This is a genomic window from Flavobacterium sp. JLP (genome assembly GCF_015350755.1).
In the GTDB taxonomy this organism is placed as follows: Bacteria; Bacteroidota; Bacteroidia; order Flavobacteriales; family Flavobacteriaceae; genus Flavobacterium.
On the sequence record NZ_JADKPS010000001.1, the window covers coordinates 634,384 to 749,726 of the forward strand.

The following is a 115,343-nucleotide window of genomic DNA, read 5'->3' on the forward strand; positions in this document are numbered from 1 at the left end:
CAATTTCATTATTTAAATAATTTTCTCCAAACAAAACTTTCGCATCTAATTCGTTTACAATTTCCTGCATTGTTGGGTTATTTAAACTCGAAATCAGCGGAATTGTATTTATCAATACATTAGATGGCAAACTTTTTTGAAGACTTTTAGTAACTAATTCTAAATTTTCTGGCTGTACCTTATTAGCAAAAACAGATAAAACTTCGACATCTTTTACTTTAAATGAATCATAAACCAAATAAAGACTGTCTACTAATTCTTCTAAGGTTTTTCCAATTCCTGAACCAATAATTATCGTGGGAATTCCGAGGTTTTTTGCGATTAAAACATTCAAATCTAGTTCTATTGAAGTTCCTTCTCCAGTAAAACTCGTTCCTTCAACTAGAACAAAATCAAAACGCTCTTCCAGTTTTTTATATTTTTCAATAATAAGGTCTAAAACCTCTCCTATTTTTCCTTTATTTTTCTTTTTGATTAATTTGCTTTTCGTAATTGCATAGGCATCTTCAAACTTAATATCAAGGTTGAAATAGGACAAAACTGTTTCAATATGATTGTCTTGTTCTCCATCTATAAAATCCTCAATTATAGGCCTAAAATACCCCACTTTAGCAGTTTTACCAATCAAAATACTCATCAAACCGAGTGTAATAATTGATTTTCCGCTGTTCTGATCGCTTGTGGCTATATATATTGCTTTACTCATATTTATTTATATTGATTCTAAAACAAAGGTAATCTAAATGATTTTTTTAATTGAAACAAACGTTAAAACCAACGTCTTTTTTTAAAATAAATAATAAGGGCTATAACCAATAAAAACATGGCTCCCATAACAATAAAATAGCCGTTTTTCGCACGAAGTTCTGGCATATAATCGAAATTCATTCCGTAGACTCCAACAATAAAAGTAAGCGGAATAAAGATGGCCGAAATAATGGTCAGCGTTTTCATAATTTCATTCATTTTTCGGCTTTGTTCCGAGAAATAAAAATTAGAAGCACTTTCTAATGAACTCATGTCTGACTCAATCTGCTCTAAAAGTTCTAAGCTTTTTTGATGGAGTCTAATAAAAAAACTAAAAGTCTCTTTTTCAATTCCATTATAAGTATCATCGTCTTTAATCGTTTTTAGATAATATAGTGAGTCTCGAAGCGGAATAATAGATCGCTTTAAAAAATTAAAGTTATCACGATGATTTTCAATCTTTTCTAAGATAATCGGATCAGCTCCTTTTTTAGTTAAATTGATTAATTCTTCAATTTTATCTTCCTCATCTTCAATCGTAATATAGAAGTTTTCCATTACAGCGTCCAAAAGCAGATAAAGAAGGTAATCTACTTTTTTAGTTCTCACAATTCCGGCATGCGTGCGAAGGCGTTCTCTAATATGAGTAAAGAAATCACTTCGCTTTTCTTGAAAAGAAATTAGAATTCCATCTTTTAAAATAAAACTAAGCTGTTCGACACTAATATTATCTGAATATTCAGAAGGCAAAAGCGATTTTATATTGAAGAATAAAATATTTTGCTGTTCTTCTAATTTGGTTCTTTTGGATGTATTTAAAATATCTGCCAATAAAAAATCATCCAGTTTAAAATGAGTACCAATTGTTTTTATTAAGCCAATATCATTTAATCCATGAATATTGAGCCAATTATTTTTAGTATAATCAATACAGCTATTTAAAGATTCAACTGTAAATTTCTCATATTCAACAACATCATTATCATCATAAACAAAAAGCTGCATTTCTGTTTTATGCTCTTTTTGTGTTCCGGTATACTCTAAAGTTATATGCTGAAGCTTGCGCCCTTTCTTGTATTTTATCTTTCTCATTCAAAAATGATTTATATAGTAATATTACAAAAAAGAATTCGAACGTGAAATGAGAATCGTTATTTTGTAAAAATGTTAACTAATATTAAATGTAATCTTTTTATTACTTTTAATATGTGGTTATAATCCATAAAAAAAACCGAGTCATTTCTGACTCGGTTTTCTATTTTAATACTTTGTACTAATTAATTAGTACTAAAGAATTATTTTACTTCTTCGAATTCAACGTCTTCAACATTGTCACCTTGCGATTGCTCTTGTTGTGGAGCTGCTTGTTGACCTTGTTCGCCTTGAGCGTACATAGCTTCTGTAGCTGTTTTCCAAGCTGCATTGATGTTGTCAAGAGCCGTTTGAATAGCTGGAATGTCTTGAGATTGGTGAGCCATTCTCAATTCAGTTAAAGCGTACTCTACAGCAACTTTGTGATCGTCAGCTAATTTGCTTCCTAACTCTTTCAATTGACTTTCTGTTTGGAAAATCATGCTGTCAGCTTCGTTTAATTTCTCAGCTCTTTCTTTAGCTATTTTATCAGCGTCAGCGTTAGCTTCAGCATCTTTTTTCATTTTTTCGATTTCTTCAGCTGTTAATCCAGAAGAAGCTTCGATACGGATATCGTGAGATTTTCCAGTTCCTTTGTCAGTTGCAGAAACTTTGATGATACCATTAGCATCGATATCAAAAGTTACCTCGATTTGAGGAACTCCTCTTGGTGCTGGTGGAATACCATCTAAGTGGAAACGACCGATAGTTTTGTTATCAGCAGCCATTGCTCTTTCTCCTTGTAATACGTGGATTTCAACAGATGGTTGAGAATCAGCAGCAGTAGAGAATACTTGAGATTTTTTAGTTGGGATAGTTGTGTTAGACTCAATTAATTTAGTCAATACACCACCCATAGTTTCGATACCTAAAGAAAGAGGCGTTACGTCAAGTAACAATACATCTTTTACATCTCCAGATAAAACTCCACCTTGAATAGCAGCTCCAATAGCAACAACTTCATCAGGGTTAACTCCTTTAGATGCTTTTTTACCGAAGAATTTTTCAACTTCGTCAGCGATTCTTGGCATACGAGTAGAACCTCCTACAAGGATTACTTCGTCGATATCAGATGTAGATAAACCTGCATCTTTTAATGCTTTAGCAACTGGCTCCATAGAACGTTTTACTAAAGTATCAGATAATTGCTCAAATTTAGCTCTAGATAATTTTTTTACTAAGTGTTTTGGTCCTGAAGCAGTAGCAGTTACGTAAGGTAAGTTGATTTCAGTTTCAGCAGAAGATGATAATTCAATCTTAGCTTTTTCTGCAGCTTCTTTCAAACGTTGCAATGACATTGGATCTAAACGTAAATCAATACCTTCTTCAGATTTGAATTCGTCAGCTAACCAGTCAATAATAACTTGGTCAAAATCATCTCCACCTAAGTGAGTATCACCGTTTGTAGACAATACTTCAAATACACCGTCTCCTAATTCAAGAACAGAGATATCAAAAGTACCTCCACCTAAATCGTAAACAGCAATTTTTTGATCAGTTCCTTTTTTATCTAATCCGTAAGCAAGTGCAGCAGCAGTTGGCTCGTTGATGATACGCATAACTTTAAGACCAGCGATTTCTCCAGCTTCTTTAGTAGCTTGACGTTGTGCATCGTTAAAGTAAGCAGGAACAGTAATAACTGCTTCAGTTACAGTTTGACCTAAATAGTCTTCAGCAGTTTTTTTCATTTTTTGAAGTGTCATTGCTGACAATTCTTGAGCAGTGTATAAACGACCGTCAATATCCACACGTGGCGTATTGTTGTCACCTTTTACAACACTGTAAGGAACTCTTTTTGCCTCTTCTTGAGTTTCAGCAAAAGTGTGTCCCATAAAACGTTTAATAGAAGCAATCGTTTTTGTAGGATTCGTTACCGCTTGTCTTTTTGCAGGATCACCTACTTTAATTTCTCCACCTTCAACAAAAGCGATGATAGATGGCGTTGTTCTTTTTCCTTCTGCGTTAGGAATAACAACTGCTTCGTTACCTTCCATTACAGAAACACAAGAGTTCGTCGTACCTAAGTCAATTCCGATTATTTTACCCATTTTTTATATATTTAATTTTGATATACTAATTTATAACTCAGGTGGCATAAGTCAATCTTTGTGCCAATATAAAAAACCAAAGTAAATTGTCAGTTTTAATATTGGCACACTAATAAACATCTGACAACATGACATTTTTAAAACCTGACAATCATGGCATATCAGGACTTTACGTGTCATTAATGCTTCTAAACTTTCAATTATATATTGAAATACTTACATTAGCATCATCCTAAAAATTCAATATTCGCCAAAATGGAAAATTACAGCATCATTATTTTTATTCTTGCCATTATTATAGGACTTTCTGCCTTTGCCGATACCATCAAACTGCCCCAGCCTATTCTTCTGGTTATTGTAGGCATTGCAATTGGTTTTATTCCGACAATGAACGAAATTGAAATTAATCCAGAAATTATATTTTTATTGTTTCTTCCTCCTTTATTATATGATGCTTCTTTTAATATTTCACCTAAAGATTTTAAAACTAATATCAATACAATAAGTACGCTGGCCATAACTTTAGTTTTTCTGACTACATTTTGGATTGCAGTAGTTGCCCATTATATGATTCCGAATATTACATGGCCTCTAGCATTTTTACTGGGAGCAATTCTTTCTGCAACAGATGCAGTAGCTGCTATAAGCATTACGAAAGGACTCGGAATTTCTCATAAAACCATAACTATTCTTGAAGGTGAAAGTTTAATTAATGATGCTTCTGCTTTAGTTGCATATCGTTTTGCTGTTGCTGCAGTAATGGGATCTGCTTTTATAATTTGGAAAGCAACACTTCAATTCGTTGTATTATTGGGAGGCGGTTTTTTAGTAGGTTTTATAATGGCAAAAATTTTGGCATTTATATTAAGCAGAGTGCATAAAAATGTAAATGTCACAGTAAGTTTCATGCTCTTAATGCCATTTGTAACGTATTTGATTGCTGAAAACCTGCATGTTTCTGGAGTAATTGCTGTAGTTATTTTAGGTCTTTCAATTGCGCGTTTCAGTAAAAAAATATTTCCAGAAAGCTTAAAAAACAGTTCTAGAAGCCTTTGGGACATTATTATATTTTTACTAAACGGATTAATCTTTATTTTAATCGGACTTAATTTTCGTTACATTTTAAAAGGTATTGACAATGATATGATTCTACCTTATATTGGATATGCTTTTATCATTACAATCGTGGCACTTTTGATTAGAATGGTCAGAATATTTCTTCAGAAAATAAACCTGCAAAAAACTTTTCAAAATAAAAAAAGCAAGCGAAAAATTAGTGAAGATGCGCTTTTAGATTTTAACAATAGCATTATTTTGGGCTGGTCAGGAATGCGCGGTATTGTGTCGCTAGCGATTGCTATAGGTCTCCCAAAAAACCTTCCGGACGGAACTCCATTTCCAGAACGAACTGTGATTATTTTTATTTCTGTTGCTGTCGTATTATTAACTTTGATTGGGCAGGGTCTTACACTTCCGTGGATAGTAAAGAAGCTTAATTCTAAAAAAGAATCTTAAAATTTAAAAATGCTAATTCAAAGTATAAAATTAAACGTATGAAAAAAATAATCTGTTTTGCATTTATCCTGATCGTTCAATCTTTTTACGCACAAGACAAAGTTGTAAAAAAACCTGAATATATAATTATAATCGATAATGAAATTTCTTCGATGGAAAAAGTTGAAAAATATGGCAATGAAGGCTATGTTAAATCGATGAATAAAGGTGTTTCTGAAGAAAAAAGAAATGAACTGGCGAAAAAATTCGGAGATAAAATTGGTGATAGAGAATTCATAGTTATAATTGAGCTTTATTCTGAAAAAGAAAAAAGTGAAAATGACAAAAAAAGAAATAATGGTGTAGCAGAAAAAGAAATGCTAAAAGAACCTCAGGAATATATTTTAAATATAAATGATAAAGCAATAGATTTTACTTTAAAGCTAATTGATGGCAAAGAAATAAAGCTTTCTGATCTAAAAGGCAAAGTCGTTCTTGTTAATTTTTGGGCAACTTGGTGCGCTCCTTGCTTAATGGAATTTTATGATATTCCAACAAAAATCCTCGGACCATTCAAAGATGATAATTTTGTATTTTTAGCAATTTCGAAAGGAGAAGCTGAAAATTTGGTTTCAAAAAAAGTAATGAAATTAAAAAAAGACGGACTTAATTTTAATTATGGAATTGATCCTGAGCAGAAAATATGGAACCAATATGGAATGAATTCAATTCCGAAAAACTTTCTAATCGATCAAAACGGAGTTATAAAATTTGTATCTACAGGAAATGCAAAAGGAAATTTAGAAAATATTGCAGTCGAAATTCGAAAATTGCTGTCAAATAAATAACATTCAGATTGGAAGTAATCTGAAATCAATTAAATTAATAATGTCAAAATCAACTGTATTTTTATCACTTCTTATTTTTTCAACCTCACTTTCTGCTCAAAAAAGCAATTTCAATAAAGAAATCACAAAAGTAAAAGGTGATCTAAACAAAGATGGCTTAATCGACTACGTTCAGGTTTTACAGGATACTGTAAGCGATACTTCGCCTTATAAACTTGATATTTATTTCGCTGAACAAAACGGATCTTTTAAACATATCCTTTCTACCACAAAAGCAATTGAACCTGCTTTTCCAAATGGCAAAAATGGTTTTCAAACTGGAAATGGTTTTGATGAAATTACAATTATAAAAGGAATTTTAAGTATTAATAACGAACTTTTGCGCGGTCATTTTGAGCATAAATTCCGATATCAAAATGGAAATTTCGAACTAATTGGTTTTTCTGAAGTATACTCAAACGGACTCGGCACAATGGGAAGGATTGACTTTAATTTATCCACAGGAATTCAGATTATTGAAACAGAACCATACGGCGAAGATGATTTTCCAAAAACACACACCAAAAAGAAAATCCTGATCAGGCCACTTCCTAAACTTCAGGATTTTGTTCCTTTTGAAAAAGAATACTATTAATAATTCTATCAATACTTCATTTTACAATAAACGATTTGGGTTTTTATTTGTAATTTCGATTTCTTATAAAAGGATGTTTTTCTGAGAAAATTATTTCGAAAAGCATTCTAATTACAATTAAAATACAATAAAAAATGGCTTCATTTATTAAAGAAATTTCTTTTCGCTGGTCAGATCTTGACCCAAATTTTCACGTTCGTCATAGTGCTTATTATGATTTTGGTGCACAGCATCGTATCGAAATCCTAGAAGAATTGGGCTTAACATTAAAAGTAATGCAAACGCAAGGCTTTGGACCCGTTTTGTTTAGAGAAGAATGTGTTTTTAGAAAAGAATTAAAACTTTCTGATAAAATCTTTATTCATACCAAAACATCAAAAATGAAAGCTGATGCTTCTCGCTGGTCTATCATTCACGAATTTAAAAGAGAAGATGATACACTTTGTGCTACCATTACTGTTGACGGTGCCTGGATGGACACAAAACTTAGAAAATTAGCTTCTCCAACTCCGGAAATTGCTATCGAAGCTTTGAATATTTTCCCTAAAAGCGAAGATTTTGTTGGATTATAAAAAATCTAATATGTTATAAATTATAAAATCCAAAAGACACATTTTACAGTTGTTTTTTGGATTTTTTTAAACTCTAAATTTATGATTGATTACTTCAAAGACTTTAGAATTGGTATTTTTATTGCAATCATAGCAATTACAACAATTATTTTAGGGGCCATTACTGATAAAGTACTGCGCTATTTTTTGTATCGAAAGCAAACCAATAAAGAGTATGATGCAACCGGTTTTAAGTTTTTGAAACATTTAATTATAACAGTAATTTACATTCTAGGTTTTGCTTTTGCTCTAATACAAATTCCAGAATTTAAAATTATCGGACATTCATTCTTAGCTGGTGCTGGAGTTATTTCGTTAGTGGCGGGTTTGGCTTCTCAACAGGCTTTAAGCAATATTGTAAGCGGGATTTTTCTAGTTATTTTTAAGCCTTTTCGAATCAATGACAAAATTACAATCAACAATTTTGTTGGTACTGTCGAAGACATTAATTTAAGACAAGTTGTTTTGAAAGATGCTGAAAACAACCGAATTATTATTCCAAATTCAGTTATCAGCAACCAGATTATTGTAAACACCAATATGCATGATACCAAATCTTGCAAAATAATCGAAATCGGAATTGGTTATGAATCTGATATCGAGAAAGCTCTAGAAATCATGAAAGAAGAAGTGGCTAAACATCCCTTTTTTATTGACACGCGAACAGCCGAAAGCAAGAAAGAAAAAACACCTCTTGTTATCGCACGCGTTGTTGCTTTAGCAGATTCGAGCGTTACGTTAAAAGCTTGGGCCTGGGCAAAAAATTCTACAGAAGGTTTTGTAATGTATTGCGATTTACTGCAAAGTATTAAAAAACGTTTTGATGAAGCGAATATTGATATTCCGTATCCGCAAAGCGTTGTAACATTGAAAAACACCGAAAAAGAGCAGTTATAGTTAAGTTAAGCTTATGAAATCTTCAATTATACCAATAGAAACTTTACATCTCTTCTCTATTTTAGATGAGTTGTTAATCGAGCTTTTAAAATCATTGAACGAAGAAGAATGGAATGCAAAAACAGTCTGTAAAAAATGGACAGTAAAAGATATTGCATCTCATTTATTAGACGGAAATTTAAGAGGCTTATCTATTTCTAGAGATTCTTTTTTTGGCGAAAAACCAGAAAACATTAATTCATATAACGATTTGATCGATTTTCTCAATCAATTAAATATGAGTTGGACGAGCGCCACAAAACGTCTTAGTCCGAAAGTCATAACTGAATTATTAGAAACTACCGGAAAACAATATACTGCGCATCTACAAACTTTAAATCCTTTTGAAAATGCGATATTTTCTATTGCATGGGCTGGCGAAGAAACTTCTCTAAACTGGTTTCATATTGCTAGAGAATACACTGAAAAATTCTTGCATCAACAGCAAATTAGAAATGCGGTTAACAAACCCGCTCTTTTAACCAAAAATTTATTTTATCCTTTTATACAGACTTTTATACAGGCTTTGCCTCATGTCTACAAAAATGTAAAAGCAGAGAATGGCACAATTATAACTTTGATTGTAACAACCGAGATTGGCGGTGAATGGAGTATTATTAAAAAAGAAAATAACTGGTCATTTATAGAATTGTTTGATGCTGAACCAACTTCAATTGTAAAAATAAGTCCAGATGATGCCTGGCTTTTATTCTCTAAAGGAATGACTCCTGATGATGCTAAAGAAAAAGTTGAAATTATTGGCAAAAAAAATCTTGGTGAAATGGCGCTAAACACTGTTGCTGTTATGGCGTAAAGAAAATACAAATTTTCTGATAATTTTAAGACTTTAATTTTTGGTTTTAAAATGGTTAAGTTTAATTTTATAGAAGTTGCAAAACTTAATCCTTAAAAAATGAAAAATATAAAACTTATAATGCTGTTACTTCCTCTTTTTTGTTTTTCGCAAGAAGAAAAAATAAAAGCTTTAGATATAAATTTAAGCAATTACGAATATCCTTTTCCTGTAAAGTTTTTAGAATTAAACAACCAGCGTCAGTCTCTAAAAATGGCTTATATGGATATAACTCCTGAAAACTATAACAACAAAAATATTGTTTTGCTTCACGGAAAAAATTTCAACGGAGCGTATTGGGAAACTACTATAAAGGCACTTACAAAAGAAGGTTTCCGCGTCATTGTTCCGGATCAGATTGGGTTTGGAAAATCATCCAAACCAGATAATTTTCAGTACACTTTTCAGCAATTGGCAGAAAATACCAAGAAGCTTTTAGATCAATTGGGCATTCAAAAAACAACTATTTTAGGACATTCAATGGGCGGAATGTTAGCCACAAGATTTGCTTTGATGTATCCTGAAACTACTGAAAAATTAGTTCTTGAAAACCCAATTGGCTTAGAAGATTGGAAACTTGTAGTTCCTTACAAACCTGTTGAATGGTGGTACGAATCAGAATTAAAACAAAATTACCAAGCGATCAAAAAATATCAAATGGAAAATTATTATGATGGAAAATGGAATGCAACTTTTCAAAAATGGGCAGAACTCGGCGCTGGCTGGACTTCAGCTCCTGATTACAATAAAGTAGCTTGGAATTCTGCTCTGCTGTACGACATGATTTTTACCCAGCCTGTTTTATACGAATTCAAAAACATCAAAAGTCAAACGCTTTTAATCATCGGAACAAGAGATAAAACAGCTTTAGGAAAACAGTTGGCGCCTGAAGAAGTCAGAAAAACAATGGGAAATTATGCTGAACTGGGCAAAAAAACTCAAAAAGCGATTCTAAACTCAAAATTAGTTGAAGTACCAAATACAGGGCATTTGCCTCATATAGAATCTTTCGATCAATTTATAAAACCATTAATTGTATTTTTGAAACAATAAAAAAAACACTAATCTAAAACTAAAAATATATGTTTACAATCGAACAAATTAAAGAAGCACATTCTAAAGTAAAGACCGGAGCAGATTTTCCAAACTACATACAAGATTTAATTATTTTAGGTGTTAAAGGTTACGACACTTTCGTGAATGACGGCCATGTCGAATATTATGGCGTAAACAATTACACGGTAACATCTGATGAAAAATACAATCCGATAAAAATTGCTCCAACTGCAAACAAAGAGCTTTTTATAGAATTTTTAGTAAAACATCAAAGTGGAGAAACAGATTATCTTACCTTCTGTAATCATTCAGGACAATGCGGAATTGCAAAATGGAGAGTTGATATTATCGAAATGACCTGCACTTATTATGATCTCGCGAATAACGAAATATTGATCGAAAAAATTCCTGATTAATTCATCTAAACAAAACGTCATGCTGTTTTTTATTTCTAAAAAAGGTTTTTTAATTGCACTTATATGCAGTTGCTTTTTTGGATTTTCTCAAACGAAAAAAGAAGATGCAAAATTTAAAGTAATTGCTTTTTATACCGCAAAAAACGATCAGGCGCATATTAGCTTTGTTCATGAAGCCAATAAATGGTTTCCGAAAATGGCTGAAGTAAACCATTTTGAATATGATTCAACCAGTAATTGGGACAATATGAATGCGGAATTCTTAGCCAATTATCAAGTTGTTTTGTTTTTAGACACAAGGCCAGAAACACAAAGTCAGCGAGAGGCTTTTCAAAAGTTTATGGAAAATGGCGGTGGGTGGATTGGTTTTCACTTTTCGGCTTTTGCCTTAAATGATTCGGATTATCCTCAAAATTGGGACTGGTATCACAATACTTTTTTAGGTTCTGGTGAATATGGAAGCAATACTTGGAGACCTACTTCGGCAGTTTTGAGAGTTGAAAATAAACATCAAATAACTAGAAATATCCCCAAAGTTTTCACATCTGCGCCAAACGAATGGTATCGATGGAGCAATGATTTAAGAAAAAATCCGGACATTCAAATTATTTTAGCTATAGACGAAAGCAGTTTTCCGCTAGGAACAGGACCAAAACAAAACGAAATTTGGCATAATGGTTATTATCCTGTCGTGTGGACCAACAAAAACTATAAAATGCTGTATGTAAACATGGGGCACAATGATATTGATTATGAAAATGGCACCAATAAAACCCTTTCATATACTTTTGAAAATAAAGCTCAAAGCCAATTAATTCTAAATTCTTTACTTTGGGTGGGAAAGTCAAAAAATAAAACAAATAAAGATGTCCAATAAAATTTCTCCAATTATAAATCCTGACGAATTACTTCAATTAAAAAATTTATCTGAAATTATAATAATTGATGCTAGAGCTGGAATAAATGCCGAAGAAAATTACAACAAAGAGCATTTAAAAGGTGCTCGGTATATCGATTTGAATCGGGATTTGGCAACCGTTGAAAATAATCCTGCAAAGGGCGGTAGACATCCTTTGCCGTCTTTCGAAAAGTTTTCTGAAGTACTTTCCAGAGTCGGAATTTCTCCTGAAAATCATGTTATTATTTATGATGATAAAAACGGATCAAATGCTGCGGCGCGATTTTGGTGGATGCTAAGAGCTATCGGGCATGAAAAAGTTCAGGTTTTAAATGGAGGTTTGCAGCAAGCTATAAAAGCTGGCTTTGCAACAAGTGATGCAGTTGAAACTTTTGCAAAAGCAGAAAAATACCCAATTTCAGAATGGAAATTCGCCTTAGCCGATATTAATGAAGTTGAAAAAGCACGAAAAAACGATAAAAATATTGTACTTGATGTAAGAGATAAAAATCGTTTTGATGGACTGACAGAACCTTTAGATTTAATTGCCGGTCATATTCCAGGAGCAATAAATGTGCCGTTTAGCGAAAATTTAAATGAAGAAGGATTTTATAAATCTGCAACAGCATTAGCTTCTAAATATTCAGAAATTTTAGGAAAAGTAAACCCTGAAAATGTAATCGTACATTGCGGATCAGGAGTTACTGCCTGCCACACTTTATTAGCAATGGATTATGCCGGAATTGCAATTCCAAAACTATACGTAGGATCTTGGAGCGAATGGTCGCGCAACGATCGCCCCATGGCAACAAAAGAAACAAAATAATAATTAAGATTAAGAAATGCAGCACTGGGATATACTTTTATCAAATCAGGTTAACAAAAAAGCTTTTATAGATACATTACTTTCTGGCGAAGCAAAAGAAGAATTAGCAGTTTTTAACAATCAAAAAGGAATTTTGTTTTCAGATATTGCTATTGAAAAATTTATCGAAAAAGAATACCAATATGACACTGTTGAAGCATCTCCAGAATCGAACAGACAATTGAGAACTTTTTCTTCTGGCGAACGTAAAAAAGAATTTTTAAAATACTGCATCAATCAAAATCCTGATTTTATCATTTTTGATAATCCTTTTGACCATTTAGATCAGGCATCGAGAGTTCTTTTAGCACAATCTTTAGAAAAATTAACGGATACTATTGCAATTATTCAACTGGTAAATCGCGTTGCTGATGTGCTTGATTTTGTCCCGAATAAAGCTCAGATTAAAGACAATTCATTTGAATTGCATCCGATTTCAAAAACCGAAAATCATTTTAAAACCTTTAATACTTCAGCTATTCCAAAAGCTATAGAAGCGCATAATTTCCACGAAAGTGTATTAATTAAAATGGAGAATGTTTCGGTTAGTTATGATGATAGAAAAATCGTAGACAACATTTCATGGACAATAAAACAAGGTGAATTCTGGCAGTTAATTGGTCCAAACGGCGCCGGAAAAAGCACTATTTTATCTTTGATTACGGGTGACAATCCAAAAGGATTTGGTCAGAATTTATTTTTATTTGGAAGAAAAAAAGGAAGCGGTGAAAGTGTTTGGGACATTAAAAAACAAATCGGAATCTTTACTACTTCTATGACTGACCTTTTTCAAAAAAACCACAGTTTAGAACAAATGATTCTGTCCGGTTTTTTTGATTCCATCGGACTATATAACCAGCCTTCAGCTCTGCAGACTAAAATAGTGGATCAATGGCTCGAAGTAATTGAGATGAATCATTTAAAAAAGAAGCGTTTCACAGAACTCTCCGTTGGTCAGCAAAGAGTGGTACTTATTGTGCGTGCGGTTTTAAAACACCCGCCTTTACTAATTCTAGATGAACCAGTTGAAGGCCTGGATGACGAAAATGTAGATCTGGTAATCCAGCTTATTAATACAATCAAACAAGAAACAAATGTGAGTATTTTATATGTCTCACATCGCATAGAATCTGGCCTCGCTCCTACTTCTGTTTTTGAACTATTGCCAAAATCAACTGGATCAATTGGCAAAATAAAATATCATTCAGAATTAAATTAAACACAAATTCCACTAATTTACAGGAAATTAATCTGTGTAAATTAGTGGAATTCTATTTAAATTATCTAATTGATAAATTATCTAATTAATTCTCTTCCTCGTCAGTATTGTGCGATTTTACATAATTGCGCCATTTCTCAATACAATCCTGAAAATCTTGTGGCAGTTCTGTATCAAAACGCATCATTTCTCCAGTTGTCGGATGCACAAAACCAAGTGTTTTAGCATGCAGTGCCTGACGTGGCAATGCCTTAAAACAATTCTCGATAAACTGTTTGTATTTTGTAAACGTAGTTCCTTTCAAAATCAAATGTCCGCCATAACGCTCATCATTAAACAACGGATGCCCGATGTGTTTCATATGTGCACGAATCTGGTGTGTCCTTCCGGTTTCTAATTTGCAAGAAATCAAAGTGACATAACCAAAACGTTCTAAAACTTTATAATGGGTAATTGCAGGTTTCCCTATTTCTGGATCAGCAAAAACAGCCATTTGCATACGGTCTTTTAAGTGTCTGGCAAGATTTCCTTCAATTGTACCTTCTTCTTGAGCTACATTTCCCCAAACAAGGGCAATATACTCACGTTCAGATGTTTTTGCTTCAAACTGCTTTGCCAAATGCGTCATTGCAGCTTCTGTTTTAGCCACGACCAAAAGTCCAGAAGTATCTTTATCAATTCTATGAACTAAACCGGGACGTTCACTGCTGTTCATTGGCAAATTATCAAAATGATGTGCCAAAGCATTTACTAAAGTTCCGGTATAATTTCCGTGACCTGGGTGCACAACCATTCCAGGCTCTTTATTAATCAATAAAAGAGCATCATCTTCATAAACGATGTTTAGCGGAATATCTTCTGGAAGAATATGATTTTCAAACGGCGGATGCGATAACATAACAGTCACAACATCAAACGGTTTTACTTTATAATTTGATTTTACCGGAATATCATTTACAAAAATGTTTCCTTCTGTTGCTGCGTTCTGAATTTTATTTCGAGTCGCATTCTGAATCAAATTCATTAGATATTTGTCAATACGCAAAAACGCTTGACCTTTAGGGACTTCAAATCTAAAATGTTCGAATAATTCGTCTTCTAGATCTAAATTTTCAATATTATTGTTCATCTTTTGGGGTTTCTTCAGCTGGCGCAGCTAAACTATCATTCGCCTGACTTTCATCTACATAACTCGCTTTTCCATCACCTAAAACTAAATCAATTTTAGACGCTTTCAGTACGCGGTCTCCTACTTTCAAGTTTCTTCCTTTATAACGCATCTCTAAAACCATATCTTTTCCAAGATTCGGAATATACGTAATTGTTCCTGCTTCAAGCCCTAAAGCTTTCAATGTAGGAACTGCTTCACGATATGTTTTTTCTATTAAATCAGGAATTCTGACAGATGAAAATCCTGATGCATTAATTTTAATATATATTTTTCTTCCCACTTTTACTTTAGTTCCTGGCAACGGATCCTGCTCCACAACACTATATTTTGGGAACTCACTTCGGTAATCAACACTATCCAAAAGCACATAATCTAAGTCTAGCTCGTCTAGCTTTTCTTCTACTTGCTCTTCAGTCAATTTAGATAAATTCGGAACGGCAATTTCATGTCCGTGATCAGTTGTAAAAGTTAACCAATGCATAAACAAATAACCTAAAACAGCAATAATAGCTGCCGCAATTAATACTTGCACGAAAAAAACTCGGCTTGTTAAATACTGACGTAAACTCATAAATTTATTTTTATTAGAGGCAAAGATAAAGCTATTTCGTTTCAAAAAAAATGATAATTTTGTTTTAAGCAAGAAAGCTTTTAATACACCTTATAAAGGCGAAAAAAAAAGCACACTTATTCAACATATTTAAACAGATAACCGCAGATTTATACAATTTTTGAATTCGCTCAAAATTTGTGGATTCGTGGCAAAACTTGAAACTTGAAACAAAATAAAACTTTAAACAAAAATATATAATGAAAAACATAGCCATTATCATGGGCGGATATTCAAGTGAATATAAAATTTCTCTCATCTCAGGAAACGTAGTGCATCAATATCTTGACAAAACAAAATATAACGGATTCCGTATTCATATTTTTAAAGAAAAATGGGTTTATGTAGACGAAAACAATGCTGAATATTCGATTGATAAAAATGATTTTTCAGTAACGGTAAACGATCAAAAAATTACTTTCGACTGTGTTTTCAACGCCATTCACGGAACTCCCGGTGAAGACGGATTAATGCAGGCTTATTTCGAATTATTAGGAATTCCGCAATCGTCTTGCGATTACTACCAATCAGCACTTACATTTAATAAACGTGATTTACTATCGGTTTTAAAGCCATACGGAATCAAAACGGCGATTTCTTATTATTTAAATAAGGGAGATGTTATCAATACTGCAGAAATCGTTAAAAAAGTAGGTTTGCCTTGTTTTGTAAAACCAAATAAGGCCGGTTCAAGTTTCGGAATTTCAAAAGTAAAATCTGAGACTGAACTGCCAATTGCAATTGAAGTTGCCTATAAAGAAGATAATGAAATTATTATAGAAAGTTTTCTTGACGGAACAGAAGTTTCTGTTGGAGTAATTAATTATAAAGGAGAAATAAAAGTATTGCCAATTACTGAAATTGTTTCTGACAATGATTTTTTTGATTACGAAGCTAAATACGAAGGTAAATCTCAAGAAATTACACCGGCAAGAATCTCTGACGAATTAACTCAAAAAGTAGGAGAAACTGCAAAACGTGCTTACGAAGTTTTAAAAATGAAAGGTTTCTCTAGAAGTGAATTCATTATCGTAGACAACGAACCTTATATGTTGGAAATGAATACGATTCCAGGTTTAACAACCGAAAGTCTGATTCCGCAACAGGCAAAAGCAGCGGGAATATCTCTTGAAGATTTATTTACAAACGCGATTGAGCTAGCACTTTTGTAAGTTACTAAGATACTAAGGTTCTGAGACTCTAAGATTTCAGAACCTTACTTTTTTATATTTTAAAATATCCTTGACAAAAACTAAAAAACGTAGAACCTTACTACCTCATAACCTTAGTAACTAAAAAAAATGAAACAAATATTTGAATGGAATAGAGTATTTTATAATGATTTGCCGGAAAACTTTGCTCTAGAAGTTGTATTTCGTTCCACAGTTATGTTCATCATTCTATTGCTAACCTTGAAATTAGCAGGAAAACGAGGTGTAAAACAATTATCTATTTTTGAAACTGTAATAATTATTGCATTAGGCTCTGCTGCCGGAGATCCTATGTTTTATGAAGACGTTGGAATTGTACCTGCAGCAATAGTATTTACAGTTATTATTATTTTATATCGCTCCGTGACCTGGCTTACTGGAAAAAGCAAAAAATTTGAAGAATTTATAGAAGGCAAAACAGAATGTTTGATCAACGACGGCAAATTTTCTATATCGACTTTCAAAAAAGAAAGCTTGGCGCAGGATGAATTTTTCTCTGAGCTTCGCATCAAATCTATTGAACATTTAGGTCAGATAAAACATGCTTTTATAGAAACAAGTGGCGAAGTAAGTGTTTTCTTTTATAAAGATGAAGAAGTAAAATACGGATTGCCTATTTTGCCGGCGGCTTTCAATAAAAAAAGCAAGAATATTTCCATCGATGGTATTCATGCATGCACTTTTTGCGGTCATACCGAAGAACAAAAGATAGGTACAGCCAAATGTAAAGTTTGCCAAAAAGAGGAATGGGTTGAGGCAATTAATACAAAAAGAATTACTTAAAAAATTAATTTAATTTCAAAATAAAGCCTTTGTGCCTTTGTGCCTTTGCAGCTTTGAACCTTAAAAGAAAAAAAATGCGAAAAGCCATATTTCCAGGATCATTCGACCCCATTACACTTGGTCACGAAGATATTATCAAAAGAGGAATTTCTCTATTTGATGAGATCGTAATTGCAATTGGAGTCAATGCCGAAAAAAAATACATGTTTTCATTAGAAGAAAGAAAGCGTTTTATTGAAGAAACCTTCAAAGATGAACCTAAAATCAGTGTAATAACATATGAGGGTTTGACAATTGATTTAGCAAAAAATCTAAAAGCCCATTTCATTTTGAGAGGCCTAAGAAATCCAGCCGATTTTGAATTCGAAAAAGCAATTGCACATACTAATAGACGTCTTTCTAAAATTGAAACCGTATTTTTATTAACCGCTGCAAAAACCTCATATATAAGTTCAAGTATTGTTCGTGATGTATTACGAAATGGCGGTGAATATGAAATGTTGGTTCCGGATGCTGTTAGGGTTAAGAAATAAAAGCAACATCCGTTTCAACACGCAAAATCAGTAAGAAACACCCAAAACATAAACTTGCAGGCGAAGCAAATTATAAGTAATTTCGCATTTTAAATAAAACAAAATAATGAGCATCGAAAGAGAATTAAACAAACGAAGCGGATCTAAATGCGAACTTTGTGGCGCCGAAGAAAACCTAAAAGTATATCAAGTATTGCCAACAAAAAAAGGCGGTATTGAAGAAGCTATTTTAGCGTGTAATACCTGTATAGACCAAATTGAAAACCCTGATAATGTCGATTTAAATCACTGGAGATGTCTTAATGACAGTATGTGGAATGAAAATACAGCCGTACAAGTGGTAGCTTGGAGAATGCTGAGCCGTTTGCGCGCTGCAGGCTGGCCACAAGAATTGCTTGATATGATGTATTTAGACGAAGATACATTGGCTTGGGCACAAGCAACTGGCGAAGGCGAAGACGACGAAAACAAACTGGTTCACCGTGACAGCAATGGTGTAATTTTAGAACATGGAGATTCTGTAGTTTTAATCAAAGATCTAAAAGTAAAAGGATCAAGCATGGTTGCTAAACAAGGAACTGCCGTTCGAAACATCCGTCTAGATCACGAAAACGCTGAATATATTGAAGGAAAGGTAGATGGCCAGCAGATTGTGATTATTACACAATATGTGAAGAAAATTTAAATTTCTCGTCTCAGTTTTCAGACTGTTCAATGATAGAAAATACTGCAAATAAAAAGGCTATTCAAAATTTGAATAGCCTTTTTATTGTATTTAAATTTCATTAGGGTTTTTACTTAAAACAATAAAAACCTGAAACTGAAAATTATTTTTGAAATAATTTATTGATCTGATCTTTTACAAATGGCTCAGAAATACTGCTTGTTGCTGCAGAAGCTTCTTTACTTGAAACCATAAACTGAACTGTAGCTTTTTCTGGAATAACACTTCCTGTGTAGTGCAGCCAAATGAAATTATTAGGCAATTCTAATTTAATATCATACAAAGGATTTGCGCCAAAACCATTCATGATAATACTGTAAAGACTTGCATAATCATTATTAACATTTTTAAAAGTAAACTTTCTTAAAGTTGACCCTTCATCATCGTTTTGAATACTTGTGTAATATACAGTATATTCATCTCCAATTTTTTGAATGTAGTTGTTATTTACTTTTCCTAATTTTTCAACCGGTACAGTTTCGATAACTTTAATTTGTGCGAAAGACACAACACTAACCAACAAAATGGCAATCGTAATAATTCTTTTCATAATTAATTTGGGGTTTATTATTTACTAGCACAATAAACGCAGAAATTATGATAAATTAAAGTCCTATTCGTTAATTTATTAACAAAAAATTAAGATTGGTGTTTACAATTGCTTTAAAGCCAAGAAGATCAACAGCTAAAACATTGAATTACAATAAATTAAATAATTTTTTATTTAATAATTCAAGTTATAAATCGACCAAAATTAAGGAATCTTAACCGATCAAAATGGGCTAATATTGTAAATATTTAATTACAAAATGGCTTTTTTGAGCTTAAAAAAGTAATGAATTTTACTCGTGATTTAGGCTAAAAAAACCTCAAACACGATCGCTCCTACAAAAAAACTATCTTTCTTCCTCTTTCTTTACCACTTTTCTGGCGACTTCAATTTTGAATTTCTTGCCTTTCATTTTTTCGTCTTTGATATTTTTCAGCAGGTCTTTTACCTTATTGTATCTTACTGCTGCAAACGAAATAAAATCTTTAACTTCGATTAAACCTAAATCGCCTTTTTCAAGTTGTCCCTTTTGAGAGAAGAATCCAACAATATCAATTTTATTCAGTTTTGTTTTCTTTCCGCCACTAATATAAATGGTTTGATATTCCGGTGGTTTCGGTAAAGTGGTTGCGTCGTCTACTTTCAGCACATCCATTTCGTAGTCGATATAATCTAATTTTTTTTCACTTTCGTGGATGATAATATACGCCGTTCCAGAAGCCTGCATACGTGCTGTACGACCATTACGATGCGTAAATTCATCTTCTTTAAGCGGTAAGTGATAATGAATTACATGTTTCATTTCAGGAATATCCAATCCACGAGCCGCTAAATCAGTTGTAATTAAGTAACTCATACTTCCATTTCTAAACTGAATCAAAGCGCGCTCACGCTCGTCTTGATCCATTCCACCATGATAATACGTCGCGTAAATTCCTTTTTCGTTTAATGTGTCACTAATGCGTTCTGCAGCATCACGATGATTACAGAAAATAATAGCCGACTCCGATTTTAGAGAACAAATCAGTTTGAACAAACTTCCTAATTTGTCTTTGGCTGGCGAAACAATCATTTTCATCGAAAGATTCGCTTTTTCTTCTTCCTCTGGAATAAAATCTAAAACGGTCGGATTTATCACTCGCGTATATCTCGGAATTTCAATATCTGATGTTGCTGAAACCAAAACACGTTTGTTCAGCTTCGTTAATTTTCCAATAATATAAGACATTTGCTCATGGAAGCCCAATTGCAGTGATTTGTCAAATTCATCCAAAATTAAAGTCTGAATTTTATCTGTACGAAAAGTATCTCGGTCAATATGATCTGCTATTCTGCCTGGAGTTCCTATTAAAACTGCCGGTGGATTGCTCAAATTTTTAATTTCGGTATCAATTGAGTGTCCACCATAACAGATGTTCACTTTATATTGAGTTCCCATTTTTTTCCAAACCTGCTCGATCTGCAGACCCAATTCGCGCGAAGGCACTAAAATTAAACATTGAACTGAAAGTATTTCAGGCTGTAATAATTCTAAAACTGGAAGCAAAAAAGCCAACGTTTTTCCAGATCCTGTTGGAGAAAGAAGCAAAATATTGTTATCATTTAAAATTGCATCTTGAGCAACTTCTTGCATTTCGTTTAGGCTTTCAATTCCTAAATTCGAAAGTATATTGTTGAAATGGTGATTTTTATTCATTTTGCAAAAGTAGCGAAAAAAAGTTGTTTCAGGTTTTCTTGTTTCAGGTTTCAGGTGTTTTACCGCAAAGACAAAGATCACGCAAAGTTCGCAAAGATTTTTTATTTAATCTCGCAAAGCCGAGAAGTCACAAAGTTATATTCACAAAGCTTTGCGACTGTCTTTTATAAAAGCTATATAGTAAAATAAACTTTGCGTGCTTTGCGGTAAAATGACAAAGTTGCTCTACTCCTACTTCAACCTGAAACAAATAAAACTTTATATTTGAATTTTATATTAAATCTAAAACCATGAAACTTTTTACCTTTCTCATTTCACTTTTCACCATCACAATTTTCGCTCAAAACAATAAAAAATACGATACTTTTTTTGAAAAGGGAAACGGAAATCAATCGGCTTCTTATCAAGAAACTATTGCTTATTTTAAGCTTTTAGCCAATAATTTTCCAACGATTCAGATTAAGGAAATGGGATTGACAGATTCTGGCGAACCTTTGCATATGGTAACTTTTAATCCTGACGCAGTATTTGATTTTGACAAAATTCAAAAAACTAAAGCCGTTCTTTTTGTCAATAACGGAATCCACGCTGGAGAGCCAGACGGAATCGACGCTACAATGCAATTTTACAGAGATTTAGCCATTGGAAAACTAAAAGCACCAAAAAACACTGTACTAGTTTGCATTCCGGTTTATAATATTGGAGGCGCTTTAAACCGAAATTCTACAACTCGCGCCAACCAAGACGGACCTGAAATTTATGGTTTTAGAGGAAATGCGAGAAACTATGATTTGAACCGGGATTTAATAAAATCTGACACGCGAAATACTAAGAGTTTTGTGGAGATTTTTCAGAAAATAAATGCCGATGTTTTTATTGATAATCACGTAAGCAACGGTTCTGATTATCAATACAAACTGACTTATATCATGACGGAGCACAACAAATTAGGATCTGTTTTGGGTGATTTTATGAATAATGAAATGATGCCTGCTTTGGTAAAAGATCTGCAGAAAAAGAAAATCGAAACAACGCCTTACGTAGACTCTTTTAAAGATACTCCAGACAAAGGTTTTGGGCAATTTGTTGATAGTCCGCGATATACTACGGGTTATACTTCTTTGTTTAATACGATTGGATTTGTGGTGGAAACTCACATGTTAAAAAAATATGCTGAACGTGTAAAAATGACATATGAATACATGAAATCGACTTTGGATTTTACCGATGCTAATTATCAAAAGATCAAAGAACTCAGAGTAAAAAATCTCGAACAATATCAACCAAGAAAACCATATACCTTGCAATGGGAATTAGACAGTACAAAGGCTACTACTTTTTCATTTTTAGGCTATGAAGCAAGTTATAAAAAGAGCGACGCCACAACTGGAAATCGTTTGTATTATGACCGAAGCAAACCTTATAAAAAAGATGTTCCGTATATAAAAGAATTCAAATCACTAAAAGATGTTGTTATTCCGTCTGCTTATATCATTCCGCGTGGTTATTGGAATATTATTGATCTGCTGAAAAACAACAACATAACTTTTTCTCAGCTGAAAAACGATACCATTATTGAGGTTGAAAGTTATAGAATTGCCGATTTTAAAACCGTACCGTCTGCCTACGAAGGACATTATTTGCACAGAAATACAACTGTAACTTCTAAGATTGTAAAAATGGCTTTTGCCGAAGGAGATTATCTGATTCCTACAAATCAAAAAGGCGTAAAATATTTAGTTGAAGTTTTTGAACCAGAAGGTGTTGATTCATTTTTTAATTGGAATTTCTTCGACCCAATTTTACAGCAAAAAGAACATTATTCGGAATATATTTTTGAAGATACTGCGGCAAAACTTTTAAAAGAAAATCCAACTTTGAAAGCGGAATTTGACGCTAAAAAAGAATCTGACGCTACATTTGCTAAAAATCCTGATGCGCAGTTAGATTGGATTTATAAACACTCTGTTTATTATGAGAAGGCACATTTGCAATATCCTGTTTATCGTATTTTGTAGTTTTTTTTAACCGCAAACTTCGCTAAGATTTTTTAATTTTGAGGGATTTTGACATATAGTAAGATCGCAAAGCTTTTAAGATGATCTTCCAATGGCGCGGATTTGCAATCCGTGCTATTGGAAAGAAATCAAAATAATCACCGAGGCTTAGGGAGTGGTACGCCCAACTTATCATCTTATATTTTTAACATCTTAATACGCAACTTTTTTGAATATATTTTACTACAGAATATAACTCAATAAAGATTAAGATGAAAAAAATAATGATGTTGCTCGCTGGATTTTTAGCTGTTTCCTGCTCTAATGATGATATAGTAAGTAGTGCTCCCCAAAAAAAACTTTCTTCTATTAAAATGAATTATTATCAGAATGATAAATTAATGACTTTTAGAAATTTTACCTTTTTGAATGATCAGTTAGTTACGATTAAGTATCAAGAGTCAGCCTGCGAAGATTATACGTATAACATTCAAGGACTGGTTTCTCAAATCTTGATTTATAATTTAAGTGGAAGGTTGATTACTACAATAACTTATTCTTATGATACTGCAGGCAGAATAACAGAAAAAAGCTTTAAAACTTTTGTAACAGATACTGGAGAGCCCGTAAATGTTAATTTTGTATTTACTCATCTTGCTGACAAAATAGTGGTTGCAAAAACCTATAACGGTGATATTCAGAACGAAGAAATATTAATGAATTCGAATAAAAAAATTATAAAACAAGTATTAAAACCAGATATTCATTCAGCAACATTTCAGTATGAAAATGATAATGTTACCAGTTCTAAAACATTCATTTTTAATTTAGAATCAACCGAATCTTATTCTTATAATACTTTAAAAAATGATTATAATTATAGAAAATACATTTTTGGAAACGAATGGAAATTAAATGATTATTTGGATACTTTTGATAGTGGCTCAACTTATTTTGTATATCTACAATCAGAAAATTTAATTTCAGAATACACCTCAAGTCCGTCTAGAATTGATAATTCATCTGATAAAACTGCAGTTTATAAGAGGATATTTACGTACAACTTTAACGATCAAAAACAAATATACAAGGAAACTGAAATATATTCTAGAATTGTTGATGAAACAACAGAAAATATAGGTAAAAGTGAATTTATATATACCTATAAGTAGGTTTTAAGTTGCTAAGATTCTAAACTAAGGAATTACTTTCAGTATTTTTACTGTTGATTCCTTAGTTTAGAACCTTAGTTCTTTTTTCTTGATTCTTGATTCTTTTTTCTTAATTCTTAATTCCCACCTTAATCTTCAACCGAAACTTCATCTTTTTCTGCAAACAGCAATTTAATGTTTTCGTAAGAATTTTTTAAAGCTTCTTTGATTTGTTCCGGGTTTAGCCAAGCTACTTTTTCAATTCCTTCTTCGATTTGTCCTTGCGGTGTTCCTTCAAAATCAGATTGCATTTCGAACCAATGTGTGATTTTGAGTTTGTATTTTCCGTTGCGTTTAAAAACGTGATAGGTTTTTTGAAGTTTATGTGTAATTCGGAGCTGGTTTACGCCAGTTTCTTCTTCAACCTCTCGCATGGCGGTGGCTTCGATGTCCTCGCCTTTCTCGATTCCGCCCTTCGGAAGATCCCATTTTCCGTTTCTGAAGATAAATAAAACCTCGCCTTTTTTATTGTATACAAAACCTCCTCCAGCTTTATTTACCGGAATTTTGGCTTTGAGTGTTTTCATAATCTCACTTTCGTCAGGATGATATAAACAGGCTTTTTGAATTTTATTTTGGAACATTTTAACTATAAGCTGTTCTATATCAATACTTTCTAACAAGAACAATTGAAAATCTGTTTCTTTCGAGATTTCATTTGTCAAAAAAAGTGGTTTGTCGTTCACAAAAACTTTATACATTTGTATTATGATTTTTAATAAAGATACTGCCGAAAAAACAGCCGAATTGCTTTTGCAAATAAATGCAATTAAATTGAATCCCGAAAATCCTTTTACATGGGCTTCTGGTTGGAAATCTCCTATTTATTGCGATAATAGGTTAATTCTTTCATTTCCGATCATCCGAAACTATGTTCGAGATGAGTTTGCGAAGAATATTGAAAAACAGTTTGGAAAACCAGACGTAATTGCTGGTGTGGCCACTGGAGCTATTGGAATTGGTATGCTGGTTGCTGAAAGCCTTGGTTTACCCTTTGTATATGTGCGTCCAGAAGCAAAAAAACACGGAAGACAAAATCAAGTTGAAGGTTTTTTACAAAAAGGACAAAATGTTGTAGTTGTTGAAGATTTAATCAGCACAGGAAACAGCAGTTTGATGGCTGTAGAAGCTTTACGCAATGAAGGTGCAAACATTAAAGGAATGGCGGCAATTTTTACATACGGCTTTAATGTAGCTGAAGAGAACTTTAAAGGCGCTAATATCGATTTGTATACATTGAGTAATTATGAAAATTTATTGGATCTAGCGGTTCAAAAACAATATATTACAGAAGATCAGCAATCTACTTTGCAAGAATGGAGCGTTAGTCCTTCTACTTGGGAAGTGGAATAGATTCTTAGATTCTTAGATTCATAGATTCTTAGATTCTTAGATTCTTAGATTCTTAGATTCTTAGATTCTTAGATTCTTAAAAATCGCTTCGCTCTTTTTAAGAATTTGGGATTTAAATTATGGAATTAGCTTAAAAAAAACTTAGCGCACTTGCGGTAAAAAACAAAACAAAAAACAATATGAACTTAGAAAGTCCAAAAGTAACTGTTCAGAAATCAGCTCAAGATTTATTTGATTTATTGACTGATGTTAAGAATTTTGAAAAATTAATGCCTGATAATATTGCTAAGTTTGAAGTAACTGGCGAGGATTCTTTTATTTTTGGATTAAAAGGGATGCCGGAAATCAAATTAAAAATGAAAGATAAAGTAGCACCAAGCAAAATTGTTTTGGGTGCAGCGAGCGATAAACTTCCATTTACCTTGACTTCGAATATTGATAGTATTTCCGATTCAGAAAGTGCTGTTCAATTATTTTTTGAAGGCGAATTCAACGCTATGATGGCAATGATGATCAAAGGACCAATCAGCAAATTCATTGAAACTTTGGCTAATAACATGACAAAGCTTTAATTTATCACTGGTGAATTATAAATTGAAAGCCTGATCTCTTTAGATCAGGCTTTTTTTATGATTATTTTTTTGCTTTATTATTGTCATTGCACTAGAAATAACAACTGCATAAAAACTTTATCTAAAAACCCTGCATTTTAAAGTCTCAACGGGATTTTTAAAATATGTTAGACGCATAGCAGTTCGTCTCTACAGAAACTTCTGGGAATAAAAAGCCTTAGAATCCTAGTATCTCAGAAGCTTAGAAACTTAGCTAATAAAGCATCTGAACTTCCTTAATATCGAATTCTGAAACAGAATCATCTTCAAGCAAGATTTGAATTTTTCCAACAGAGGAAACTCCTTTAATTATTCCCATAAAATTTTCTCCTGAAGATTTAGGATGAAGATTTTTAAATGGCATCGGAATTCCTTTCCTGAACAAAGCATTGTAATAATCCTTCCAGAAAATTATCGAATTCGTTTCCCACAAATCAATTTTCGTTTGTATATTTTCGATTATTAAAGCTGGCAGAAGATCTTTATTAACAGTATTTCCTAAAATCACTGCCAATGAGGAAGCATTTGGCAATTCAGTATAATTTGTCTGGTTGACATTGAGTCCTAAACCAACTACTGACACAATCCTGCCATCACTTTTTATGGTGTTTTCGATGAGTATGCCACCAATCTTTTTATTATATGACATAATGTCGTTAGGCCATTTTATGCTTAAATCAGGAATTTTTAACGATTTTAGAACCTCGATCACGGCTAATGAAACTATAATACTTAAGTCAAATACCTTTTCATTTTCATATAGAAAATCCTTTACCAAGGCACTCATAATTAAGTTTTTACCTGATTCAGATTGCCACTTCGCTCCCATTTGACCCTTGCCTTTTGTCTGATTTTCAGCTGTTACCACTGTAAAATTATCAAGTTCATCCTTGCTGGATAATGCTTTAAGAAAGTCATTTGTCGAATCTATGGCATCGAGTTTGATTAGTTTCATTCAAATAATTTAAATAACTTAATTTAATATTTTGTTAAGGTTCAAAAATAATCACAAATTTTGGTAACTTTACAAATTCATATAAAATAATTCATGGCGAAAAAGACTATTAATAATGATGTTCTACTGGCGAACATAATCAAAGGGATTGAAGAGGTAAAAGGAAATGATATAGATATTCTTGACTTAAGAGAAATAGACACGGCTGTTTGTGACTATTTTGTCATTTGCAACGGAAGCTCAAATACCCAAGTTAACGCCATTGTAAACTCAATTCAAAAAACAGTATCTAAAGACTTAAAAGATAAACCTTGGCACGTAGAAGGAACCGATAACGCGGAATGGGTTCTTATGGATTATGTGCATATCGTGGTACATGTTTTCCAGAAACACATACGTGAATACTATAATATCGAAAGCCTTTGGGGGGACGCCAAAATAACTACAATCGAAAACAAATACTAAAGAAAATTTTTTCTAATGGCTAAAGATAATAATCCAAATCCGAGTAAATTTAAAATAAGTCCTTGGTTAATATACACCGCAATACTTTTAGTTTTTTTATTTATAAGTTTTGCAACAGGAGGATCTAATTTAAGCGAACCTGCTCAATTGACTTCTTCTAAATTCAATGTTTTACTAGAAAAAGGACAAATTGAAAAAGTGATCGTTTATAATAAAGCTGAAGCTGAAGTATATTTAACTGCTGCAGCTCTTAAAGACGCAGCTAATAAAAAAGTATCTAAAGATATATTTGAAAGACCAAACAAAGGTCCTCACTATACTTTAGAAATTGGTAACGACCAAATTTTTCAAACAAAATTAGAAAAAGCAGTTGGCGAAGGCAAACTGAAAGATTTTAATTTCTTGCAAAAAAACAATTGGAGCGATATTTTAATCAGCTTGCTTCCAATCATCATCATTATTGGTGTATGGATTTTCATTATGCGTAAAATGTCAGGCGGCGCTGGTGGCGGAGGCGGACAAATTTTCAATATTGGAAAATCGAAAGCGAAATTGTTTGATGAAAAAACAGATATCAAAACTACATTTAAGGACGTAGCAGGTTTAGAAGGTGCAAAAGAGGAAATACAAGAAATTGTAGAATTCCTTAAAAACCCTGAAAAATATACTAATCTTGGAGGTAAAATTCCAAAAGGAGCATTACTTGTAGGACCTCCGGGAACTGGTAAAACTTTATTAGCTAAAGCCGTTGCAGGCGAAGCTCAAGTTCCATTCTTCTCTTTATCAGGTTCTGATTTCGTAGAAATGTTTGTAGGAGTTGGTGCATCTCGTGTACGTGATTTATTTAAGCAAGCTAAAGAAAAATCTCCTGCTATCATTTTTATTGATGAAATCGACGCTGTTGGTAGAGCAAGAGGAAAAAGCAATATGTCAGGCGGAAACGACGAAAGAGAAAATACTCTGAATCAATTATTGACAGAAATGGATGGTTTTGGTACAAACTCTAACGTAATTGTATTAGCCGCAACAAACAGAGCTGATGTTCTTGATAAAGCCTTAATGCGTGCTGGACGTTTTGACAGACAAATTTTTGTTGACTTGCCAGACATTCGCGAAAGAGCTGAAATCTTTAAAGTTCACTTGGCTCCTATCAAAAAAATTGAAGGTCTTGATTTAGATTTCTTAGCAAAACAAACTCCAGGTTTCTCTGGTGCTGATATTGCTAATGTTTGTAACGAAGCTGCATTAATCGCTGCTCGTAACAATAAAACAGCAGTTGACAGACAAGACTTCTTAGATGCCGTTGACAGAATTATTGGTGGTTTAGAAAAGAAAAATAAAATCATTACTCCAGAAGAGAAACGAGCAATTGCTATTCACGAAGCTGGACATGCTACTGTAAGCTGGATGTTAGAACATGCTGCACCACTTATTAAAGTAACTATTGTTCCTCGTGGACAAAGTTTAGGAGCTGCTTGGTACCTGCCAGAAGAAAGACAAATCGTTAGAACAGATCAAATGCTAGACGAAATGTGTGCTACTATGGGCGGAAGAGCAGCAGAAAAAGTGACTTTTGACAGAATATCAACTGGTGCTTTAAGCGATTTAGAAAAAGTTACGCGTCAGGCTCGTGCTATGGTTACCATTTATGGTTTGAACGATAAAATCGGAAATGTCACTTATTACGATTCAACTGGACAAAGCGAATACAATTTCTCTAAACCGTATTCTGACGAAACTGCGAAAGTTATTGACAAAGAAATTTCAGAATTAATTGAAGGTCAATACCAAAGAGCAATTCAAATTTTAGAAGAAAACAAAGACAAGTTAAATCAGCTTGCTAATATCTTAATAGAAAAAGAAGTAATCTTTAAAGATGACTTAGAAACAATTTTCGGAAAACGTACTTTTGATAAAAATCTAGAAGAAGTGGTTTCGTAGATTATTCAGAAATATGCAATATTTTTTAAAATCTTAATTCAAAATAGCCTTTTGAATTAAGATTTTTTTATCTTTGAACGTTTTCAATTAACATGTAAAGTATTTCATATAAAATGAGTTTTTTCAAAAAAATATTTGGTTCTAGCAATACCGCATCTGATGAAGAAAGTGAAAGCGAATACGGAGGAGGTAATTCTGTTCCTAACAGTCATTTATCAATAGACGAACAATTCATTTTTAATTTTAAGAAAAATGGCGGTAAATTTTTGTATTGTGAAAACAAGCAAGAAGTTGCAGAACAATTTGAAAATATTTTAGAAGAAAACGATTGGTTCGAAAATGAAGTTTTATGTTATGAACCAGGACTTTTTCATTTATTAGAAGAAAACAAATTAATTTACATCTCGCCAAGAAACCCTAAATTTTTATTAGCTTCTTGTGAAAATCTGATTGCCGATGAAGGTTCTATTTTGTTTTCGTCAAAACAAATCAGACAAGATAAACCAAACGAGTTACCTGCAAATATTGTTATAATAGCTACAACAAGTCAAATTCTATCGATAAAAAGTGATGGTTTGAGCGCTATTAAACGCAAGTATGAAAGAGACTATCCAACTAACATTACCACAATAAAATATTTCGAAAAAGCAAAAGAGGAAGATTTTACACAATACGGAAGCGTTGCTAAAAATCTATATTTATTGCTTTTAGAAGATCTTTAAGATGAATGAAACACTCAAGAGAACCATTTCTGGTGCTGTTTATATCGCTTTACTTTTAACTTCAATTCTGTTTTCAACCGAAAGCTTTATTATTCTTTTTGGTCTTTTTTTAATTATTACAATTTATGAATTTTCCAATTTAGTAAATCTTAATAAAATCTTTTCGATTTTATTTGGAACTACTTTATACGCAGTTATTGTATTAATCAGTCATTATAATAAACAAACAACCGCATATCTAAATAGTTTATTTAATTCAAATTTAGATCTTGAAACCAACATTCAAGAATTGAATATAGTTCTTCTGGCTGTTACTATTGTCATATCAATCAAATGTATTTTATTTTTATTCTACGACTCTGTTCAAAAAATAAGTATTTCATCTAAATATCTTTATCTATTAGGATATATTACACTTCCTTTTATTTTTATAATAAAAATTTCTTTTGGTACTAATGATTATAATCCTAAAATTATTTTGGGATTATTTATCTTAATCTGGACAAATGACACATTTGCTTATCTAGTTGGAAAATCGATAGGGAAACATAAGTTATTTGAGCGTGTTTCTCCTAAAAAAACTATTGAAGGTTTCTTAGGAGGAGCTATTTTTGCTGCCTTTGCCGGATTTTTAATTTCAAAATTATATATTCAGCCTAAACCTGAATTTAGCGGTAAATCAATCTTAATCTGGATGATTATTGCTCTAATTGTTAGTGTTTTTGGCACGATCGGAGATTTGATCGAATCAAAATTTAAAAGAATTGCTGGCGTCAAAGACAGCGGTTCTATAATGCCTGGACATGGAGGTATCTTAGATCGACTAGATAGTGTTATATTTGTAGCACCAATTATATTTTTATTTTATCAAATTTTATATTATGTTTCATAAAGAAGGAGGACCATCCATTTTATTAGGTACTGTTTTTGCCGTTGCTGTACTTTTAATAGCTGAGAAATTCATTGATATCAATTGGCTTAGAATTCTAGTTCAACTAGCTGGATTAGCTGTATTGATTATTATTTTGCAATTTTTTAGAAATCCAAAAAGAATTGCAATCAGAAACAGCGATCATATTCTTGCTCCAGTTGATGGAAAAGTTGTCGTTATTGAAGAAGTTTATGAAGGTGAATTTTTTAAAGACAAACGTTTACAGGTTTCTATTTTTATGTCACCAATAAACGTACACGTTACGCGTTATGCTATGGACGGTATTATCAAATTTAGCAAATATCATCCGGGTAAGTTTTTAGTAGCTTGGCATCCAAAAGCAAGCGAAGAAAATGAAAGAACAACCGTTGTTATTGAAAATGAAACATTCGGACAGATATTATACAGACAAATTGCTGGTGCTTTAGCGCGCAGAATTGTAAACTATGCACAAGAAGGAATGCAAGTTGTTCAAGGTACTGATGCAGGTTTTATTAAATTTGGTTCAAGAGTAGATTTATTTTTACCTTTAGGTACTCAAATAAATGTAGAACTAAACCAAAAAGCAATCGGCGGAAAAACCATTATTGCTACAAAAGCTTAAATGACCGAAAAAGATTTAGATACTCGTTTTTCAGAGGCAGTAGAAATTGCTTTGAAAATGACTCAAGCCTCGCTGCCACAAGATGTGCAGTTAAGACTTTATGCGTACTACAAACAGGCAACTTTTGGAACAGCAGTCTATAATCAATCTGAAAATTTTGACTTGAGAGATGCTTTTAAAACAAACGCATGGATGCAGATTAGCCATATCTCAATTGATGAAGCAAAAGAAAATTATATCGAAATAATTAATTCACTAACATCAAAATAAATAATATTATGAAGAAAAACATTACTCGCTTTTGCCTTTTGACTTCATTCTTAGTATTATTTTCTTGTAATGACAACAAGCTGACCGAGGTCGTAGAAGTTCCTTTACCCACAAAGGAGGAAAAAATAACAATAGGCTCACCTGATGATGTAAAAGCAGAGCCTGGCTCATTTGGACTTACCAAATTGCCATTTGCTTATGATGGCCTAGCACCCGATATTCGTTCGCTTACTTTAGAAACACATTATTCTAAGCATTACGTAACGTATACAAATAATTTAAACAAAGAAATTGTTTCTACTGAATACGAAAATATGCCTATTGAAGACATTCTGAAAAAGTTAGATTTAAATAATGCTAAACTTCGTCAAAATGCTGGAGGCTATTTTAATCATACGCTGTACTTCAATATTTTGACACCTAAGGAGCAGTCTCCAAAAGATACTTTGGCGGGTTCAATAAACAAAGAATTTGGCTCTTTCAACAATCTTACGAATCAATTTAAAGGTCAGGCTACTAAACAATTTGGATCAGGCTGGGTTTGGTTAGTAGTTGATAAGCTTGGAAAACTTCAAGTTACTACAACTGATAATCAAGACAATCCTTTGATGAAAAATGCTCTGATTCCAGGAACTCCAATTTTAGGTATCGATTTATGGGAACATGCTTATTATTTAGATTATCAAAATAGAAAAGGAAGTTATATTGATGCTTTTTACAAACATATTAATTGGGAGAAAGCAAATGAAAACTACAAAGAGGCTTTGAAGAAAGTCAAAAAAGTATAAAAACAAAAAAGCTGATACAAATTAGGTATCAGCTTTTTTGTTTAAAGAAATTTTACCCTCCATTCGAAGTCATAAACTATTTCAATTCATATATAAATGATTCTGAAGGCAATAGTTTAATTTTTGCTTCTCCTTCTCCATTTTCTACTTTTAATTGAACTAAACTCTTTTTATACAATTGATCTGCAAGTTGATATTCTCCATCTTTCAAATTCCACTTTGAGATTATATCAGATGGAATTTTTAAATTAAATTCACTTGTTTTTTCAGAAGAAAAATTAGCGATAATAATTAATTTTTGATTATCCGACCAGCGTACGTAAGAATAAATTAAATCATCATATCCTTGATTGTTTTGACGATTTACAGATTGAATTTCCTGAAAACCTCCCATCAAGGCTGTGCTATTGATCGAAAAATTTAGTAGTCGCTTATAGAAATCACGAAGATTCTTTTCTGAATCAGATAATTTTCCGCCATCAAATTTACCGTCATTCATCCATCGCTGATGATTTGGAACACCAATATAATCAAAAATAGAAGTTCTCGAATGGGTTCCAAAACCAGCGTTTTCATTTCCAGCCTCTCCTACTTCTTGTCCAAAATAAACCATTGTCGGTGAAGTACTGATAGTTGTAGAAACTACCATTAAAGGTTTGCCGCGTTCTGGAGTTCCTGCAAATTCAGGACTTGCCAAACGCTGTTCATCATGATTATCTAAAAAATGAAGCATATGATGTTCGATGTCAGACATTCTTTTTTGAATATCAGATAATCCGTCTGGAGAAGATTTTCCGCGAATAATATCTTTAAGCTTATCATACGTTTCTACTTTGTCATATAAATAATCCATTTTTCCAAAATGAATATAATTTCGATATTCATTCGGATTATAAACTTCGGCTAATAAAAAAGCATTCGGGTTTTTCATTTTAATAGCTGAATTCATATAGCTCCAAAATTCATACGGAACCATTTCTGCCATATCATAACGAAAACCGTCGACTCCTTTAGCAGTCCAATATAAAGCGATTGATTTGAATTTCTTCCAAGAACTAGGAACATCTTTATCTTGCCAAAATGCAAAATGTTCTTGATATGATTTTTGATCAAATCCAGCAGGAAGCTCAGGAAAATCTTTAGAACCATCCGGGCGAATTCCGTAATTTACTTTTACGGTTTCGTACCAGTCATTTTGGTCTGGTTTCGCTTTACGAGATCCGTTCCCTGTCCATTTTGCAGGGTTTTCATCAAACTTACCGTCAACTAGAGGATTTTTTTCGCCATTTAATGGAACGTTGCCATCTGGAATTTCAAAATGTGTGTTGGGAATATAATAAAAGTTATTATCCCTTTTATACTCAACATTTACATCGTCATCAGCACCAAAATCTCGGACGCCTTCCGGATTGTTTTTTCCTTCATATTTTCGAGCGATATGATTCGGAACAATATCAATAATTACTTTCAAACCCGCTTTGTGTGTGCGGACAATCAAATCTTCAAATTCCTGAAGCCTATTTTCCGGATTTACTGCCAAATCTGGATTTACATTATAATAATCTTTCACTGCATAAGGAGATCCAGCACGGCCTTTTACTACTTCTGGATCATCATTTGAAATTCCATAGACAGTATAATCGCGCACTAATGCATGGTGCGGCACTCCAGTGTACCAAATATAGGTAACACCTAAATCTTTAATTTCATGAAGCGCTTTATCTGTAAAATCATTAAATTTTCCAACTCCATTTTCTTCGATTGTTCCCCAAGGTTTATTGGTTGCATTTTTATTTCCAAACAAACGTGTAAAAACCTGATATACTACAATTTTCTTATCCGTGACACTTTCTTCCTTAGGCGCATTATTCATTCTTAAATCTTGGGTTTTACAGGCCGAAAAAAGCAGTGTTGCACCAATTCCAGCAATAATAAATTTATTATTTATCATATTATTTTTATAATTTAAGATTTTAAAATTGATTCATAATTCTAAAACTATTTTCTAAATTTAGTTTAATTTTTAAAATTCGGGCAAAAGTCAATTCGTTTTATTATTAAATCATTCGAAAAATGCCAACTACAACGTGAGAGTTACGGGTTTTGTTGATAATTAAGAAGAAATTCAAAGGAACAAGGGTATCATTGCTTAAATCAATTCTCAAGTCGATTTTTTTTAAGGTTTAAAGAATCCATGATCAAAAAAAAAACTTTGAACCTCTGTACCTCTGAACCTTTGTACCTTAAAAAGAAACATTATAAATTAATCCTAATAACAATATAAGGTTGTATCCTTTTTCATAAATTTGACAAAAATTTAATCAATTGAAGAAATCACTCTTTTTCATATTTTCTTGTCTGCTTTTCTTAAGCGTACAAACCATTTTTGCCCAAGCACCAAAAAAAATCATTATAGAACACTCTGATTTCTTAGATGTTGATCAAGCAACAGCGCCTGATGCCGTTTTGCTTACCGGAAATGTGAAAGTAAATCATGACGGAGTTGTACTAACTTGCAACAAAGCATATTTTTTTCAGAAAGAAAACTATCTTAAAGCCTTTGGAAATGTGCAATTAGTACAGGGTGATACCTTGTTTTTAAATAGCAAATATGCAGAATATAACGGAAATGTAAAAAAAGCATTTGCAACCGGCGATGCTGTTATGACTTCTCCAGATGCGACTTTACAAACAGATACAATTAATTTTGACCGAAATGTACAGCAGGTTTTTTACAATACAAAAGGAACTATTGTTAATAAAGATAATACACTTGTAAGCAAATCAGGGCGGTATTTTGTTGCAGAAAAGAAGTTTCAGTTTTTGACTGAAGTAACCCTAACAAATCCTAAATATGTTGTAAAATCAAATCATTTGGATTATTACAGTAATTCTGGACATACTTATTTGCTCGGTCCTTCTACCATTACGAGCAAAGCCAATTATATTTATACAGAAAAAGGCTTTTACGATACGAAAAAAAACTTAGCTCATTTTTTACGGAAATCATACATCAGATATGATGACAGGCTAATTGAAGGCGATAGTTTATATTATAATCGAAATATAGAATTTGCGTCGGCAACTCGAAATGTAAAAATCACAGATTCAATCAATCGCGGTATTGTTAAAGGACATTACGCAGAAGTTTACAAACTAAAAGATTCGATGTTTGTCACTAAAAGAGCTGTAGCAGTGAACCTTGTTGAGAATGATTCTGTTTACATTCATGGACAAAAGTTAATGGTTACCGGAAAAGAAGGCGAAAGAATTTTAAGAGCTTATAAAAATGTTCGGTTTTTCAAGACCGATATGAGCGGTAAATGCGATTCGATTCACTCAAATTCAAAAACTGCCTTGACAAAACTGATTGGAAATCCGATTTTATGGAACGGCGACAATCAGATTACCGGCGATGTTATACATTTGATTGGCGATAACAACACCAAAAAATTAGATTCGCTAAAAGTGCTCAATAATACATTTCTCGTTTCGCGGGATACGCTCGGAACAGGATTTAATCAAGTTAAAGGACTGAATTTATTTGGGAAATTTAGAGACGGAAAACTGCATGACGTTGATGTAATCAAAAACACCGAAGTCATTTATTATATGTGGAATGACGCCAATGAGCTTATCGGAATTAATAAAAATGTCAGCAGTAAGATCAATTTGATTCTGGAAAATAATGCCGTAGAAACCATTACCTTTTTTAATAAAGTTGATGGAGATATTTATCCAGAAGCCGATTTGCCTGAAAATGCGAGAAAGTTAAGAGGTCTTGTCTGGCGCGGTGATGAAAGAATAAAATCGAAAGATGATATTTTTAGTGCTGAGGATAATGAAATGAATGATAAGCTAATAAAAGAAGGCAAAGACGAAGAAGCAAAGGAAAACGTCCCTATGAAAGTAAGGAAGGAAACGCGCGATTACGACAAAAAGAAACCGGCAGTAAAAGCGACTACAGCGAAAGCAAATACAAAGACTAAAAAATAGTTTTCAGTCGCAGTTTTTCAGTTTTAGACTGGGACCGAAAACTGAGACAATGAACTAATTTAGAATCTCAAAAAAATGAATCCAGATTTTATAAAATATCAAGCACAAACATCTCCTTATCCTTTAGGAATGGAAGTTTCGCATGCCATTGGCTCATATATTTACGATACAAACAAGAAAAAATATTTAGATTTTGTTGCTGGAGTTTCGGCTTGTACGCTAGGACATCAGCATCCGCGAGTAAATCAGGCTATCAAAGATCAGTTAGACAAGTATTCGCATGTAATGGTTTACGGAGAATATTCGCAAAGTCCAGCCGTGCAATATTGTAAATTATTGGCTTCACTCCTGCCCGAATCTTTAAATAAAACATATTTAGTAAATTCAGGAACAGAAGCGATTGAAGGCGCACTGAAGTTAGCGAAAAGAACAACAGGACGCAGCCAGCTTATTTCGTGTCATAACGCTTATCATGGTAACACAATGGGATCTATGAGTGTTATGGGATTCGAAGAACGAAAACAAGCTTTCCGTCCTTTGCTTCCAGATGTTGATTTTATCACTTTTAATAACGAAGAAGATTTACAAAAAATAACGACTAGAACAGCCGCTATTTTATTAGAAACCATTCAAGGAGGCGCCGGATTTATTCAGCCTCATGATAATTTTCTTCAGAAAGTCCGTAAGCGCTGTGATGAAGTTGGAGCCATGATGATTGTTGATGAAATTCAGCCAGGTTTCGGTAGAACTGGAAAACTTTTTGGGTTTCAAAATTACGATGTAGTTCCTGATATTGTGGTCATGGGTAAAGGAATGGGTGGCGGAATGCCGGTTGGTGCTTTTACTGCTGCTGCAGAAAAAATGGACCTACTGACCGAAAATCCTAAGTTGGGCCATATCACCACTTTTGGAGGTCATCCTGTCATTGCGTCAGCTTGTTTAGCTACTTTGCAAGAATTAACTGAAACAAATTTAATGGCAGAAACTTTAGAGAAGGAAAAACTCTTCAGATCTCTTTTGGTACACCCTTTGATAAAGGAAGTTAGAGGAAAAGGATTAATGCTTGCCGCCATGACAGAAACTGCTGAAATAACAAATCATGTTATTTTGAACTGTCAGGAAAAAGGGCTTATTTTATTCTGGCTGCTGTTTGAAGGTTGCGCTATTAGAATAACACCGCCATTAACCGTTTCTGAAGAAGAAATAAAAGAAGGATGCGCAATAATTTTAAGCGTAATGGATGAAATCATGAAGCAGGAATAAAGCCTAATAAATTAGAATATTAATTAAATTAATCTTTTACAAATCAAAAGATTATAACGTAAAACAGAATGAAAATTCTGTCCATATTGTTAATTAAATTGTTCAAAACAATTAATTTCCTTACCTCACAACAAGAATATGGTTGCCTAAATTTATAACAGGCTAATTTCAAATAAAGACAGTATGCAATTAAGCAACGAAGAAGAAGATTATAACCTATCCTTATCCAAATTTGAGTCGATGTTGAAAACCAACAAAGTACTCTTTTTTGATTCTGAAGAATTTGAAGAAATAATTCTTCATTATTTAGATATAGGCAAGGCTAATTTAGCAAAAAAGGCCTTGAAACTTGCATTAGACCAACACCCAAAATCTACGGGCTTAAAATTAGTACAAGTAGAAATGTTGGTTTACGACGACAAACTAGAGATCGCCGAAAAGCTCTTAAATGAGTTATATGCAATCGAACCTAACAACGAGGAAATTTACATCCAGAAAGCCAATATTTGTTCTAAAAGAGATCAACACGAAAAAGCGGTAGAATTGCTTAAAATTGCTTTGCAATATACTGACGACTACGCTGATGTGTACAACTTGATTGGAATGGAATATCTTTTTATGGATAACCTTGAGATGGCGAAAGACAGTTTTATCAAATGTCTTGAAGAAGATTTAGAAGATCAATCTGCCTTATATAACGTAGTGTATTGTTTTGAATTTTTAGATCAAAACCAAGAAGCTATTCTATATCTTAACGATTATATTAATAAAAACCCATACAGCGAAATTGCCTGGCATCAGCTTGGGCGCTTGCATTATGGCGTAAAAGAATACGAAAACGCGATTCGTGCTTTTGATTATGCAACCCTGATTGACGAAGAATTTTTGGGTGCTTTCATGGAAAAAGCAAAAGCTTACGAACGTCTTAAAAAATACAATGAAGCTATTGAAAGCTACAACAGAACAATCGAACTTGACGATGCAACTTCTTATGCATTATTGCGTATTGGAAAATGTTATGAAAAGCTAGGGAATTCTGTAAAAGCACTTCAATATTACAATCAAACTGTACATGAAGATCCGCTTTTAGACAAAGGCTGGATTGCCATTACTGACTTTTATGTTCGCCAGAAAAACTTTCAGAAAGCGTTGTTTTTTGTAAATAAAGCATTAGCAATTGACAATCAAAATCGTTTTTATTGGAAGCGTTATGCAACAATCAATAAACAAATGAACTTTTTTGAAGAAGCTGAATTTGGATACAGAAAAGCAGTAGAATTTGGTGATTATGCCTTAGACACTTGGCTGTTCTGGGTAGATATTCTTCAATTTTTAGGAGAATTTGACAGTGCTATTCAAACTTTGCTACAGGCATCAGAATATTTTCCGGAAGAAAACGAAATCGAATACCGTTTAGCTGGATTGTATTTCATGATTCAAGACAACACAAAAGCAAAATTTCACTTAAGCAATGGCTTGCGTTTAAACTTTGACAACTATATCTTAATTGAAGATTTGTTTCCTGTGGTTTGGTCAAAAAAAATGGTAAAAAATTATATTGAAAAACATAGAAAACAATAATGATTGATATTTTAAGAAGGCGTTTTGGCTTATTAGGCCGTAATATAAGTTACTCTTTTTCAAAGGGATATTTTACAGAAAAATTTAGTGACGAAGTTTTTGCAGGCAATAGCTACGAAAATTTCGACATTTCTGAAATAAGTCATTTGAGCGGATTACTTAAAAATAATCCTGATTTAAAGGGTTTAAATGTTACGATTCCGTATAAAGAGCAGGTAATTCCTTACTTAGATAAGCTATCAAAAAAAGCACAACTGATTGGTGCTGTAAATACTATCAAATTTACCAAAAACGGAAAATTGAAAGGCTACAACACTGATTATTATGGTTTCAAAAAATCATTAAAACCGTTGTTAGAACCGCATCATAAAAAAGCACTTATTTTGGGCACAGGCGGCGCATCAAAAGGTGTTGCTTATGCTCTTGAAGAATTAGATATTCCTTATACTTTTGTTTCAAGAGAAGCTAAAGAAAATATTATTGATTATGATTTGATAAACGCCACTACTTTTGATAATTTTCAAATCATAATCAATTGTACACCAGTAGGAACAAGTCCGAATATCGAAGCCTGTCCCAACCTACCTTATGAGTTTTTTACAGAAAAGCACATCGCTTACGACTTAATATACAATCCTGCAGAAACCCAATTTTTAAAAAATGCTAAAGAAAGAGGTGCAACTATAAAAAATGGATATGATATGCTTATTTTTCAAGCCGAAAAAGCTTGGAAAATATGGAATAAATAAAAAAGACTGCTGTACATAAAATCTTAAAGTAATTTTTGTAATTTAGACTGCTCATTTATAGGTAGTTATGAATAAATTTCAATTATTCTTATTCCTTAGTTTTTTAATTACTTTTTCTGCTAAAGGACAAGAAGATAAATCAAACAGTCCTTTTTCAGAACCAAGATACAATTACTTTCTAAAAACAGTTTTGCTTTTTAATGAGTATCTGGATACTGATAATGGCTCCTTCAATACCACACAATTACGATTTCTTCATCCTATTGGTAATGGTGCTTGGAACTTCAGGTTTGATCTTCCATTAATTTCAGCCAATTCAAATTCAGTAAATAAAACCGGAATTGGAGATGTCGGAGCCGGCGTAAGCTATATTCCTTATTTAGAAAAAAGTAATGGAATTGCTTTTCGGCTAAGAATAAATTCTAACTCAGCTGTAGATCCTAGTTTTGGGACCGGAAAATGGGTAGCTATTCCTGCTGTTATTTATGGAAGGTATTTTATGCAGAAACAATTTTTATGGCTTTCTTCATTAGAATATCAAGGAAGTATTGCAGGTTCGAGAAATCGATCAGATGTAAACACTACTGCTTATGAAAATGTGCTTTTACATTTTTTTGGAAAAAACTGGCTAGCAGCTGATGTTGCCTTTAGATATAACAATACATTAGAAGGATTTCAAAATAATGCATTTTTAGAATTTGGCCGAAAGATAACTCCAAACAATCTGGTATACATTCATCCCAGCGTCGCTTTTGGAGGAGAAAAATCATATAATTATGGTTTAGAAGTTGGCGTTTTAATTTTATTTTGATTAATAATTAAAAAATAAATCAATTTTAAATAACGTTTTGCTTCGATATTTCTAAAATTTTTAATAATTCAAAATTTAAATTTACTTCAAAAAAACAGTAAAAAAACCAATATGATAATCTCAAATTAGGGCAAAGAATAAGAATTTCATCGTAAAATAGCGTATAAACAAACGATTTATTTTGTATTTAGAAACACCTTTACTATCTTTCGCACTGTTTAAAATAAAAACCTTACACATTTAAAATGTTAGAAGAAAAGAATGATAACCTGCAAGATGCAGACGGAAAATTAGGAATCGAAATTAGCGATTCTACTCAAGATGATGCAACTGAAACATTACGTTCTGAAGCAGCAGCTGAAAATGTGGGTTCTACTACTGAAAGTGACTTAGAAAACACATCAGAAACTGTTGAAAATGATGAACATAATCATCAGACTGCACTCGATGCCATCACAAATTCTAATGCTGAGGAAAGCGAAGATGAAACGCTAAAAGAGCGCCATGATATTCCTATGCAGGATTATGATACTTTTTCATTAGATGCCTTGGTTGATGAACTTAGAAAACTGATTAATACAGACAAGGTAATGTCTGTAAAAGATCATATTGAAGAAATCAAAAAGTCGTTCTTACTACAATATAATCATTTAATTGAAGAGAAAAAAGAAGAATTTAATGCTTCAAAGCAAGATCCTAACGAAGAATTTGAATATCATTCTCCACTAAAATCTAAATTCGATGAATACTATAATGTGTTTAGAGAAAAAAGAAATGCTCATTTTAAACATTTACAATCCAATTTAAAAACAAATTTAGAGAATCGACTTGCTATAGTTGAGGAATTAAAAGAACTTATAAATCCGCAAGAAAACATCAAAGATACTCTTAAGCATTTTAATGATTTAAGAGAAAGATGGAAAAATGCAGGTGCAATTCCAAAAGACAAATACAACCACGTTTGGAATAATTATCATTTTCACGTAGAAAATTTTTATGATTATTTGCATTTAGACCGTGAAGCCAGAGATTTAGATTTTAAATACAACTTAGATCAAAAGCAAAAAATAATTGCTCGCGTTGAAGAATTGGCAAACGAAACTGACATCAGTAAAGCTTTTCGCGAATTGCAGGATTTACACAGAATATGGAAAGAAGATATTGGGCCTGTTTCTAAAGAACACCGCGATGTTATCTGGAATAAATTTAGTGAATTGACTAAAAAAATTCACGATAAAAGAGAGGTTTTATTTGAAAGCCAAAGAGCAAACGAGCAACAAAATCTTGAAGTTAAAAAAGGAATTATTGCTACAATTGAGGTTTTAGGAACTGAAAAAGTGGGGTCTCATTCGCAATGGCTGGTACAAATTCAGAAAGTAGAAGCACTTAGAAATGAGTTTTTTGCTGCCGGAAAAGTGCCCTCTGAAGTTAATGAAGAAACTTGGGCTGCATTTAAAACGGCTGTTAGAAACTTCAACTCGTTTAAAAACTCGTTTTACAAAGACATTAAAAAAGATCAAAACGACAACTTAAACAAAAAAATGGCTTTGGTTGCAAAAGCTAAAGAATTACAGGAAAGTACAGACTTTGGCGCTACTACTCCAGTTATGAAGCAAATTCAAGAGGAGTGGAAACAAATTGGTCATGTTCCTAAAAAATATTCAGATAAAATCTGGAAAGAATTTAAAGATGCCTGCAACCATTATTTTGATAAATTAAAAGAGCATAAATCTGAAGAAAATGTTGATGAAGTTACTGCTTTTGACAACAAAAAAGCTTATTTAGATGTATTGAGAGCTTATCAATTAACAGGAGATCACAAGACTGACTTAGACGCTATTAAAAAACATATCGAAATCTGGAAAGGTTATGGAAAAGTACCCTTTGCAAGACGTCATATAGAAGGAAAATTCAATAAAATTTTAGATGCTCTTTTTGAAAAATTAAGTTTGAGTAAGAAAGAAACTGAAATGATGCGTTTCTCTAACCGAATTGATTCTTTATCTGACAGCAATGATACACGTAAATTAGATAATGAAAAGATTTTTCTAATGCGCAAAATTGAAGAAGTTCAGAATGAAATTTTTCAGTTAGAAAATAATATTCAGTTTTTTACGAATACTAAAAACGCAAAAAAAGAGAATTCAATTGTTCTTGAAGTCCGCAAAAACATCGCTATTCATAAAGAAAGTCTTGAAGTTTGGAAAGACAAACTGAAACAATTAAGAAACTTAAATCAAGAATAATATTTGAGTTTATATAAGTTATCAAAAGGTGTAATGAAATACTCATTGCACCTTTTTTGTTTCTGGTCTTTTTCTAACTGCAAAGCAAGCAAAGCTTTTATCCCATTTCATTTAATAAAGCCTTAAACTTAACATTCTCCATTAAATTTCATAAAACTATTCTGAAAAATATTGATTATATTTGATAATATGATACCAATTGATAATCAATCAATAAAAATAAATTATTAATTCTAATAACTAGAAAAATGAAATTTACAAGAAAAGCAAACGCCAACTGGCAAGGAACCGGTATGGAGGGAAAAGGAACAATAAGCACACAAAGTACTACTTTAGATAAGGCACAACTATCATTTAAAACGAGATTCGCAGACGGAGTTGGAACAAATCCTGAAGAACTTGTTGCAGCAGCGCATTCAGGATGTTTTACAATGCAGTTGAGCTTTTTATTGAATGAAGCTGGATTTACCGCTGATGATTTAGCTACAGAAGCGACAGTAACTTTTGAAGACGGATCAATTACTTTAATTCATTTAGATCTAAAAGGAAAAGTTCCTTCTATTTCACAAGAAGAATTCGCTGCTACTGCTGCTAAAGCAAAAGAAATCTGCCCGATTTCAAAACTTTTAAATACTACTATTACGCTTACAGCAACTCTAGTTAGCTAGTACAGTAATTTTTGAACATAAAAAAACCATCCCGTAAAACGGGATGGTTTTTTATTTTTAGACTAATAACGAATATTAGTTCATTGTCGCTTTTAAAGCTTTTGCTTCAGCAGTCATTTCTAATGCTTTGTAAACACCTAGCAATGTTTTAGCTACATCTTCATTTTTAGGATCTAACTCATTTGCTTTTTTAAGGTAAGGAATTACACCTTTAAAGACATTTTCTCTTTTTGCTTTTAATTCATCGTAACGCTTCATATCTTTTGCAGAAGTACCCAATTTATTCATCTCGTCAATGATTGGTTTTTCAGCTTCTAATTTTAACGCAGCAAGGTTAAGATAAGCATTTGTGTAATCAGGTTTGATTTCAATAGCTTTTAAGTAGTATTTTTCAGCATCTGCAGGGTTCTTTGCATTTGCACTGATAACTCCAAGATTAAAGATCAAATCAGGATTGTTTGGGTCTTTTTGCAAAGCTTCTCCAACTAATTTTTTGTATTGATCAAAATCTTTAGTTTCAAGATACAAGTTAGCTTCTGTTAAAAGCAAAGAAGTATCTTCTGGGTTCGTTTTTCTTGCATCAGCAATTGCTTTCTTAGCTTCTTCAATTTTTCCTTTTTGAACTAAAATTAGCGCTAAGTTTTTGTAGATTTCTCCTCTTTTAGATGGAATAGCTTCAGTTTTAGGTTTTTCGTGTGTTCCTAATTTTACAGCCAAATCTCTTTCATTTGCAGTATTAAAACCATCTTCGTTACCTGAAATTTTATTTACAGCCGTATAACTGGTACCTTTTCCAGAATAGTTTATTTTTTTCAACTCTTCATACATTGGCAATGCAGTATTGTAATCTTGAGCATTAACAGCCGTAGAAGCTGCATAATACAAATTGATTGTATCTTTTTTGTCTAATGCATAAGCCTCATACAATTTTTTAGCTCCTTCAGAATGTTTGTTAGCCTGAGTATCAGCAATTGCAGAATTAATCAATTTTCCTTTAATTTCAGTAATTGAAGCTGCAGCTTGAGTTGAGTATTTTTGTTTTCCAGATGTTTTTTCAACATCAATTAATGTTTTATAGGTTTCAGCAGCAAGAGATAAGTTTTTACTTTCTTCTACTTTTTTGTTTGCTAAATCTAAATAAGCGTTACCCTTTACAAAATAGTATTGTGCCTGTTCAACATCTTTGGCATTTACTATTAGGTTTTCAGCATCTTTCAATATGGCAATTGCTCCCTGAGCATCTCCACTTTTTAGAGCTTTTTCAGCATTTTTAATCTGATCTTTTTGAGCAAAAGTAGCTACCGAAATCAATAATGCTGACGCTAGTATTACATACTTACTTTTCATAATATTCAATTTGTGTATTTAATTTTAATTTTCTGTGGTTATTATTCTTCTGATTCTTCTTCAGAATCGTCTTCGTCTTCTACTTCTTCTTCAGAATCATCATCTTCATCATCTTCTGCAGTTCCATCATCTTCAAGAACTTCTAAATCTGGCTTAACTCTTTCGATAGCAGATTCAATAACATTTCCATCTTCGTCAACGACAACTTCTGCAACATCATCTTTCATAACTTTTGTTACAGCAGCAATAGAATCTTTACCTTTTAAGTTAATTAATCGAACTCCTTGTGTTGCACGACCCATTACACGTAAATCTTCAATAGCCATTCTAATTGTTAATCCAGATTTATTAATGATCATTAAATCATCAGCATCTGTTACAGCGTTAATTGAAATTAATTTTCCTGTTTTCTCTGTAATATTAAGCGTTTTAACTCCTTTACCTCCACGGTTTGTGATTCTGTAAACATCTTCTCCATCTTCGTCAACTAGTTTGGTACGTTTTCCGTATCCATTTTCAGTTACAACTAAAATTTGAGAATCGTTAACATCATTTTTACCCACAGTAACCATACCAATTACTTCATCAGTATCATCTTTTAAGGTAATTCCTCGAACTCCAGAAGCTGTTCTTCCCATCGGACGAGTTTTGGTTTCTTCAAAACGAACCAATTTCCCAGACTTAACCGCTAAGATAATTTGGCTTTCTCCATCTGTTAATTTTGCTTCTAAAAGCTCATCTCCTTCTTTAATAGTAATAGCAGCAACACCGTTTACACGAGGTTTAGAATATTTCTCTAAAGAAGTTTTCTTAACCTGGCCTTGTTTTGTTACCATTACAAGATTATGACTGTTAATATAATCTTTGTCTTTTAAGTCTTGGGTACAAATGAAAGCTTTTACTTTATCATCACTTTCAATGTTTACCAAGTTCTGAATTGCTCTTCCTTTTGCTGTTTTACTTCCTTCCGGAATTTCGTAAACACGCATCCAGAAACATTTTCCTTTCTGGGTAAAGAACATCATATATTGATGGTTGGTTGCAACGAACATATGCTCAAGAAAATCTTGATCTCTTGTTCCTGCACTTTTTTGTCCAACTCCTCCTCTATTCTGTGTTTTGTATTCTGTTAAGTTGGTACGTTTGATGTAACCAGCGTGTGAAATGGTAATTACTACATTTTCATCAGCTATCAAATCTTCGATACTTACATCTCCACCAGAATATTCAATTTGAGAACGACGGGCATCTCCATATTTCTCACGAATTTCTTCCAATTCTTCTTTGATTAAAGCAGTTCTTAGATTCACATCTGCTAATAAAGCTTTTAAGTGCTCAATTAACTTCATTAATTCTTCGAACTCAGCTCTTAGCTTATCTTGCTCCAGACCTGTTAACTGACGTAAACGCATCTCAACAATAGCACGAGCCTGAATATCTGACAAATTAAATCTTTCGATCAATTTTTCACGAGCTTCTTCTGTATTTTTAGAACCTCTGATGATAGCAATTACTTCGTCTATATTGTCAGAAGCAATAATTAAACCTTCTAAAATATGTGCTCTTTCTTCAGCTTTACGCAATTCAAACTGCGTTCTGCGAACTACAACATCATGACGGTGCTCAATAAAATAGTGAATCATATCTTTTAGATTCAACATTTGAGGACGTCCTTTTACAAGTGCAATATTATTTACACTGAAAGAAGATTGTAATGAAGTAAACTTATATAAGGTATTCAAAACTACGTTTGGCGTAGCATCACGTTTCAAGATATAAACGATACGCATACCGTTTCTGTCCGACTCATCACGAATATTGGCAATACCTTCAATTTTTTTATCATTAACTAAATCAGCCGTACGTTTGATCATTTCGGCTTTGTTAACCTGATATGGAATCTCAGTAACAATAATACATTCTCTTCCGTCAACTTCTTCGAAACCAACTTTTGCACGCATTACAATACGTCCTCTACCCGTTTTAAAAGCTTCACGAACACCTTCATAACCATATATTACACCACCAGTTGGAAAATCTGGCGCTTTAATATGTGTTATTAATTCATCTATTTCAATATCGTTATTATCAAGGTATGCTAATGTACCATTGATAACTTCTGTTAAGTTGTGTGGAGGCATATTAGTTGCCATACCAACTGCAATACCTGTTGCACCGTTTACCAATAAGGTAGGAACTCTAGTTGGCATTACTTTTGGCTCATATAAAGTATCGTCAAAGTTCAATTGAAAATCAACTGTTTCTTTTTCGATATCTGCCATAATATCTTCTGATATCTTACGCATTCTGGCCTCAGTATAACGCATTGCTGCAGGGCTGTCGCCATCTACAGATCCAAAGTTACCTTGACCATCCACTAATAAATATCGCATACTCCACTCTTGAGCCATACGCACCATTGCATCATAAACAGAGGTATCTCCGTGCGGGTGATACTTACCTAATACCTCTCCTACGATTCTCGCAGATTTTTTGTGGGCAGATCTTGATGTTACTCCTAAGTCATACATTCCGTAAAGAACTCTTCGATGCACTGGTTTCAAGCCATCTCTAACATCCGGAAGCGCTCTTGATACAATTACTGACATCGAATAATCGATGTAAGCTGATTTCATTTCATCTTCAATGTTAATAGGAATTAACTTTTCTCCTTCAGACATAAGTTGTTATGTTTTAATAATTACATTAGTTTCAAAGCGTGCCAAGATACGGTTTTTTGAAATTTTTTCAGCTATTTACTTACACTTATTTCAATGATTTATTAACAACTTTATTTCCACTTTTAGTTAATAAATTAAGCGTTTTTTAACGCTTTTATTGTTATTTTTTTTGTCAATTAGCTGACAGGAGTTCTCGAAGGGTACGGTTTTTGTTTTTCAAACTGTAATTCACTAAATTTACAATACCAATTATATATTATGGATGATAATTTTTCACCAAGAGTAAAAGATGTTATTACATACAGTAAGGAAGAAGCCCTTCGTTTAGGACACGACTTTATTGGTACTGAACATCTAATGCTAGGCATTTTAAGAGATGGTAACGGAAAAGCTATTCATATACTTAATAACCTAGCAGTCGATTTAGACCATTTACGCAGGAAGGTAGAAATACTGAGTCCAGCCAACCAGAGCGTTGAAGTAAATGCCGAAAAGAAGAATCTTCATCTTACGCGTCAGGCGGAAAGAGCCTTGAAGACCACTTTTTTAGAGGCAAAAGTATTTCAGAGCTCGTCGATTAGCACGGCACACTTGCTTTTATGCATCTTACGAAACGAAAACGATCCAACAACCAAGCTATTGAATAAGCTAAAAATAGATTATGACATAGCTAAAGAACAATATTTAAATATGACTCCAAACGAAGAAGAATTCTTAGAAAACTTGCCAAGAAACGAATCGTATAATGACGATTCAGGACAAGATGACAGTCTTAAAGAAAGTAGTTTCAACAATCCAGCCAATAAGTCAAACAAAAAATCTAAGACTCCAGTTTTAGATAATTTTGGGAGAGATTTAACAGAAATGGCAGAAGAAGGAAAACTAGATCCGGTTGTAGGAAGAGAGAAAGAAATTGAACGTGTTTCTCAAATTCTAAGCCGTAGAAAAAAGAACAACCCACTTTTAATTGGAGAGCCTGGAGTTGGTAAGTCTGCTATTGCAGAGGGACTTGCTCTTAGAATTATCCAAAAGAAAGTATCACGTATTCTTTTCAACAAACGTGTTGTAACTCTTGATCTGGCAAGTTTAGTTGCCGGAACAAAATATAGAGGACAGTTTGAAGAAAGAATGAAAGCCGTAATGAACGAGCTCGAAAAAAATGATGATATCATTCTTTTTATTGATGAAATTCACACTATTGTAGGTGCTGGCGGCGCAACAGGTTCTCTTGATGCTTCAAACATGTTTAAACCTGCTTTAGCAAGAGGCGAAATCCAATGTATTGGAGCTACAACTCTTGATGAATACAGACAATATATTGAGAAAGATGGGGCTTTAGAAAGACGTTTCCAAAAAGTAATTGTAGAACCAACTTCTGTTGAAGAAACGATTGCTATTTTGAACAACATTAAAGACAAATACGAAGATCACCACAACGTAACATACACTCAAGAAGCAATTGAAGCTTGTGTGAAATTAACAAACAGATATATGTCTGAGCGTTTTTTACCAGACAAAGCGATTGATGCCCTTGACGAAGCTGGTTCGCGCGTACACATTACGAATATTGATGTTCCGAAACAAATTTTAGATTTAGAACGTCAGTTAGAAGAAGTGCGTGAAAACAAAAATATGGTTGTTAAAAAACAAAAATATGAAGAAGCAGCCAAACTTCGCGATGATGAAAAACGTATCGAAAAAGATCTAGCCGTTGCGCAAGAACAATGGGAAGAAGATTCTAAAAACAACAGAATTGAAGTTACAGAAGATAACGTGGCTGATGTTGTTTCGATGATGACTGGAATTCCTGTAAACAGAATTGCACAGACAGAAAGCAATAAATTAGCCAAATTGCCTGAATTGATTCAGAATAAAGTAATTGGTCAAAATGATGCTGTATTAAAAATTGCTCGTTCTATTCAACGTAACAGAGCCGGACTTAAAGATCCGAACAAACCAATTGGTTCGTTTATTTTCTTAGGTCAGACTGGTGTTGGTAAAACACAGCTAGCAAAAGTATTAGCAAAAGAATTATTTGATTCTGAAGATGCATTAGTTCGTATTGACATGAGCGAATACATGGAGAAATTTGCGATCTCTCGTTTAGTTGGAGCGCCTCCAGGATACGTTGGTTATGAAGAAGGTGGACAATTGACTGAAAAAGTTCGTAGAAAACCATATTGTGTTGTTCTTTTAGATGAGATCGAAAAAGCGCATCCAGATGTGTTTAATATGATGCTTCAGGTTTTAGATGACGGATATTTGACAGATAGTTTAGGCCGTAAAATTGACTTTAAAAACACTATCATTATCATGACATCTAACGTTGGTGCACGCCAATTAAAAGATTTCGGACAAGGTGTTGGATTTGGAACTGCTGCAAAAGTGGCTCAAGCCGATGAAAACTCAAAAAGCATTATCGAAAATGCATTGAAAAAAACCTTCGCTCCTGAATTCTTAAACAGAATTGATGATGTAATTGTATTTAACGCATTAGAAAAAGAAGATATTGATTTGATTATTGATATTGAACTTGCAAAACTATACTCTCGTATTGCTGAATTAGGTTACAAACTGAATCTTACAGACAAAGCAAAAGCATTTATTGCTGAAAAAGGCTTCGACAGACAATTTGGTGCAAGACCTCTAAAAAGAGCAATTCAGAAGTATGTTGAAGATTTGTTAGCTGAAGAAATCATTACTTCTAAAATACATTCAGGTGATGAAATCTTAATGGATTTGAAAGATGACTCTCAAGAACTTTCAGTAGAAATTCACAAAGCAGAAGAACCGACTAATCAATAAATTAGTTTAAATTTATAACAAAAATAATTTACCCGTTACGTTTTCATAACATAACGGGTATTTTTTTTAGGTAATTTACTATCTTTAGTAAAAGCAAATAGCTATTTTTGAATTTCAATTCTATAACATAAAAACAAAGTATGCTTCAAAACAAAGTCATTTTAGGCAGTGAAGAATGGTGCTCATTTCCAGAACTAGGAATCCCTACAATCAAAGCTCGTGTGGATTCAGGTGCTAAAACTTCGGCAATGCACGCCATAAACATAGCTCCTTTTATAAAAAATGATGCCAATTGGGTGAAATTTGATATTAATCCAATTCAGAATAATACCAAAACTATCATTCATTGCGAAGCACCGCTGGTTGATAAACGAATTGTAAAAAGCTCAAGTGGTTTTAGAGAACATCGATATGTTATTCAGACAAACCTAAAAATTGGCGATGTAAAATGGCCAATAGAAATGACTTTAACAAACCGAGATTCAATGGGTTTCCGCATGCTTTTAGGCCGTGAAGCCATGAGCGGACGTGTTTTAGTGGATCCTGAAGAAAAATATCTTTTAGGACAGCCGTCTACTGAAACTTTAAAAGAATTATATCAAAATTCCGAAAAAGCAACCTCTGGTTTGCGAATCGGACTTTTGGCGAGTAATCCAGAATTATACAGTAACAAAAGGATCATGGAAGCTGGTGAAATGCGTGGTCATGAAATGCATTTTTTGAATATTAAAGAATGTTACATGAAACTCGATGCCAAAACTCCAGAGATTCATTATAGAGGCGGAAAAATATTAAATCAGTTTGATGCTATTATTCCGAGAATTCGACCAAGCATTACTTTTTACGGCTGTGCTTTAACGCGTCAATTTGAAGCTTTGAAGGTATTTGTTTTAAATTCAGCTACTGCCATTACACAATCGCGAGATAAATTATATTCACTGCAATTGCTTTTAAACAGCGGTATAGATATTCCAACAACTGGTTTTGCCAATTCACCTTTAGATACTGACAATTTAATTAAAATGGTTGGAGGTTCTCCTTTAATCGTAAAGTTATTGGAAGGAACGCAAGGAAAAGGAGTTGTTTTAGCCGAAACTAAAAAAGCTGCTGAAAGTGTTATCAATGCTTTTAAAAGTTTAAATGCCAATATTTTAGTTCAAGAATTTATTAAAGAAGCAAATGGAAAAGATATCCGTTGTTTTGTAATTGATGGAAAGGTTGTCGCAGCCATTCAGCGTGAAGCAATGCCGGGCGAATTTAGAGCTAATATTCATCTAGGGGGAACTGCATCGGTAATTAAGGTAACTGCCGAAGAGAAAAAAATTGCCATAAAAGCAGCAAAGGCAATGGATTTAAAAGTTGCCGGGGTTGATATTATCCGTTCTTCAAAAGGTCCGTTATTATTAGAAGTAAACTCTTCTCCAGGTCTTGAAGGAATTGAAGGAGCAACGAATAAAGATGTAGCAGGAGAAATGATTAAAGCGATTGAGAAAAATTTTAAACTCATCTAAACTTCATATCATAAAATTATTTTAGCAGCTTTGTCAAAGTTTAAACCTTTGACAAAGTTTTTTTTTAACTTTAGAATAAAAAATTATGCTTTTCCCTTATTTAGATATTGTTTTAAGAAGTGCTGCGGTTTATTTTTTCATGACAATTGCATTACGAATCTTTGGTAAAAAAGAACTTTCGCAATTAAATACTGCCGACATTATTCTTATTTTATTAATTAGTAATTCGGTCCAAAACGCGATGGTTGGCCCAGACACTAGCTTATGGGGAGGTTTGGTTGCGGCTTTGGTTTTATTTGTGATTAATTTTGTTATCAAAAAATTAACCCATAAATACAAAATCCTAAACGATTTACTTTTAGACAAACCAGAAATTTTAATTCACGACGGAAAATTAGATTTTGATGCCTTAAGCAAATTAGACATTTCTAACGATGAACTTAAAGAAGCAATGCGTGAACATGGTTTAGAGCATTTTACCGATGTAAAGCTTTGTATGCTGGAAATTGACGGTACTATAAGCGTAATTTCAGAAGATAAAAAGCAATTAAAGCAAACGCATTATAAGCGCAAGCACAATCATAAGAATTTTAGAAAGTAAAAAACAATAAGCGCTTAAAAATCAAATAGTTAATTATTTTATGTTAAAAACTTAGCTATATACTTTGTTATACTATGTATTTTGTTATACATTAGCAGAATGAACGAAACATTTGTAGCAAATTGGAAATCGCAGGTAAAGAAAGGAACATTGACTTTTATTATTCTGAACGTACTCAAAAATAATGAGTACTATGGTTATGAACTTATCGAACAAATAAGAAAACATACCGAAATAGAAATTGCTGAAGGAACACTTTATCCGTTAATGAACCGGTTAAAAACAGAAGAATTGGTAGATTCAAAATGGGTAGAACAGGAAACTGGAATTCCAAGAAAATATTATTCATTAACTGACGCTGGGATAAAAACTTTAAGTGAGATGAATATCTATTGGGAAAACCTAGAAAAATCAATCAAAAAAATCATTCAATGAAAATAGAAGACATTAAATTCGAACAAAAAGCTTCACAAAGAATTTATTCAGACTACATGAAGCGCGTCAAAAAAGCCACAGCTTCTTTGTCAAAAATCAATCAAGATGACATTTATATGGAATTCAACAGTCATATTTTTGAAGCCATTCAGTATAAAAAAGAAGCAAATGAAATTGACGCCCTTTTAGACATAATAGAAAAATTAGGCGTGCCAGAAGAGGTTTTAAAACCACTCGTTGCAGATAAAAAACTGGAACAGGCGACAAAAACTTTTAACCCTGTTCATGTGTTTAAAGCTTTGATATTGAACTTCACAAACGGTATTTCGTATATCTTTTTCTTTGTTTTATATCTTTTTCTATTTGGTTTTGTTTTCCTGATTTTCGCTAAAATTTTCAATCCATCACTTGTTGGGCTGTATATGAAAAAAGACTCTTTTTCTGTTTTCGTATTGGGACTCATCAATCCCGAAGATCAAATCAAAAGCCAAACTTATGAAGTCCTAGGCAATTGGTTTATTCCGGTAATGTTACTGTCAATCGTATTATTTTATTTTCTTATCACGCTATTACTAAAGCTCAAAAAATCAATCAATCAAAAAACGCTATTATGAAAAAAATTATTACCTGCTTATTTACACTTGTTATTACAAGTGCTTTTGCTCAAACTTTCAATGCCAAAAGAATGGATAGTTTGTTTCTTCTTTTAGAAAAAAACAACAAATACATGGGGAGTATTGCAATTTCTGAAAATGGAAAAACAATCTACTCCAGATCAATTGGATTTGATGATATTGCTACTTCAAAAAAGTCAAGCATAAACACGAAGTACAGAATTGGTTCAATTTCTAAAACATTTACGGCTTCTCTTATTTTTAAAGCGGTCGAAGAGAACAAAATCAATTTGAATCAAACTATCGACAAGTATTTTCCAACAATAAAAAATGCCAAAACTATTACAATCAGTAATTTATTAAATCATAGAAGTGGGATTCATGATTTTACAAATGATCCGGATTACTTGAAATGGAATACACAGCCGCAATCACGAGCTAAAATGACAGAAAAAATTGCTGCAGGAGAAATTGTTTTTGAACCTGACACAAAAAGTCAATACAGTAATTCTAACTATGTTTTATTATCGTTTATTCTCGAAGATGTTTACAAGAAATCGTACGCTGAAATTTTAAATCAGAAGATTATTAAACCTCTAAAATTGAAAAACACGTATTTGGGTGGGAAAATAAGCATTGAAAATAACGAATCCTACTCTTATACTTTGGCCGGAAAATGGGAAAAAGAAAGTGAAACCGATATGTCAATTCCGCTTGGAGCTGGAGCAATTGTTTCTAATCCAACAGATTTGAACTTTTTTATCGAAAGTCTTTTTGCCGGAAAAGTTGTTTCTATGGAACACCTTAATGAAATGAAAACCATAAAAGGCAAATATGGGATGGGAATTTTAGAATTTCCTTATTTCGAAAGAAAAAGCTACGGACATAATGGCTCAATCGACGGATTTAGGGCTATTTTGGGTTATTTTCCAGAAGAAAAATTAGCGTTGTCTATTACTTCAAACGGAATGGGTTACGACAATAACAACATTTTATTATGCGCCTTGAGTTCTTATTTTCATAAACCTTTTAGCATGCCAACTTTTAGCAATGTTGCAGTTACTCCAGAAACTTTGGATTTGTACTCTGGAACATACGGAAGTTCGCAGATTCCATTAAAAATAAGCATTTCAAAAAAAGACAACACACTAATTGCAAAGGCTACAGGACAACCTTCTTTTCCTTTAGAAGCGACTGCTGTTAACATATTCAAATTTGATGCAGCCGGAGTTGTACTAGAGTTTAATGCTGGTAAAAAAGAAATGATTTTAAAACAAGGAGGAAAAGAATTTTTATTTTCTAAAGAATAAAAATCATAAAAAACTATAATAAAAAAGCCGATTTCAATTTGAAATCGGCTTTAAAATATGTAGATAAAATGTGATTTACATCTCACATTTCCCAAAAATCATTTTATTAAATAAACACGCTTAGTATAAAATAAACCAATCCTGCCAAAATAGCTGAAATCGGAATCGTTAATATCCAAGCCCAGATCAAACTTACGGTTACTCCCCAGCGAACTGCAGAAACACGTTTTGTTAATCCAACCCCGATAATAGAACCTGTAATTGTATGTGTAGTACTTACTGGAATTTTTAAATGTTCTGTGAAATAAAGTGTTAAAGCACCAGCAGTTTCAGCAGCCACACCTTCAAATGAAGTTACTTTTGTGATTTTAGAACCCATTGTTTTAACAATTTTCCAACCACCGCTCAAAGTTCCTGCAGCAATAGCAGAATAACAGGCTAACGGAATCCATCCTGGCATTACTCCTTTTATTCCTAAGTCATCATTTGGCAATACAACGTCTAACCAAGAATCCATATGAACACCTGGGTTTGTATGAATAAATACAGCTACAGCAGCTGCAATAATACCCATTACTTTTTGTGAATCATTTCCTCCGTGCCCTAAACTAAAAGCTGCAGAAGATAGCAATTGCATTTTTTTCAAAGCAGCATCTGCCTGATGAAGATTCAAACTACTGAATATTAAACAAAAAGCACTTACTGTCAAGATAATAAAAGCAACTAAAAACCATTTAATATTATGCGGATCGAAAGCTACGCTCCAAAAATGTGATTCGAATCTAGGTTTGTCAATTTCTGCATAAGGCACCATTAATCTGCTAACCAGCCAAACTGTAGCAATCATTAAAGCGACTGTAAATATTTTAGGCCAAATACTTTTACGAGAAGCATTTAATAACCAAATCGAAATTAAATAAGAAGCAAATGCACCCAATAATGGCGCTAAAACAATAAAAGCGATTATAATAAGAACCCCGGAAGGCATTCCGCCATCTTTTCCTGCCTTATACCAGCTTACAATTTCGTACCAATAATGTGTAGCTCCATCTTCGCCAATATAACCTGAGAAACCGTGTACGGCTATCGCGTGAGCAACCGCTGCTCCCGCAAAACCACCAATAAGGGTATGAGATGAACTTGAAGGAATTCCTAACCACCAAGTCAATAAATTCCAACAAATTGCTGCAATAACACCAGCTAGAATTACTACTAGGTTAATCTCCATGGTGTGCGCTGTCTTAGCAACAGTATCTGCAACACCAAATCCGAAAACCCAATAAGCTAAAAAGTTAAAAAATGCTGCCCAAAGAACGGCCTGAAAAGGCGTTAGAACCTTTGTAGCAACAACAGTCGCTATAGCATTTGCCGCATCATGAAAACCATTGATGTAATCAAAAATTAAAGCTAATACTATAATAATTATAAGTAGCGTCATAAAATTATAACTTCAGAATGAAATAAATTGAATTAAGAATGTTTTACAGAAATAGATTCTAGTATGTTCGCAACACTCTTACATTTGTCTGTTGCTGATTCTAAAACAGATAACACTTCTTTATATTTAATAATATTTTTAGCGTCTGTTTCGTTTTCAAAAATTTCAAAAACTGCTTTATTATAAACGTTATCCGACTTGTTCTCTAATTTATTAATTCTAGCACAAGCATCTTTAATAACATTCATGTTTTTTAAGTTGCTCAACTCTTTTACCGCACTGTCAATGTTTTGACAAGCTTCAAGGTTGATTTCTGTCATCTTTCTGATAGATTTTGTAATCTTATCAACTTGATACAATCTCATTCTGCTCGCTGCACCATGAAGGTAATCTGCAACGTTATCAATAGAAGTAATTAAAGTATGAATATCCTCTCTATCAAATGGAGTAATAAAGTTTCTGCTCAATTCTAGATTGGTTTGACGTGTAATGTCTTCTCCTTTTTGCTCTAATTCGTCAATTTTTTGAAAAAGAACTTCTCTTTCTTTTAATGGAAGGTTTACAGCTTCGTGTAAGTTAGAAGCTAATTCAATTAAATTGCTTGAAGCCTCTTCAAAAAGTGGAAAGAATTTCTTGTCTTTCGGCACTAAAAATTGGAAAATACTGTTTATTGACATTTTTATATTTTTGATAGTGCAAAATTACTTCATTAATACTTTGCAATGTTAAGCCATTGTTAACAAATCGTTTTCAATTTGGAAACTATCCAAGAATGATACGGTCTTTTCAATATCATAATGTAAGATTCTATCTTCCTTAACAAGAGGCACAACTTCTCTGTAACTGCTTAAAAACATTTCGATGAAATCGCTTGATTTTAAAGGTTCTCTATAAGCAATCGCCTGCGAAGCGTTCATTAATTCAATTGCTAAAATACGCTCCAAATTATCCATTACGCGCAATGCTTTTGTTGCACCGTTTGCGCCCATACTTACATGATCTTCCTGACCGTTGCTAGAAACAATACTGTCAACACTTGATGGCGTTGCTAATTGCTTATTTTGACTTGCAATACTTGCTGCAGTATATTGTGGAATCATAAATCCTGAATTCAAACCTGGATTATCAACTAAAAATGCAGGGAGATTTCGCAATCCTGAAATCAATTGATAGGTTCTTCTTTCAGAAATACTACCTAATTCAGCTAAAGCAATTGCCATAAAGTCTAAGGCTAACGCCAAAGGCTGGCCATGGAAATTTCCACCAGAAATAATCTGATCGGCTTCTATAAATATATTTGGATTATCTGTAACAGAGTTAATTTCAGTTTTAAACACTTTTCGAACGTAATCAATCGCATCTTTTGAAGCGCCGTGAACCTGTGGCATGCAACGGAAAGAATAAGGATCCTGAACGTGTTTTTTCTCCTGCTCTATAATTTCACTTCCTTCTAAAAACTCATTTATACGCTGTGCGGTAATTATTTGTCCTTTATGAGGACGAATAAAATGAATCAATTCGTTAAAAGGCTCGATTCTTCCATCAAAACCTTCAAGAGAAATTGTTCCGATTAAATCAGCTAAATATGAATATTTGTAAGCCTTTAATAAAATGTGAGCTCCATAAGCACTCATAAACTGGGTTCCGTTTAACAAAGCCAAACCTTCCTTCGACTGTAATACAATTGGCTCCCAGTTAAAGTGCTTTAACACTTCGGCAGAAGCCCTTTTTTTTCCTTCAAAAAGCACTTCGCCTTCTCCTAATAAAGGTAAAGATAAATGTGCTAACGGCGCTAAATCTCCTGAAGCTCCCAGTGAACCCTGCGTATATATAATAGGTAGAATATCATGGTTGTAAAAATCTACCAAACGATCTAATGTTTGTAATTGAATTCCTGAATGCCCGTAGCTTAAAGATTGAATTTTAAGCAAAAGCATCAGCTTTACAATTTCTGCAGGAACCTCTTCCCCTGTTCCGCACGCGTGCGATTTCACAAGGTTTTCCTGAAGTTTTGATAAATTTTCATTTGAGATTTTTACATTACAAAGTGATCCAAATCCTGTATTGATTCCGTAAATAGGCTCAGAATGCGAGGCCATTTTTTTATCTAAATAATCACGGCATTTCTGAACATTTACTTTCGCTTCTTCCGATAATTCAAGTGTCTTTTGATTGACAATAATTTCTTGTAAAGCTTCTAAACTTAAGGTTTCAGTACTTATATAATGGATTTCTCTCATGTCATTTTTATTTTAAGGCATCAAAATTCAGCAAATCAATATTAAAAAGCAACATTTGTTTATAATAATTAAAATTTGGCAAATTCAAATTCCGTACTTTTATTTATTTCACAATACTAATCATACAGAATAGGCTCTTTATATTTTTTTTACACATTGATTAAATCAACAGAATCAAAAAAAACTATTTCCTAGTAATTAAATAGACTTCTGAACTGTTTCTGTAATACTTTTATTAAAAATCAGCTTATTAACCTGCATCAATCTCAATAAAAAGAGTTCTAAATATACGAATACATCAATTTAACAGATTTAAAGCTGATGAAAACTCAATATTAATTTATTCAAAATTGAATTATTAAAATATTCGCAAAAAGAAAATAAAGGTTTTTAACTTTTATAAAAAACTGTACTTTTGAAAAATCAAAATGAATAGCAACAGCGCAAAATATCAATCTACAATGACAACTCAAACTAGAGTTGCAATTGCTGTTGCAATTATTTCTACTACAACAACTACTACCCCTTAGGGGTATACATTTCTACATATAAACCTGGGTTATTTATACTTTTTTCTTGAAAGAAGAAAGGTATTGGATACATGAAAAACATTCACAAAAAACAAAAAAATAGTCGCAGTTTTCAGTTTCAGTTCATACTAGATAACCTTTGAACGTTTGTTACTTAAAATCTTTGCACCTTATTAAAAATATCAAAAATGAAAGTATTAAAATTTGGCGGAACTTCGGTTGCCAATGCTCAAAATATAAAACTCGTTCTCGAAATTATAAATCAAAAATCTAAAGAAGATAATTTAGCAGTTGTTGTTTCAGCACTAAGCAAAGTAACAGATTTACTGCAATCTGCAGCGGCAAAAGCGGCGGCAAATGACGAAAGTTTTAGAGATATTGTTGCCGAAATAGAGAAAAAACACCTGGACACTCTTAAAGAACTTATTCCTGTCAGCGAGCAAAGCAGTTTATTAAGCCACATAAAAAGAATCATTAATCATCTTGAAACTTTATTAGACGGCTGTTTTTTATTAGGAGAATTATCTCCTAGAACTGAAGATACAATTTTGAGTTTTGGCGAATTGCTTTCGTCTTATATCATTGCACAGGCGTATCAGCAAATCGATAAAAGTGCTGTTTATAAAGACAGCCGCGAATTGATTAAAACCAACAGCAACTTTGGAAAAGCAGTTGTGAATTTTGAAATTTCGAACCAATTGATTCAAGAATATTTTGCTGAAAATGAATCAAAAATCAATATTTTACCAGGATTTATTGCCTTAACACTTGACGGAATTACAACAACTTTAGGCCGTGGCGGCTCTGATTATACTGCAGCTATTATTGCTGGAGCGCTTGATGCATCTCAATTAGAAATTTGGACAGATGTAAACGGAATGTTTACTGCAAACCCAAAAATCGTAAAACAAGCACAGCCAATTGCGAATATCTCTTATCAAGAAGCGATGGAATTGTCGCATTTTGGTGCTAAAGTGTTATATCCGCCAACAATTCAGCCCGTTTTAAGAAAAAACATTCCAATTCTGATCAAAAATACTTTTGAACCAGAAGCGGAAGGAACTTTGATTTCTAGCCAAGTATCATCAAAAGATACAGTTGTAAAAGGAATCAGCCATATTGATAATATTTCACTTGTAACACTAGAAGGTCCAGGAATGATTGGAGTTGCAGGTTCATCAAGACGTTTGTTTGAAGTATTGTCTCAAGAAAAAATCAACGTGATTTTTATTACTCAGGCTTCTTCTGAGCATTCTATTTGTATCGGAATTTTAAACTCTGACGCTGATAATGCCGAAGCAGCAATCAACAAAGCTTTTGAAGTGGAGATTTTGCAAAACAAAATCGATCCTTGTATTGTAGAAAAAGACCTTTGCATTATCGCTTTGGTTGGTGAAAACATGAAAAACCACCAAGGTTTAAGCGGAAGAATGTTCAGCACTTTAGGAAAAAACAACGTAAACATTCGTGCGATTGCGCAAGGTGCATCTGAACGTAATATTTCGACTGTAATTAACGAAAGAGATGTTAAAAAAGCGTTGAATACCTTGCATGAGAATTTTTTCGAAGAAAACACAAAACAGCTGAATTTATTTGTAATGGGTGTTGGAAATGTGGGAGAAAAATTCATCGAACAAATTCACAATCAAAGAAAGTTTTTAAAAGAGAACTTAAAAATTAATGTTCGTGTTATCGCTTTATCAAATTCAAGAAAAATGGTTTTTGATGAAGATGGAATTTCCTTAAAAGACTGGAAATCGATTTTAGACAAAGCAGACGCTGCCGTTGAGACTGAATTCATTGCCCGTGCCAAAGAACTGAATTTACGCAACAGTATTTTTGTAGATATTACAGCAAATGCAAGCGTTTCTGAAACGTACGAAAAATTCTTAAAACAAAGTATTGCGGTTGTAACCTGCAACAAAATTGCCTGTTCATCTGCTTATGACAATTATAAAAAACTAAAAAGTTTATCTCGACAATACAATGCTCCGTTTTTGTTTGAAACGAATGTTGGTGCGGGATTGCCCATTATTGATACTGTAAAAAACTTAATTGCTTCTGGCGACAAAGTGCACAAAATTCAGGCGGTTTTATCAGGAAGTTTGAACTTCATTTTCAACAATTTCGATAAAAACAATTCTTTTCACGATGTGGTTAAAGAAGCCGGAGTTCAGGGTTTCACAGAACCTGACCCAAAAATTGACTTAAGCGGTATCGACGTGGCGCGTAAAATCCTGATTTTGATTCGCGAAAGCGGTTATGAAATGGATATTGACGCTATTGCAAACGAATCATTTTTACCAGCAGAATGTTTGGAAACAACAAATAATGAAGACTTTTTTGCTTCGTTAATCAAACATGCTCCACATTTTGAAAAAATATATGAAGAAGCCTTAGCCAAAGAATCAAGATTGAAATATGTAGCACAATTCGAAAACGGAAAAGCAAGCGTTGGCCTGCAATTTATCCCGAAAGATCATCCTTTTTACAATTTGGAAGGAAAAGACAATATCGTTCTTTTCTACACCGATCGTTACGTAGATCAGCCTTTATTGATAAAAGGAGCCGGTGCCGGAGCTGCGGTTACAGCATCAGGAATTTTTGCTGACGTTATTCGTATTGGAAATGTTTAGCCGCTAAGGCACTAAGGCGCTAAGTTTTTAAGTTTTTTAAGCTCAGAAACTTAAATTCTTAGTAATAAAAACTTAGCGCCTTAGTGCCTTCGTGGCAAAAAAAAATAAAAACTTTGTGACTTTGTGCCTTCGTGGCAAAAACCAAAAAAAAATGGAAATAAAACTATTTTGCCCAGCAACTATCGCAAACCTCTCGTGCGGATTTGACGTACTCGGACTTTGCTTAGACAATGCGGGCGATGAAATGATTGTTCGAAAAGTCGATCAAAAAGGGGTTCGAATTACAAAAATTGTGGGTGCCGATTTACCTTTGGAAACAGAGAAAAATGTTTCTGGAGTTGCGGCTTTGGCAATGCTTGAAACTCTAGACGAACTGGATTTTGGATTCGAAATTGAAATCTATAAAAATATTAAAGCCGGAAGCGGAATCGGAAGCAGTGCTGCCAGTTCTGCGGGAGCGGTTTTCGGAATTAATGAATTATTAGGCAGACCCTATTCTCGTAAAGATTTGGTGCAATTTGCCATGCAGGGCGAGAAATTAGCCAGCGGCAACGCGCATGCAGACAACGTTGCTCCTGCCCTTTTGGGTGGCTTTACTTTAGTAAGAAGTTATGCGCCGCTTGATATTATCAGAATTGACAGTCCGGAAGAATTATTTGCAACGGTTGTTCATCCGCAAATTGAGTTAAAAACCTCTGATGCACGTTCGGTTTTAAAACAAACGGTTTCCTTAAAAAGCGCTATTATGCAATGGGGAAATGTGGGCGGACTTATAGCAGGTTTATACACAAAAGATTACGATTTGATTGGAAGATCGCTTCATGACGAAATCGTTGAGCCTTTAAGAAGTGTTTTGATTCCGGGTTTTGATTTAATCAAACAAACGGCTCTTGAAAACGGTGCTTTAGGTTCTGGAATTTCAGGTTCTGGTCCGTCGATTTTTGCTTTAAGCAGGGGAAAAGAAACCGCAGATAAAATCGCAAAAGCCATGAGCGAAGTGTACGAAAATATGAATTTGCCGTATGAAATTCACGTTTCAAAAATCAATCCGGATGGAGTAAGAATATTATAACACGAATTATCACGAATTTTGTGCAATAATTTAAAGACAAAGAATTAGTGACAATCAGTGAAATTCGTGTTCAAATAAAAATCAAATGAAATACTACAGTTTAAACCATAATGCACCAACGGTTTCGTTTAAAGAAGCTGTAATACAGGGATTAGCAAGCGATAAAGGATTATATTTTCCAGAAAATATTACGCCTTTAAATCCGGTATTTTTTAATGTAATCGAAAATCTGAGCAACAACGATATTGCTTTTGATGTCATGCAGCAATTTGTTGGAGATGAAATTCCGGAGGCGCATTTAAGAGAAATTATTGCCGAGACTTTAAGTTTTGATTTCCCGGTTGTGGAAGTTGAAAACGGAATTTATTCGTTAGAATTATTTCACGGTCCGACAATGGCATTTAAAGACGTTGGAGCGCGATTTATGTCACGTTGTCTGGCGTATTTTAATAAAGACAAAAAAGATAGCAAAAATACCGTTTTGGTAGCCACTTCTGGAGATACGGGCGGCGCAGTTGCCAGCGGATTCCTTGGCGTTGACGGTGTTGATGTTGTGATTTTATATCCGTCAGGAAAAGTAAGCGATATTCAGGAAAAGCAATTGACCACTTTAGGAAAAAACATTAAAGCCCTTGAAGTTGACGGCGTTTTTGACGATTGCCAGGATATGGTCAAAAAAGCGTTTTTAGATGAAAGTTTGACGCATAAAAACCTGACTTCGGCGAATTCTATTAATATTGCGCGTTGGCTACCGCAGATGTTCTATTTCTTCTTTGCTTATAAAGCGCTAAAAAAGCAAAACAAACCATTAATTTTCTCTTGCCCTAGCGGAAACTTCGGGAATATCTGCGCCGGAATTATGGCAAAGAAATTAGGTTTGCCAATCGAACATTTTGTAGCGTCTACAAACGTAAACGACACGGTGCCAAGATTCTTAGAGAACGGAAAATACGACCCGAAACCTTCTAAAGCGACAATCTCTAACGCTATGGATGTTGGAAACCCAAGCAACTTTATCAGGATTCAGGAATTGTACAATAATGATTTAAAAGCCTTCGAAAAAGACTTTTCTTCTTATAGCTATACCGACGAACAAACGCTTGATGCTCTAAAGAAAATTTATAACACTAATGGATATGTCGCAGAGCCACACGGAGCTGTTGGTTATTTAGGCTTGAAAAAAGAATTGCAAAAACACGAGAATGCGATTGGTGTGTTCTTAGAAACGGCACATCCTATTAAATTCTTAGATGTTGTTGAACCTGCTTTAGGAATTACGCTTCCGATTCCGGAACAAATTGAGAGTGTTTTGCATGAGAATAAGGTTAGTGTTAAGATTGGAAGTTATGAGGAGTTGAAGGCGTTTTTGGGATAAGTTTTTATCCCTTATAAAATTTTAAAACCACAAATTAAAAGAATCCATTTTCTTGGAATTTGTGGTTTTCATTTATAGATTTAGATTAGTATAATGTAAGAGAAATTGCTAAGTTTGATAATTATCTAATTCCAATAGCCAATTTAACGATGAAAAACTACGATTTTAATATTCTCTCTCCATATGAATTCGAACTTCTAACACGGGACTTATTACAATTACATCTTGATATCTTTCTGGAATCTTTTGGAGAGGGAGCTGACCAGGGAATTGATCTAAGATATTCGAAAGGAAAACTATTGATAATACAAGCAAAGAGATACAAAAATTTCAATAACTTATTTACAAATCTTAAAAAAGAAGTAGACAAAGTCAAAAAATTAAAGCCTGAAAGATATATTTTAGCTACAAGTGTTTCTCTATCTCCAGCTCACAAAGTTAAAATTAAAAAACTATTCGATACCTTTATAAAATATGATGAGGATATTTTTGGTAAAGAAGATTTTAATAATTTACTAAATAAATTTCCTTCAGTAGAAAAAAACCATTTTAAATTATGGCTTTCAAGTATTGATATTTTAAATGAAATTTTCAATAATCAAATAGTTAATCGTACTAACTTTTCTAAAGAAGAAATTATTGAAAAAATTAAAGTATATGTTCAAAATGACAGTTTTAATGAAGCCTCTGATATAATTAATCAAAATAAATATGTAATAATATCCGGTACTCCTGGTATTGGTAAAACAACTTTAGCCGAAATGCTAGTCTTTAGCTTTCTAAGCAAACCCGGTAATGAATTTGTATTTCTATCAGACAGTATTGATGATGCTTTTAAACTCTATAATGAAAATAAAAATCAAATCTTTTTGTTTGATGATTTCTTAGGTAGAAATTTTCTCCAAAATTCAATTGCGCTAAATGATGAAAAAAAAATTGTACAGTTTATAAATAAGATCCAAAAGTCCAATAATAAATTTTTAATCTTTACTACTAGAGAATACATCCTAAATCAAGCACAGCAGAAATTTGATGTTTTGAATCAGGACTTATCCAAATGTGTACTTGATATTACTAAATATTCTAAATTAGTTAAAGCTCAAATTTTATATAATCATCTATTGTACAATGATGTTCCTTTTGAATATGTTGACGAAATAATAAAACAAAATCTTTTATTTAAAATTATAAATCACCAGAACTACAATCCTCGTATAATTGAAGCTTTTACAAATCATAAATTCTGGAAAAAATCGACTACTATTGAATTTCCAAGCGAATTAATTAAATTGTTTAATTCTCCTTTTTTGATTTGGGAGCATGTATATGAGAATCAAATCACTGAAATATCAAGAACAATTCTAAATTCTCTATTAATATCTGGGAGAGAACTAAGTTATGACCAACTATTTAAGCAGACAAAAATTTATGAAACACGGAATTTACTTCCTAACCAGATTAATAATTATACATATAAAGCATCATTAAAAGAATTAGAAAATTCAATGATTCAAATTAATAATAGACATGACGGAACTTTGATAATTGAGTACCTGAATCCATCTATTCAAGATTTTTTAGTGAGTTATATAAATAAGGATTCTATTTCCAAAAATTATTTAATTAATGCCATCCAATATGTAAAACCTTCCTTGGATATTTTAACAACTGAAAGCGAAATCAACTCTAATTTAAAAATTAAAATACATAGTGAGCAACTAAAATTAATTAAGCAAATTATTATACAAAATTTTGATAATCTTGAATTTATAACTAACCCTCCAAGCTATTTCACTGTTACAGATAATAGAATTAAAAAACTTCATTTGGTCTATCTGTTTTTTAAGCAAAATGGTTTAGGAACTGACTTTATTCAACAAGAATTTGCTAAAATCTGTTATTCAGAAGAAATAACAAACAGATCTGTTAATGAGTTTTCTTACCTCGTATGTCACTTTGCAGATGAGGAAAATTTTGATGTAAAAAAGATATTATCTAACATAATAGATAGTATTTGGGACTTTGAAGATTTAAGTTCTTTATCATATCTTGAAACAACTTTTACTAATGAATTTGAATTATTTAGAGAGAACAATAAGGATGCTATATATGATATATATTATAATGTTGTATCTGGACTTAGACAAACAGCATCTGAAAGCGAAGAAATTTCTAATATCCAAAACATACTTAATGATCTTAATACAATAGAATATGATTTTGGTTTTGACACATATAACGATAGAGAAGAAGTTAAAGAAATAATCAAAAAATTAGAACAAAAACAAGATGAGTATTATGATAGTTATTCTGATGATGTATATCTAAATTATTATCGTCAAAAAGTAAAATATAATAACCGAATCTTTAATACATCAGAAGAAGTGACTAAAGCTACCAAATCACTAAATAAACCATTAAGTGAGAATGACAAAATTACAGATCTATTCAAATCTTTGAAATCTAATGGAGAAAATTCTAATGATAAATAAATTAGTACTAGTAAAAATTCTTCATTGGAACATTCCCCCGCTAGCGCGAGCGTCCCGCTCGTGAACACAACGAAACTCAAAACCAATTGAGATTAAATTTCACATTTAATAAAAAAGCATAAGGCTTATTGTTAAATTCGTTAAAACCAATCTAATGAGCAATATAGAACTTTTCAAATGGCTTGCCGTACTTTCGCCAATTCTTAGCGGAATAATAGTTGGTTATGTAACTCATAAGCTTTCAAATCGATCAAAGCGAATAGAAATTCTATATCAAAATAAAACTCGAGCGTTCAATGAACTAAACAAGATACTTATTGATTATAGATTTGAATTAGAACAAAAAATCTACAATAATCCATTTCTTGAAAGAAGTTCAGACGCAAAAGGAACAGTTGAAACTCTTACTTTATTAAATAATGCTCTTGTACGCAACACTGTATATCTACATAAAGAAAGCGTTAAAGCAGTTATGGATTTAGTTACTAAGATTAATTTCTATTGCAATTTTAAAGAAGAGGAATTTGAAAATATAAACCCTTATTTGGAAATGGCTGTTGAAATTAAAAAAGTAACTGATGTTTTGTACAAAGACCTTAATCTTAAATAAAAAAAACCGAGAGCGAGCGTCCACAAAGAAATTCAAAAACCAATTGGAACATGCACGAGCGGGACGCTCGCGCTAGCAAATGAAACTAGCAAGAGATCGTGCAAACAATAATTAAACTACATTTAAAAATATTCAATAGCCTCCAGCTTTAGCTGGAGTTTTTTTATGGACATTCAATCGGCTTTAGCCAAAAAGTTAAAGATTAGGCTAAAGCCATTTCTAAGTATTGCAATTTTGTTCTCCAGCTAAAGCTGGAGGCAACTCAAATTTAGAAGCTCTATAGTTTCCTCGCTTGCGGCAGCAATTGCATTTTGTGTTCAATACAAATTGCATTATTTTTTTTCAGATATTTCCTTAAAATTATCTTTAAAAACATTTATTTAAAATCAGTAAGTTTTTGTAGATTCGTTTCAATTCAACCTAAAAATTCAATCATGAAAAAATCATTAATACTATTTTCATTCGCTCTTTTTTTCTCTTGTCAAAAAAACGAGAATAACGATAGTAATAATCAAGAACCAAAGGCATTACAAGAGAAAAGCATTGATATAGGCAGATTCAGAAAAGGAGATGATTTGGTCGATGATTTATATCAGGAGCTTGTAAATAAATCTCCGGAACTGAAAAATTTAGAAGATGAATTGAACTCAATAAACCCAGGAGACACTACCGCTATTTTTAATGATTATGATCGTAAATCTGATAATTATTATACATCTGCCACAGGTCATGCGGAAGGAATTAGAGACAGTATTTTGAAAAATAAAATTCTAAACTTAATCAAAAATAGTTCAACTAAATATGATGGCAAGAAGTCTGATGTAGAGAATCTGGTGACAACAATTAATAAAAGAAGAACTGAAATAACAAACTATCATACGGCTTTAAAAATTATTTTAACCTTTCCTCTTATAGAAAAATATCAAAACGATCATTTACCAAAAAAATCTCCTTTTGAAAAGGTGATTGAAAAAGAAAATCAAGTACTTGAAAAAGTCAAACAAAATATTCCAAGTTATTAATTGGATATCATAGATGCTCACGCTAGCAAAACAAAAACAAAAAACTATTTCTTCCTTCTTAAACAAATAAAATCGTAGCAAGTCCACATTTTCCTTCTTCTACTTCTCAGTTAAAAACTTTCTTAGTTATTCCGCTTAAAAATCATCACTTAGTATTTTTTTATATCTTTAAAAACTCTAATTATAATCACCTATTTAGAGCATCGAAATTCTATAACACACCCTAATTCTATGAAAAAAACATTACTCTTATTGGTTTTAGCTGGATTTTTTACTTCATATGCTCAGGATTCAAAACCAAAACCTGCCTCTACTCCTCCTGCTAAGGAAGAAAATTCACCTGCAAACCTTACTTTCAATCCAGATTCTCAAGTCATCACCAATCATACAACCACAATAAAAGGTCAGAAAGTTGCTTATAAAGCAACAACAGGTACTATGCCAGTTTGGGACGAAGACGGAAAAGCAATTGCCGGATTATTCTATACGTATTATGAGCGTTCTGATGTAAAAGATAGAGATTCACGTCCTTTAGTTATTTCATTCAATGGCGGCCCTGGATCTGCTTCGGTTTGGATGGAGATTGCTTATACGGGACCAAGTTTGTTAAATATTGATGATGAAGGCTACCCTGTGCAGCCTTACGGAATAAAAGAAAACCCTTATTCTATTTTAGATGTTGCTGATATCGTTTTTGTAAACCCTGTAAACACGGCTTATTCAAGACCTACAAGCAAAGAAATCCCTACTACAAAATTCTTTGGCGTAAATGCCGACATTAAATACTTAGCCGATTGGATCAATGGTTTTGTAACCCGCACCAATCGTTGGGCTTCTCCTAAATACCTAATAGGTGAAAGTTATGGAACAACTCGAGTTTCCGGATTAGCGCTTCAATTACAAAACAATCAATGGATGTATCTTAACGGAGTGATTTTGGTATCTCCCACTGATTTAGGAATAACTCGTGGTGTTGTTTCTACTGCCGCTCTTAAATTACCTTATTTTGCAGCGACTGCGTGGTATCACAAAATGCTTAGTCCTGATCTTCAAAACAAAGATTTAACCGATATGCTGCCTGAGGTAGAAGATTTCACCATAAACGAACTTCTTCCTGCGCTGAGCAAAGGTGGATTTTTAGACGAGCAAAAAAGAAAAGAAATTGCTAGTAAAATAGCACGTTATTCTGGTATTTCAGAGAAAGTTATTCTGCAAAACAATTTAGACCTTCCTTACGATTATTTTTGGAAAGAACTCTTAAGAGATAAAGGCTACACAATAGGAAGACTGGATTCAAGATATAAAGGAATTGACCGCAAAGACTCTGGCGAAAGTCCTGATTTTAATGCCGAACTTACGTCTTGGCTGCATTCGTTTACGCCTGCTATCAATATGTATGTACGTAATAATCTTAACTACAAAACTGATTTTAAATACAATATGTTTGGCCCTGTGCATCCTTGGGACAGAACTAATGATAAAACAGGAGAAAACTTAAGACAAGCCATGGCACAAAATCCGTATTTACACGTAATGGTGCAATCAGGATATTATGACGGAGCCTGTGATTACTTTAACGCTAAATACGATTTATGGCAAATGGATACAAGCGGAAAATTAACGGATAGAATGTCATGGAAAGGCTACAGAAGTGGTCATATGATGTATTTAAGAAAAGCTGACTTAGAAACTGCAAATGAAGACATCAGAACATTCATCAAACAATCATTACCTAAAGCTAACGAACCTGCAAAATATTAAGGCTGGTTTCTAATCCTAAAGAAGCTAAATTACAACTATTATAATTCATGATTTCAAAAGCAATATTAGCAGATATTCCTGCTTTGACTCTATTGATCAACTCAGCCTATAGAGGCGAAACTTCTAAAAAAGGCTGGACAACCGAAGCACATTTACTGGAAGGAAAAAGAACCGACGAACCCGAAATGACCGAAATATTTCTGGATCCAAAAAATACCATTCTGAAATTTACGGAGAATGACAAGATTATTGGTTCGGTTTTATTGGTTGAAAAAGGGCCTCAATTGTATTTGGGAATGTTGACTGTTTCAACTGAATTGCAAAATGGTGGTATCGGAAAAAAGCTGTTGGCTGAAGCCGAAAATCAGGCTAAAGCTTTAGGATTGTCGAGTATTATTATGACGGTTGTTTCGGTTCGTTCAGAACTTATTGCTTGGTACAAACGCCACGGTTACGCAGAAACTGGCCAAAGAGAACCTTTTCCTTCAAGCGACATTCATATTAATATTTCAGATTCGCCTTTGGAGTTTGTCTTTTTAGAGAAAAAAATTTAAGGGATTTACCACAAAGAACACGAAGAATTACTAGAAGTCGCAAGGGTTTTTAATCTCTCAAACACACAGAGTCGAAAAGAAAATTTAAACTTTGCGACTCTGCGTCTTTGAGAGATTTTTACTTTAGATAAAAAAAACTTAGAAACTAAAAAACTTAGAAACTCTTTTTAATCTTTGACAAAAATTCATGCGACACTCCCAGATATGAGGATAAATTTCTGTTGTTGATTTTGTCAATTTTATTGGGATAACGTTCTACGAATTCCAAATATCTTTGCTTCGATTTTTTGTTTAATACATCTAAAAGTCTTTGCTGAATGGCAACATTTGCTTTCTCAACCATAATAATGTGAAACTGAATCAGCTTTGGCACTTGCTCAAACAAAAGCGTTTTGTTTGTTTTGCTGATAACTAAAATCTCACTGTCTTCTAACGCTTTTATGTTGTAAGTCGTCAGTTTTTGATGGTAAAAACTTTCGAGATCACACATCCATTCGTTTTCAAAGGAGAAGAAAATCACACTTTCAGTTCCGTTATCGTTTAGAATGTAGGTTTTAAACGATCCCTTTAAAATAAATCCTTCGTAAGAGTTATTTGAGTCTTGAATTTGCAGAAACTCATTTTTTTTGAGCTTAATAAATTCTGCTTTCTCTACAATGTGTTTCCATTCTTCATTTGTTAGGTTAATTTTTCGTTCAATGTTTAATCTGAGGTCTTTGTACATTTGTTTTTAGTTTTATTCTTACTCGGGGGCGTAAGTAGTTGAATGAATTAAAAATGATGTAATCGATTACGTAAAAATACTTTTTTTACGCTTTTTTGTCACTTAACAATTGTTAAAAAAACATTTTATCCTAATTTTTTTGTAAAACATTGAACTTGTTCAACTTTTTTAATAATTATTATAAGCAGATTTGTACTGTTAAATATTTATAAACCCCAAATCTTTATTATGAAATTTACATCAAAATGGTCAGTGTTACTATTAGCACTTGTATTAAGCTTTACAAGCTGTAATACGGAAGAAATTGCTTCACCAAGTAGTGAAAGCGCAATTGTCGAAACTGATGTGGCCACTCCGACTGGCATTACTGCAAAAGTGGGCAACTGCGCTCAAGTTCCGGGATGGGCTTCTCAAAACGGCGGAACAATTGGCGGAGGAACTTCTGCTGAAACAACAGTTACAACTTACGCCCAATTAAAAGCAGCAATTGAGAGCAGTTCTGTAAAAGTTATTAAAGTAACTGGTACAATCACCATTACAGCAAGATTGTCTTTCCAAGATCAAACTGGCAAAACCATTTATGGTACAAGCGGCGCAAAATTAGTTTCGACTAATCAGACAAAAGATGCTTCTGGAATCATCAACATTAAAAGATGCAAAAACATTATTATCAGAAACCTTATTTTTGAAGGTCCCGGCGCATATGATACTGACGGCTGGGATAATGCAATTCTGGACGAATGTACAAATGTATGGGTCGACCACTGCGAATTTAGAGATGGTGTTGACGGAAACTTCGACATCAAAAACAAATCAGATTATATCTCGGTTACTTATTCTAAATTTCACTATCTAAAACCGCCGAAAGCTGGAGGTTCTGGAGGTTCTGATGATCACAGATATTCGAACTTAATTGGTTCAAGCGATGGAGCAACTGGAGATCGCGGAAAATTAAGAATAACTTTTGCTCGTTGCTGGTGGGCTCCTGGCTGTAAAGAAAGAATGCCAAGAGTACGTTTTGGCCAAGTGCATTTAATCAACAATTACTTTAATAGTACAGTAAGCAATAAATGTATTGCAGCTGGTTTTGAAGCTAATATCCGTGTAGAAAACAATTCTTTTGAAGGTGTAAAAACACCAATTGATTTAATGACGGGTTATACAGCAGTTACCGCGGTTGGAAATCTTTTTACCAATACAAGCGGTAATCAATTAGGAAGCAACACCGCTTTTACTCCTCCATATACAATTGTAACGCTTGCAGCATCTGCTGTTAAGGCTGATGTTACTGCTGGAGCTGGTGCTACTTTTTCTGGTAACACCTGCGGTTCATTCTAATAAACTCTGGATAGCAAAATATGAGTTAGTTTAGTTTTTTTTAACCACGAATTACAGTGATGTAGTTCGTGGTTTTTTATTTTTCAGTTTTTTTGTTTCAGGTTTCAGGTTTCAGGTTTCAGGTTTCAGGTTTTTATTTTGTCATTTCGATCCCAAGGCTTCGGGATCGAAATGACAGAAATGAGTAGATTATCTCAATCAAATAAAAACCTTTGAACCTTTGTATCTTTGAACCTTTGTATCTTTAAACATTTGTATCTTTGAACCTTTGTCTCTTTGAACCTTTGTCCCTTTGAACCTTTGTCTCTTTGAACCTTTGTCTCTTTGAACCTTTGTCTCTTTGAACCTATTCCTCTTTGAACCTTCCTTAAAGAACCATTTCTTCAAACAATCGTTGAACCGTTTTTTCCAAATCTTCGCAAAGTCCTGAATGTGGCCTTGAAGTTTGAATTGCTGAACTTCGAATTGCTGTAAGCCAGCGAAAACGAGATGGAATATCCATTTCGCCAATTGGTCCGCCATCTTTATCTCCGGCTGCAATTTTTTTAAGTGCGGTTACATTACAATGCAGCTGTTCAATGTCGAAATCGCTAGAAAGCGCTTCAATTTTGGCATCGTCAATATGCGATAATACCTTAATAAATTTAGCTTTTTTGCAAAATAAAATGATTCCGATATTCAGGAATTCTTCGCGCTCTACCCTTGGTACAACACGAATCACAGCATATTCATATAAGTGATTATCTTGCATTTTGAGCCTGATTTACAAAGATTTCGGAATTATTTAGTCGTGTCTTTAAAAACTGTAAATATACATTTCGCAAAGCTTCTGGCGTTTCATCGGTATCTTCCCATTGCAGCCATTCTTGCGGAATTGTGTTTACAATTTCTTCCAGAATTTCTTCTGTTAAAAGCGCTTTAAATGCAGCATCGACTTCTTTTAAAAGTGAGGCCTGCGGCAATAAAACATGGTCTTTTATTAACGCAAACGGACTTTTAGCATGCTGTTCCCAATTGTTCCAAGAATGATGAAAATACAAACAGGCCCCGTGATCAATCAACCATAATTCTTTATGCCAAATCAGCATATTAGTGTTTTTGAAAGTTCGGTCTACATTTGTAATATAAGCATCAAGCCAAACAATCTGCGACGCCAATTTAGCATCGACAGTTGTAACAACAGGATCAAATGTAATGGCACCAGATAAAAAATGAAGTGCCAGATTTAATCCCTGGCTTCCTTGCAGTAAATCCTGAATTTCTTCATCGGCTTCGGTTCTTCCAAAAGCTTCATCGAGATTGGCGAAAACTAATTCCGGAAGTTGCAATTTTAAGGATTTTGCAATTTGTCCGCCAACTAATTCGGCTATCAAAGCTTTTACGCCGTGACCAGCACCTTTGAATTTTAATACGTATTTAAAGTCGTCATCGGCTTCTGCCAAAGCGGGTAAAGAACCGCCTTCTCGCAATGGCGTGATATAACGTGTAACATTTACCGTTCTGAGATCGAAGTTGTTTTTCATAGTTACAAACTTAGTAATTTAACCGCAAAGAGCGCAAAGGTTTACGCAAAGAAAGCAAAGCTGTTTTTAGATTGTATTGTTTAGTTTCTCACCCTGAGAGAGGTCGAAGCGGTGCAAGTAACTCGACAAAGAAATTAAACTTTGAGGAATATCTTTGTTGTCCTTCGACTTCGCTCAGGATGACAAAAAATGAGAATAAATCTCTATTAGTAATAATTTGCGTTCTTTGCGGTTAAGCCAAACTCAAAAAAGCTTTCCCTAAATTCTCGATAATATTCGAAGCTATAAAAGATTCATAACCCGTTTCTGGCAAGGCAATATCTGCAGTTAAACCATGAATATAAACACCAAGTTTTGCTGCATATTTTGGTTCGTAACCTTGCGCAAGAAGACTTGTAATAATTCCGGTTAAAACGTCACCGCTTCCGGCTGTCGCAAGAGCAGCGTTTCCTGTAGTGTTTTGGTAAACTTCACTTTTATTGATAATAAAAGTAGGTGCGCCTTTCATGATCATAATAACTTTATACTTTTCAGAAAAAGCAATTGTTTTTTGAAATTTTTCGGAATCTGAGTTCCACTTGCCAATTAAACGTTCTAGTTCTTTTGGATGTGGTGTCAAAATGGTGTTTTCTGGAATTAATTCAAGCCAAGATTGATTTTCTGCCAAAATATTCAACGCATCTGCATCGAGAACCAAAGGTATTTTATTGACTCTTAAAAACTCAAATAACGCTTTTTGAGTGCCCAGCTCCTTCCCGATTCCAGGACCAATTCCGATTGCCTGTGGAATTAACGGGATCTGAATATTAGTTATAAAGTTAGAATTTTCATCGGTGACCACCATAACTTCGGGAATGGAAACCTGTAGAATTTGATAACCACATTTTGGCGTAAAAGTCGTTACAAGTCCACAGCCAGATTTCAGACAAGCTTTTGATGCTAAAACCGCTGCCCCTATTTTGCTGTAACTTCCGGCGATAATAACGGCGTGACCCTGAATTCCTTTATGTGTATGAGAATTTACTGGTTTATAGAATTTCAGTATTTCTTCTTTTGTAATTAAAAAAGGATCTTTCATTTTGAATGATTTTGAATTAAAGTTACGCAAAAATTAAAGAATAAAGATTTTGTTAAGCTTTCGATCCTAGCCCAGATTGCAGTGGAAAGCCCGGAGTAAAAAAAGCAAAAGTTTCTTGTTCTGAAAAAGCGACCGAAGGAAGCTCTTTTTAGAACATTAGAAACTTTGCTTTTTTTATGAGGACTTGAAACGGAAAGCTGGAAATAGCTCCTGATTATTGCGAATTTTATAATTTTGACTAGTGATTTTCGATATTTTTTGAATAAATTTGCGACACAATTTTATAAAACAACACAATGAAAAATACTGCGCTTACGCACATACATGAGAGTTTGGGAGCGAAAATGCTGCCTTTTGCCGGTTACAATATGCCTATTACTTACGAAGGCGTAAATGCTGAACACGAAACAGTTCGTAACAGTGTGGGCGTTTTTGACGTTTCGCACATGGGTGAATTTTTACTTACTGGACCAAACGCTTTGGCTTTGATTCAGAAAGTGACTTCGAATGATGCTTCTACTTTGACAATTGGAAAAGCGCAATATTCTTGCCTGCCAAACAATGATGGCGGAATCGTTGATGATTTGATCATATATAAAATGAAAGAAGAGCAGTATCTACTTGTTGTAAATGCTTCTAATATTGAAAAAGACTGGAACTGGATTTCATCGCAAAATGATTTGGATGTTGAGATGAAAAACCTTTCTGATGATTATTCATTATTAGCAATTCAAGGACCAAAAGCTGTTGAGGCAATGCAGGCTTTGACTTCTGTAGATTTAGCAGCAATTCCGTATTATCATTTTGAAGTAGGTGATTTTGCTGGAATTGAGCACGTAATTATTTCTGCTACAGGATATACTGGTTCTGGAGGATTTGAAATTTACTGCAAAAACAGCGAAGCAGAACAAGTTTGGAATAAAGTTTTTGAAGCTGGTGCTGCTTTCGGAATCAAACCAATTGGACTTGCAGCCCGCGATACCTTACGTTTAGAAATGGGATTCTGCCTATACGGAAATGATATTAATGATACAACATCTCCTCTTGAAGCTGGTTTAGGCTGGATTACTAAATTCACTAAAGATTTTACAAACTCTGATAATCTTAAAAAACAAAAAGAAGAGGGTGTTTCTAAAAAATTAGTGGCTTTTGAAATGCAAGAACGTGCTGTACCAAGACATGATTACGAAATTGTTGACGCTGAAGGTGCTGTAATTGGTATTGTAACTTCTGGAACAATGTCTCCTTCTATGAATAAAGGAATTGGTTTAGGATATGTTACTGTAAACAATAGTGCAATTGACAGCGACATTTTTATCAGAATTAGAAAAAATGATGTTCCAGCAAAAGTGGTAAAACTGCCTTTTTACAAAAAATAATTGTAAGAATAAAAATACTGCGAAATGCATTACTATTATGGTAATGCATTTTTTTTTGCCCGAGATTAAAAAAGATTAGGCGGTTTATTTCACATACTATTTTTAATCTGTGACATTTTATGATTTTTTATCTGTAAGATTTTTTAGAAATAATATAAACCATTATCAAAAAATAAACGTAACTTTAATGTAGATGTCTTAAGTTATTGTTTATGAAAAAAATTTGGCTGTTATTTTTGTTTGCTACAACATTTCTATTTAGTCAAAATAGTGATGAAACGTGCCAAATCCTAAATAAAATCAATGCAATGATACAAACTGAGCATATCAGGCCAAAACCTGTAAATGACAGTTTATCAATTTTTGTTTTTGACAATCTAATCAATGAATTAGACCCTTCCCGAAACATCTTTTTTAAAAGTGAATATGACGAAATGTCTAAAAAATACCGTTTAAATTTAGATGATTTAATTCTTGCAAACGACTGCAGTTTTTTAACTGACATTACAGAAAAATATAAAAACGGATTAATTAGAACAAAAGCTGTCTTAGAAAAAATTCAGCTTGGAACTATAGATTACGCAAAAAAAGACACTATCCGTTTTTATAAAAAAGCTTTTCCGTTTTATCTTAAAAAAGAAGATTTAGAAAAAGTCTGGCTGAAAAAACTGCGCTACCAGATTTTAGATGAAATGGCCGAAACCAGCGAAAATTTAGATTCTATTAAAGCTAATTTCAAATCAATCGAAACCGCTTCAAAAAATTTAATTTTATCGAATGAAATCTGCCGCATAAGCACACTTCTAGAAACCAAAGTTAGACAGGAAGAAAATCTCTATAATTTCTTTTGTACTTATTTTGATCCGCATACTGCCTATTTCAGCGATGACTCTAAAACCAGTTTTGTAGCTTCATTATCTAAAGAACATTTATCTCTCGGGATGAGTGTTAATCTGAATGAAAAAAACGAAATAATTATAGAAGAAATCGATCCGAATGGTCCGGCATACCAAACGGGACAAATTAAAAAAGGCGACCAGATTATTTCTATTTCCAATCAAAAAGAGACTTTGCAGGTTTCTTGTGCGTCATTAGAATCTATTTCGAATATGATTTTATCTGAGTCTAATAAAAGTATTACACTGACCTTAAAACGAAATTCGGGTAAAAATTTTGATGTTTACATTGAGAAGCAAGTGATGAAAGACGAAGATAATTCGGTTTTCAGCTTTATAATCGGGAAAGACAGCAAAATTGGCTATATCAAAATACCGAGCTTCTATGCTGATTTAGATGGAAACAGCAGAAAAGGCTGTGCGGATGATGTTGCCAGAGAAGTAATGAAACTCGAAAGAGATGATATAAAAGGATTAGTTATCGATTTAATTGACAACGGCGGCGGATCTATGGAAGAAGCAATAAAACTAGCCGGAATGTTTGTTGATTACGGTCCGATTTCTGTTGTTATAGACAATAAACAACAAAAATCAATAATTAACGATCCTTACAGAGGATTAATTTATAAAGGCCCAATTGTAGTTCTTGTCAACAGCAATACGGCATCTGCAAGCGAATTTTTCTCAGGAATATTACAAGATTATAATCGTGCGCTTTTAATAGGAAGCAATACATTAGGAAAGGCGACAATGCAAACGATTCTTTCGCTTGACGAAGATAAAAACACTGATTTTTTAAAAATTACAATCAATAAATTTTACAGAGTTACAGGCAAAAGCCACCAATATGTTGGTGTTGAGCCAGATGTTGTGCTTCCTGAGTTTTATGAAGATGTTTATCAAAAAGAAAGTGATTTTCCGACTGCTATAAAAAACGACAGTATTGCACCTTTTTTAAAATACAAACCTTACGTAAAGCGAGCTTTAATTGATAAACTAGCCAAAAATTCAACTGCAAGATTGGCCGATAATTTCTATTTCAACGATATCAAAAAAATCAATCAAAAAATTGATCAAATAGTTAATACTCCAAAAGCGGAACTTCCGATGACTTTGGATGCCGTTTTCAAACAGAAAAAAATTGTCAATTCGCTTTGGAAAGAAATCAATACTTTTAATGATGAAAACAATCCGCTGGACGTTTATAATTCTACTGTAAATCAATTTTTGCTTGGCGTATATCCTAACGATAAAACCATAAACCAGTACCAGATTGATAATCTAAAAACCAATCCGTACCTGAATGAAGCGGTGAATGTTATTAATGAATTTAATGCGTCTAAGTAGTTTCAGGTTTCAGGTTTCAGGTTTCAGGTTTCAGGTTTCAGGTTTCAGGTTTCAGGTTTCAGGTTTCAGGTTTCAGGTTTCAGGTTTCAGGTTTCAGGTTTCAGGTTTCAGGTTTCAATAAAAAGTTCAATTCATACCGAATTGAACTTTTTATTTATGGATATTCTAAGCATTCCAACAAAAACCTAAAACCTGAAACGTGAAACTTTTTTAACTTATCTAAAAAAGAATAGAATTGATTTTGGAAAAATAAGGAATAACCGTATTTTTGCATCTCAAAATAAAAAATTAGTAATGGGAAGAGCGTTCGAATTTAGAAAAGGAAGAAAAATGAAACGTTGGTCAGCAATGGCCAAAACATTTACCCGAATTGGTAAAGACATCGTAATGGCTGTTAAAGAAGGCGGACCAAACCCAGATGCCAATTCTAGATTAAGAGCTGTAATACAAAATGCAAAAGCCGCTAACATGCCTAAGGACAATGTGGAGCGTGCAATAAAAAATGCAAGCAATAAAGATACTGCCAATTATAAAGAAATTTTATTTGAAGGATATGCTCCTCACGGAATTGCAATTTTAATTGAAACGGCATCTGACAACAATAATAGAACTGTAGCTAACATCCGCAGTTATTTTAACAAATGCAACGGGACAATGGGAACTCAAGGTTCTGTTGAGTTTATGTTTGATCATACTTGTAATTTTAGAATTGCAAAAGGAGATCTTGATCCAGAAGAATTAGAATTGGAATTAATTGATTTTGGTGCTGAAGAAGTTTTTGAAGACGAAGACGGAATTTTAATCTATGCTCCTTTTGGAAGCTTTGGTGCTTTACAAAAAGAATTAGAAAACAGAGGTTTAGAAATTTTATCTTCAGGTTTTGAGCGTATTCCGCAAATTACAAAAGAACTTACTGAAGCTCAAATTGCTGACGTTGAAAAATTAATAGAAAAAATTGAAGAAGATGATGACGTAATGAACGTTTATCACACTATGCAAGAAGCATAATTTTTTTCTTTATTTAAAATATTTAAAAGCTCTGATTGATTCAGGGCTTTTTTTGTCTTTAATCATTTTAAACTAAGATTTAAAATTATGAAAATTCATTTAAACCATTATATTTGCCTTTCCTCAAAAAAAAAGAATTTATGAAAACATCTAAATTTACCAAATTTGCCGTTATCATTATGGTAATTTTGTTTGTAGTATTAAGCGTTATAAGCTGTACAACACATACACACAGCACAAGTTCATCAAAGGTTCCTCCTGGTCAGGCTAAAAAAATGTCTGGAAGCAAAAGTGCGAAAGCTTATGCACCGGGTCAACAGAAAAAAAGTAGATAATTAAAAGAAAAAATTGATGATTCTGTAAAGTACTTTTAAGTATTGATCGTGTAAACATTCTTCAAATTATTATCAGAGTCTAAAGATATAGTAAAACACTATATAAGAATCAAAAATTCGTTTGATACTAATAGTAATCAGCGTAGTAAGTTAAATCAAAAAAGCCTTCTGAAATTTACTTTTTAGAAGGCTTTTTTCCACTATTCAAAAAATTAAATTGCTACTAATACAATATAAATAACTAACTATTTTATTAACCTAAGTTTTACTCCTATTTTGATGTTACTTTCTTTGAGGAAGAATTTGTTATTTTCAACAAATAAGTTCCTTCTGGCAAATCATGAATGTTTGCATTGTTCCCTAATATTCTTTGTCCTTGAGAGTAAACCTCAACATTTTTTGTTACTCCGTTTAAATCGCTGTTCGTAATAATTGCATTTGATGGGGATTTAGACACCGCTTTTGTTTTACCAGTACCTTTTGTTTTTACAACTGGTGTGGATTCTGTTGCTGCAACAACTATAGCAGGCTTAGAATCTTCATAAAGAGCTTTTACCTGCTCATCAGTCAATGCGATATTGTATATCTTTAAATCGTCTATATCAGCGTTAATGCCAATTGTTGTGTTTATTTCACCTAATCTAAAAATAGTACCTTTTGTAGTTCTAGCAATACCGTTCACCGATTTTAAAAGTTCGCCATTGCGATATATTTTGGAAGCTGTTCCATCAATAGTAATAGTGTAGTTGTACCAAACACTTTTTGATAATGGTGCTGAAACAATTACATCATTGCTGGCTCCCCAGCCTGCAAGACTTAAATCAGAATTAGAAGAAACTGTACTTTGCTGCAATAGTCCACAATACTGAGCATTATAGGCAGTGCCATATCCCCAAATATAGTTTGCAGAAGCAATGTCATTAAATTTTACCCAGATAGAAACTGTTCTAGCATTATTATTTTGAGGAAGATCAACTATAATCGCTTCCATCGCTTTTTTAACGAGTCGCTGTGCTCCATTCGCAACTCCATTTCTATCGGCAACAAAATTATTTGTTCCCATAAATGAAGTTGTATTTTTAGTATTAACTAAAGTGCCATCGAAATTAAATTCCTCTATTGGCGTTTGCGCATTAATATTTAAGTAACTTACAAACAGTAAAGAAAACATTAGTTTTTTCATAAAAGTAAATTTTGAGCATTAAAACATTGTGTGATTTTAACACTGCTAAACTATATTTTTATGTTTTTGGTCTAAAATTTTTCCGACAACTAACCTAAATAATCGTTAAAATAACCAAAATTGATCATTTTTACGGCTTAATTATATTTACTTATACTTATTGCAATACTATTAAAATTATAAATTTATCACAATAAAATTCTTTTTTTCTTACGTATAAATACGGTATTTGTAATTATATAAAAAAAACCTCATTAGAGAAATTCAATCTTATGAAAGTTTATAACAAAAAAAACTCCAAACACTTTACATGAATGGAGCTTTATATTTAGAAGTAATATTTATTTCAATTTGCAATCAAAATAGCCATTTTTAATTTTGACCGTTTGTTATTTTCAATAAATAAGTTCCTTCAGGCAATTCACTAATATTTGTTGCATTGCTTCCAATTATTTTTTTTCCTTGAGAAAAAACCTCAACCTTCTTTGCAACAATATTACCTGTTGCAGAAGCTGCAGGTGTAGCCTTTACTTCAGTCTTTGTTTCTGCAACAGCTTTTTTTACTGTCGAAGGCTTTTCAGCTACTGCAACTGCTAATGGTTTTGAACTGTTATAATACTCCATAACCTGCTCATCTGTCATTGCAACATTGTATACTTTAAGTTCGTCGATATCGGCATTAATTCCAACATTTGCATTCATTTGTCCTAATCTAAGAATATATCCTTTTGTCGCGCGCGAAATTCCGCCTGAAGATTTTAATAGTTCACCATTGCGATATAACTTAGAAGTAGTGCCATCATAGGTAATACTATATTGATACCAAACACCTTTTTGAAGCGGAACTGACACGATTACATCATTTCCAGTACCCCAGCCTGCTAGACTTACATCAGAATTTGAGTTTGTAGTGCCTTGTTGCAGCAAACCAAAATACTGAGCGTTTGCAGCAGTTCCATAACCGAAAATGTAATTTGCCGAAGCAATTGTATTAAATTTTACCCAAACCGATATTGATCTCGGTTTATTATCTTGTGGAAGATCACCTACAACAGTTTGCAAAGATTTGCCAGAAAGTCGTAGCGCTCCATTCGCAGCTCCCATTCTGTCATTTACAAAAGCAGAGGTTCCTAAAAAGGAAATTGTCTTATCTATATTGCTTAGGTTTCCGTTGAAATTAAATTCTTGAACGGGATTTTGAGCATTTGCATTAAAAAAACTTACAAACATTAATGTCAGTAATAATTTATTCATAGGGCAGATTTTAGGGGTATTAAAAACAGTATTCTTTAACCATGCTAATATTATAATATGTACAAGAATTTACTTACCAACAAACTTAAATAATCAAAAATGATAATTAAAAATTCTTAATTAAATTTACTTATACTTTTATTAATTTTGTTAAAACTATAAATTTAATTCAACATTACCAAACACTCTTAAAGTATAAATACATTATTCTCATTAAATTAAAAACTACAGGCTTTTAAAAGCATTTACATTTAATATTTGTAAAGACATTTTTACAAAAAAAAACTCCATTTGCTTTTGACAAATGGAGTTGGATATTTAAAAAGTATTTAAATCTACTTTACGAATTCAATTTTTTGAACTTCTTCTTCGTTTACACTATCAAAGAATCCTTGTTCGTTCATCCAGTCATCACTGAATACTTTACTCATATAACGTGAACCATGATCCGGGAAAATCGCAACAATATTACTTTCTTTTGTAAACTCTCCCTCTTCTGCATATTGCTTAATTGCTTGCATTACAGCACCAGAAGTATATCCCACGAACAAACCTTCTTTTCTAGTAATTTCTCTTGCAGCGTGAGCACTTTCCTCATCAGTCACTTTCATGAACTTATCGATGATATCAAAATCTGTTGCAGATGGAATCAGATTTTTACCTAAACCTTCAATTCTGTATGGGTAAATTTCTTTATTATCGAATTCTCTTGTTTCGTGGTATTTTTTTAATACTGATCCAAAAGCATCAACTCCTAAAATTCTGATATTTGGATTTTGCTCTTTTAAGAATTTTGCAGTTCCAGAGATTGTTCCTCCAGTTCCGCTGCAGGCAATAAGGTGGGTAATTTGTCCTTTTGTCTGTTCCCAAATTTCAGGACCTGTAGAGTTATAGTGGGCATCAATATTAAGCTGATTAAAATATTGATTAATATAAACTGACCCTTTTGTTTCTTCATGCAAGCGTTTTGCTACATTATAGTATGATCTTTCATCATCTGCAGAAACGTGAGCGGGACAGACATACACCTTAGCTCCCAAACTTCTTAGCATGTCAATTTTATCTTTCGATGATTTTGAACTTACAGCCAGTATACAATTATAACCTTTAATAATGCTTACCATAGCTAAACTAAAACCTGTATTACCAGACGTCGTTTCGATAATGGTATCTCCTGGAGAAAGAATTCCTTTTTTCTCGGCTTCTTCAATAATATATAACGCTATTCTATCTTTTGAGGAATGTCCTGGATTAAAAGCTTCTACCTTTGCGTAGAAATTTCCTTCTAAGTCTTCGGTGATTTTATTTAGCTTAATAAGTGGGGTATTACCTATTAACTCTAAAACATTATTATAAGCGTTTATTTCTTCTTTCATAAAAAAATAGTTAATCAAAGGTATTTTTAAATAACCTCGATAGGTTGCAAATTTAACAAAAAATTTCTAATTAGCTTTTAATTTTTTCTAAATCTAATAAAAAACTAAATTCTTTTGCTAAGTCTTTCAAAGCTTCAAAACGTCCTGAAGCGCCACCGTGTCCAGCATCCATGTTAGTATCTAAAAACAAAAGCTTGTCATTTGTTTTTAAAGTCCTCAATTTGGCTACCCATTTGGCTGGCTCCCAATATTGTACCTGTGAATCGTGCAATCCGGTTGATACATACATGTTAGGATAATTTTGCGCTTTTACATTATCGTAAGGCGAATACGACAACATATAATCGTAATATTTTTTATTGTTTGGGTTTCCCCATTCGTCATATTCCCCAGTTGTCAGCGGAATACTGTCATCGAGCATTGTTGTAATAACATCTACAAAAGGTACTTGAGCAATAACTCCATTATATAATTCTGGAGCTTCATTTACAATAACGCCCATCAAAAGTCCTCCGGCAGATCCTCCTTCAGCATACAAATGTTCTGGCGAAGTATATTTCTCGTGTATTACAAATTTAGAGCAATCGATGAAATCTGTAAAGGTATTTTTCTTTTTTAACAGTTTTCCGTCTTCATACCATTGCCTTCCTAAATCCTCACCTCCCCTAATATGGGCGATTGCGTAAACAAAACCGCGATCTAACAACGAAAGTCTTGTAGACGAAAAATACGTATCCATTGTGATTCCGTAAGAACCATAAGCATAAAGCAACAACGGATTTTTACCATTTTTCTGCAATCCTTTTCTATAAATCATCGAAATAGGCACTTTTACTCCATCTCTTGCAGTAGCCCAAACGCGTTCTTCAACATAATTTTCTTTATCAAATTTTCCTCCTAAAACCTCTTGTTCTTTTAAAACTTCTTTGGTTTTTGTTTTCATATTAAAATCGATTACAGACGATGGCGTTGCAAGCGATTGATAACTGTAACGCAAAATATCAGTATCAAAATCAATATTTGTTGTCGTGAAGGCATTATAAGTTTCACTTCCAAAAGGCAGGTAATAATCTGGCTCACCGTTCCAAGGCATAATTCGGATGTGATTTAATCCGTTTGAGCGCTCTTCGACAACTAAATAGTTTTTGAAGATTTCAATATCCTCCAGCAAAACATTCTCGCGATGCGGAATTACATCAACCCAATTTCTTTTCTTTGTTTTATTTTCAGGCGTTTTCATCAACTTAAAGTTGGTTGCCTTGTCTTTATTGGTTAAAATATAAAACGAATCCTCAAAATGCGAAATACTGTATTCTAAACCACGTACACGTGTTTGGAATACTTCAAATTCTCCATCTGGATTATCTGAATTCAAAATTCTATACTCAGTTGTCAACGTACTTCCTGAGCCAATTACAATATATTTTCGTGATTTTTCTTTACTGACAGAAACGCTGAAAGTGTCATCGGTTTCATTAAAAACTAAAACATCTTCTTTAGAATCTGTATTTAATTTATGCCTAAAAACTTTATCTGATCGTAATGTAACTTCGTCTTGTCTGGTATAAAAAATAGTTTTATTGTCGTTAGCCCAAACTGATCCGCCTGTAGCATTTTCAATTTTATCAGATAAAATTTCTCCTGTTTCTAAGTTTTTAATTTGAATGGTGTAGATTCGTCTGCCTACAATATCTACTCCAAAACTGGCAAATTTATTATCTGGACTCACACTTAAACCTCCTAATTTGAAGTAAGCGTGCCCTTTTGCCAATTCATTACAATTGAACAGAATTTCTTCTTCTGCCGAAAGGCTACCTTTTTTTCTGGCAAAAATTGGATAATCCTGACCTGTTTCAAAACGAGTGATATAAAAATATCCGTTATAAAAATAAGGAACAGATGAATCATCTTCTTTAATTCTGCCTTTCATTTCTTCGTACAAACTCTCCTGAAGACCTTTTGTACTTGACGTCATACTTTCGTAGTAAGCGTTTTCTTTATTTAGATAATCGATTACCTCTGGATTTTCTCGGTCATTCAGCCAAAAATAATTATCGACCCGAATCTCTTTATGTTTTTTTAATGATTTTGGAATTTCTTTAGCTTTTGGAGCCTTTATATCGTTTTGCATTGATTGAGCATTAGTTTTTAAATACGAAGGAGCAAAAATACTACAAACGTAATAGAACAGAATTAATTTTTTCATAAAATATTCTATTGATATAATACAGCAATATACTAATTTTGTATGAAATAATTTAAAAAATCAATAAAATGGATTTAATGGGAATGATGGGCAAACTTAAAGAAACCCAACAAAAAATTGAAGATACAAAAAAGCGTCTGGATACTGTTTTGATTGACGAGCAAAGTGCTGACGGATTATTAAAAGTAACATTGACTGCTAATAGAAAAGTAAAATCGATCTCTATAGACGATTCTTTACTAGATGATAAAGAACAATTAGAAGATTACTTAATCGTAACACTAAATAAAGCTATTGAAAAAGCAACGAGTGTAAACGAAAGAGAACTTGACGCTGTTGCAAAAATGGATATGCCGATGATTCCAGGAATGGATAATCTTTTTAAATAAGATACTGAGTTACTAAGGTTCTAAGACTCTAAGTTCCTGTGGAAAAAACTTAGGATCTTAGAATCTTAGCGTCTTAGAATCTTTTTTTTTAAAACTTTGTAAGCGTTTCAATTACATAAGTATGCATTACTTCTTTGTAATCTAAATGTGTTACAATTCTGAGTTTATTGTGTCCTAGCGAACTTATTAAAATATTTTTTTGTTTTAATTTTTCAATCAAAAGCTGGTCGCTATAGCCTTCTGCTAATGAAAAAATCAAAATATTAGTTTCTACTGGTTCTATTGATGCAATCCAAGGTTTTGTACTTAAAACGGCTGCAATTTCTTTTGCTCTTCTATGATCTTCTGCCAATCTTTCTATATTATTGGCTAAAGCATACAATCCGGCCGCTGCCAGATAACCAACTTGGCGCATTCCTCCACCAAGTATCTTTCTGATTCTCAACGCTCTGTGAATATCAGCTTTGCTTCCTAACAAAACAGAACCAATTGGTGCACCTAAACCTTTAGACAAACAAACGGAAATAGTGTCGAAAATCGCTCCAAATTCCTTTGGATTTTGTCTTTTTGCCACTAAAGCATTCCAGATTCTGGCTCCATCTAAATGGAATTTCAAGTTATTAGCGTCGCAAACCTTTTTTATTTCTTTTAAATCTTCTAATTCATAACACGCACCTCCGCCTTTATTCGTCGTATTTTCTACACAAACCAAACTCGTTAGCGGACTGTGATAAAATTCAGGATCATTAATCGCACCAGCTACTTGAAGCGCGTTTATCATTCCTCTGTCTCCATCTAATAAACAGCATGAAACACCGCTGTTAAAAGAAACGCCTCCTCCTTCATAATGATAAACATGAGCATATTTATCGGCAATCAATTGTTCCCCAGGTTGTGTGTGAAGTTTAATGGCAGTTTGGTTAGCCATAGTTCCAGACGGAAAAAAAAGTCCTGCTTCCATACCAAAAAATTCAGCTACTCTAGTCTCTAATTCGATAACTGTAGGATCTTGTTTGTATACGTCGTCACCAACTTGAGCGTTAAACATATACTGCAACATTTCGTATGTCGGTTTGGTAATGGTATCGCTAATTAAATTTATTTCCATATTCTAAAAACTATATCTTATTTTTGTACAACAAAATTACGTAATACTGATAGTTATTCTTTGTGAGTTTTAATAAATTTTAACTCAGCAATAAACTAGAAACCAAATTAACGTAATATTTATAAAAAACATATAAAACTATTATTAATTTATGACAACTACCGAACAAATAAAAGGTATTGTGGAGCGCCTTGGTGCGTTGAGGAGGTATCTTTGACGTTGATGCCAAATTAATTGAAATTGCTAACGAAGAAGAAAAAACCTTTGCTCCCGACTTTTGGAACAATGCAAAAGAAGCTGAAGTCATTGTTAAAAATCTTAGAAACAAGAAAAAATGGATCGAAGATTACAATAAAGCCATCGAGCTTACAGATGAATTGCAGCTCGCTTATGATTTTTATAAAGAAGGAGAACTTTCTGCAGAAGAATTAGACGAGCATTATAACACAACACAAACTCATATTGAAAACATCGAGTTTAAAAACATGCTTTCTGACGAAGGTGACAGTTTAAGCGCCGTAGTACAGATTACAGCTGGTGCCGGAGGAACAGAAAGTTGTGACTGGGCCGGAATGCTGATGCGTATGTATATGATGTGGGGAGAAAGTTATGGCTACAAGATTAAAGAACTTAACTTTCAGGAAGGTGAAGTTGCAGGAATAAAAACGGTGACTTTAGAATTTGAAGGCGATTATTCTTTTGGATATTTAAAAGGAGAAAACGGCGTTCATCGTCTTGTTCGAATCTCTCCTTTTGACAGTAATGCCAAACGTCATACTTCATTTGTATCTGTTTATGTTTATCCGCTTGTTGATGACAGTATCGAAATTGACATTAATCCTGCTGATATCGAAATTACAACTTCGCGCTCTAGCGGTGCCGGAGGGCAAAACGTAAATAAGGTTGAAACTAAAGTACAATTAGTGCATAAACCAACCGGAATTCAGATTCAATGTTCTGAAACACGATCACAGCAAGATAACAGACAGCGTGCTATGCAAATGCTGCGTTCTCAGCTGTATGAAATCGAGTTAAAGAAACAGCAGGCACAACGTGCTGATATCGAAGCCGGCAAAATGAAAATCGAATGGGGTTCGCAAATACGCAATTATGTAATGCAGCCTTATAAATTAGTCAAAGACGTTCGTACCGGTTATGAGACCAGTGACGTTGACGGCGTTATGAACGGAAATATTGATGGATTCCTAAAAGCATTTTTAATGATGATGGGACAGAAAGAGGAAGAGTAGAAATCAGTATTCATATTTTAAGTATTAAGTCGCAGTTTTCAGTCAAAGTAAACTTGAAACCTGAAACCTGAAACTTTAAACGTCAAACTAAAAAAATATATTATGATAAAATGGGCCGATATAATTCGTTTTACGAATAAGGGAAATCCAGTTCCTGAAAAAAGAGTAGAAAAAACAGAAGGAGAATGGAAAGCACTTTTAACTCCGGAAGAATATCAAGTAACACGCTTAAAAGGGACAGAAAGATCATTTAGCTCTGAGCTTTGCAGTTTATTTGATCCGGGAATTTACGAATGTAAATGTTGTGGCACTTTGCTTTTTGATGCGAGCGAGAAATTTGAATCAGGAACAGGCTGGCCTTCTTTTACACAGCCAATAAAAGAAAATGCAATTGCATATCATGCTGACAAATCATATGGAATGATTCGGGTTGAAGTAGTATGTAATACTTGTGATGCTCATTTAGGACATGTTTTTCCTGATGGCCCTGAACCAAGCGGACTGCGTTATTGTATCAATGCAGTTTCTCTTTCAAAAATAAAAGACTAACTATTTTCAAAAGCGATTCCTTAATTATAAGTGAATCGCTTTTTTTAAATTTAATTTTTACATTAACAAAACAAATGTAAGTTACTACTTATCAATAAAATAACCAGATTCTAAAGCTTAAAAGTAACCAAATTCATACCTAATTCATTAAACAACTCAATAACAATAGTGTAACATTAATTTAATAAATTAATAGCTAAAATGTTAATTTTGTAATATTTAAACTGTTATTTTAAATATTTTTCAACAAACACAAAAAAAATATTAGGTAATTAGAATCTAATTGATTTTATTTGGCAAAAAATAGCCCCCTAAATCAATTAAATTCAAACGATGAAATCCTATTCTATTCAAGAAATTAACGAAGTGATTAATGGCGTAATTTACGGCACAACTTCTCAGAGCATAACAGCAACAGAGCAATTAGAAAAAGCTACAACTTCAGAAATTTCGTTTATAGGAAACAAAAAATATGAAAAATACTGGTCTACTTCAAATGCATCTATTGCTGTTGTAAATGAAGATATTTCTATAGAACCTGGAGAAAATCGTGCTTTTATCAAAGTTAAGAATGCTGATTTAGCAATGTCGCAGATTTTAGCTCTTTTTGCTCCGCCTACTCCAATATTTCACACCAATATTCACAAAACAGCTACTGTAGATGAAACCGCAATAATTGGCGAAGGTGCCCGAATTGGTGCCGGATGTTATATAGGACCAAAAGTAGAAATTGGTGCTAATGCAACTATTTACCCAAATGTGACTATTTTAGATGAATGCACCATCGGAAAAAATACAATTATCTGGTCAGGAAGTGTGGTTCGCGAGCGTTGTCATATTGGCAACGATTGTATCATTCATCCAAATGCCACTATTGGTGCAGATGGTTTCGGATTTCGTCCTTGTTCTGAAAAAGGTTTGGTTAAAATTCCACAAATTGGAAATGTAATAATAGGAAATGGAGTTGAAATTGGCGCGAACACTTGTGTCGACCGAGGAAAATTCAGTTCTACTGTTCTTGGCGATGGCTGTAAAATTGACAACTTAGTACAAATTGGGCATAATAGTAAATTAGGCAAATTTTGTATTATGGCAGGAAACAGTGGTTTAGCAGGTTCTGTAACCCTAGGAAATGGAGTTATCATTGGCGGAAGCGCATCAATAAAAGACCATACTACTATTGGTGACGGTGCCATTGTAGGTGCTGGTTCGGGCGTTGTTGGCGACGTTCCTGCAGGCAAAACAATGCTGGGCTATCCGGCTGTCGAAGCCCGTGATGCTTTGAAACAATGGGCAATCTTAAAAAGAATGGTTTGCGATTCTAAAAAATAATCTTAAAATCAAAATATATAAAAACAGAAGTTCGCTTCTGTTTTTTTTGTTTACAGCGGTTTCTAAAATCTTAAGATTAGTGTTGTAAAGAAACTTCGAATATTCTGTTTATTTCAATTGATTTTGTAAATTAGCCAACACTATTTTGTAAAAACATCAATTTCTTATGGATTTAAACTTCAATAAAAACGAAGATCACAATAAACTATTACTTTCAGAACTTAAACAAAAATTTGCCAAAGTAAAATTAGGCGGAGGTGAAAAACGCATTCAGAAATTGCATGCCGAAGGTAAAATGACGGCTCGCGAACGTATTGATTATTTATTGGATGAAAATGCTAAAAGTATTGAAATTGGAGGATTTGTTGGCGAAGGAATGTATACTGAACATGGAGGCTGTCCTTCAGGAGGTGTTGTCATCAAAATAGGATACATTAAAGGAAAGCAATGTATTGTTGTGGCTAACGATGCAACCGTAAAAGCGGGCGCTTGGTTTCCTATTACCGGTAAAAAAAATCTGCGCGCACAGGAAATTGCCATGGAAAACAGATTGCCCATTATTTATTTAGTAGATAGTGCTGGGGTCTATTTGCCACTTCAGGATGAAATTTTTCCAGATAAGGAGCATTTTGGACGCATTTTTAGAAACAACGCTCAAATGAGCAGTATGGGAATCACTCAAATTGCCGCTGTAATGGGCAGTTGTGTTGCGGGTGGAGCTTATCTGCCAATTATGAGCGATGAAGCTTTAATTGTAGATAAAACAGGAAGTATTTTCCTTGCCGGAAGTTATTTGGTTAAAGCTGCTATTGGCGAAACTATTGATAATGAAACTTTAGGCGGTGCAACTACGCATTGTGAAATTTCAGGCGTTACTGATTATAAGGCTAAAGATGATAAGGATGCTTTAGACAAAATAAAAAATATAGTGGATAAAATCGGCGATTATGATAAGGCTGGATATAGCCGAATCAAAGCTGAAAAACCTGCTTTAGAACCAAAGGATATTTACGGAATATTGCCAAAAGCCAGAAACGAACAATACGACATGATGGAAATCATCAATCGTTTAGTTGATAACTCGGAGTTTGAAGCTTACAAAGAGGGTTACGGTCAAACTATTATTACAGGTTATGCCAGAATTGACGGTTGGGCAGTTGGAATTGTTGCCAATCAAAGAAAAGTGGTAAAAACCAAAAAAGGCGAAATGCAATTTGGAGGCGTAATTTACTCTGACAGCGCTGATAAGGCAACACGTTTTATTGCAAACTGCAATCAAAAGAAAATTCCACTTGTATTTTTGCAGGATGTTACGGGTTTTATGGTAGGGTCAAAATCTGAACATGGCGGTATCATTAAAGACGGCGCTAAAATGGTAAATGCTGTAAGCAACTCAGTTGTGCCAAAATTTACTGTTATTGTAGGGAATTCGTATGGCGCAGGAAATTACGCTATGTGCGGAAAAGCATATGACCCAAGATTAATTTTTGCTTGGCCAAGTGCTGAACTTGCTGTAATGGGCGGAACACAAGCGGCAAAAGTATTGGCGCAAATTGAAGCTTCTTCGCTTAAAGCAAAAGGAGAAATTATAGATGAAGCCAAGGAAGCTGAACTTTTTAATAAAATAAAAGCAAGATATGATGAGCAGACTTCTCCTTATTATGCTGCTTCTAGATTATGGACAGATGCTATTATTGATCCGCTAGATACTCGTACTTGGATTTCGATGGGAATTGAAGCTGCTAATCATGCACCTATTCAAAAAGCATTCAACTTGGGTGTTATTCAAGTTTAGTTTTTAGAAATTCTCAAAATACGTTAATTAAATAGTAAAAAACTTATTTTCAGGTACTTAAAAATAAATATATCACTAAAAATTAGTAACTTAGTATATTATTTTTAATCACGTAGTATCATGGAAAATGTAAAAAGTTTGAATAAATGGGCTAATTCGCACACTTATTTACCAGTAGATTTAGTACGTATTGTATTGGGCGTTTTTTTATTTATGAAAGGAATTTCGTTTGTAACAAATGCGCAATATTTACATGATTTAATATCTCCCATTGATCAATATGGAGGCGGTATGTTTCTTTTGCATTATATCGCTCCAGCCCACATGATTGGCGGAATTATGATTGTTTTTGGGTTGCTCACCCGCTGGGCAATTGCAGCTCAATTGCCAATTTTATTTGGTGCAGTTCTAATCAATTTTATGGGACATATGCACTCTGAAAGCTTAATATTAGCGATCGTTGTATTATTGCTTTGTGTGTTTTTCTTGTTTTATGGAGGAGGAAAACATTCTGCTGATTATTACTTTAAAATGCAGCAATAACATCAAATTATCCTCAACTCAATCAATAATAAAGTTGAGGATAAATAATAAACGTATTTTTAAGAAGTAATTAGCACTTTAAAATTTCTTTAATTGTGTTTTATGAACTAAATTCGCGTCCATGAATTGGATTCGTAAAACCGTTATTTTTATATCACTTTTGATCATGGCCTTTTTTGCTTCCCAACAAAGCAATACTGTCGTGTGCGAAATTGAGAACCAAAAAACGGATACTAATTTCTCTAAAGATCTTGCTGATTCATTAGCTTTTATACAACCACAAGCAAGTTATCAATTTGTTGCCAACATCAAAACAAACCATCCTGCTATAATTAAATGGTTTGATTCTTTATTGATTGCTGTTCCACAACATCAAGTTGTAAATGTCGCATCAAACTTTGCCAACCAATTTTCTACTCAGAGCAAGAAAGTCTTATTAATGCTCTACCCTTTTCATTTTTTTTGGTAGTTAAATACATGAAGTTGTAGTTCGAAGAATTCGTTTCTTCTCAAGCAATTAAACTGTTTCTTTCTGGAAACTGTTACTATTTTATTTATTTATCAAATCAAAAAACATGGAAACAAGTGTAACCATAATTGGTATTGTGATTGCGGTCATAATAGCCATTCCTGTATATTTCGCAGCACGATCGAGCGCTGCAAACAAATCAAAAATTTTAAATATTAAAAAGAAATTCAATCCAACAAATCCGCAAGGTTTTGATTTGACTGAATCTCAAAGCAATAAAACGCTTACTATAGATCAAAAACACCGAAGATTTATTTTGATGAATTTCAATCCAAATCAGCAAGAATCGACGTTTTTAGATTTAAAAAGTGTTTCTTCCTGCAAATTAGTTTTAACAACAGATGGCAATTCAGATACAATTCTTAAAATCGATTTTGAATTTCAGGATAAAGAAACTCCAAGAAAAATTACAATTCCATTCTATGATTTTGATGATGACCGTATTAAACAAATAAGCGCGTACCAAGATCATATGTTTGCAAAAAAATGGCTTAAAATCATCCAAGATTCTATTTCACGTTAGTTATTTAATTCAGTAAAAGAGGCTCGTTTTTGAGTCTCTTTTTTTATGTTCTAATATGATATTTATCATTTTAAATCTTTTAATGATGAGGTAATTTTGATGGATACAAAATCCGTTTTTATGAAAATTTCTCTCACTCAAAAATACAATGTCCCCGGTCCGAGATATACCAGTTATCCAACAGTTCCTTACTGGAATGAAAATGATTTTTCAGAACAAAAGTGGATCGCTTCTTTTCAGAAAGCATTTTCAGAAAGCAATTCTCAAAACGGAATCAGTTTATACATTCATTTGCCCTTCTGCGAAAGCATGTGTACTTTTTGTGGCTGCAACAAACGTATTACTAAGAACCATTCGGTCGAAGAGAATTATATAAAAGCACTTATAAAAGAATGGAGCCTGTATTGTAAGTTACTCCCAGAAAAGCCAGTTATTAAAGAAATTCATTTAGGCGGCGGCACCCCCACTTTCTTCTCAAAAAATAATTTAGAGCATCTTATCAACGGTATTTTTTGCTTTGCAAACAAAGCTGAAAAATATGAATTTAGTTTTGAAGGCCATCCCAATAATACCACTTACGAACAGCTTAAAAAATTATATGAATTAGGCTTTCGCCGAGTGAGTTTTGGCGTTCAGGATTATGCTGAAAAAGTGCAGAAAGCCATTCACCGCATTCAGCCTTTTCATAACGTTGCAAAAGTCACTTTTTGGGCAAAAGAAATTGGTTATACTTCTATTGGTCACGATATTATATTTGGATTACCTTTTCAAACAATTGAAGATGTTGTCGATACTGTTGAGAAAACCAATTCCTTAAAACCAGATCGTTTGGCATTTTACAGCTACGCGCACGTACCGTGGATCAAGGGAAATGGACAACGTGGATTCAATGAAGAAAACCTTCCAAAAGATGCTGAAAAAAGAAAGTTGTACGAAATTGGAAAACAGCTTCTTTCTAAAAACGGTTATCACGAAATTGGAATGGATCATTTTGCCTTAGAATCTGACAGTTTGTTTAAAGCCACAGAAAACAAAGAGCTTCATAGAAATTTCATGGGTTACAGTGCTTCAAAAACACAACTTATGATTGGATTGGGTGTTTCATCAATAAGCGACAGCTGGTACAGTTTTGCTCAAAATACTAAAAACCTAGAAGATTATTATCAATTACTAGAATGGGATAAACTGCCAATTGTAAAAGGGCATGTTTTAACCGACGAGGATTTAATTATAAGAAAACACATTCTGAATTTAACCTGTGAGTTTGAAACTTCCTGGACAGATGAAAGTCTTTATTTTAAAGATATTTCAAATGTTTTAGAAGATTTAAAAGAAATAGAAAAAGATAAATTAATTGTCATTGAAGAAAATAAAATTAAAATCACAGAAGCTGGAAAACCTTTTGTCCGCAATATTTGCATGGCTTTTGATTTGCATCTTAAAAGAAAATCGCCAGAAACAAATTTGTTTTCAATGACAGTTTAATGGCAATTAGGAGTTCCTTGAACGAACAAACTCATATTTGATGGCGATATGTAAGGAATTCCTAAACCTAAGCCTCTAAGGATAAATAAAACACCAATTATTACTGCAACATAAGGAATTGCCTTTTGAATTTTATTCCGAAAAGATAATTTTATTAATGAGTGAATGTATACTACGATCGTCATCAAAGGAATAGTTCCTAATCCGAATAAGAGCATATATAAAACTCCAAAACTTGCACTCTGCATGGCGATTGCGCCAAACAAAGCAACATACACAAGACCGCAAGGCAGAAATCCATTTAACAGCCCAATTGTAAAGAGAGATTTATAACTTTTGTTTTTAAACTGATTTCCCAGACTTGACTTTATTTTTGAAATCACGTTATAAACTGGTTTTGAAAAATTATATCTTGAAAATAATTTTTCAGGAAGCAGAACAGCAATTATCATGGCAATGCCTATAATAATAGACATTTTTTGCTGTAATCCAGCCAAGAAAAAACCTCTTCCTAATAATCCAAAAATCAGCCCAATTGTCGCATAGGCAGATAATCTTCCTAAATGATATGTAATAAGCTGTGCGATCTTTTTTGCTTCATTATGGTGATCTACAGGCAACATCATAGCAATTGGTCCGCACATTCCAATGCAGTGAAAACTACTGATTAAACCTAATATTATGGCAGAATAAAGCATTTTTTTATCAATTTACGTAAATTACTTGTTTAGTTAAATATTTTTTGCCGTTGTACTCCCATTCGATATTGACATCCCAGCGTCCTTTAACCAATTTGTTTTTTGGTATCAATAAAGTTGCATTCTTCAACGAAATTGGAGTATTAAAATCAAATTTTTTGTTTGAAGGACGATACAGTAAAACATTTCCTTTTATTTTATCATTTTCAAAAGAAGCAGGAAAAACAACTTTAACCCCTTCTTCATTATATGTAATGGAAGGCTTTTGCTGTAAATCATGCGCATTTTGAACGCGTGCCATTTCTTCTTGAAAATGCGAATCGTGTTTGTAATATTCTTCTACAACCAAATCATTATCGTATTTGCTGTTAGACTGAACTTCAAAAACAAAAAACAAAATAAAAGACATAAACAATGCAAAAGCAATGACAATTCCGGTTCCCCAATTTATTTTCATATTTGTAGATTTTTAATTAAAACTTCGTGGTCCTAAAAAATTTGTGGTGGTAGTTTCGAGTAAATCTTTACCGTTGTAAACGCCAATTTTAACTTTGGTTTTATCGCTTTGTAAAAGAGCTTCCTCTATTTGTATAAATAAGGTTCCTTGCGAAATGCCTTCTTTTTGTATTTTAAAATGCTCTTTTCCAACGTTTTTAATCTCGCCTTTCTGTCCTATTAGTTCAAAATGAATGTCTGTATAATCTTTTACGGTTTTATTGACAATTTTGTACGTATAGATATTACTAATTTTATCTCCTTTATGTTCATATAACTGTCCTGGCAATCTTAAAATAATGGCCTGAACATTAGTTCTTAAAAATAATATCCCGACGAAAACACTTAATAGAATCAATAAAACTGCAGTGTAGCCTTTCATTCTTATAGTGAATTTAAAAGGCTCTTTTTTTGCAATTTCATCTTCAGATGCATAACGAATTAGTCCTTTGGGCAAACCAACAGTTTCCATTATGCTGTCACATTCATCTATACAAGCAGTACAATTGGTGCATTCTAACTGAGTGCCGTTTCGAATGTCAATTCCCATTGGGCAAACGTGCACGCATTGATGGCAATCGATACAATCTCCTTTCCCTGTTATTGCTCTATCCTCTTTTTTGTTAAACTTGGCGCGCCCTTCTTCCTTTTCCCCACGAACAAAATCATAAGCTACGTTTATAGATTTATCATCTAAAAGTACGCCTTGCAATCTGCCGTACGGACAAGCAATAATGCAGACTTGTTCTCGAAACCAAACAAATACAAAATAAAAAACTGCCGTAAAAATTAGAAGTGCAACAAAATTACTCGACTGCGTGATTGGTCCTTCCTCTATCATTAAAAACAAAGTGTCACTTCCAACTAAATAAGCAAGAAATACATTTGCGATTCCAAAAGAAATCAAGAAAAATATTGCCCATTTGATGAGTCTCTTTCTTATTTTTTCTGCATTCCATTCTTGTCTCGATAATCGCAGTTGAGCGCCTCGATCTCCGTCAATCCAATATTCTATACGACGGAAAACCATTTCTAAAAAAATAGTCTGCGGACAAATCCATCCACAAAAAATTCTTCCAAAAACAACCGTAAATAAAATAACAAACACAACGCCAACAAGCATTGATATTACAAACAGATAGAAATCTTGAGGCCAAAAAGGAAAACCAAAAATATTAAACCGACGTTCCATAACATTGAACATCATAAATTGATTGCCATTTACTTTTATAAAAGGATTTGCAATCAAAATAGCCAGTAGAACGTAACTTACTATTTTTCGATAATTATAAAACTTACCAGACGGCTTTTTCGGGAAAATAAATTTTCGATTACCGCCTTCATCAATAGTTGCGATGGTGTCTCTAAAAGCTTCGTCTGATAAATTTGACATGGATTTTTATTTTTTAACTTCTGTGCTATCTTTCGATTTACTCGCAGCGACATCCTTTTTAGGCGCACTTTCATCAACCCAAACTTCTCCTTCTGGTTCTTTCGGATCTTTAGGTTTGCTTCCCTGTAAAGACAAAATATAACTTGCTACTTTCTGGATTTCTTTTGGTTTCAACCCATTTGTTTTCCAAGAAACCATTCCTTTTCCATCACGCCCACCATTGGTTATTGTATGAAAAATATTTTTAATTCCGCCTCCTAAAATCCAGCGATCATCTGTTAGGTTTGGTCCAATTTGTCCTCCGGCATCGGCTCTGTGACAAGCCGCGCAATTTGTTGTAAAAATTTCTTTTCCAGCGGCTAAACTGGGTTTATCTGTCAATAAAACCACTGTTTTTTCATCCATTAAATCTGGAGCAGTTTTTAAATATTCTTCAACATCAATTTTTGCTTGTGCCATTTCTTTTTTAAGCTCCATTTCCTGATCATCTCCACCAAAAATTTCATAACGGGCGAAATATAGTACTCCAAAGACAATACAGATATAGAATAAATAGACCCACCAAGGCGGAAGATTGTTGTCCAGCTCTTTAATTCCGTCATAATCATGATCCATCAAAAGATCACCCTCTTTTTCAATTGGCTGCGTTTTAGTAAGTTTGTGCATTACGTTTTTATACCAAGTGCTTTCTTTCAAACTTAAACTGCTTTCATACTCCAGTTTTGCTTTTTCTTCAGGTGACATCAATTGATACATTACGCGATTAACCGCGCTCATTGTGATTTCAATAGCAATTATAATAAACAAGAAAACAAACAAAAAGACTGAAACCATTGGATATTTAATAAAAGCTGGCCTGTCGCCTGAATCTATAAAATATTCCATCAAAGCAAAAACAATGAAGAATATGATTGGAACTCTTACATATACTGGGAAAAATTTTTTCATATTAAATATCTTTTGAAATTATACTAAACCCTTCATTCAAAGGAATTTCACTCATTTCTTTGATCTTATCTTTTTTATAAGAAAACACCCAAAAGGCTAAGCCTACAAAAAAGAAAAAGAAAATCAAAAGAGAGATTATCGGGTAAATTTCTATACCCGATATGTTCTCCATATTGTGTTTTATCTGTTCAAACATGACGTTATTTTTTAGAAGTATCTTTTACTTTAATATCAGTTCCTAATCTCTGCACATAGGCAATTAAAGCCACAATTTCTCTTTCATTCATAGGAACAAATTTCTCTCCTTTTGCTGCTGCTTTTTTCTTGCTTTCCTCATAACTTTTTACAAAATCAGGGTCGTTTTCTAAGCTTTTTTCGATAGAAATAGCTTGAGTTCTTAATAATTTTTGAGCATTTGCAACTTCTTCTTTGCTATACGGAACACCAAGTGTAACCATAGCCTGCATTTTCTTTTGAGTCAATGAAATATCCATTGGTTCGTTGTCAAACAGCCATTTATAGCCCGGCATAATTGAACCTGCAGAAATACTTTGCGGACTCCAAAAGTGATTAAAATGCCAGTTGTTATTGTATTTTCCTCCTACCCTTAATAAATCAGGACCTGTTCGTTTTGATCCCCATAAAAAAGGATGATCATAAACAAATTCTCCTGCTTTAGATTGTGGTCCGTAACGTTCAACTTCGCTTCTAAACGGACGAACTGATTGTGAATGACAGCCCACACAGCCTTCTCTTATATATAAATCACGTCCTTCAAGTTCTAAAGGTGTATAAGGTTTTACGCTTGAAATTGTCGGAATATTGGATTTTACCATAATTGTGGGTACAATTTGAATAATACCACCTATTAAAATTGCAATCGTCGCTAAAATCGTCAACTGAATTGGTTTTCTTTCTAGCCATGAATGGAATTTTTCTCCATTTAGTCTGTTTTTGCTGATTCTTTGCAATGCTGGAGCTTGAGCCAATTCATCTTCGATAACATTTCCTGCTCTTACAGTCATGATAATGTTATAAACCAAAGTCAACATTCCGATGAGATATAAAGTTCCTCCGATCGCTCTCATCCAATATAATGGCATAATTGCAGTAACTGTTTCAAGAAAGTTTCCGTAAGTCAAAGTGCCATCAGGATTAAACTGTTTCCACATTGAAGCTTGTTGAAAACCAGCAACATACATTGGCAAAGCGTATAAAATGATTCCTAAAGTACCAATCCAGAAATGGAAATTGGCTAATTTCTTTGAAAATAAAGTACTTTTTGTCATTCGCGGAATTAACCAATAAATGATACCAAAAGACATAAATCCGTTCCAGGCTAAAGCACCTACGTGAACGTGTGCAATAATCCAATCTGTATAATGCGCAATAGCATTTACATTTTTTAAAGAAAGCATTGGACCCTCAAAAGTCGCCATTCCGTAACCCGTGATTGCTACCACGAAGAATTTCAAAACAGGTTCTTCACGCACTTTATCCCAAGCACCTCTTAAAGTTAAAAGTCCGTTTATCATTCCTCCCCAAGATGGCGCAATAAGCATTACAGAAAATGCAACACCCAAATTTTGAGCCCAATTTGGCAGAGCCGAATATAATAAATGGTGCGGTCCAGCCCAGATGTAAATAAAGATTAAAGACCAAAAGTGAATAATTGACAATCTATAAGAATAGATAGGACGGTTTGCTACTTTGGGAACAAAATAATACATCAGCCCAAGAAATGGAGTGGTTAAGAAAAATGCAACTGCATTATGACCATACCACCATTGCACTAACGCATCTTGAACACCAGCATAAACAGAATAGCTTTTTAGGGCTGAAACTGGCAACTCAATATTGTTGAAAATATGCAAAACGGCAACTGTAACAAAAGTCGCTAAATAAAACCAAATAGCAACATATAAGTGACGCTCTCTACGTCGCAGCATTGTACCAATCATATTGATCCCCATTACTACCCAGATTAAGGCTATGGCAATATCGATAGGCCATTCTAACTCTGCATACTCTTTTGAAGAGGTGTAACCCAAAGGCAATGTTATAGCAGCAGCAACAATGATCAGCTGCCATCCCCAAAAGTGCACATTGCTTAAAAAATCGCTGAACATTCTCGCTTTCAGCAAGCGCTGCAAGGAATAATACATACCTGCAAAAAAGGCATTTCCGACAAAGGCAAAAATAACAGCATTGGTATGCAAAGGTCGTAGACGTCCGTAGCTAAGCCACGAAATACCATCTGTCATGTTGGGAAAAAGGTACATAACCGCCAAGGTCAGACCTACTAACATACCTACTACTCCAAAAAGAATAGTGGCGTAAATGAATTTTTTTACAATTTTGTTGTCGTAATAAAACTGTTCCATTTCCATAATTATACTTGTTTTTCTTCGGTTGGTGAAAGGTTATTGTGAGAAGTAATTTTGGTTTCGTCGTCAAAAAGTATTCTGACTGAAGGCGTATAATCATCGTCGTACTGTCCAGATTTGACAGCCACTATAAAGGCAATGAAAAAGCCGATTGCTACGAAAATACTAACTGAAATTAATAGATAAATTACACTCATACCTTAAATTTATGTTAACAAAAGTAAGGGTCAAACAACGTTTAAAATATGATAATTATCATAGTCACCGGACTTATTCAAATTAATTTTAAAAGCATTAAAACGACTTCAATTTTTTACTGCTGAAGTAGTTAGACATGAAAGTAACAAAGCTTACAATTGTAATTGTACTTAGAGGCATGATGATAGCAGCTACTAAAGGAAGCAGGTTTCCTGTAATGGCGAAAGACAATCCCACAATATTATAAAGAAGCGATAAAACAAAACTCATTTTGATTATCATAATCGATTGATGAGACAGTTTTAAAAAGTAATCTAAACGTGAAAACTCACCTGCATCTAAAATTGCATCGCAAGCAGGAGAAAAAACATTGACATTTTCTGAAATCGAAATTCCAACATTACTTTGGGCCAATGCTCCAGCATCATTCAAACCATCGCCAACCATCATTACATTTTGTCCTTTTTCCTGCAGTTTTTTAATAAAATCCAGTTTTTGTTCTGGTTTCTGATTAAAAATCAACTCAGTATTTTCAGGCAAAATAGCTTTTAGATTAGCTCTTTCGCCATCGTTGTCTCCAGAAAGTACTTTTATATGATACTTTTTACTGAGTGTTAAAAATAATTTTTCTAGACCTTCACGATATTGATTTTGAAAATTAAACTGTCCAAAATAAACACCATCAATTTTAATATGAAGCGCTGTTTTTTCGATTTCTGAAGACTCTAAATATGAGCTTTCAACAAATGTGGCAGAACCTATTTTAATGGTTTTATTTTTAACAGAAGCCAGAATTCCCTTTCCGGTTATTTCTTCAAAATGATCAATTATGATTCTTTTTGATTCGGGAAGAAAGTCATATAACATTCGGCTTAAAGGATGGTTTGAAGCGCGCAGTACATTCTTTATGAGAATAGCCTCTTCATCGGAAAAACTATTTCCGTCGTATGTAATATTTGATTTTTTATTAGTTGTAATGGTGCCGGTTTTATCAAAAACTATGGTATCGACTTTAGCCAATTGTTCTATGACCAAAGCGTTTTTAAGATACATTTTCTGCTTGCCCATAATTCTTAAAATATTCCCGAAAGTAAAAGGTGCTGTCAGGGCGAGTGCACAAGGGCAAGCAACAATTAGTACGGCTGTAAAAACATTAAAGGCCGTATTAGCATCAATAAAAATCCAATAGCCAAAACCTGCAAAAGCTATTATTAATAACAAAGGCGTAAAATAACGGCTAATTTTATCGGTAATGGTTTTGTGTTTTTGTAATACTTTTTTCTGAAAAATTTCATTGCTCCATAACTGTGTCAGATAGCTTTGTGAAACAGAATTCAAAACTTCCATTTCAACTATTTTTCCTATTTGCTTTCCTCCTGCAAAAACTTTGTCTCCAGACTTTTTTGTAATTGGGTCTGCTTCACCGGTTACGAAACTATAATCAATTTCAGCTTTTTCACTGATTAAAATACCATCAACAGGAATCAATTCTTGGTTTCTTATTAAAAGTCGATTTCCCTTTAAAACATCATAAATAGGAACACTTTCTTCGGATGCATCCGAGTTAATTCTTGTAACAGCAATAGGAAAATAAGATTTAAAATCTCTTTCAAAACTTAAAAAGCTATAGGTTTTAATTTGAAACATTTTACCTAGCAGCATAAAGAAAACCAAACCTGTTAAACTATCAAAAAAACCTGATCCGTAATTCATTACAATATCAAAAGTACTTCTTATAAACATAACAATGATTCCCAGCGCAATTGGAATGTCAATATTCAGCATTTTCGATTTTATGCTTTTATAAGCCGAAACATAATAACCGCTTGCAGAATATAAAAAACTTGGCAAAGCCAAAATAAAAATTAAAACTCTAAAAAATGGTTTGTAATTATCTAGCCAAAATTCTTTTATTTCGAAATATTCTGGAAAAGAAAGCAACATGATATTTCCAAAACAAAAGAAAGCCACACCAAGTTTATATGTTAAACTTCTGTCTACATTATTTTTTCCTGTTTCGTAGTTTTCTAAACTAATATAGGGTTCATAACCTATTGAACTTAAAAGATAAACTATTGATTTAAGTGAAACTACATCAGAATTGAAGGTGATTCGAACTTTTTTTTCTGGAAAATTAACTTGTGATACACTAATTCCAGATTGAATGCGACTGAGATTCTCTAGAATCCAAATACAGGAACTACAGTGAATATAAGGAATATTTAAGGAAACAATAGCAGTATTACCTTCCTGAAAATCTAATACTTTTGACAATATGGCTTCATTATCTAAAAAGTCATATTTCCCCTTAATATCTTGCGGAGTAGCACCTGGTGATTTTTCAAAATCATAGTAACGAGTTAAATCATGAAGACTAAAAATTTCATAAACAGTTTTACAGCCATTGCAGCAAAACTTTTTTTCATCAAAATTGATCAATTCATTTTTAGGAATGGTAAGTCCGCAATGAAAACAACTTTGCTCACTCATAATTTGTTTCTTTTTAATAAAACAAAGATTCAAAATATGAAGCGACAATAATATGACATTTATCATATCATAAATGAATCAAATCTATTGCAAACAATAGACAAATTAATCCACCAAATTTTTTATATCTTTTTTAAGAGATATAATGCGTATAAATGATAAGAATAGTTAATTTTGCTGTAAATTATTTCGCCATGAATAAATGTGATCAATGTATCGTACGTCAGCTTTCTTCCTTAAAAGCCCTTAATAAAGAGGAAGTTGTAAAATTGGCTAATAGTAAAACTACTTATAAAATTAAAAAAGGCGAGGCCATTTTTGAAGAAGGCGAAGTTACAAATGGTGTTTTTTGCGTAAAAGACGGTATTGGAAAACTTTCTAAATTAAGCGCAAACGGAAAAGATCAAATTGTAAAATTGGTAAAATCTGGAGAGCTTTTAGGACAGCGTTCTATGATCAGTAATGAACCTGCAAATTTATCAGCCAAAGCAGTGGCTGATATGGAGGTATGTTTTATTCCAAAATCAGAAATTATTCATTTTTTTAATAACAACAATCAGTTCTCGATGAATTTGATGCAGTCTGTTTGTGAAGATTTAAAAGAATCTGAAAACGATAAAATTGCATTAGTTCAGAAAACTGTAAAACAACGTTTAGCCGAAACTTTATTACACTTACATGAAGCTTTTGGTGAAAACGAAGACCAAACCTTAAAAGTTCAATTGTCAAGAGAAGAACTTGCAGGCATAATAGGAACAGCAACAGAAAGCTGTATCCGTTTACTTTCTGATTTTAATAAACTGGAACTAATTGAATTATCTGGAAAAAAAATTATACTTAAAAACGTAAAAGCACTGAAAAAACTGGCTGCTGATTAAAGTTTTTTAGCTTCATTCCAAAATACATCCATTTCGGCTAAAGTCATATCTGCCAAAGGTTTTCCTAATTCGCCAGCTTTGCTTTCTAAATACTGAAAGCGTTTAATGAATTTTTTATTGGTTCTCTCTAAAGCATCTTCTGGATTTACATTTAAAAAACGGGCATAATTGATCATTGAGAATAATACATCTCCAAATTCAGCTTCAATTTTATCTTGATCACCAGATTTTACTTCAACTTGCAGTTCTTCGAGTTCTTCCTGTACTTTATCCCAAACTTGGTGCGGTTCTTCCCAATCAAAACCTACGCCTTTTACTTTGTCTTGAATTCGGCTAGCCTTTACCAGAGCCGGCAAACTTTTAGGCACTCCTTCCAAAACTGATTTTTTACCTTCTTTGAGTTTGAGTTTTTCCCAATTTTGTTTTACTTCTTCTTCATCTTTAACAACCGTATCACTGTAAATATGTGGATGACGATGAATTAGTTTATCGCAAATTTCGTTACAGACATCTGCTATATCAAAATCATTAGTTTCCGAACCAATTTTTGCGTAAAAAACGATGTGAAGTAATAAATCTCCAAGTTCTTTTTTAACTTCACTCAAATCATTATCTAAAATAGCATCACCCAACTCATACGTTTCTTCAATCGTGAGATGTCTTAAGGTTTGCAAAGTCTGTTTTTTATCCCACGGACATTGTTCACGCAATTCATCCATAATAATTAATAATCTTTCGAAGGCTTTAAGCTGGAGTTCTTTGCTCATTTTTTATGAAGTTTTTTAATTGTAATCGAATAATGTAAAAGTAAAAAATCCTGTCAAGAAAACATCTTAACAGGATTATATATTTAAAGACAGCAGAATACTATTCTTCTTTTTTAGCTTTTGCTTTTTTAGCTGCTGGCGCTTTTTTTGGTTTTTCTTCAGCAACTGGAGCTTCTTCTGGAGTTTCTGCCGGAGCCGGAGCTAAATCAGTAACTAAACCTTTAGATTGAAGTGTATTATACCAGTTTAATACTTTTTTAATATCTGAAGGATAAACTCTTTCTTCATCATATTCAGGTAAAATTTCTTTAAAATAAGCACTTAATTTTGCGTTATCTTCTTTGTGCGAAAGAGCTTGACCTTTGTTTTCTTTAGCCGCAATTTTTTGCATTACTTCAGTCAATGGTTTTTCTCCTTCGTACGTGTAAATTGAAATCTCTGACAATAAACTTACATTGCTTTTTAAGTTTACTGTAATTTTTTTTCCGTCTGTTAATGATTCTGCCACGAAACCTGTACGAGTCTGCACTTTCAATACATATAAACCTGGTTTCCCAGAAATGGCTAAAATTTTATCTAAATTCATGTTTATTAAAATTAGTATTAAGAATTTCTTTTTTATGTTTTATTCTGTTCTATTTATTTAGAACAATTTACCTTCCTTTTTTAGCGGCAGCAAATTTCATTCTGTACTCCTGAAAAGTTTTGCCTTCTGTAATATTTTTTAATTTCTTTTGAATCAAACGTTTTTTCAGAGAAGATATTTTATCTGTAAATAAAACGCCTTCGATATGATCGTATTCGTGTTGAATAACTCTTGCAATCAAACCATCAAAAACTTCAGTTTTCATTACAAAATCTTCTTCACAATATTCAATCGTAACGGTTGGCTTTCTATACACATCTTCACGAACGTCTGGAATACTCAAGCAGCCTTCATTAAAACTCCACTCCTCACCTTCTTCTTTAACAATCTTAGCATTTATAAAAGTTTTTTTGAAACCTTTTAAATCTTTCTGCTCATTTGAAGGTAAATCTTCATCATCACTAAAAGGAGTCGTATCGATAACAAACAAACGAATTGCCATACCTACCTGCGGTGCAGCAAGTCCAACACCATAAGCGTTGTACATGGTTTCATACATGTTTGCTATTGTTTCTTTTAAGTTTGGATAATCTGGCGTAATCGCCTCACCTACTTTTCTTAAAACCGGATCACCATATCCTACAATTGGTAAAATCATTTGTATTAATTTATGTATTATCTACTGAAAAACCCTGAAATTATTTCTCATAATTCAGCTGGCAAAAATAGTAAAAAATAGTCAATGAATAATTCTAAACAGGATATAATATCTTATTTTTTGATTGTCTGTTAAAATCTCATCTATAATTATGCCAAATTAATTCGTACAATTCTTACCTTTGTTAGTAAACCTCAATATATGTTTGATCGCATCTCAAAATTTACCAACAGCACTTCTTTTCTAAACGCCTCAAAAGTAACCATTGCTTCTGTCGTACCAGTGCTGATTTTGAACTTTTTAGGGCATTTTGAAATTGGTTTTACAATTGCTCTTGGTGCATTTTATACTTACCCCAGTGATATACCGAGTTCGCTGAGTCATAAAATAAAAGGACTTATAGTAGCTTCATTTATAGTTTCAGGAGTCAATTTACTTGTGAATTTTGCCTATCCGTATCCTTTGTTATTTTATCCTTTTTTAGGTTTTTTATTGTTTTTATGTTCTATGATTTCAGTTTATGGTCAGCGTGCAACTCTGGTTTCGTTCTCTGCCTTATTATCAATTTCATTATCATTTGGGCATCTTCATACTGGATTAGAAGCTTTTGAATATTCTGGCTTTATCTTTATTGGAGGAATCTTATACCTTATCGTGTCTCTGGTTTTTCACTTTATACAGCCTTATAAATATGTTGAATTACAAATTGCCGAAGGGATTAAGTTAACTGCAAAATACTTAAAATTAAGAGGCGATTTATGGAGTCCAGAAGCCAATCGCCAAAACATAATTGAAAAACAATTAGCCATTCAGGTCGAATTGAATTTGATTCATGAAGATTTAAGAAAAATGCTGATTGGCAATCAAAATGCTTCTGGAACTACTACTCAAAACCGAAAAATGTTATTGGTTTTTATTACGCTAGTTGAAATTCAAGAACTGGCACTATATACCTCATTTGATCACAGCAAACTGCATCAAAAATTTGCTAAGCATCCGGAAGTTCTTCGAACGTATCAAAACGTGGCGTATAAACTGGCATCGACTTTAAAAAAATTGTCTAAAAATGTACACCATATTGCCGTTTATGTAGACAAAAATGATTTAAAAAACGAATTGGATGCACTTGAATTTGCCATTTTTGATTACGAAAAAACTTTAGGCAAAGAAGAAGCCTCAGAAGGTGTTTTGATGTTGACTAATATGCTGAAATACGCTAAAAACCAAGTTGGTAAAATCAAAATTATTCAGCGAGCTTTTTCATTGGCGATGCAGTCTTATAAATTAAAAGATAAAGACAAAGAACTTGAAAAATTCCTGACTCCACAATATTATCCGTTGCGAACCTTGACTGAAAACTTAAGCTTTTCATCTTCTATTTTCAGGCATTCTTTGCGATTGACCATTACGATTCTGATTGGTTTTATTGTTGGAAAAATACTTCCATTTCAAAACGTTTATTGGATTTTACTAACCATTGTCGTAATTATGCGACCGGGCTACGGTCTAACAAAAGAACGATCCTACAACCGAATTTTCGGAACTATTCTGGGAGGTTTATTAGCGTTCGGAATTGTATCGCTTGTTCAGAATCACGTAGCGCTAAGCATTTTTTCTATTGTTTGCATGCTTCTTGGAATTTCGTTTACACAAATTAATTACAAAATCAGTGCAACTTTTGTAACGATGTATGTTGTATTTATCTACGGAATTTTAACGCCAAATGTTGTTGAAGTAATTCAGTTTAGAATTCTAGATTCGCTTGCTGGAGCAATTTTAGCTTTCTTGGCAAATCAATTTTTATGGCCGGCTTGGGAATTTATAAATACACCTATTCATATTGAAAATTCGATTCGTGCCAATAGAAATTACTTAAAAGAAATAGCTGATTTTTATAATAAAAAAGGAGGAGTTCCAACCTCATATCGATTAGCTCGAAAACATGCTTTTGTTGAAATTGGCAATTTCATGACTTCATTTCAAAGGATGATGCAGGAACCAAAATCAAAACAAAAAACACTGCCTTTGGTCAACAAATTGGTAGTTTTAAATCATTCTTTGCTTTCTGCACTGGCTTCTTTGTCTACGTATATTCAGTCTCACCAAACTACATCAGCCTCAGAATCATTCAATTATATCATAAAAACCATTTTATCAAACTTAGATCAGTCGATTTCAATTTTAAAAAATGAAACAATAATAAAAGATACTTTTTTTGAAAAAGAAGATGTTACACTGCAATTTGAAGAGCTCAAACGCAAAAATTTCACTCGTTTGGTAGAAGATGATGAACTTGATAAAGAAACACGACAAGCTAAAATGCAGGAAGCCCAAATGGTGATTGAGCAATTGATCTGGATGAGCAATCTAGCCGAAAAGATTTTGAAAATTACAAAAGAACTAAAAACAGTAAATCCAGATTAATTCATCTGGATTTATTGTTTTTATATAAGATTTAAGCTTAATTACTTAGTTTTAAAACGTCAGAAGTATGTTTTCTAAGTTCTACCAAAAGCTCTGGTTTATCATTTAAAGTCTGACCATAAGAAGGAATCATATTCTTCATTTTTTCTTCCCATTCTGGTGTTTTAATTTGATTGGCAAAACATCTGCTGATTAAGTCAATCATAATTGCAACAGCAGTCGATGCTCCTGGAGAAGCTCCTAAAAGAACTGCTAAAGTTCCATCATGTGTATTAATTACTTCCGTTCCAAATTCCAAAACGCCACCTTCTTTTTCATCTTTTTTAATAACCTGAACACGTTGTCCTGCTCTTTCTAATTTCCAATCTTTAGAACGTGCTGTCGGCAAATATTCACGAAGTGCAGTCATTCTATCTTTTGGAGACTGGCGCACCTGCTCAATTAAATATTTCGTTAATGGAATATTATGAAATCCCGCTGATAACATCGGAATTAAATTGTTTGCTTTTATAGATAATGGTAAATCTAAATAAGAGCCATTTTTTAAGAAACGAGTTGAAAATCCTGCAAATGGGCCAAAAAGAAGTGCTTTTTCACCGTCAATTACACGCGTATCAATATGAGGAACAGACATTGGAGGCGCTCCAACGCTTGCTTTTCCGTAAACTTTTGCCTGATGTTTTGCAATAACCTCTGGATTGGTACATTTTAGCCATTGCCCGCTTACTGGGAAACCGCCATAACCATTTCCTTCAGGAACATTTGCTTTTTCTAATAAAGGCAATGAACCTCCGCCTGCACCTATAAAAACAAATTTAGTATAGGCTTTTCGTGTTTTACCAGTAGCGATATCTGTGATTTTAATTCTCCATGATTTATCATCACGCTGTTTTAATTTCTGTACTTCATGATTAAAGTACAAAGATACGCCGTCAAGTTTTTCTAAATAATTAAACATGCTTCTGGTTAGAGCCCCGAAATTAACATCGGTACCAATTTCCATGTGCGTTGCAGCTAATTTTTCGTTAGCTTCTCTGCGTTCCATAACAAGCGGCATCCATTTTTTTAATTGCTCAAAATCAGTACTGAATTCCATTTGAGAAAAAATAGGATTGCTTTGCAAAGCTTCAAATCTCTTTTTAAGATATGCTACATTTTTATCACCCCATACAAAACTCATATGAGGAACACTTTTAATAAAATTATCGGGAGATGGAACTTTATTTTGTTCCACTAAGTACGACCAGAACTGGCGAGAAATCTCAAAAGACTCTGCTATACTTATTGCTTTTTTAGGATCAATACTTCCATCTGCCTTCTCTGGAGTATAATTTAATTCACAAAAAGCAGAATGTCCTGTTCCAGCGTTATTCCAAGCATCAGAGCTTTCGGCCGCAGCAACATCTAATCTTTCGTAAATTTCAATTTTAATATCAGGTTGTAATTCTTTCAAAATTACTCCAAGAGTGGCACTCATAATTCCAGCTCCAATGAGTACTACTTCACTATTTGAACGTATGGTTTCGTCAGGCATAACAGTATTTTATTTAAAGTGCAAAGGTACTTTATATAATTGCAAAAAAAAACTAAAATTTACATGATAAAAGTTAGAAAATTATAAAAAATAAAATGGCATAAGAATTTAAGCAGTTTTTAAAATCTTTTAGACGAAAGATAATCTTGAAGCATAATTGTGGCTGAAATTTCATCTATCAATCCTTTATTTTGTCGCTGTTTCTTACTCAATCCGCTGTCGATCATCGTTTGAAAAGCCATTTTTGAGGTAAAGCGCTCATCAACACGAACTACTTTCATATCTGGAAAAATATTAGAAAAGTGCGTTACAAAACCTTTAATTATCGGTGCACTTTCTGATGGCTGACCATTCATTTGTTTGGGTTCACCAATCAATACAACTTCTACTTTTTCTTTTGCGAAATAATCTTTTAAAAAGTCGATTAAAGTATTCGTAGGAATAGTAGTTAAGCCCGATGCAATAATTTGCATTTCGTCTGTAACGGCAATTCCGGTGCGTTTTTGTCCGTAATCTATGGATAGAATTCTTGGCATTTTGTAATTTTTATCAAAGATAAGTATTTTAGTTTTCTCATTCTTCACAAAAAATAAACCGTAACTCAATAAAAAATCCGCCTTGAAAACTCAAAACGGATTTATGCAAATATTCAAAACCTAAAAAAAAACAATTTATCTACCTATTAAATAATCTTTTAAAAAAACCTCTTTCTTCCTCTTCTTCATCTTCTTGCTCTTCGTAATGCGCGAATTTAGACTGTGCTTTTTCATGTTCGTAAATCAGCTCTTTAATATACTCTACATAAGATCTCTTTTTCTCTTCTAAAAACCCTATCAAGTATTTTTCACTAAATTCTATACCGCTTGCTGCTTCAATTTGAAGTAACTTTTTATACAAAGGCTCAATATGCACCGCAACAACTTCTTGCGGTACTGATTGTCTTCTTCCAAAATAATTTACAATCGCGCCATTTTCATCTTTCGCAATTTCAAAATCAGTAATTACCCAGTAATATCGGCCTGATTTGGCAAGGTTTTTCACAATTGCATGGAAGTTTTTTCCTTGTTTCAGGTTTTCCCAAAGCACTTTAAAGATAACTTTTGGCATATCGGGATGGCGAATAATATTGTGTGGCTGTCCCATCAGCTCATAATCTTCATAACCTGAAACATCTACAAAAACTTCATTGGCATATTCGATAATACCAAAAGCATTTGTTTTGCTCATGATTACCTGGGTTTTGTCCCATGTAACTTCTTTGTCAATTACTGTAATTCTGTTCTGAAGTTGATTTTCCTGATTCATATTTACTTCTTATAATTTGTTTTGGAATGGTATTTATAATTCCGCTTTCGCTGTTTCGGAATCACAGTGCGAAAGTAAAAAGAAGAAAAACTTAGAAATCTGACTTTTGTCATATTCTAACAATAAAAAAACTTTTACAGGCAATTTATGTTCAAATAAATTTAAATGTGAACAAAATTTATTTATCAAATTAAAAACAAAATGTTACATATATAACATTTTCAAAAGGTTTTACTTTTCTGCTTTTCTACAAATACGCTATCTTTGCCAAAAATTAAAACTTATGAATTCTTTACAGACTATAATTGAACAAGCTTGGGAAAACAGAGCTTTATTACAAGAAACTACAACAACTGATGCCATTAGAGAAGTTATCGAATTGGTTGATGCTGGAAAATTACGTTGTGCTGAACCAGTTGGTGACAAATGGCAAGTAAACGAATGGGTTAAAAAGGCAGTTGTAATGTATTTCCCAATTCAAAAAATGGAAACATGGGAATCTGGTATTTTTGAATATCATGATAAAATGTTGCTGAAAAGAGGTTATGCTGAAAAAGGAATTCGTGTAGTACCAAACGCTGTTGCACGTTACGGAGCTTATATCTCAAGCGGTGTTATCTTGATGCCAAGTTATGTAAATATTGGTGCTTATGTCGATGAAGGAACTATGGTTGACACTTGGGCAACTGTTGGTAGCTGTGCACAAATTGGTAAAAATGTTCACTTAAGCGGTGGAGTTGGAATCGGTGGTGTTTTAGAACCATTACAAGCTGCTCCTGTAATTATAGAAGATGGCGCTTTTATTGGCTCTCGCTGTATTGTTGTAGAAGGTGTGCATGTTGGTAAAGAAGCTGTTCTTGGCGCTAACGTTTGCTTGACTGCTTCAACAAAAATTATTGATGTAACTGGTGACGAACCTGTTGAAATGAAAGGTTTTGTTCCTGCACGTTCAGTTGTTATTCCAGGAAGTTATACTAAAAAATTCGCAGCTGGAGAGTTTCAAGTGCCATGCGCTTTAATCATTGGTACTCGTAAACCATCTACAGATTTAAAAACTTCATTAAATAATGCGCTTCGCGAATACGACGTTGCTGTATAAATTTTAAGGAAAAACATATTAAAAATTCCAAATTCCAATTGATAATGATTGGAATTTGGATTTTTTTTGCTTCAATTTGTAATCTCTTAAAAAGATTTAATTCTCTATATGAAGATACTTGTAATTCAGCAAAAAATGATCGGTGACGTTTTGATCAGCAGTATAATATGCAACAATTTGCGTACTGCTTATCCGGAGGCTCAAATAGATTATTTGGTTTATGCCTCAACAACGCCAGTTTTAGAAGGCAATTCAAGTATTGACAATATTATTTTGTTTGAAGAAAAACATCGAAAAAGCAAAAAGGAATTATTAAAACTTGGACTTCAGATTCGGAACGAAAAGTACGATTTAGTAATTGATGCCTATTCGAAATTAGAAAGCTGGATATTGGTTTTGTTAAGCAATGCAAAACGAAAAATATCCTATAAAAAACCAGGAAGAAAGTTTTTATATACAGATAATGTTGCGTTTGAACCTTTTCCTAAAACAAATTTGGGTTTAGCTATTGAAAGACGCCTTTCGCTATTAGAACCTTTAGATCTGAAAATTCAAATCGATCCGATTCCGAAATTATTTGTTTCTGAAAAAGAAAATCAGCAAGCTTTGGCACTTTTTGAAAAACACAACGTTCGAAAAGATCGAAAAACTGTTATGATTAGTCTTTTGGGCAGTGAAAAATTAAAAACATATCCTTTAGAGTTTATGTCTAAAGTTGTCGATTACGTAGCTGATACCGCAGATGTAAATATTCTTTTTAATTATTTTCCGAAACAGCTAGAAGAAGCCAAAGCCGTTTTTAACATCTGTAAACCTTCAACGCAAGCAAAAATTTATTTTGATTTATTGGGAGGAGATTTGCGCTCATTCATCGGACTAATGAATCAATGTGATTTGATTGTTGGAAATGATGGAGGTGCAATAAATATGGCAAAAGCACTTGAAAAACCATCGTTTATTATTTTTTCTCCGTGGATTGAAAAGAAAATCTGGGCCACTTTTGAGGACGGAATTCATCATCTTTCTGTTCATTTAAAAGATTATCGTGCTGATTTATTTGAGCAAAAAACCGAAAAAATGCTCAAGAAAGAAGCTTTATCTTT

103 protein-coding genes (2 of these 103 only partly in view) are annotated in these 115,343 nt (G+C 33.2%); 65 read left to right on the forward strand and 38 right to left on the reverse strand.

From position 1 onward, the window contains the following. The 3 genes from pta to dnaK form a co-directional block, all read right to left on the reverse strand. A protein-coding gene (gene pta, locus IRZ83_RS02860; RefSeq protein WP_194566725.1) for a phosphate acetyltransferase crosses the window boundary here: on the reverse strand, positions 1-706 show its start. The gene continues 1,388 nt to the left of window position 1, outside the view; the window shows 706 of its 2,094 coding nt (coding positions 1-706); the start codon lies at positions 704-706; its stop codon lies beyond the left edge, outside the window. A 62-nt stretch (positions 707-768) separates the two neighbouring features. After that, positions 769-1,839 carry a magnesium/cobalt transporter CorA gene (gene corA / locus IRZ83_RS02865; protein ID WP_029269467.1) on the reverse strand — a complete coding sequence of 357 codons (1,071 nt, stop codon included), beginning with the start codon at positions 1,837-1,839 and terminating at the stop codon, positions 769-771. Between the two features lie 203 nt (positions 1,840-2,042). Beyond that, a complete protein-coding gene (dnaK, locus tag IRZ83_RS02870; protein ID WP_029269465.1) occupies positions 2,043-3,926 on the reverse strand; it encodes a molecular chaperone DnaK in 1,884 nt (627 codons plus the stop codon). 255 nt (positions 3,927-4,181) lie between these two features. Between dnaK and IRZ83_RS02875 the strand changes: the two genes are divergently transcribed. The 11 genes from IRZ83_RS02875 to IRZ83_RS02925 all read left to right on the forward strand — a co-directional run bounded on the left by IRZ83_RS02875 (position 4,182) and on the right by IRZ83_RS02925 (position 13,756). Next, positions 4,182-5,441 (forward strand): Na+/H+ antiporter, encoded by a 1,260-nt coding sequence (locus IRZ83_RS02875; RefSeq protein ID WP_194566727.1) that lies wholly within the window; start codon positions 4,182-4,184, stop codon positions 5,439-5,441. 38 nt (positions 5,442-5,479) lie between these two features. Next, on the forward strand, positions 5,480-6,268 hold the full coding sequence (locus tag IRZ83_RS02880) for a peroxiredoxin family protein (protein ID WP_194566729.1): 789 nt from the start codon (positions 5,480-5,482) through the stop codon (positions 6,266-6,268). 40 nt (positions 6,269-6,308) lie between these two features. Beyond that, positions 6,309-6,902, forward strand: coding sequence for a hypothetical protein (locus IRZ83_RS02885; RefSeq protein ID WP_157494952.1), 594 nt, complete (start codon positions 6,309-6,311; stop codon positions 6,900-6,902). Positions 6,903-7,036: 134 nt separating this feature from the next. Next, positions 7,037-7,474 (forward strand): acyl-CoA thioesterase, encoded by a 438-nt coding sequence (locus IRZ83_RS02890; protein WP_194566730.1) that lies wholly within the window; start codon positions 7,037-7,039, stop codon positions 7,472-7,474. An 81-nt stretch (positions 7,475-7,555) separates the two neighbouring features. Then, positions 7,556-8,410, forward strand: coding sequence for a mechanosensitive ion channel family protein (locus IRZ83_RS02895; RefSeq protein WP_194566732.1), 855 nt, complete (start codon positions 7,556-7,558; stop codon positions 8,408-8,410). A 13-nt stretch (positions 8,411-8,423) separates the two neighbouring features. Next, positions 8,424-9,263 (forward strand): maleylpyruvate isomerase N-terminal domain-containing protein, encoded by an 840-nt coding sequence (locus IRZ83_RS02900; protein WP_194566734.1) that lies wholly within the window; start codon positions 8,424-8,426, stop codon positions 9,261-9,263. A gap of 99 nt (positions 9,264-9,362) precedes the next feature. After that, positions 9,363-10,355 (forward strand): alpha/beta fold hydrolase, encoded by a 993-nt coding sequence (locus tag IRZ83_RS02905; RefSeq protein WP_194566736.1) that lies wholly within the window; start codon positions 9,363-9,365, stop codon positions 10,353-10,355. A gap of 29 nt (positions 10,356-10,384) precedes the next feature. Beyond that, on the forward strand, positions 10,385-10,774 hold the full coding sequence (locus IRZ83_RS02910) for a DUF1398 domain-containing protein (RefSeq protein ID WP_194566738.1): 390 nt from the start codon (positions 10,385-10,387) through the stop codon (positions 10,772-10,774). Positions 10,775-10,793: 19 nt separating this feature from the next. Beyond that, positions 10,794-11,651 carry a ThuA domain-containing protein gene (locus tag IRZ83_RS02915; RefSeq protein ID WP_029269446.1) on the forward strand — a complete coding sequence of 286 codons (858 nt, stop codon included), beginning with the start codon at positions 10,794-10,796 and terminating at the stop codon, positions 11,649-11,651. Then, entirely contained in the window at positions 11,641-12,498 is an 858-nt protein-coding gene (locus IRZ83_RS02920) for a sulfurtransferase (RefSeq protein WP_194566740.1), read from the forward strand. The genes IRZ83_RS02915 and IRZ83_RS02920 overlap by 11 nt, the downstream gene beginning before the upstream one ends. Positions 12,499-12,514: 16 nt before the next feature. Continuing rightward, complete coding sequence (locus IRZ83_RS02925; RefSeq protein ID WP_194566742.1) at positions 12,515-13,756, forward strand: ATP-binding cassette domain-containing protein; 1,242 nt, start codon at positions 12,515-12,517, stop codon at positions 13,754-13,756. An 85-nt stretch (positions 13,757-13,841) separates the two neighbouring features. Here IRZ83_RS02925 and IRZ83_RS02930 read toward each other — a convergent pair whose 3' ends face one another. Continuing rightward, a complete protein-coding gene (locus IRZ83_RS02930; protein ID WP_029269443.1) occupies positions 13,842-14,885 on the reverse strand; it encodes an RluA family pseudouridine synthase in 1,044 nt (347 codons plus the stop codon). After that, entirely contained in the window at positions 14,875-15,498 is a 624-nt protein-coding gene (locus IRZ83_RS02935; RefSeq protein WP_029269441.1) for a PASTA domain-containing protein, read from the reverse strand. Before IRZ83_RS02935 ends, IRZ83_RS02930 begins: the two co-directional genes overlap by 11 nt. A gap of 239 nt (positions 15,499-15,737) precedes the next feature. Between IRZ83_RS02935 and IRZ83_RS02940 the strand changes: the two genes are divergently transcribed. The 4 genes from IRZ83_RS02940 (at position 15,738) to IRZ83_RS02955 (ending at position 18,749) form a co-directional block, all read left to right on the forward strand. Beyond that, positions 15,738-16,709 carry a D-alanine--D-alanine ligase gene (locus IRZ83_RS02940; protein ID WP_194566744.1) on the forward strand — a complete coding sequence of 324 codons (972 nt, stop codon included), beginning with the start codon at positions 15,738-15,740 and terminating at the stop codon, positions 16,707-16,709. 129 nt (positions 16,710-16,838) lie between these two features. Further along, positions 16,839-17,531 (forward strand): DUF421 domain-containing protein, encoded by a 693-nt coding sequence (locus IRZ83_RS02945; protein ID WP_194566746.1) that lies wholly within the window; start codon positions 16,839-16,841, stop codon positions 17,529-17,531. A gap of 74 nt (positions 17,532-17,605) precedes the next feature. Beyond that, positions 17,606-18,064 (forward strand): pantetheine-phosphate adenylyltransferase, encoded by a 459-nt coding sequence (coaD, locus tag IRZ83_RS02950; protein ID WP_029269435.1) that lies wholly within the window; start codon positions 17,606-17,608, stop codon positions 18,062-18,064. 106 nt (positions 18,065-18,170) lie between these two features. Beyond that, on the forward strand, positions 18,171-18,749 hold the full coding sequence (locus IRZ83_RS02955; protein WP_194566748.1) for a PhnA domain-containing protein: 579 nt from the start codon (positions 18,171-18,173) through the stop codon (positions 18,747-18,749). A 142-nt stretch (positions 18,750-18,891) separates the two neighbouring features. Here IRZ83_RS02955 and IRZ83_RS02960 read toward each other — a convergent pair whose 3' ends face one another. Next, on the reverse strand, positions 18,892-19,338 hold the full coding sequence (locus IRZ83_RS02960; RefSeq protein ID WP_029269431.1) for a hypothetical protein: 447 nt from the start codon (positions 19,336-19,338) through the stop codon (positions 18,892-18,894). 346 nt (positions 19,339-19,684) lie between these two features. Beyond that, positions 19,685-21,034, reverse strand: coding sequence for a DEAD/DEAH box helicase (locus IRZ83_RS02965; protein ID WP_194566750.1), 1,350 nt, complete (start codon positions 21,032-21,034; stop codon positions 19,685-19,687). Positions 21,035-21,324: 290 nt separating this feature from the next. Here IRZ83_RS02965 and IRZ83_RS02970 point away from each other — a divergent pair, with 290 nt between their 5' ends. Together IRZ83_RS02970 and IRZ83_RS02975 are read left to right on the forward strand one after the other, a co-directional pair. Continuing rightward, positions 21,325-23,052 (forward strand): M14 family metallopeptidase, encoded by a 1,728-nt coding sequence (locus IRZ83_RS02970; RefSeq protein WP_194566752.1) that lies wholly within the window; start codon positions 21,325-21,327, stop codon positions 23,050-23,052. A 251-nt stretch (positions 23,053-23,303) separates the two neighbouring features. Further along, positions 23,304-24,203 carry a hypothetical protein gene (locus IRZ83_RS02975; RefSeq protein WP_194566754.1) on the forward strand — a complete coding sequence of 300 codons (900 nt, stop codon included), beginning with the start codon at positions 23,304-23,306 and terminating at the stop codon, positions 24,201-24,203. 128 nt (positions 24,204-24,331) lie between these two features. On the opposite strand, the gene IRZ83_RS02980 is transcribed toward IRZ83_RS02975, so the two are convergent. Next, positions 24,332-24,943, reverse strand: coding sequence for an NUDIX hydrolase (locus tag IRZ83_RS02980; protein ID WP_194566756.1), 612 nt, complete (start codon positions 24,941-24,943; stop codon positions 24,332-24,334). 7 nt (positions 24,944-24,950) lie between these two features. On the opposite strand from IRZ83_RS02980, the gene pyrE reads away from it, so the two are divergent. Both pyrE and IRZ83_RS02990 read left to right on the forward strand, forming a co-directional pair. Next, on the forward strand, positions 24,951-25,595 hold the full coding sequence (gene pyrE / locus IRZ83_RS02985) for an orotate phosphoribosyltransferase (RefSeq protein ID WP_029269422.1): 645 nt from the start codon (positions 24,951-24,953) through the stop codon (positions 25,593-25,595). A gap of 179 nt (positions 25,596-25,774) precedes the next feature. After that, complete coding sequence (locus tag IRZ83_RS02990; protein ID WP_029269420.1) at positions 25,775-26,167, forward strand: hypothetical protein; 393 nt, start codon at positions 25,775-25,777, stop codon at positions 26,165-26,167. Positions 26,168-26,420: 253 nt separating this feature from the next. On the opposite strand, the gene IRZ83_RS02995 is transcribed toward IRZ83_RS02990, so the two are convergent. After that, positions 26,421-27,161 (reverse strand): biotin--[acetyl-CoA-carboxylase] ligase, encoded by a 741-nt coding sequence (locus IRZ83_RS02995; protein ID WP_194566758.1) that lies wholly within the window; start codon positions 27,159-27,161, stop codon positions 26,421-26,423. Positions 27,162-27,254: 93 nt separating this feature from the next. Here IRZ83_RS02995 and rsfS point away from each other — a divergent pair, with 93 nt between their 5' ends. The 7 genes from rsfS (at position 27,255) to IRZ83_RS03030 (ending at position 32,882) form a co-directional block, all read left to right on the forward strand. Continuing rightward, positions 27,255-27,626, forward strand: a complete 372-nt coding sequence (gene rsfS, locus IRZ83_RS03000; protein WP_007809313.1) for a ribosome silencing factor — start codon at positions 27,255-27,257, stop codon at positions 27,624-27,626. 15 nt (positions 27,627-27,641) lie between these two features. Then, the gene (gene ftsH / locus IRZ83_RS03005) at positions 27,642-29,567 is read left to right on the forward strand and encodes an ATP-dependent zinc metalloprotease FtsH (RefSeq protein WP_029269414.1); all 1,926 of its coding nucleotides are present in this window, start codon (positions 27,642-27,644) and stop codon (positions 29,565-29,567) included. Positions 29,568-29,680: 113 nt separating this feature from the next. Then, entirely contained in the window at positions 29,681-30,289 is a 609-nt protein-coding gene (locus IRZ83_RS03010; protein ID WP_029269412.1) for a lactate utilization protein B/C, read from the forward strand. Between the two features lies 1 nt (position 30,290). Next, complete coding sequence (locus IRZ83_RS03015; protein ID WP_194566760.1) at positions 30,291-31,181, forward strand: phosphatidate cytidylyltransferase; 891 nt, start codon at positions 30,291-30,293, stop codon at positions 31,179-31,181. Continuing rightward, positions 31,171-31,824, forward strand: coding sequence for a phosphatidylserine decarboxylase family protein (locus tag IRZ83_RS03020; protein ID WP_029269408.1), 654 nt, complete (start codon positions 31,171-31,173; stop codon positions 31,822-31,824). The genes IRZ83_RS03015 and IRZ83_RS03020 overlap by 11 nt, the downstream gene beginning before the upstream one ends. After that, entirely contained in the window at positions 31,825-32,094 is a 270-nt protein-coding gene (locus IRZ83_RS03025; RefSeq protein WP_026982203.1) for an acyl-CoA-binding protein, read from the forward strand. An 8-nt stretch (positions 32,095-32,102) separates the two neighbouring features. Then, positions 32,103-32,882, forward strand: coding sequence for a superoxide dismutase (locus IRZ83_RS03030; protein WP_194566761.1), 780 nt, complete (start codon positions 32,103-32,105; stop codon positions 32,880-32,882). A gap of 76 nt (positions 32,883-32,958) precedes the next feature. On the opposite strand, the gene IRZ83_RS03035 is transcribed toward IRZ83_RS03030, so the two are convergent. Beyond that, positions 32,959-34,833, reverse strand: coding sequence for an alpha-amylase family protein (locus IRZ83_RS03035; RefSeq protein WP_194566762.1), 1,875 nt, complete (start codon positions 34,831-34,833; stop codon positions 32,959-32,961). Between the two features lie 374 nt (positions 34,834-35,207). Here IRZ83_RS03035 and IRZ83_RS03040 point away from each other — a divergent pair, with 374 nt between their 5' ends. The 7 genes from IRZ83_RS03040 to IRZ83_RS03070 all read left to right on the forward strand — a co-directional run bounded on the left by IRZ83_RS03040 (position 35,208) and on the right by IRZ83_RS03070 (position 44,196). Beyond that, the gene (locus IRZ83_RS03040) at positions 35,208-36,878 is read left to right on the forward strand and encodes an OstA-like protein (protein WP_410505336.1); all 1,671 of its coding nucleotides are present in this window, start codon (positions 35,208-35,210) and stop codon (positions 36,876-36,878) included. A 75-nt stretch (positions 36,879-36,953) separates the two neighbouring features. Beyond that, a complete protein-coding gene (locus tag IRZ83_RS03045) occupies positions 36,954-38,141 on the forward strand; it encodes an aspartate aminotransferase family protein (protein WP_194566763.1) in 1,188 nt (395 codons plus the stop codon). 183 nt (positions 38,142-38,324) lie between these two features. After that, positions 38,325-39,722: a tetratricopeptide repeat protein gene (locus IRZ83_RS03050; protein ID WP_194566764.1), complete on the forward strand. Its 1,398-nt coding sequence runs from the start codon at positions 38,325-38,327 to the stop codon at positions 39,720-39,722. Then, positions 39,722-40,471 carry a shikimate dehydrogenase family protein gene (locus tag IRZ83_RS03055; protein ID WP_029269397.1) on the forward strand — a complete coding sequence of 250 codons (750 nt, stop codon included), beginning with the start codon at positions 39,722-39,724 and terminating at the stop codon, positions 40,469-40,471. Before IRZ83_RS03050 ends, IRZ83_RS03055 begins: the two co-directional genes overlap by 1 nt. Before the next feature lie 67 nt (positions 40,472-40,538). After that, a complete protein-coding gene (locus IRZ83_RS03060) occupies positions 40,539-41,282 on the forward strand; it encodes a lipid A phosphoethanolamine transferase (RefSeq protein WP_194566765.1) in 744 nt (247 codons plus the stop codon). 245 nt (positions 41,283-41,527) lie between these two features. Continuing rightward, entirely contained in the window at positions 41,528-43,528 is a 2,001-nt protein-coding gene (locus tag IRZ83_RS03065) for a DUF349 domain-containing protein (protein WP_194566767.1), read from the forward strand. A 248-nt stretch (positions 43,529-43,776) separates the two neighbouring features. Then, a complete protein-coding gene (locus tag IRZ83_RS03070; protein ID WP_029269391.1) occupies positions 43,777-44,196 on the forward strand; it encodes an OsmC family protein in 420 nt (139 codons plus the stop codon). Positions 44,197-44,271: 75 nt separating this feature from the next. Here the strand turns inward: IRZ83_RS03070 and IRZ83_RS03075 are convergent, their stop codons facing one another. Together IRZ83_RS03075 and gyrA are read right to left on the reverse strand one after the other, a co-directional pair. Next, positions 44,272-45,543: a tetratricopeptide repeat protein gene (locus IRZ83_RS03075; protein ID WP_194566769.1), complete on the reverse strand. Its 1,272-nt coding sequence runs from the start codon at positions 45,541-45,543 to the stop codon at positions 44,272-44,274. Positions 45,544-45,584: 41 nt separating this feature from the next. Further along, the gene (gene gyrA / locus IRZ83_RS03080; protein ID WP_029269388.1) at positions 45,585-48,224 is read right to left on the reverse strand and encodes a DNA gyrase subunit A; all 2,640 of its coding nucleotides are present in this window, start codon (positions 48,222-48,224) and stop codon (positions 45,585-45,587) included. Between the two features lie 258 nt (positions 48,225-48,482). On the opposite strand from gyrA, the gene IRZ83_RS03085 reads away from it, so the two are divergent. The 6 genes from IRZ83_RS03085 to IRZ83_RS03110 all read left to right on the forward strand — a co-directional run bounded on the left by IRZ83_RS03085 (position 48,483) and on the right by IRZ83_RS03110 (position 55,500). Then, on the forward strand, positions 48,483-51,029 hold the full coding sequence (locus IRZ83_RS03085) for an ATP-dependent Clp protease ATP-binding subunit (RefSeq protein WP_029269386.1): 2,547 nt from the start codon (positions 48,483-48,485) through the stop codon (positions 51,027-51,029). A 140-nt stretch (positions 51,030-51,169) separates the two neighbouring features. Further along, the gene (gene rimK / locus IRZ83_RS03090) at positions 51,170-52,540 is read left to right on the forward strand and encodes a 30S ribosomal protein S6--L-glutamate ligase (protein ID WP_029269384.1); all 1,371 of its coding nucleotides are present in this window, start codon (positions 51,170-51,172) and stop codon (positions 52,538-52,540) included. An 85-nt stretch (positions 52,541-52,625) separates the two neighbouring features. Continuing rightward, positions 52,626-53,141, forward strand: coding sequence for a DUF421 domain-containing protein (locus tag IRZ83_RS03095; protein ID WP_029269382.1), 516 nt, complete (start codon positions 52,626-52,628; stop codon positions 53,139-53,141). A 99-nt stretch (positions 53,142-53,240) separates the two neighbouring features. Continuing rightward, on the forward strand, positions 53,241-53,576 hold the full coding sequence (locus IRZ83_RS03100) for a PadR family transcriptional regulator (RefSeq protein WP_029269381.1): 336 nt from the start codon (positions 53,241-53,243) through the stop codon (positions 53,574-53,576). Next, positions 53,573-54,190: a hypothetical protein gene (locus tag IRZ83_RS03105; protein WP_194566771.1), complete on the forward strand. Its 618-nt coding sequence runs from the start codon at positions 53,573-53,575 to the stop codon at positions 54,188-54,190. Before IRZ83_RS03100 ends, IRZ83_RS03105 begins: the two co-directional genes overlap by 4 nt. After that, entirely contained in the window at positions 54,187-55,500 is a 1,314-nt protein-coding gene (locus IRZ83_RS03110) for a serine hydrolase domain-containing protein (RefSeq protein ID WP_194566773.1), read from the forward strand. Before IRZ83_RS03105 ends, IRZ83_RS03110 begins: the two co-directional genes overlap by 4 nt. Before the next feature lie 106 nt (positions 55,501-55,606). On the opposite strand, the gene IRZ83_RS03115 is transcribed toward IRZ83_RS03110, so the two are convergent. Genes IRZ83_RS03115 through hutH form a run of 3 tightly spaced genes read right to left on the reverse strand, consistent with a single transcriptional unit; the run spans position 55,607 to position 59,178 of the window. Next, a complete protein-coding gene (locus IRZ83_RS03115) occupies positions 55,607-56,938 on the reverse strand; it encodes an inorganic phosphate transporter (RefSeq protein WP_029269367.1) in 1,332 nt (443 codons plus the stop codon). Positions 56,939-56,970: 32 nt separating this feature from the next. After that, a complete protein-coding gene (locus IRZ83_RS03120; RefSeq protein WP_029269365.1) occupies positions 56,971-57,615 on the reverse strand; it encodes a DUF47 domain-containing protein in 645 nt (214 codons plus the stop codon). 48 nt (positions 57,616-57,663) lie between these two features. Further along, entirely contained in the window at positions 57,664-59,178 is a 1,515-nt protein-coding gene (gene hutH, locus IRZ83_RS03125; protein ID WP_029269363.1) for a histidine ammonia-lyase, read from the reverse strand. A 718-nt stretch (positions 59,179-59,896) separates the two neighbouring features. Here hutH and thrA point away from each other — a divergent pair. The 8 genes from thrA to IRZ83_RS03165 all read left to right on the forward strand — a co-directional run bounded on the left by thrA (position 59,897) and on the right by IRZ83_RS03165 (position 71,230). Next, the gene (thrA, locus tag IRZ83_RS03130) at positions 59,897-62,344 is read left to right on the forward strand and encodes a bifunctional aspartate kinase/homoserine dehydrogenase I (protein WP_194566775.1); all 2,448 of its coding nucleotides are present in this window, start codon (positions 59,897-59,899) and stop codon (positions 62,342-62,344) included. Between the two features lie 151 nt (positions 62,345-62,495). Continuing rightward, on the forward strand, positions 62,496-63,416 hold the full coding sequence (locus IRZ83_RS03135; RefSeq protein ID WP_194566777.1) for a homoserine kinase: 921 nt from the start codon (positions 62,496-62,498) through the stop codon (positions 63,414-63,416). Between the two features lie 85 nt (positions 63,417-63,501). Continuing rightward, the gene (gene thrC / locus IRZ83_RS03140; RefSeq protein WP_194566779.1) at positions 63,502-64,791 is read left to right on the forward strand and encodes a threonine synthase; all 1,290 of its coding nucleotides are present in this window, start codon (positions 63,502-63,504) and stop codon (positions 64,789-64,791) included. A 149-nt stretch (positions 64,792-64,940) separates the two neighbouring features. Continuing rightward, complete coding sequence (locus IRZ83_RS03145) at positions 64,941-67,283, forward strand: restriction endonuclease (RefSeq protein ID WP_194566781.1); 2,343 nt, start codon at positions 64,941-64,943, stop codon at positions 67,281-67,283. Between the two features lie 154 nt (positions 67,284-67,437). After that, positions 67,438-67,893: a hypothetical protein gene (locus IRZ83_RS03150; protein ID WP_194566783.1), complete on the forward strand. Its 456-nt coding sequence runs from the start codon at positions 67,438-67,440 to the stop codon at positions 67,891-67,893. Between the two features lie 434 nt (positions 67,894-68,327). Next, on the forward strand, positions 68,328-68,915 hold the full coding sequence (locus tag IRZ83_RS03155) for a hypothetical protein (protein WP_194566785.1): 588 nt from the start codon (positions 68,328-68,330) through the stop codon (positions 68,913-68,915). Positions 68,916-69,146: 231 nt separating this feature from the next. Further along, a complete protein-coding gene (locus IRZ83_RS03160) occupies positions 69,147-70,676 on the forward strand; it encodes a S10 family peptidase (protein ID WP_194566787.1) in 1,530 nt (509 codons plus the stop codon). A gap of 47 nt (positions 70,677-70,723) precedes the next feature. Continuing rightward, on the forward strand, positions 70,724-71,230 hold the full coding sequence (locus IRZ83_RS03165; protein ID WP_194566789.1) for a GNAT family N-acetyltransferase: 507 nt from the start codon (positions 70,724-70,726) through the stop codon (positions 71,228-71,230). A 154-nt stretch (positions 71,231-71,384) separates the two neighbouring features. Here IRZ83_RS03165 and IRZ83_RS03170 read toward each other — a convergent pair whose 3' ends face one another. Continuing rightward, complete coding sequence (locus tag IRZ83_RS03170; RefSeq protein WP_194566791.1) at positions 71,385-71,954, reverse strand: Crp/Fnr family transcriptional regulator; 570 nt, start codon at positions 71,952-71,954, stop codon at positions 71,385-71,387. A gap of 228 nt (positions 71,955-72,182) precedes the next feature. Here IRZ83_RS03170 and IRZ83_RS03175 point away from each other — a divergent pair, with 228 nt between their 5' ends. Beyond that, a complete protein-coding gene (locus tag IRZ83_RS03175) occupies positions 72,183-73,292 on the forward strand; it encodes a polysaccharide lyase family 1 protein (RefSeq protein WP_194566793.1) in 1,110 nt (369 codons plus the stop codon). A gap of 367 nt (positions 73,293-73,659) precedes the next feature. On the opposite strand, the gene IRZ83_RS03180 is transcribed toward IRZ83_RS03175, so the two are convergent. From IRZ83_RS03180 to IRZ83_RS03190, 3 genes are all read right to left on the reverse strand, one after another. Further along, on the reverse strand, positions 73,660-74,043 hold the full coding sequence (locus IRZ83_RS03180; protein ID WP_194566795.1) for a DUF3037 domain-containing protein: 384 nt from the start codon (positions 74,041-74,043) through the stop codon (positions 73,660-73,662). Beyond that, positions 74,033-74,815 carry a HipA family kinase gene (locus IRZ83_RS03185; protein WP_194566796.1) on the reverse strand — a complete coding sequence of 261 codons (783 nt, stop codon included), beginning with the start codon at positions 74,813-74,815 and terminating at the stop codon, positions 74,033-74,035. Before IRZ83_RS03185 ends, IRZ83_RS03180 begins: the two co-directional genes overlap by 11 nt. Before the next feature lie 232 nt (positions 74,816-75,047). Next, positions 75,048-75,893, reverse strand: coding sequence for an NAD(P)H-hydrate dehydratase (locus tag IRZ83_RS03190; RefSeq protein ID WP_194566797.1), 846 nt, complete (start codon positions 75,891-75,893; stop codon positions 75,048-75,050). A 296-nt stretch (positions 75,894-76,189) separates the two neighbouring features. On the opposite strand from IRZ83_RS03190, the gene gcvT reads away from it, so the two are divergent. The 4 genes from gcvT to IRZ83_RS03210 all read left to right on the forward strand — a co-directional run bounded on the left by gcvT (position 76,190) and on the right by IRZ83_RS03210 (position 80,858). After that, positions 76,190-77,272 (forward strand): glycine cleavage system aminomethyltransferase GcvT, encoded by a 1,083-nt coding sequence (gene gcvT, locus IRZ83_RS03195; protein ID WP_194566798.1) that lies wholly within the window; start codon positions 76,190-76,192, stop codon positions 77,270-77,272. A 212-nt stretch (positions 77,273-77,484) separates the two neighbouring features. Next, entirely contained in the window at positions 77,485-79,515 is a 2,031-nt protein-coding gene (locus IRZ83_RS03200; protein ID WP_194566799.1) for a S41 family peptidase, read from the forward strand. A 294-nt stretch (positions 79,516-79,809) separates the two neighbouring features. Next, positions 79,810-80,523 carry a YebC/PmpR family DNA-binding transcriptional regulator gene (locus tag IRZ83_RS03205; RefSeq protein ID WP_029269334.1) on the forward strand — a complete coding sequence of 238 codons (714 nt, stop codon included), beginning with the start codon at positions 79,810-79,812 and terminating at the stop codon, positions 80,521-80,523. Between the two features lie 140 nt (positions 80,524-80,663). Further along, positions 80,664-80,858, forward strand: a complete 195-nt coding sequence (locus IRZ83_RS03210) for a hypothetical protein (protein WP_194566800.1) — start codon at positions 80,664-80,666, stop codon at positions 80,856-80,858. Positions 80,859-81,129: 271 nt separating this feature from the next. On the opposite strand, the gene IRZ83_RS03215 is transcribed toward IRZ83_RS03210, so the two are convergent. The 4 genes from IRZ83_RS03215 to IRZ83_RS03230 all read right to left on the reverse strand — a co-directional run bounded on the left by IRZ83_RS03215 (position 81,130) and on the right by IRZ83_RS03230 (position 86,877). Beyond that, entirely contained in the window at positions 81,130-82,041 is a 912-nt protein-coding gene (locus IRZ83_RS03215; RefSeq protein WP_194566801.1) for a LamG domain-containing protein, read from the reverse strand. 372 nt (positions 82,042-82,413) lie between these two features. Next, on the reverse strand, positions 82,414-83,295 hold the full coding sequence (locus IRZ83_RS03220) for a LamG domain-containing protein (protein WP_194566802.1): 882 nt from the start codon (positions 83,293-83,295) through the stop codon (positions 82,414-82,416). 335 nt (positions 83,296-83,630) lie between these two features. Further along, complete coding sequence (locus IRZ83_RS03225) at positions 83,631-84,671, reverse strand: PLP-dependent cysteine synthase family protein (RefSeq protein ID WP_029269326.1); 1,041 nt, start codon at positions 84,669-84,671, stop codon at positions 83,631-83,633. Positions 84,672-84,741: 70 nt separating this feature from the next. Then, positions 84,742-86,877: a S9 family peptidase gene (locus IRZ83_RS03230; RefSeq protein WP_194566804.1), complete on the reverse strand. Its 2,136-nt coding sequence runs from the start codon at positions 86,875-86,877 to the stop codon at positions 84,742-84,744. Positions 86,878-86,945: 68 nt separating this feature from the next. On the opposite strand from IRZ83_RS03230, the gene IRZ83_RS03235 reads away from it, so the two are divergent. Beyond that, on the forward strand, positions 86,946-87,266 hold the full coding sequence (locus IRZ83_RS03235; RefSeq protein WP_194566806.1) for a YbaB/EbfC family nucleoid-associated protein: 321 nt from the start codon (positions 86,946-86,948) through the stop codon (positions 87,264-87,266). A gap of 88 nt (positions 87,267-87,354) precedes the next feature. Here the strand turns inward: IRZ83_RS03235 and IRZ83_RS03240 are convergent, their stop codons facing one another. Beyond that, the gene (locus tag IRZ83_RS03240; protein WP_194566808.1) at positions 87,355-88,374 is read right to left on the reverse strand and encodes a threonine aldolase family protein; all 1,020 of its coding nucleotides are present in this window, start codon (positions 88,372-88,374) and stop codon (positions 87,355-87,357) included. 151 nt (positions 88,375-88,525) lie between these two features. Between IRZ83_RS03240 and prfB the strand changes: the two genes are divergently transcribed. From prfB to hemN, 8 genes are all read left to right on the forward strand, one after another. After that, positions 88,526-89,624 (forward strand): peptide chain release factor 2 gene (gene prfB / locus IRZ83_RS03245; protein ID WP_157494947.1). Its coding sequence is split into 2 segments (ribosomal slippage): positions 88,526-88,588 and positions 88,590-89,624, totalling 1,098 coding nucleotides; the frame shifts between segments, so codons are not numbered across the junction. A 102-nt stretch (positions 89,625-89,726) separates the two neighbouring features. After that, positions 89,727-90,173: a peptide-methionine (R)-S-oxide reductase MsrB gene (gene msrB, locus IRZ83_RS03250; protein WP_194566810.1), complete on the forward strand. Its 447-nt coding sequence runs from the start codon at positions 89,727-89,729 to the stop codon at positions 90,171-90,173. A gap of 333 nt (positions 90,174-90,506) precedes the next feature. After that, the gene (gene lpxD / locus IRZ83_RS03255; protein WP_194566812.1) at positions 90,507-91,505 is read left to right on the forward strand and encodes a UDP-3-O-(3-hydroxymyristoyl)glucosamine N-acyltransferase; all 999 of its coding nucleotides are present in this window, start codon (positions 90,507-90,509) and stop codon (positions 91,503-91,505) included. A gap of 166 nt (positions 91,506-91,671) precedes the next feature. Continuing rightward, entirely contained in the window at positions 91,672-93,300 is a 1,629-nt protein-coding gene (locus IRZ83_RS03260) for an acyl-CoA carboxylase subunit beta (protein ID WP_194566814.1), read from the forward strand. A 120-nt stretch (positions 93,301-93,420) separates the two neighbouring features. Beyond that, the gene (locus tag IRZ83_RS03265) at positions 93,421-93,843 is read left to right on the forward strand and encodes a DoxX family protein (RefSeq protein WP_029269310.1); all 423 of its coding nucleotides are present in this window, start codon (positions 93,421-93,423) and stop codon (positions 93,841-93,843) included. A 121-nt stretch (positions 93,844-93,964) separates the two neighbouring features. Continuing rightward, entirely contained in the window at positions 93,965-94,312 is a 348-nt protein-coding gene (locus IRZ83_RS03270) for a hypothetical protein (protein WP_194566816.1), read from the forward strand. A 106-nt stretch (positions 94,313-94,418) separates the two neighbouring features. Beyond that, positions 94,419-94,895, forward strand: a complete 477-nt coding sequence (locus tag IRZ83_RS03275) for a hypothetical protein (protein WP_194566818.1) — start codon at positions 94,419-94,421, stop codon at positions 94,893-94,895. A gap of 120 nt (positions 94,896-95,015) precedes the next feature. Then, entirely contained in the window at positions 95,016-96,380 is a 1,365-nt protein-coding gene (hemN, locus tag IRZ83_RS03280) for an oxygen-independent coproporphyrinogen III oxidase (protein ID WP_194566820.1), read from the forward strand. On the opposite strand, the gene IRZ83_RS03285 is transcribed toward hemN, so the two are convergent. The 8 genes from IRZ83_RS03285 to IRZ83_RS03320 form a co-directional block, all read right to left on the reverse strand. Further along, positions 96,377-97,078 (reverse strand): sulfite exporter TauE/SafE family protein, encoded by a 702-nt coding sequence (locus IRZ83_RS03285; RefSeq protein WP_194566822.1) that lies wholly within the window; start codon positions 97,076-97,078, stop codon positions 96,377-96,379. The genes hemN and IRZ83_RS03285 overlap by 4 nt on opposite strands. A 7-nt stretch (positions 97,079-97,085) precedes the next feature. Beyond that, positions 97,086-97,535, reverse strand: a complete 450-nt coding sequence (locus tag IRZ83_RS03290; protein WP_194566823.1) for a FixH family protein — start codon at positions 97,533-97,535, stop codon at positions 97,086-97,088. 12 nt (positions 97,536-97,547) lie between these two features. Beyond that, complete coding sequence (ccoG, locus tag IRZ83_RS03295; protein WP_194566824.1) at positions 97,548-98,966, reverse strand: cytochrome c oxidase accessory protein CcoG; 1,419 nt, start codon at positions 98,964-98,966, stop codon at positions 97,548-97,550. 6 nt (positions 98,967-98,972) lie between these two features. After that, positions 98,973-99,914 carry a cbb3-type cytochrome c oxidase N-terminal domain-containing protein gene (locus IRZ83_RS03300; protein WP_194566825.1) on the reverse strand — a complete coding sequence of 314 codons (942 nt, stop codon included), beginning with the start codon at positions 99,912-99,914 and terminating at the stop codon, positions 98,973-98,975. 1 nt (position 99,915) lies between these two features. After that, complete coding sequence (locus IRZ83_RS03305; RefSeq protein ID WP_029269296.1) at positions 99,916-100,110, reverse strand: cytochrome c oxidase subunit IV; 195 nt, start codon at positions 100,108-100,110, stop codon at positions 99,916-99,918. Between the two features lie 4 nt (positions 100,111-100,114). Continuing rightward, positions 100,115-102,304: a cytochrome-c oxidase, cbb3-type subunit I gene (ccoN, locus tag IRZ83_RS03310; RefSeq protein ID WP_194566826.1), complete on the reverse strand. Its 2,190-nt coding sequence runs from the start codon at positions 102,302-102,304 to the stop codon at positions 100,115-100,117. A gap of 2 nt (positions 102,305-102,306) precedes the next feature. Beyond that, positions 102,307-102,498: a cbb3-type cytochrome oxidase assembly protein CcoS gene (gene ccoS, locus IRZ83_RS03315; RefSeq protein WP_194566827.1), complete on the reverse strand. Its 192-nt coding sequence runs from the start codon at positions 102,496-102,498 to the stop codon at positions 102,307-102,309. A gap of 97 nt (positions 102,499-102,595) precedes the next feature. Beyond that, positions 102,596-104,989: a heavy metal translocating P-type ATPase gene (locus IRZ83_RS03320; protein WP_194566828.1), complete on the reverse strand. Its 2,394-nt coding sequence runs from the start codon at positions 104,987-104,989 to the stop codon at positions 102,596-102,598. Between the two features lie 194 nt (positions 104,990-105,183). On the opposite strand from IRZ83_RS03320, the gene IRZ83_RS03325 reads away from it, so the two are divergent. Beyond that, on the forward strand, positions 105,184-105,867 hold the full coding sequence (locus IRZ83_RS03325) for a Crp/Fnr family transcriptional regulator (RefSeq protein WP_029269288.1): 684 nt from the start codon (positions 105,184-105,186) through the stop codon (positions 105,865-105,867). On the opposite strand, the gene mazG is transcribed toward IRZ83_RS03325, so the two are convergent. The 3 genes from mazG to def all read right to left on the reverse strand — a co-directional run bounded on the left by mazG (position 105,864) and on the right by def (position 107,878). Then, positions 105,864-106,634 (reverse strand): nucleoside triphosphate pyrophosphohydrolase, encoded by a 771-nt coding sequence (gene mazG / locus IRZ83_RS03330; protein WP_194566830.1) that lies wholly within the window; start codon positions 106,632-106,634, stop codon positions 105,864-105,866. The genes IRZ83_RS03325 and mazG overlap by 4 nt on opposite strands. 100 nt (positions 106,635-106,734) lie before the next feature. After that, positions 106,735-107,220, reverse strand: coding sequence for a DUF5606 domain-containing protein (locus tag IRZ83_RS03335; protein ID WP_194566832.1), 486 nt, complete (start codon positions 107,218-107,220; stop codon positions 106,735-106,737). Positions 107,221-107,287: 67 nt separating this feature from the next. Beyond that, positions 107,288-107,878: a peptide deformylase gene (def, locus tag IRZ83_RS03340; protein WP_194566834.1), complete on the reverse strand. Its 591-nt coding sequence runs from the start codon at positions 107,876-107,878 to the stop codon at positions 107,288-107,290. 201 nt (positions 107,879-108,079) lie between these two features. Between def and IRZ83_RS03345 the strand changes: the two genes are divergently transcribed. Beyond that, entirely contained in the window at positions 108,080-110,302 is a 2,223-nt protein-coding gene (locus IRZ83_RS03345) for an FUSC family protein (protein ID WP_194566836.1), read from the forward strand. Positions 110,303-110,339: 37 nt separating this feature from the next. Here IRZ83_RS03345 and IRZ83_RS03350 read toward each other — a convergent pair whose 3' ends face one another. The 3 genes from IRZ83_RS03350 to IRZ83_RS03360 all read right to left on the reverse strand — a co-directional run bounded on the left by IRZ83_RS03350 (position 110,340) and on the right by IRZ83_RS03360 (position 113,141). After that, positions 110,340-111,836 carry a malate:quinone oxidoreductase gene (locus IRZ83_RS03350; RefSeq protein ID WP_194566838.1) on the reverse strand — a complete coding sequence of 499 codons (1,497 nt, stop codon included), beginning with the start codon at positions 111,834-111,836 and terminating at the stop codon, positions 110,340-110,342. A gap of 119 nt (positions 111,837-111,955) precedes the next feature. Then, a complete protein-coding gene (ruvX, locus tag IRZ83_RS03355) occupies positions 111,956-112,372 on the reverse strand; it encodes a Holliday junction resolvase RuvX (protein ID WP_029269277.1) in 417 nt (138 codons plus the stop codon). A 139-nt stretch (positions 112,373-112,511) separates the two neighbouring features. Continuing rightward, complete coding sequence (locus IRZ83_RS03360) at positions 112,512-113,141, reverse strand: PAS domain-containing protein (protein WP_194566840.1); 630 nt, start codon at positions 113,139-113,141, stop codon at positions 112,512-112,514. A gap of 283 nt (positions 113,142-113,424) precedes the next feature. Here IRZ83_RS03360 and IRZ83_RS03365 point away from each other — a divergent pair, with 283 nt between their 5' ends. Beyond that, positions 113,425-114,240 carry a 2,3,4,5-tetrahydropyridine-2,6-dicarboxylate N-succinyltransferase gene (locus IRZ83_RS03365; RefSeq protein ID WP_026982140.1) on the forward strand — a complete coding sequence of 272 codons (816 nt, stop codon included), beginning with the start codon at positions 113,425-113,427 and terminating at the stop codon, positions 114,238-114,240. Between the two features lie 108 nt (positions 114,241-114,348). Then, a protein-coding gene (locus IRZ83_RS03370; protein ID WP_228520653.1) for a glycosyltransferase family 9 protein crosses the window boundary here: on the forward strand, positions 114,349-115,343 show its 5' portion. It continues 82 nt past the right edge of the window; 995 of the gene's 1,077 nt are visible here — the first part of the coding sequence; the start codon lies at positions 114,349-114,351; the stop codon falls past the right edge of the window.

What these genes read in the sequence shown, in the direction of transcription:
- corA (WP_029269467.1), bottom strand. Translation starts at nt 1,839, where the DNA reads ATGAGAAAGATAAAATACAAGAAAGGGCGCAAGCTTCAGCATATAACT.
- dnaK (WP_029269465.1), bottom strand. Translation starts at nt 3,926, where the DNA reads ATGGGTAAAATAATCGGAATTGACTTAGGTACGACGAACTCTTGTGTT.
- IRZ83_RS02875 (WP_194566727.1), top strand. Translation starts at nt 4,182, where the DNA reads ATGGAAAATTACAGCATCATTATTTTTATTCTTGCCATTATTATAGGA.
- IRZ83_RS02880 (WP_194566729.1), top strand. Translation starts at nt 5,480, where the DNA reads ATGAAAAAAATAATCTGTTTTGCATTTATCCTGATCGTTCAATCTTTT.
- IRZ83_RS02885 (WP_157494952.1), top strand. Translation starts at nt 6,309, where the DNA reads ATGTCAAAATCAACTGTATTTTTATCACTTCTTATTTTTTCAACCTCA.
- IRZ83_RS02890 (WP_194566730.1), top strand. Translation starts at nt 7,037, where the DNA reads ATGGCTTCATTTATTAAAGAAATTTCTTTTCGCTGGTCAGATCTTGAC.
- IRZ83_RS02895 (WP_194566732.1), top strand. Translation starts at nt 7,556, where the DNA reads ATGATTGATTACTTCAAAGACTTTAGAATTGGTATTTTTATTGCAATC.
- IRZ83_RS02900 (WP_194566734.1), top strand. Translation starts at nt 8,424, where the DNA reads ATGAAATCTTCAATTATACCAATAGAAACTTTACATCTCTTCTCTATT.
- IRZ83_RS02905 (WP_194566736.1), top strand. Translation starts at nt 9,363, where the DNA reads ATGAAAAATATAAAACTTATAATGCTGTTACTTCCTCTTTTTTGTTTT.
- IRZ83_RS02910 (WP_194566738.1), top strand. Translation starts at nt 10,385, where the DNA reads ATGTTTACAATCGAACAAATTAAAGAAGCACATTCTAAAGTAAAGACC.
- IRZ83_RS02915 (WP_029269446.1), top strand. Translation starts at nt 10,794, where the DNA reads ATGCTGTTTTTTATTTCTAAAAAAGGTTTTTTAATTGCACTTATATGC.
- IRZ83_RS02920 (WP_194566740.1), top strand. Translation starts at nt 11,641, where the DNA reads ATGTCCAATAAAATTTCTCCAATTATAAATCCTGACGAATTACTTCAA.
- IRZ83_RS02925 (WP_194566742.1), top strand. Translation starts at nt 12,515, where the DNA reads ATGCAGCACTGGGATATACTTTTATCAAATCAGGTTAACAAAAAAGCT.
- IRZ83_RS02930 (WP_029269443.1), bottom strand. Translation starts at nt 14,885, where the DNA reads ATGAACAATAATATTGAAAATTTAGATCTAGAAGACGAATTATTCGAA.
- IRZ83_RS02935 (WP_029269441.1), bottom strand. Translation starts at nt 15,498, where the DNA reads ATGAGTTTACGTCAGTATTTAACAAGCCGAGTTTTTTTCGTGCAAGTA.
- IRZ83_RS02940 (WP_194566744.1), top strand. Translation starts at nt 15,738, where the DNA reads ATGAAAAACATAGCCATTATCATGGGCGGATATTCAAGTGAATATAAA.
- IRZ83_RS02945 (WP_194566746.1), top strand. Translation starts at nt 16,839, where the DNA reads ATGAAACAAATATTTGAATGGAATAGAGTATTTTATAATGATTTGCCG.
- coaD (WP_029269435.1), top strand. Translation starts at nt 17,606, where the DNA reads ATGCGAAAAGCCATATTTCCAGGATCATTCGACCCCATTACACTTGGT.
- IRZ83_RS02955 (WP_194566748.1), top strand. Translation starts at nt 18,171, where the DNA reads ATGAGCATCGAAAGAGAATTAAACAAACGAAGCGGATCTAAATGCGAA.
- IRZ83_RS02960 (WP_029269431.1), bottom strand. Translation starts at nt 19,338, where the DNA reads ATGAAAAGAATTATTACGATTGCCATTTTGTTGGTTAGTGTTGTGTCT.
- IRZ83_RS02965 (WP_194566750.1), bottom strand. Translation starts at nt 21,034, where the DNA reads ATGAATAAAAATCACCATTTCAACAATATACTTTCGAATTTAGGAATT.
- IRZ83_RS02970 (WP_194566752.1), top strand. Translation starts at nt 21,325, where the DNA reads ATGAAACTTTTTACCTTTCTCATTTCACTTTTCACCATCACAATTTTC.
- IRZ83_RS02975 (WP_194566754.1), top strand. Translation starts at nt 23,304, where the DNA reads ATGAAAAAAATAATGATGTTGCTCGCTGGATTTTTAGCTGTTTCCTGC.
- IRZ83_RS02980 (WP_194566756.1), bottom strand. Translation starts at nt 24,943, where the DNA reads ATGTATAAAGTTTTTGTGAACGACAAACCACTTTTTTTGACAAATGAA.
- pyrE (WP_029269422.1), top strand. Translation starts at nt 24,951, where the DNA reads ATGATTTTTAATAAAGATACTGCCGAAAAAACAGCCGAATTGCTTTTG.
- IRZ83_RS02990 (WP_029269420.1), top strand. Translation starts at nt 25,775, where the DNA reads ATGAACTTAGAAAGTCCAAAAGTAACTGTTCAGAAATCAGCTCAAGAT.
- IRZ83_RS02995 (WP_194566758.1), bottom strand. Translation starts at nt 27,161, where the DNA reads ATGAAACTAATCAAACTCGATGCCATAGATTCGACAAATGACTTTCTT.
- rsfS (WP_007809313.1), top strand. Translation starts at nt 27,255, where the DNA reads ATGGCGAAAAAGACTATTAATAATGATGTTCTACTGGCGAACATAATC.
- ftsH (WP_029269414.1), top strand. Translation starts at nt 27,642, where the DNA reads ATGGCTAAAGATAATAATCCAAATCCGAGTAAATTTAAAATAAGTCCT.
- IRZ83_RS03010 (WP_029269412.1), top strand. Translation starts at nt 29,681, where the DNA reads ATGAGTTTTTTCAAAAAAATATTTGGTTCTAGCAATACCGCATCTGAT.
- IRZ83_RS03015 (WP_194566760.1), top strand. Translation starts at nt 30,291, where the DNA reads ATGAATGAAACACTCAAGAGAACCATTTCTGGTGCTGTTTATATCGCT.
- IRZ83_RS03020 (WP_029269408.1), top strand. Translation starts at nt 31,171, where the DNA reads ATGTTTCATAAAGAAGGAGGACCATCCATTTTATTAGGTACTGTTTTT.
- IRZ83_RS03025 (WP_026982203.1), top strand. Translation starts at nt 31,825, where the DNA reads ATGACCGAAAAAGATTTAGATACTCGTTTTTCAGAGGCAGTAGAAATT.
- IRZ83_RS03030 (WP_194566761.1), top strand. Translation starts at nt 32,103, where the DNA reads ATGAAGAAAAACATTACTCGCTTTTGCCTTTTGACTTCATTCTTAGTA.
- IRZ83_RS03035 (WP_194566762.1), bottom strand. Translation starts at nt 34,833, where the DNA reads ATGATAAATAATAAATTTATTATTGCTGGAATTGGTGCAACACTGCTT.
- IRZ83_RS03045 (WP_194566763.1), top strand. Translation starts at nt 36,954, where the DNA reads ATGAATCCAGATTTTATAAAATATCAAGCACAAACATCTCCTTATCCT.
- IRZ83_RS03050 (WP_194566764.1), top strand. Translation starts at nt 38,325, where the DNA reads ATGCAATTAAGCAACGAAGAAGAAGATTATAACCTATCCTTATCCAAA.
- IRZ83_RS03055 (WP_029269397.1), top strand. Translation starts at nt 39,722, where the DNA reads ATGATTGATATTTTAAGAAGGCGTTTTGGCTTATTAGGCCGTAATATA.
- IRZ83_RS03060 (WP_194566765.1), top strand. Translation starts at nt 40,539, where the DNA reads ATGAATAAATTTCAATTATTCTTATTCCTTAGTTTTTTAATTACTTTT.
- IRZ83_RS03065 (WP_194566767.1), top strand. Translation starts at nt 41,528, where the DNA reads ATGTTAGAAGAAAAGAATGATAACCTGCAAGATGCAGACGGAAAATTA.
- IRZ83_RS03070 (WP_029269391.1), top strand. Translation starts at nt 43,777, where the DNA reads ATGAAATTTACAAGAAAAGCAAACGCCAACTGGCAAGGAACCGGTATG.
- IRZ83_RS03075 (WP_194566769.1), bottom strand. Translation starts at nt 45,543, where the DNA reads ATGAAAAGTAAGTATGTAATACTAGCGTCAGCATTATTGATTTCGGTA.
- gyrA (WP_029269388.1), bottom strand. Translation starts at nt 48,224, where the DNA reads ATGTCTGAAGGAGAAAAGTTAATTCCTATTAACATTGAAGATGAAATG.
- IRZ83_RS03085 (WP_029269386.1), top strand. Translation starts at nt 48,483, where the DNA reads ATGGATGATAATTTTTCACCAAGAGTAAAAGATGTTATTACATACAGT.
- rimK (WP_029269384.1), top strand. Translation starts at nt 51,170, where the DNA reads ATGCTTCAAAACAAAGTCATTTTAGGCAGTGAAGAATGGTGCTCATTT.
- IRZ83_RS03095 (WP_029269382.1), top strand. Translation starts at nt 52,626, where the DNA reads ATGCTTTTCCCTTATTTAGATATTGTTTTAAGAAGTGCTGCGGTTTAT.
- IRZ83_RS03100 (WP_029269381.1), top strand. Translation starts at nt 53,241, where the DNA reads ATGAACGAAACATTTGTAGCAAATTGGAAATCGCAGGTAAAGAAAGGA.
- IRZ83_RS03105 (WP_194566771.1), top strand. Translation starts at nt 53,573, where the DNA reads ATGAAAATAGAAGACATTAAATTCGAACAAAAAGCTTCACAAAGAATT.
- IRZ83_RS03110 (WP_194566773.1), top strand. Translation starts at nt 54,187, where the DNA reads ATGAAAAAAATTATTACCTGCTTATTTACACTTGTTATTACAAGTGCT.
- IRZ83_RS03115 (WP_029269367.1), bottom strand. Translation starts at nt 56,938, where the DNA reads ATGACGCTACTTATAATTATTATAGTATTAGCTTTAATTTTTGATTAC.
- IRZ83_RS03120 (WP_029269365.1), bottom strand. Translation starts at nt 57,615, where the DNA reads ATGTCAATAAACAGTATTTTCCAATTTTTAGTGCCGAAAGACAAGAAA.
- hutH (WP_029269363.1), bottom strand. Translation starts at nt 59,178, where the DNA reads ATGAGAGAAATCCATTATATAAGTACTGAAACCTTAAGTTTAGAAGCT.
- thrA (WP_194566775.1), top strand. Translation starts at nt 59,897, where the DNA reads ATGAAAGTATTAAAATTTGGCGGAACTTCGGTTGCCAATGCTCAAAAT.
- IRZ83_RS03135 (WP_194566777.1), top strand. Translation starts at nt 62,496, where the DNA reads ATGGAAATAAAACTATTTTGCCCAGCAACTATCGCAAACCTCTCGTGC.
- thrC (WP_194566779.1), top strand. Translation starts at nt 63,502, where the DNA reads ATGAAATACTACAGTTTAAACCATAATGCACCAACGGTTTCGTTTAAA.
- IRZ83_RS03145 (WP_194566781.1), top strand. Translation starts at nt 64,941, where the DNA reads ATGAAAAACTACGATTTTAATATTCTCTCTCCATATGAATTCGAACTT.
- IRZ83_RS03150 (WP_194566783.1), top strand. Translation starts at nt 67,438, where the DNA reads ATGAGCAATATAGAACTTTTCAAATGGCTTGCCGTACTTTCGCCAATT.
- IRZ83_RS03155 (WP_194566785.1), top strand. Translation starts at nt 68,328, where the DNA reads ATGAAAAAATCATTAATACTATTTTCATTCGCTCTTTTTTTCTCTTGT.
- IRZ83_RS03160 (WP_194566787.1), top strand. Translation starts at nt 69,147, where the DNA reads ATGAAAAAAACATTACTCTTATTGGTTTTAGCTGGATTTTTTACTTCA.
- IRZ83_RS03165 (WP_194566789.1), top strand. Translation starts at nt 70,724, where the DNA reads ATGATTTCAAAAGCAATATTAGCAGATATTCCTGCTTTGACTCTATTG.
- IRZ83_RS03170 (WP_194566791.1), bottom strand. Translation starts at nt 71,954, where the DNA reads ATGTACAAAGACCTCAGATTAAACATTGAACGAAAAATTAACCTAACA.
- IRZ83_RS03175 (WP_194566793.1), top strand. Translation starts at nt 72,183, where the DNA reads ATGAAATTTACATCAAAATGGTCAGTGTTACTATTAGCACTTGTATTA.
- IRZ83_RS03180 (WP_194566795.1), bottom strand. Translation starts at nt 74,043, where the DNA reads ATGCAAGATAATCACTTATATGAATATGCTGTGATTCGTGTTGTACCA.
- IRZ83_RS03185 (WP_194566796.1), bottom strand. Translation starts at nt 74,815, where the DNA reads ATGAAAAACAACTTCGATCTCAGAACGGTAAATGTTACACGTTATATC.
- IRZ83_RS03190 (WP_194566797.1), bottom strand. Translation starts at nt 75,893, where the DNA reads ATGAAAGATCCTTTTTTAATTACAAAAGAAGAAATACTGAAATTCTAT.
- gcvT (WP_194566798.1), top strand. Translation starts at nt 76,190, where the DNA reads ATGAAAAATACTGCGCTTACGCACATACATGAGAGTTTGGGAGCGAAA.
- IRZ83_RS03200 (WP_194566799.1), top strand. Translation starts at nt 77,485, where the DNA reads ATGAAAAAAATTTGGCTGTTATTTTTGTTTGCTACAACATTTCTATTT.
- IRZ83_RS03205 (WP_029269334.1), top strand. Translation starts at nt 79,810, where the DNA reads ATGGGAAGAGCGTTCGAATTTAGAAAAGGAAGAAAAATGAAACGTTGG.
- IRZ83_RS03210 (WP_194566800.1), top strand. Translation starts at nt 80,664, where the DNA reads ATGAAAACATCTAAATTTACCAAATTTGCCGTTATCATTATGGTAATT.
- IRZ83_RS03215 (WP_194566801.1), bottom strand. Translation starts at nt 82,041, where the DNA reads ATGAAAAAACTAATGTTTTCTTTACTGTTTGTAAGTTACTTAAATATT.
- IRZ83_RS03220 (WP_194566802.1), bottom strand. Translation starts at nt 83,295, where the DNA reads ATGAATAAATTATTACTGACATTAATGTTTGTAAGTTTTTTTAATGCA.
- IRZ83_RS03225 (WP_029269326.1), bottom strand. Translation starts at nt 84,671, where the DNA reads ATGAAAGAAGAAATAAACGCTTATAATAATGTTTTAGAGTTAATAGGT.
- IRZ83_RS03230 (WP_194566804.1), bottom strand. Translation starts at nt 86,877, where the DNA reads ATGAAAAAATTAATTCTGTTCTATTACGTTTGTAGTATTTTTGCTCCT.
- IRZ83_RS03235 (WP_194566806.1), top strand. Translation starts at nt 86,946, where the DNA reads ATGGATTTAATGGGAATGATGGGCAAACTTAAAGAAACCCAACAAAAA.
- IRZ83_RS03240 (WP_194566808.1), bottom strand. Translation starts at nt 88,374, where the DNA reads ATGGAAATAAATTTAATTAGCGATACCATTACCAAACCGACATACGAA.
- msrB (WP_194566810.1), top strand. Translation starts at nt 89,727, where the DNA reads ATGATAAAATGGGCCGATATAATTCGTTTTACGAATAAGGGAAATCCA.
- lpxD (WP_194566812.1), top strand. Translation starts at nt 90,507, where the DNA reads ATGAAATCCTATTCTATTCAAGAAATTAACGAAGTGATTAATGGCGTA.
- IRZ83_RS03260 (WP_194566814.1), top strand. Translation starts at nt 91,672, where the DNA reads ATGGATTTAAACTTCAATAAAAACGAAGATCACAATAAACTATTACTT.
- IRZ83_RS03265 (WP_029269310.1), top strand. Translation starts at nt 93,421, where the DNA reads ATGGAAAATGTAAAAAGTTTGAATAAATGGGCTAATTCGCACACTTAT.
- IRZ83_RS03270 (WP_194566816.1), top strand. Translation starts at nt 93,965, where the DNA reads ATGAATTGGATTCGTAAAACCGTTATTTTTATATCACTTTTGATCATG.
- IRZ83_RS03275 (WP_194566818.1), top strand. Translation starts at nt 94,419, where the DNA reads ATGGAAACAAGTGTAACCATAATTGGTATTGTGATTGCGGTCATAATA.
- hemN (WP_194566820.1), top strand. Translation starts at nt 95,016, where the DNA reads ATGAAAATTTCTCTCACTCAAAAATACAATGTCCCCGGTCCGAGATAT.
- IRZ83_RS03285 (WP_194566822.1), bottom strand. Translation starts at nt 97,078, where the DNA reads ATGCTTTATTCTGCCATAATATTAGGTTTAATCAGTAGTTTTCACTGC.
- IRZ83_RS03290 (WP_194566823.1), bottom strand. Translation starts at nt 97,535, where the DNA reads ATGAAAATAAATTGGGGAACCGGAATTGTCATTGCTTTTGCATTGTTT.
- ccoG (WP_194566824.1), bottom strand. Translation starts at nt 98,966, where the DNA reads ATGTCAAATTTATCAGACGAAGCTTTTAGAGACACCATCGCAACTATT.
- IRZ83_RS03300 (WP_194566825.1), bottom strand. Translation starts at nt 99,914, where the DNA reads ATGAAAAAATTTTTCCCAGTATATGTAAGAGTTCCAATCATATTCTTC.
- IRZ83_RS03305 (WP_029269296.1), bottom strand. Translation starts at nt 100,110, where the DNA reads ATGTTTGAACAGATAAAACACAATATGGAGAACATATCGGGTATAGAA.
- ccoN (WP_194566826.1), bottom strand. Translation starts at nt 102,304, where the DNA reads ATGGAAATGGAACAGTTTTATTACGACAACAAAATTGTAAAAAAATTC.
- ccoS (WP_194566827.1), bottom strand. Translation starts at nt 102,498, where the DNA reads ATGAGTGTAATTTATCTATTAATTTCAGTTAGTATTTTCGTAGCAATC.
- IRZ83_RS03320 (WP_194566828.1), bottom strand. Translation starts at nt 104,989, where the DNA reads ATGAGTGAGCAAAGTTGTTTTCATTGCGGACTTACCATTCCTAAAAAT.
- IRZ83_RS03325 (WP_029269288.1), top strand. Translation starts at nt 105,184, where the DNA reads ATGAATAAATGTGATCAATGTATCGTACGTCAGCTTTCTTCCTTAAAA.
- mazG (WP_194566830.1), bottom strand. Translation starts at nt 106,634, where the DNA reads ATGAGCAAAGAACTCCAGCTTAAAGCCTTCGAAAGATTATTAATTATT.
- IRZ83_RS03335 (WP_194566832.1), bottom strand. Translation starts at nt 107,220, where the DNA reads ATGAATTTAGATAAAATTTTAGCCATTTCTGGGAAACCAGGTTTATAT.
- def (WP_194566834.1), bottom strand. Translation starts at nt 107,878, where the DNA reads ATGATTTTACCAATTGTAGGATATGGTGATCCGGTTTTAAGAAAAGTA.
- IRZ83_RS03345 (WP_194566836.1), top strand. Translation starts at nt 108,080, where the DNA reads ATGTTTGATCGCATCTCAAAATTTACCAACAGCACTTCTTTTCTAAAC.
- IRZ83_RS03350 (WP_194566838.1), bottom strand. Translation starts at nt 111,836, where the DNA reads ATGCCTGACGAAACCATACGTTCAAATAGTGAAGTAGTACTCATTGGA.
- ruvX (WP_029269277.1), bottom strand. Translation starts at nt 112,372, where the DNA reads ATGCCAAGAATTCTATCCATAGATTACGGACAAAAACGCACCGGAATT.
- IRZ83_RS03360 (WP_194566840.1), bottom strand. Translation starts at nt 113,141, where the DNA reads ATGAATCAGGAAAATCAACTTCAGAACAGAATTACAGTAATTGACAAA.
- IRZ83_RS03365 (WP_026982140.1), top strand. Translation starts at nt 113,425, where the DNA reads ATGAATTCTTTACAGACTATAATTGAACAAGCTTGGGAAAACAGAGCT.